Here is a 105941-nt window from a genome sequence, read left to right on the forward strand (position 1 = left end):
CGTCCATGCCCGCCGGCACCAGCAACTGGGGTTCGCAGGTGCCGGTGCTCTGGCGGGGCAGCGACGGGCTCTACTTCGGGCACAACTCGGACGGCATGGGCAGCGAGTACCACGGACGGCTCGGAATGTTCCCGCTGGCCGGCGGTCGCACCGTCGCCCCGAAGAACCCGCCGACCGCGACCACCGGCAACCTCTACCTGGGCACGGGTGAGGGTCAGTTGGCCAAGGCGTCGTTCAACGGTACGAGTGTCGGCACCCCGACCACGGTCAGCCAGCCCACCTACACCAACGCCGGGGCGACCTGGCGGGTGAGCGACCGCATCTACTGGGCACACACGGTGGCCGGCACCCCCACCGGCAGCCGGATCGACGTCTCGATGTTCAACGGCGGCGCCGTGGGCGTGCCGTGGGAGTCGTCGGGGTTCAACGACTGGTTCAACGCGGCGGGCATGACCGGCGCGTTCTACCTCAACGGCCGGCTCTACTACACCCGCAGCGGTGCAAACGCGCTCTACTACCGCTACTTCGAGATCGACGGCAACTACCTGGGCGCCACCGAGTTCAGCCTGCCCACGACGGGCGTCACCTGGTCGGCGGTGCGGGGCATGGCCTGGGTCGGCGGCCGGATCGTCTACGGCGGGACCGACGGCACACTGCGGAGCGTGTCGTTCGATCCGACGGCCGACCTGGCAGTGGACGTCGCGACCAGCACGGTGATCCCGCCGGTGAGCGGGCTTGCCTGGTCCACGCCGCGGATCTTCTTCTCGGTGCAGTGACGGCTGCCCCGTTCATCGCGGAGAATCGATAGATACAGGCGGGTCGGCGGCGGACCCGTCGCCGGGCCGACGGTTCACAAGGGAACGGTTTCATGGCTGATGCACCTCCCGGTTCCTGGTCGGCCGACACGCTCGGCGGTGGAGGCACGTCGTCCCGGACGGTCACCCTGACCGACCTGCTTCGCGTCCCCCTGCACCGGATCCGGCTGGTGACGGTGGTCGCCGCGATCGGTCTGATCGCCGCCCTCGGTTACGTCTTGCTGCGGCCGAGTGCGGTCACCGCGACCGCGGTGGTGGCGGTACGCCCGGTCGTCACCGACGCGTTCACCCCGAGCGGCGCCGCCGCCGACCGAGCGGTCAACATGAACGTGGAGAGCGGCATCGCCACCGGAACCGAGGTGGTGCAGAAGCTCGCGACAGCGAGTGGCGACGACCAGCGCGACGTGCGCGACGCGCTCGAGGTGGAGGTGCCGGTCGGCGGGCAGATCCTCCGCTTCTCCTACACCGGACGCTCCGCCGACGACGCGGTGAGCAACGTCAACCTCGCCGCGCAGACCTACCTCGACGTGCGTCGGACGATGTACGAGAAGCAGCGCTCCGAGATGCTGGGGCGCTACGACGAGAGCATCGCGGACGTCGACAAGCAGCGGGAGGCGTTGCAGCGGCGGATTGCGGGCGCGCGGGACGGCGCGTTGGACGCCGTGGTCGCCGAACTCGGCGGCACCAACAACCAGCTGACCCAGTTGAAATCGTCCCGGACCGAGATCGCGGCGGTCGATGTCAACCCGGGCTGGATCACCCAGAACGCCGAACAGGTTCTGGTCTCCTCCAACGGGCATCTGCTGCTGTTCGTGCTGGCCGGGCTGCTCGGGGGCGCAATGCTCGGCGTGGTGCTGGCCTACGGCTGGGAGTCCATGGACCGCCGGGTCCGGTCGGTCCACGACGGACGGGACGTGACCGGCCTGCCGCTGCTCGGCACCGTCCGCGGCCGGCGGTTCCCGAGCCGGGCAGCGGCGGTGGACGCCGACATCCGGTACGTGGCGATGGCGATCGCCGAGAGGGTCCGCGAGCCGGCCCGGGTCGCGTTGCTGACCACCCGCGAGGACCAGACCGCCATCACCGCCGGTCTGGCGGTCGCACTCGCCGCGACCGGACGCGACGTCTACGTGGCCGACGACAGCGGGCGCCTCGATCAGTTGCGGGCCCTGGTGCTGGCCGACCGGGACCGGCTGCCCGCGGCTGCCAACCCGGTCCGCCCACTCGTGCCCAAGCCCCGGGCCGCCGGTCCGGTCAGCGGCCGCGACATCACCGGGCAGATCGGAGTCCGCCGTCCGTTGCCGTACCCGGTCGGCGGACGCCCGTCGACGGACCCGGACGCCACCCTCACCCTGCCCCGGGCGACCCCGAGTACGACCGTAGGCGGCACGAACGCGGTCAGGAACAGCGCCGACGAGGTGCCCGTGGGTGCCGGCGGGGTGCGGTTCGGCACGTGGCGGCAGCGCGCGTCGACAGGCGTCGTGCTCCTCAACGCGCCGCCCGCCGAGGCCGACGAGCGTGGCGTCGCGGCGGCCCGCCAGGGCACCGCGGTCGTGGTCGTCGAGCAGGACGGGACCCGCCAGGGCGACCTGCGCCGGCTCGCCGAGCGGCTGCGCGCGGCCGGCGTCACCCCGTTGGGTTTCGTGCTCACCCGCAGCGGACGGGGTTGAGGGTGCCCGTCACCGTCGCCCTGGCCACCAGCGAGCCGGACGGCGGTCCGCCGGCCGTCGCCGCACCGCGGTCACCCGCACCGCCCCGGCTGCCCCGCTGGCCGCTGCTGATCATGTTCGGTCTGGTTCCGCTGTGGTGGCTGGCCGGCGTGTTCTACCTGATCTGGCCACTGCTCGGCGCGGTGCTGTTGGCGATGCTGATCGTCCGGGGGCGGGTGCCGCTGCCACCGGCCACCGGCATCTGGCTGCTGTTCTCGGCCCTGGTGCTGCTCAGCGCCACCCAACTGTCGTCGCCGGTCTCGCTGCTCCCCTTCGGCCTGCGGTTGGGCTTCTACCTCACCGCCCTCGTGGTGGGCGTGTACGCCTATGTCTGTGCTCGGGAGCGAGCCGACCAGGCCGCGGCGCTGATGCCGCTCTGCCTGTTCTGGTTCGGTCTGGTCGCGCTGGGCTGGCTGGGTGTGGTGGCGCCGCGGTTCGCCCTCACCACCCCGATGGAGATACTGCTGCCCGGCGGCGTGGCCAACCACCCGTACGTGCAGGACCTGGTGCACATTACCGCCAGCGAGTACAGCGCTCGGGCGCTCAACCCGATCTACCGGCCGACGGCGCCGTTCCCGTACACCAACAACTACGGCAGCGCGTACGCGCTCACGCTGCCCTGCGTCGTGGCGTACACCATGTTGCGCCGCCACGGGATCCTGCGCTGGGCGCTGCTCGCGTCGCTGCCGCTGTCCCTGGCGCCGGCCTTCCTCACCCTGAACCGGGTGATGTTCGCGAGCCTCGGCGTGGGCCTGGCCGTGCTCGGCGTACGGGCCGCGCTGCGCGGAAACGTCCGGGTGGGCGCGTCCGTCGTCGGGGTGCTGGTCATCGGCGGGCTCACCACGCTGGTGATCCCGGTCGCTGATCTGATCGACGACCGGGTCTCGTCGAGCGACACGAACACCGACCGGATCGCCCTCTACGCGGAGGTCATCCGCCGTATCGGGCACTCACCGTGGCTCGGCTACGGCGCACCCGTCAGCGTGGACACGGTCGCTGCGCCGGTGCCCGTCGGCACCCAGGGGCAGCTCTGGACGGTGCTGTTCAGTCACGGCGTACCGGCGTTGCTCTGCTTCCTGGCCTGGTTCGTGACGGTCGCGATCATCTGCGCCCGGGCCCGCTCGGCGCCGGGGCAGTGGCTGGCGGTGATCCCGGTGGTCTGCCTGGTGCAGATCCCGTTCTACGGCATGGCCGACCCCACTCTGACGATCGCCTACCTCGGGGTCACCGTCGCGATGGCGCTCGCCGAGCGGGAAGCGGGCCCCGGCCGGGCGCACCTGGCACGCCGCACGCGCGGCGGCAGGGCCGTTCCGGGATGACCACCCGCGCCCGCCCGGCAGCCGACCCCACCGTCGCCGAGCCCGCTGCCGACGCCGCCGCGGACGAGCAGCCGACCGACGGGCCGACCGAGGCTCGCCGCAGCGCCCGCAGTGGGCTCGCCGGGCTGGCCGGGGCCGCCACCAACGGTCTGTTCGGCTTCCTGCTGGCGGTCGTCATCACCCGTGGGTACGGCACCGTCGGCTCGGGCGCGTTCTTCACCGCCGTCGGAGTCGTCACCGTCACCGCGGCCGGGTGCACGCTGGGTGCGGAGACCGGGTTGATCTGGACGCTGCCCCGCCGTCGTCCCGGCCGGCGGGGCGACGCCGCCCGGGTGCTGCCGGTGGCGTTCCTGCCGCCGCTGGTGGCCGCGGTCGTGGTCGGCGGCGCCGGGGTGCTCGCCGCTGGAGCGCTCGCACCCCGCCTCCTGGACACCCCGGGCGCCAGCGGTTCGGCCCTGGTCGCGGTCAGCTTCGCCGCCGTGCCCCTGGCCGTGGCGATGACGCTGCTCCTCGCCGTGTTGCGCTGCGTGCGTCCGATCCGGGCGTACGTCGGCGTGCAGTCCGTTCTGGTGCCGGTCGCCCGGACGGTGCTGGTCGGCGCGGCCGCCGTCGTGAGCGGTGGCGTGCTGGCCGGCATGGTCGGCTGGCTGGTCCCGGCGGCCTTCGCGATCCTGGTCAGCCTGGCCCTGGTGGCCGGTCCGCTGGGCGTCGGTCGTGGTGCGGCGCTGCGCCCCGAGCGGGGCGACTGGTCGGCGTTCTGGCGGTTCGCGCTGCCCCGCGCCGCATCCGCGGCGATCGACGCCAGCGCCGTGTGGGTGGGCGTGCTGCTCACCTCGGTGCTCGCCGGGCAGGCCGACGCCGGTGTGTTCGGTGCGGTCGGCCGCTACGTCCTGGCCGGGCAACTGGCCATGCAGGGGCTCCGGGTGGCGGTGTCGCCGCAGCTGTCCCGGCTGCTGGGGCGCGGCGAGCTGGCCGCCGCCGCGGCGGTGCACCGGCAGATGACCACCTGGGCGCTGGTGTTGTCCTGGCCGATCTACCTGCTGCTCGCCGTGTTCGGGCTGGCGTTCCTCCAGCTCTTCGGGCCCGAGTTCACCGCCGGTGCCACCGCGATGACCGTGCTCGCCCTGGCCATGCTGGTCAACACCGGCGTGGGAAACGTGCAGAGCCTGCTGCTGATGGGTGGGCGCAGCGGCCTGCACCTGGCCGCGACGGTGGCGGGGCTGCTGGTCACGGTCTCCCTCGGGTGGTGGCTGATCCCCGAGTACGGCGTCACGGGCGCCGCCGTCGCCTGGGCGGCCGGCATCGCCACCGAGAACCTCACCGCCTTCGGCTGCGCCCGGGCGGTGATCGGTCAACCCCTGGGCGACGTGACGCTGGCACGAGCCGCGGCGGGAGTGGTCGTCGCGGTGGGGATCGCCGCCCTGGTCGGCGTGCTCGCGGGCGGCCGGGGGATCAGCGGTCTGCTGGTGGCGCTCAGCGTGCTGGCCGCCGGTTGCGTCGGCTTGGTGACGCTGCCCCCGGTTCGGCGGCGCCTTGGGGTGACCATGAGGCAGCTCCGTGATGGGCAGGGGGCGGCGTCGGCTGCCACCGGTGTCACCGCGGCGTCGACGAGGGGAAGGTGAGGTCCGCCGTGTCGTCCATCCGGGACCGGATGAAGCAGCTCGTACCGACTCAGGTGACCAGCCGGGTGAAGGACTCCCTGGTCGACTACGGGGTGCGCACCAGCGATCGGCGGCCCCTGCCGGATTTCCTCGTCATCGGCACCAAACGGGGCGGCACCACCTCCCTGTGGAACTACCTGATCCAGCACCCGCTGGTGCCACGGCTCTTTCCGGCCTGGAACACCAAGTCCTCGCACTACTTCGAGGAGAACTGGCGCCGGGGTGAGTCCTGGTACCGCTCGCACTTCCCGACCGAGCGGCAGCGGGCGGCGCTGGAGGGCCGACACGGCGGGCCGGTACGGGTCGGTGAGGCCGCCCCGCTGTACATGTTCCACCCGCTGGCCGCGGGGCGCGTCGCCGCGCTGATGCCGTCGGTGCGGCTGATCGTGCTGCTCCGCGACCCGGTCGAGCGGGCGTACTCGCACTGGAAGGAGCGGCGGACGCACGGCATCGAGTCGCTGGCCTTCGCCGACGCGCTGGCCGCCGAGGAGGAGCGGACGGCGGGGGAGCGGGAGCGGTTGATCACCGAGCCGGAGTACGTCAGCGAGCCCTACGACTGGTACACCTACCGCGCCCGGGGGCGCTATCTGGAGCACCTGGAGCCGTGGTTGGACCGGTTCGACCGGGCGCAGATCCTCTTCCTGCCCAGCGAGGACCTCTATCGCGACGCTCGGCTCACCTACCGTCGCACGTTGGACTTCCTCGGGCTGCCCGCGCACGACCTGCCGAGCTTCCCGGTCTACAACGATCGGCGCTCCGCTGCGTTGGAGCCGGCACTGCGGGCGGAGCTGACCGCGTACTACCGGCCGTACAACGACGCGCTGCGGCAGCGGCTCGGGCTGGATCTGGACTGGCCGGGGCGGCCGGCGTGACCGCCGAGGTCGTCGCGTCCACCGACCCGCGTACCCGCAGCGACGGGCTGGGCTGGGTGAGTCGGGCGCTCTTCGGCGACGAACGCGTAGCGCTGACCGCGGACGGCGGCCCGCCGGCCGGTCATCGCGCCGTGGCCCGGTACGCGGTCGTTCCGTCGCTGGCCCGGGCCCGGTTCCTGCTGCCGCTCGGCGCGCCACGGGCCACCGCGGCGTCGCTGCTGGCGTACAACGCGTTGCGCCCACCGAGGGTGCGCGCCGTTCGGGCCGTGCTCGGCGGGCTGTCCCGGGTCGGCGCGCTACGGCGGGCCTTTCCCACCCTCACCGTCTCGATGCCGGCCGGCGGCGAGGCCAGCGAGCTGCTGCTGGCCGAGCGGCTCGCCGTCGCTCTCGGCGGCGCGCCGCTGCACGCGGCGTGCGGGGTGCGCCCACCGGACCCGAACCACAAGCCCACCCTTCAGCTCTTCACGGTCGACGGCCGGCCCCGCGGGTACGCGAAGATCGGCTGGAACGGCGCCACCCGGGCGCTCGTCACCGCCGAGATCGCCGCGCTGCGTGCGTTGGCCGAGGTGACCGGTGTCCCCGACCATCCGGGAACGCCCCGACTGCTGGCCCAGCTCGACTGGGCAGGGCAGATGGTCGCGGTGGTCGAGCCGCTGCCGTCGCGCGTCCGCGGTGTTCCGGTCACCGACCGGCCACGGATCGCCGCCCTGCTCGCGGTCGCCCGCAGGGGTGCCCCGCCGGCCCCGCCCCGCCCACTGGCCGGCTCACCATTTCTCGCCCGGCTGGCCACCGAGGCGGCCCGGGCGGCCTCGGCGACCTCGTCCGGTGCGCGGGCCGTCGCCGCGGTGACCGGGTTGGAACGCCGGCATGGACAGACCGCGGTCGAGTTCGGGCACTGGCATGGTGACTGGGTGCCGTGGAACCTCGGCCTGCACGACGGACGGCTGGTGGCCTGGGACTGGGAGCACAGTGGGCAGGAGGTCCCGCTCGGCTTCGACCTGGCACACGACGCGTTCCAACGGGCCGTGGTGCTGCGCGGGGAACCGGCCGGCACGGCCGCGGAGGCCGTCGACGCCCAGCTCGACCGCTACGGCGACCGGCTGGGGCTCGGGCCGACTCAGCGCCGTCTGGTGGCTGATGGCTACCTGCTGGAGTTGTGGTTGCGGACCTGGCGGTTGGCCGAGGGCGGGGCGGGCTGGAACGCGACACTGCACCCCGCCCTGCTGGACATCGTCACGAAACGACATATGGCTTGATTCCGACAAAGCGCCACGCCGGTAGTTGTTGACCACCGGCCAAGCGTGACGGAAGAATCGCTTGTGGTGATGGTGGTCGATGTGCAGTCGGGCAACCATCGTGCGGGACGGCCCATGCGGGAAGATCGACCGCTCATCCCGGTCGCCCCTACCACGGCCGGTCGCCCTGTGGTCTGCTTCTGCGAGGCGGCCGACCGAAATCCAAGCGGACTTGTGGGGAGTCGCGTGGACACGAGGACTGAGGACGGAGGGCTCCCGGTTCTGCTGCTGGTTGGTTCCAGTGGCGGTCACCTGGCCCAACTGCTGGCGCTGCGCTCCTGGTACGAAGACCGGCCCCGATGTTGGGTCACCTTCGACACGCCCGAGGCGGTGTCGCTGCTGACCGGAGAGGACCTGGTGCCGGCACACCACCCGACCACCCGCAACGTGCCGAACCTCCTGCGCAACGCGCTGCTCGCCTGGCGGGTGCTGCATCGCCGGCGGGTCGCCGCGGTGGTCACCACCGGCGCCGGGGTTGCCGTCCCGTTCGTGGTGCTGGCCCGACTGCGTCGCGTCCCCACCGTCTACATCGAGGTGTACGACCGGATCGACACCCCGACGATGACCGCTCGGCTCTGCCGACCGTTCCTCTCCGCGATGCTCGTGCAGTGGGATGAGCAACGCCGGCAGTACCCGGAGGCGACCGTCGTGGGGACGCTGCTGTGAGCGGGGAGGCGACCACCGGCACGGCACCTGACGCTCCGCCCGCCGCCCCCCGCCCGGTGCCGCACCCGACCCGGCCGCCCGCATGCCCGGACTCGGCGTTGGCGCCCCGGCAGCGGGATCGCGCCGCCCGGCTCCAGTTGCTGGTCGCCGTTGGCACCGACACACATCCCTTCGACCGGCTGGTCGACTGGCTGGACGAGTGGCACGTCGAGGCCGCCGACCACGTCGGGCTCACCGTCCAGCACGGGCACACCCGCGCACCCGCGGTGCCCGGCGCGGTGCCGTTCCTCGGCTACGACGCGCTGCAGGCCGCGATGGCCGACGCCGACCTGGTGGTCTGCCACGGCGGCCCGGCGACCATCCTGGAGGCCCGTCGACACGGTCACCTGCCGATCGTTGTCCCGCGCGACCCGGCTCGCGGCGAACACGTCGACGACCACCAGTTGCTCTTCGCCCGCCGGCTCGGCGCGGCCGGCATGGCCACGCTCTGCGAGACCCGTCAGGACCTGCGCGACGCGCTGGCCGCCGGGCTGGCCGACCCGACCCGCTTCGCGGTCGCCGCCGACCCGCAGAATGCCGACGCACGGCACGCCGCCGTGACCCTGGTCGGGCAGATCGTGGACGGGCTGGTGGCCACCGCATCCGGGCGGCGCCGGGCCTGGTGGCGCCCCTGGGATCGGCCCGGTCGCCCCCGGGGGCGGGACCGGTGACGGCACCGCCCACGGTCACCGTCGTGGTGCCCACCCGGGATCGACCGGAGCTGCTCCGCGCCGCGGTCCGGGCCATCCTCGACCAGGACCATCCCGGCGCCATCGAGGTCGTGGTCGTCCACGACCACTGCGAACCGGACGGGTCGCTGATCGAGCTGTCCCGGCCCGACCGCGCCGTCCGGGTGATCCGTAACAGCCGCACCCCGGGGCTCGCCGGGGCGCGCAACTCGGGCACCCTGGCGGCCGAGGGTGAGCTGGTCGCGTTCTGCGACGACGACGACGAATGGCTGCCAGGCAAACTCACCGCCCAGATCGCCGCGCTCGCCGCCGCGCCGCAGGCAGAGTTCGTCAGCTGCGGCATCCGGGTCAGCTACGACGGGCACACCGTTGACCGGGTGCTCGACACCGACCGGGTCACTCTGGCCGGCCTGCTGCGGGACCGGATGACCGAGCTGCACCCGTCCACCTTCCTGATCCGCGCCGCGGCCCTGCGCAACGGGTTCGGGCTGGTCGACGAGGAGATTCCGGGCAGCTACGCGGAGGACTACGAGTTCCTGCTCCGGGCCGCCCGCAGCGCCCCGCTGGTCAACCTGCCCACCCCCTTCGTGCTGGTGCGCTGGCACCAGCGGTCGTACTTCGCGCAGCGCTGGGACACCATCTCCACGGCGTTGCAGTGGCTGCTCGAGCGTTACCCGGAGTTCGGCACCCAGCCGGCCGGCGAGGCGCGGGTGACCGGGCAGATCGCCTTCGCCCGGGCCGCGTCCGGGGACCGGCAGGGCGCGCTGCGCTGGGCGCGGCGGACCATCCGGCGCAACCCGCGCGAGCCGCGCGCGTACCTCGCGCTCGCGGTGGCCGGGCGGGTGGTCCGGGCCGATGCTGTCCTGCGCACCCTGCACAGGCGGGGCCGGGGCATCTGAGTCCGCGCTCGGCGCCTCGACGGCGGAGTTGTCCAAGTACGGCCGACGCGGCCCATGGACTGCTGGTTGCCCGTCAGGCGCCGGGCCGGCCAACCGCGCTGGCACGGTCTGCCGGTGGGTCTGCGGGGTGGGGCGCAGGCCGGTCGACCGACGGAGGTGACGCTGTCGGCGCTGGTGCGACATCGCTGGGGGCCTGCGGCGGCCGGGGCTCGTCAACCGGCGGCCAGCCGGCCGACCAGACGTGGCGTTGCCGCCAGATCGACACCCAGTCGACGCTACCGGCCCGCTCCGCGGCGAGCAGTGTCCTGCCGACGGCCCGCAGCCCGACTCCTGCGGCCAGCAGGCCGATGCCGAGCCGGGCCCGTGGCGCTGACCAGTGACGGCGGACGTAGGTGGCCTTGCCCCGGAGGATGTTCACCCGCTGCCCCTCCGAACTCGACGACGCGCCACCGACGTGGATCACGGCGGCGTCAGGGGTGAGCACCGGCCGGGCGCCGAGGGCGGTGGCCCGAGCCGCCAGGTCGATGTCGTCGCTGTACAGGAAGAACTGCGGGTCGAAGCCGCCAAGCTGGTAGAACAGATCGCGCTCGATGAGCAGGAGACAGCCGGAGACCGCCGGTACGTCACGTGCCGACCGCCGGTCGTACCGAGGCAGGCCCTCGGGATTCGCCCAGTGGTAGCGGGAAAAGACGGTCGACAGGCCGGTGGCGAAGGTGACGTGGCTCCACAGGCTCGGCAGCCCCCAGCAGGAATACCCGTCGTCCGTGCCGTCGACGTGCAACGTCCGTCCGGTATAGACGCGGTGACCCGGCTGCCGCCGGGCGAACGTGAGGAGGTCGGTGACCGGGTGGCCGACCGGTACGGTGTCCGGGTTGAGCAGCAGGAGGTAATCCCCGTCGCTTCCGACCGCGCCCCGGTTGACGCCGCGGCCCCAGCCCACGTTCTCGGCCAGTCGGATCAGCCGTACCTCGGGGAAGTGCTCGGCGATTGCGTCGGCGGAACCGTCGAGCGAGGCGTTGTCGACAACGGTGATGTCGAACCGGACGTCTGGGGTTCGACTGTCGATGAGCTCCCCCAGACAGCGCAGGGTCAGGTCGCGGGTGTTGTACGAGACGATGACGACCGAGACGTCGGGCCGGCTCACAGCGGCTCCCCGGCCTGGATTGGCAACCGGTCTACCGATCCGAGGGTGGGGAGGGGGTCTGTCGACGCCGCGATGCCGGTTCCGGTCTCCGGCGTCGTCCGGCCGGTGGGCGATGCCGCTGCCGGACCGGCGACTGTCGGCACGCCCGTCCCAGCCGCGAACCGGTCCGCCGGGTCGGGCCGGGGGCGGAGCCGCTTCCGGGCGCTCACCGCGAGCAGTTCCAGCGCGAACGGAAGATCGTGTACGAGGTACCGGCGCATCAGCCGCGCCGGCTCGCTGGCCAGGCGATGCGCCCACTCGAGCCCGGACCGTTGCATCCACAGCGGAGCCCGGCGATAGGTACCCGCCACGAAGCCGATGGCCGCGCCACAACCCAGGAACCAGGAATTGGGCAACAGGGGGCGGAGCCGGGCGATCACCCGTTCCTGCTTGGGAAAGCCGAGCCCGACGAACACCAGGTCCGGTCGGGCCGCGACCACGGTGGCGCAGGCCGCCTCGAGCTGGTCGGGTCGGGTGTCGAAGCCGAACGGCGGGCTGAGGTGTCCGGCGATCCGCAACCGCGGGATCCGGGACCGCATGACCTGTTCGGCGCGGCTCGGGGTGCCGGGTGCGCCGCCCATCAGGTAGATGGAGCGGTCCTGCTCGGCCAGTGCCGCCGACAGGCTCCAGATCAGGTCTGAGCCGGGAACGCGGGCCGGTAGCGGATTTCCGGCGATCTGGCTGGCCCAGATCAGCGGCTTCCCGTCGGCCACGATAAGGCTCGCCAATTCTACGTGCGCCCGTGATTCCCGATCTCGACGAGTTCGACGCAGGATGTCCACATTAGGGGTGACGATCTGTCCACCCCGACCCGCGTCGAGTTCGGTGACGACGTGCCGGATCACGTCCTTCTCCTGTATCGGGTCGAAACCAATTCCGTAGACGTCGACCCGGCTTCCGACACGAGAACCGTGCGCATGGGGGGGCATGGGAAAGAAATCTACCGACGCCGTGCGCGCAGACAAGGCATCGAACGGGCAGCAACTGTGGGCTTCCGTGAGGCACTCTAGGCCATTCGACCGGTTGTTGGTTCATCTTTGGTGCTGGCAACATCGTTGCGTGCGAATCAGTGTCATCATGCCCGCCTTCAATGAAGCAGCCGGAATCGGTGGAGTCCTGCGGCACTTGCTCGAATCTCCGCAATTCGGCACGGACATGGAGGTCGTCGTCGCAGCGAATGGGTGCACTGACGACACTGCCGCGGTCGCCCGTTCGTTGGGCGTACACGTTCTGGAAATCTCGACGCCGTCCAAAGCCGCCGCACTAAACGCCGCCGACCAGGCAACAAGCGGTGATGTGCGGGTCTATGTGGACGCCGACGTGCCCGTCACGGCCGAATTGTTACGCCAGCTCGCCGCCACCGTCAGCCGGCCCGGAATCGTCGCGGCGGTACCCCGGCCACTGATCGACACCTCGGGTAGCGCCTGGCCCGTCCGCGCCTACTACGCGATGAACGCCAGACTGCCGGTGTTCCGCAACCGCCTGTTCGGGCGCGGGATCATCGCGCTCTCCGCCGAGGCGAGGTCCCGCTTCGATCGGTTCCCCGAGATCACGGCCGACGACATGTTCCTCGACTCGGTCGTGGGCGCGGACGAGAAGGTGGAGATCACGGCGGTGGTACGGGTGCGCGCGCCGCAGCGCACGGGTGATCTCATCCGCCGTGTGGCCCGCGCGCGGGACGGCAACAGCGAGTTCTGGCGCTTCGTCCGCGCGGCCCCGCCCGAGTATGGCCTGCCGGCCGACCCGGTGACTGGCCCCAGTTCCTGGTCCTGGCTCCGGCACGTTCTGCTCCGGGCGCCCTGGCTGCTGCCGGCGGCGGCCTGCTACGTCGCGATCATCCTGCTGGCCGAGGCGAAGCGGCGTACCCCTGGATGGAGCGTGCGCTCCGGCTGGGGACGGCAGGAATCCCCCCAACTCCGGCGGTAGTGCTCGCTCGGCGGATGGCCATTCTCAAGTATCCATTAAGTCTCACGGAGGGCCGTACCTGATCAGCTGCTGCTCCTCGTTGGTCCAGGCAGCGGTGACTGGCGACAACAGCGGAAGCTGTCCGCGACAGTCAATCGCACTGGGGAGGGGTTTCCACTTCGGCCATACGGAGTGGCGGCAGTAAGAGATCTAGCCCGAAAGGTGCCAAGCCTCGTGGAACGCCAGCATCCTCCCGCTCCTCAGGACCCCCGGCCGCACGCCGGCGACGCCTCCCCGCCACCGGGGCTTCCCCCGCGTCGCGGGCGCTCGATCTTCACCATCGTTGCGGCCCTGGCCATCGTGGCGTCGGCAACGGTCATCGCCGCCGGTGCCACGACCAACCGACCCGGAACCTATTCCTTCTTCGCCGGAGAAGACGTCTCCCGCGTTCCCACCGATCCCGATACCCAGCCCGTCGAGCTCGGCCTGCGCTTCACCTCGAGAAGCATCGGAACTCTGACCGCCGTCCGGATTCTCACGGCGAACGGTTCCGGAACCTCGCACCCGGTCAATGTCTGGTCCGCGAGCGGCCAGAAGCTGGCTACGGCGACCTCGACCAACGAGTCGCGCTCGGGCTGGCAGGAGGTGAGGCTTCCGACGCCGCTCCGGATCGAGGCCGGCCAGGAGTACGTCGTCTCCTACCACACCTCTCGGTATCGGGCGACGCAGGAATTCTTCAAGCGCACCGTCACGTCCGGTCCACTGTTCACATCAGGCAGCGCGGGCGTCTACGCATACGGCAACGGGGGCTTTCCCACGTCGACCTGGAAGGCCAGCAACTACTGGGTGGATGTCGTCTTCGCTCCCGCCGTGGGCGGTTCGCCCTCCCCGACTGCCACCGCCCGTCCAACCACCTCGCCGACCCGTGTCCCGTCGGCGCCCCCGTCGCCGACGCGCCCGCCGACCCCGACGCCGGCCGACCCGCTGGCCCTACCCCGCGTTGCCTGGGAGGGCGGGCCCGCCTACTACGCGGCGCACCCGGTCGCCCGGGCAGCCGGCTGGACCAACCCCGCCTTCTTCCCGATCGGCGTCTGGCAGGAGAGCGTCATCGAGGCGCGGGACGCGGCCCTGGACAAGAGCGCTGGAATCAACACGTACGTGGCACCAACCGACAACAGCAACCTGCGGCTCATCGAGGCTGCCGGGATGAGCGTGATCGGGGGCAACAGCCGGCAGGTCAGTCCGTCGACCGTCGGCTGGTCGCTGTCCGACGAGGTCGACATGTGGGGCGGCCCGGGCAGCTCCGCCTGGACCGGCAACCACCCCGGCCAGGGACCAGTCTGCCAACCTGCCGACGGTCGCTGCGGATACACGATCCAGGAAACGATGCTCAAGCGGCTCCCCGCGGACGGGCGGCTGCGGTACGCCAACTACGGCAAGGGCGTGATGTTCTGGGAGACCGATGCCGAGGCGGGCCGGTTCGTCAACAGCTACACCAGCGTGGTCTCCAACGACATCTACTGGTACACGGATCCGGGCGTATGCGAGTCCCCCTCCGAGGGGCCCGGCATCGGTGTACGACGGGAGTACTGCCGGCGCGCCGCGAACTATGGCCGGACCATGGACCGGATGCGCCAGGTGGACGGTGCCGATGGCAAACGTCAGCCGATCTTCGCCTTCGTGGAGGTGGGGCACCCGTTCACAGAGAACGACGCACCGACCATCACCGGTGACCAGGTCGCCGGCGCGGTGATGAACTCGCTGATCCACGAGGCGCGGGGCATCCAGTACTTCAATCACAACTTCGGTGGATCCTGTCTTTCCCAGCACGTGCTGCGCGATCGCTGTGGCGCTGGGGTCCGACCGGTGGTGACCGAGTTGAATCGGCGGGTGAGTCTCCTGGCGCCGGTGCTGAACTCCCAGTCGTACGAGTGGCGGTTCAATCCGAACCTCGACACGATGCTCAAGGCGTACGGGAATTCGTACTACGTCTTCGCGATGCCGGGCCGGACCGGCGGCACGGGTACCCAGACTCTGACGCTGCCGCCCGGGATGAAGGGGGCGCGGGCCGAGGTGCTGTTCGAGAACCGCGCGGTGCCGATCAGCGGTGGCGCAGTGCAGGATGCCTTCGCCCGGGAGTCCGACTACCACATCTACAAGATCACACCGTGACGCCCTGACAGACCCCCGCGGTCGATCGCCGGGATTCCGGCCCCACCCTGGTGGAGCCGGAATCCCGACGGCCGTGCAGCGGTCCAGCCCGTGTCGGGCGGCCACCGGCAGCGTCAGTAGTGGTGGCCGATCTCTGTGAAGAACGCCAGGATGCTGGCACTTTCCCGTTCGGCCGAATACTCGGCCAGCACGTGCCGCGCCGCCTCCACGCCCCGCGACCAGCACCAGCCGGGCTGCTCGGTCTCCCTGGTCAGGCATTCCTGCAGCGCGCGACTCATCCCGAGCAGGTCGCCGGTGGGAACCGGCTGGCTGAATGCGGGATCGAAGAACTCCCGACCGCCGAAACCGTGGAAACCGATCACGTAGTTCCCGGACGCCATCGCCTCGACCGCCGGCAGCCCGAAACCCTCCTGGTAGCTGGAGCTCAGGAAGATCGTCGAGGCGCGTAGCCTCCGGGCGACCTCCTCCTCCGAGACGTCCTGCACCGCATCGATGGTCCACCCGGCCAGCGCGTCGCGCGCCCGCAGCACGTGCAGGACGTTCTCGGCATCCAGCTGCCCGCGCCGCGGCATGTAGCTGATCACGCGTCCGTTGGGCCGGTCGGGGGGGTTGAACTGCGTCGCGTCCACGCTCAACCGGATCCGGTGGATCGGTCTGCGGAACGCGTATTCGAGGAGGTCCTGGCTGTGCTCCGAGACCACCATGACGCCGAGCAGACCGGGGCTGTCCAGATAGTGCCGCGTGACCAACTCGGCGTCCACGGTCCAGGTGAGGTGCCCACTCTGGTTGAAGACGACGTGCCGAACGTTCGCCGGCAACCGGGGCAGCAGCCGGGCGTCGGTCTCGGGCACCACGAGGAGATCGTCGGGTCCCAGCGGGCTCGACTCCACGTCGGTGACCCGGGTTCGGTTGGCGAACCAACTGCACCGGAAGCCGCGCCGCTCGTGCAGCACCGCGGCGCTGACCCCGGCCTCGTTGAGCACATCGACGTGCCGATAGAGGGTACGGATGCCGCCGGAGGGCTTGTTGTAGTCGCGGCTCAGGTAGTAGATGGTCGGTACGGCGGACGACTTCTCCCGTATCCGGATCCTGGGCGGACTGTGTTGCCGGTACTGCTGATAGATCCGGTACGCCCGCCGTGCCTGTAATTCGAGGCTCATCGTCCGCCGCCGTCAGATACTCAGGATGCCGAGCTTGCGGGCGAGCCTGAGGGAGCGGTCGAAGACGGTCAGGCCGATCGCGAACATGATCACACTGAACCCGGTCAGGATCGCCAGCGCAGTCAGCGGGGACAGGCCCTCGGCCGGCGGGTCGCCCATGAGCAACTGCCGCTCGGCGGAGATGACGTAGGAGTGCGGCACGAGGTAGCTGACCCAGCGGATCCAGTCCGGCAGGACGCTGATCGGAAAGAGGGTGCCACCGAGCACCCCCGCGGCCAGACTGTAGAGCATGATGACCGGCTCGCCGCGCTTGAACAGGACGATGAAGCTGGCGGCGAGGGTACCGACGGCGTTGCAGGCGGCTATCCCCACCAGGAACACCAGCAGCGCGAGAGGAATGGACCGCCATTCGATCTGGGCGCCCAACAGGCTGCCGAAGGCGATCATGAAAGCCGCCATCACGGTGCCGGTGACGCTACGCCAGATGTTCATCGCGATCGGGATCAGCGCCCACGGCACGGGCTCCACCAGGTAGGTCTCGAGTGTGCCGCGTTCCTGCGCGAACTGGAGCCGGTTGGTCAGGGCGGTCAGCGCGTCCTGGAAGCCTGCGGTGACACTCGCACCGATCAGCATGAAGGCGAACGCGTCGGTGGCATTCAGGAACGTGCCCTGGAAGAAGTAGAGCAGCACGGGAAAGACCACCGCGGCGTACCGCAGGATGGTGGTGGCCGGGAACATCCGCTCTTCCACCAGGTCGATGCGGACGTAGGCCGCACAGGTGTCGAGCGATTTGCGCCAGAGCCCACGGCGGCCGATCGGGGCGGTGTAGGCCAGGGTCATGTCGCTTCGCTTTCGGCAGTCTGGTCGTGACGGTAGGCGCGAGCGATGAGGTCCCGCAGTGGCATCGGGATCTCGCGGACGTGCCGGACCTGTCCGGCGGCGGCACCGAGGGCGGCCAGCACGTCGCCCGCTCCATCGCGCACCTTGAGCCAGCACCGGACGGTGGCACCGTCGACCGTGAGCTCCAGGCCCAGCGACGTCAGGTCCGCAGCGGCCTGGCCGGCTGCGCCGGTCGAGGCGAAGACCAGTTCGAGCTGCGGTCGCTCCCACTGCTCCCGCAGGCTGTCCAGGTCGCCGAAGTACTTGACCCGGCCGTTGTCGAGCAGCAGGGCCTGGGAGCGCAGCGCCTCGATCTCTTCGAGGCGGTGCGACGAGATCAGCACCGCGAGTCGCTCCCGCTGGACGAGATCGGTGATCAGCCCGAGGAGCCCGTGCGCGGCGATCGGATCCACCGCCCCGGTCGGCTCGTCGAGGATGAGCACCCGGGGGCCGGGCAGCAGCGCGCGCGCCAGTCTCAGCCGGGCCTTCATGCCGGCCGACAGGCCGGCGACGACCGTGTCGATCCGAGACTCGAGATTCACCGTCGCCAGGACCTCGGGAATCCGGGTCGCCAACGACCGCGGCGACATGCCCTGCAGCCGGCCGTGCATGTGCAGGTTCTCCCGCGCGGTGGCCCGCATGAGCAGGCTGCGGTCGTCCGCCGGCATCCACCCGACGACCTGGCGGATCTGCTCGGAGTCCCGTCCGACATCGAGCCCGAGGAGAGTGCCCACGCCGCTCGTCGCCGTGGTCAGACCGACGATTATCCGGAACAGGGTGGTCTTACCGGCGCCGTTCGGGCCGACGATCGCGCAGATCTCACCGGCGCGCACGGTGAGGTCGACGCCGTCGAGCGCGATGACGTCGGACTTGATGTGGGTCCGCGCCAGAACCCGCATCCACCGCGGCGTCGGTTCGTACACCTTGGTCAGGCCGGTCAGGACCAGGACCTCCTCGGCGTCGGCGGGTGACCGCGCGCCCGCCCGCTGTCTGCGGCCGAGGCCATCCGCTGGGGTAGGCGTCCCCGGTGGGAGACCGGCCACGCCGACGTCAACCGCGCTCTCCGAAATCGCCGACATTCCGTCAGTCGCCCCTTCACCCTCGTGCTTCTGCCTGTTCGCCGCGCCGGTCAGACCCGGATGCCCCGCCAACGCCACCAGCCCCACCGCACCCGGCGATCCACCCGGTCTGCCAGCCGCCGCAGCGGGGGCGGCCGCCCGGGCCGTCGTCCGTGGCGTACGTTCCGTTCGTAACGCTGCCAGAGCCGTGACCCCCGCGCCTCGGCGTCGATGCCCTCTGCCAGCTCCACCAACCGCTCGGGCACCTCGTCCGCGCCGTCATCCAGCTCGTTGGCCCGGCACGCGATGGACAACGCCGTCCGGGCGAGCGCGGCCCTGGCCGTCTCGTGCAGGTGGCGCACCGGCTCGACCCGGTCGGCGTCCTCGCTGAAGAGGATCTCGAAGACGCTGTTCCGCTCGGTGATGTCCCGGACCATGCCGCCGAACTCCTGGACATGCATGTTGGCGCCGTGTACCCGGTAGAAAGCCTGGTCGACGCCATTGACCCGGCCGACGTGGGCGCGGGCGGCGGCCCGGAGCCAGAGCAGGAAGTCCGCAGCGTGCGGCACCCGTGGGTCGTATCCCTTGAGGTCGTGCATGACACTCGCCCGCATCACCACCTCGGGCGTCGACACCGGATTGGTGGCCCGCCCGCAGTTCTCCCGCAGCCACTCTTCGCCTGTCCAGATCGTCCACGAGGTGACCCGGGTCCGCGGCGCGGGAGTGCGGTCGTTGAACGCCGCGGAGAAGCCGTAGACGAATCCGACCTCGGGATGGGCCTCCAGCAGCGCGGTGGCCCGCGCCAGCGAATGCGGCGTCAGCAGGTCGTCCGCGGAGAGCAGGACGAGATAGTCGCCGGTCGCCTCCGCCAAGCCCTCGTTGTACGTGGCGATGTGACCTTGATTGACCACATGCTCGATCACCCGGACCCGCGGATCCACGGCGATCTCGCGGGCCACCTCGACGCTGCCGTCGGGCGAGGCGTCGTCGACGATCAGGACGTCGACGTCCACGCCCTCCTGCGTCAGGATGCTCTGGACGCAGGCCGGCAGATAACGGCCGTAGTTGTAGCAGGGAACCACGACGGAAACGGCCGGCCGCCGTCGCAACGGGCGCGGCCGTTCCCGGGTCACCATGCGGCGACAACCAACTCGGCCAGGCTCACCAAGACTCCCTCAATTCCTGTGGACAGAAATCCGCGCAAGCATGGCCGCGCCGACCCTCAAAGTGCCGTACGTCCGCGCTGACGCACAACCTCCAACTGCTTCGAGCTGCTGTCCGGTAGTTGACTGCGTCACGCGTTCGGTCGGAATATGACGTCCACCCAGAAGTTGTGCGAGACGGCAGAATCGGGGAAGCCGCCGCCGTACCGGAAATAAGCGCCACCGGCCGGTATGTGCAGTGGTCCCCGATCGGTTCCCTGGCCCGCGAACGCGTTGAGGGTGACCGCGTACTGCCCGACCGAGGTCCAGTACGAGACGACGTACGTGGTGCCCGCCGTGATGTTGACGGGTTGCGAGAATGTGGCGGTCTGCCAGCCGGACCCGGTCTCGCTCGTGAACGACGCCGTCGCCAGCACGGTGCCGTCCGACGTCCACAGCGTGCCGGTGTGGAGTCCGTTGTTCTCCGGCCCCTTGAAGAACCGCACTCCGGTCACTGAACCGCTGACGTCCGCGGTGAACCGCGCGCCAACCTCGATCGAGTTCGAGTCGTTCCAGTTGGGATGTTGCGGCGTGTCCGTCTCGCTGAACAGGCTGACCGGCTGACCCGGCGGGGGAGTCGGGCTGGGACTGGGTGTTGGTGTCGGTGTCGGATTCGGACCCGGGGGTTGTGCCGAGTCCGGCACGTAGAGCGGGTCCACCCAGTAGTTGGCTGACCGGTACGAGTTCTGCGGGAAAGCGTGGTTGCCGTAGTTGTAGACGCCGTTGGCCGTTGTCGGCGGCGCGCTGAGCGGCCCGTTGGTCCAGAGCGTCGAGAAGAAGTTCGACGTCGAGGCGTAGTGGCCGTTGGGCGCGAAGTACGACGCGACGTACGTCGTACCGGCGGTCACCGAGATCGGGCTGTCGAACCGCACGCTCTGCCAGCCTGAGCCCGACTCACCCGAGAACGTGGCACGGGCCAGCAGCGTGCCGGAGGCCGTCCACAGGCTGCCGGTGTGCGTACCGTTGTTGCCCGGGCCCTGGTAGAAGCGCACCCCGACGACCCGTCCGTCTGCCGACGGGACGAACTTCACGCCCAGTTCCACGGCGCTGGGATCGCCGTCCGCCGTCGTCTGCGGCGTCGCGTTCGGCGCGAACATGGTGTAGATGGCGGCGTACGCATCGGTGGTGAAGGACCAGACGGTGGGCTCGTCACCCGGGTTGCCCTGGTTGTCGGCCGCGGTCACGGTGGCGACGTAGGTGGTCGCGGTGGCCAGGGAGGCCGACGGAGTGAAGGTCACCGTCTTGGTCGCGTCGTCGTATCCGACCGTGCCGGGCACGGGCACGTTGGCCTGGTTCTTGAGGGTGAACTGGATGGACGACGGGTTCAACGGCTTGGAGAAGATCACGGACGGACGTGCCGTGACCGGCACGGTGGTGGCGTTCGCCGACGGTGCGGTTGCCACCGGGCTCGGCGGGCCGGCCGCGCTGTCGATAAATGTGACGTCCACCCAGTAGTTGACGTCGTTGTACGTCAGTGTCGGGAAGCCGCTGCCGTAGGCGAAGACGCCGTTGCCGCGGGACGGGGTGGATCGCGGCGCGACCAGCGGCGCGGAGTTCACGTCCCGGCCGCTGAACACCAGTGGATCGGCGGCGTAGCCACCATTGGGCGCGGTGTAGGACGCGACGTACTCCGTACCGTGGGTGACGGGCACGGGGCTGGCGAAGCGCAGCGTCTGCCAGCCGGCGCTGGTCTCCCCGACGAACGTTCCGGTGGCCAGCCGGGTGCCCGTGCTCGCCCAGAGGCTCCCGGTGTGCGTACCGGTGTTGCCTGCGCCCTTGTAGAAGCGCACACCGGTGACGTAGCCGTCGTCCTGCGAGGTGAACCGCACGCCCAGCTCCACCGGGGAACTGTCGTTGACCGCGGGGTTGTCGGGCACCCGGGATCCGAAGAGGGTGCTGGGCCCGGCCAGCTTCAGGCTGACCGTGGATGGCGTCGTCTGGGTGTTGGCGCTGTCATCCATCGCCCGGACCCGGACGACCTGGGTGCCGGCGCCACTGGCGTGGAAGCTGTACGACCAGGACGTGGTGCCGTCGGCGGCGTGCCAGGTGGCGCCGCCGTCGGTCGACACCTCGACGCCCGCGACCCGGCCACCGCCCAGGTCGGCGGCGGTGCCCCGCACGGTCACCAGGGAGCCGTTGGTGACCGTCGAGCCGTTCGCCGGTGCGGTGATGGTGGTCGTCGGTGCCACGGTGTCGGTGGACGCCGACGCCGGCTGGAGGCCCGACATCAGCGTCGCCGGCTGGACCCCCATGTCAGCGAAGAGGTTGACCGTCGCCTGCTGCATCCGGCTGTCGGCCGGCGAGGTGGTGCCGTCGTGGACCGGGTCCAGACCCCACGCCCACTGGACGGTCCCGGCGCCGAACACCAGAGCTCCGCTCGGAGCGCGGTACATCGTGAGGTGGTGGGTCGTGGTGCCCGAGGTGACCGTGTTGCCGAAGTCGCGCAGGTATTCGGGTGTCGATCCGTTGGTGGTGGAGAGCCTGATGAGGCCGGCCGGCCGGAACCCGTTGTCCACGTCCTCGTCGGACTCGTAGCCAACCGTGTGCGGGGCGAGCGTCGCCGTCTGGCCCGTTGCGAGACTGGCGAGGCCGGTGTTGCGCCACAGCCGGAACTTGCCCTGGTATTCCGGGACCCGGAGTGCGAGATCGGTGTTGTTGCTCATGTAGGCGGTGCCGGTCAGTGCGTTCTCCGGCTGCCCCGCGCCGTTGCCGGGTTGTATGAACCGCGGATCCCGCCAGGTGCCGGTCCATTCGTTGCTCGGGTCGATGTCGGCGTTGGCCCAGGTCTCCTTGTAGCAGACCAGCGTGCGGTGCGGGGTGGTGGTGCCATCCACGCTGGGCGCGAGCCGCGTCCGCCAGTAGACCTCGTTGCCGCTGAAGAAAGCCAGGTTCACGCCGGCGTCGCGGGCCGCCTCGACGTTGGTGCGCTCGGGGCCGGACCAGTACTCGTCGTGCCCGACCGACAGGAACACGTCGTGGTTGCGGAGGAGGCTTCCGCGTCGATCAGTGTCGATGTCGGTGGTGTAGCTCACGTCGTATCCGTTGCGCTCCAAGAAACGGATCATGGGGTACTCGTTGCTGAACAGGAAGTCACGACCGTTGCTGCTGCCCCGGGTGGAGAACGGCCGGTTGTAGCTGACCTCGAATGCCCGGCCGTTCTGCAGCGCCTCGTAGAAGTCTCCGCCGCCGTACGTGTTGTAGGCGTGCCAGGTGGCGTCGGAGGTCTTGAAGAAGAGGCGTGAGGTGCTGCTGTCGTTCCGCACCACGAACGTGATGTGGCTCGCGCTGTCGGTGGCGACGTCGGTGCGTTTCAACCGGGCGACGTACACGCCGGAGACGGCATCGGCCGGGACCTGCCACGAGGCGGACACCCGCCAGTTCCCACAGTCGAACATCTGGGTCTGGTGGTTGGTGATGCAGTCATCCGGCTGGTGCTGCGGCAGCGTCGCGGACGGCGTCACCGGCGTGATCCGCCGGGCGCCGGCGCCCCCGTACCAACCGAGGCGATAGATGTCGATGGTGTACGCGCTCGCCACGGTGTCGATCTTGAAGTCGATCCGTTGGCCACGATTCACGCTGATGTCGGTGGCGAAGCCCTGGATCGTCCAGTCGCCGAAACCGTCGATGTCCCACTCCGAGGCCGGTTGACCCGACTGGGCGTTCTCGCAGACGACGGGATTCGGATCGCAGGTGGCGGCAGCGGCCGGCGTCGGGCCGGCGACCGCTGCGGCAAGGACGACGCTGACGACGGCCAGGGTCGCGAGACCGGGCCGCATCCGGCGGCGCACGCCGCCCGCCGCGGTCCCACCGTCAACCGGCGGCAGCGCTTGCGGCAGCGCCGGCCGGATCAGTGCTGGGGTCTCTCCGCGCCTGCAGGCTGTGCCGGATTTCCCGGTCGAGAAAGGGTTCATCGCCATCGGGGCACCAACCTCTCGCTACGAGACGTCACGGCGCCTGCCGGGCGACTCAATATTGAAAAGTAGAGAACCCCTCATCTCTTGCCTATGGCCGTCCACACTGGCTGTCACACCGGCCGGCCGCCAACTGCCAACCGATCAGGCACGCTCAGTCGGATGGCTGACGGCTGAGGCCGACGAGTAGGACGGACTAGTCCCGCGCGGGCCTCTGGCTCGCCGGACCCTGCTGCTCCGTCCCGCGCACCCGGGGTAGGACGATGGTGAGATCGGAGGCGTTGGCGCGCGGAGGCACGACGGGCGCCGTCGTCGGCCCGGTCACGTCTCGCGGAGCATCCGGGTCGTCGAACGGCACCACCTGCTTGGTCCGGCGCGGGCCGACCGCCTCGGCGACGGAGATCAGGCCGAAGAGCAGCACCAGGCAGGCGGCCGACACCGCGATCACCGACCGGATGGTGCCGGTGACCTTGCGGGTCGGATCGGTCGGTGGGTTGATCGGCAGCGCCTGGAACAGGTACTTGTCGTCCGCGCCGTCGACCTTCTGCATGTCGTACAGCTCTTTCTCCATGCTCTTGGACACCAGGTCGAGCGTCCTCGCGGCCGAATCGGGTGAGCTTCCCGTGCCGACGACGTTGATGACCAGGCCCGAGCCGATGGCGTTGGTCGAGCTGATCGTGTAGTCCTCGTCGGCTCCCTGATTGATCAACTCCTGGCGGATCATGTTGCCCGACACCCGCTGGGACAGGACGTCGACGACCACGGACGGGTTGGGCAGTCGCAGGTACGGGTTGTTGGCGTTGACCTTGAGCAGTCCCGGGTCCCGTTCGATCGCGGCTTCGGTCGGCTGGGGCGGCGGGGCGATCAGCACGTACTGCGCCTGGGACTCGTACCGCGGCGGTATCCCAAAGGCGACGAAGGCGTTACCGGCGATCAGGACGAGCAGCACTGCCAGCACGATCAGCTTGTGACGTCGCACGGTCGTGAACAGGGCCAGGAGATCCATCAGGGGCTCAATTCTTGCTGGGTACGGGAAAGATTCGGGTTTGGGCAGGCCACCGCTGCACGGCCAGCCAGCAGGTGCCGCAGAGCCCGAGGACAACGGCGTGGACCGAGGCGAACTGCGCAAACGAGAACGCGTCGAACGTGTACGCCCCGACCGTTGCGGCGAGGCAGGCGCCGGCAAGCGCGCTGCACAGCGAGCGCAACTCGGGACTGGTCGTCCGGGCCCGCGCCTGCAGCGCCGTGAGGGCGGGAACCAGGAAGTACAGCACGAGCGCGGCCAGGCCGAGGACGCCCATCTCGATGGCGGTCTTCAGGTACTGGTTGTCCAGGATCCGCGTAGCGTCCTCCGGCAGGAACGTGCCACCGCCCCGGCCCAGCCACGGGGCCTGCTGTACGAGTGCGACCACCCGGGGATAGTTGTCCAGCCGGTTGGTGATCGAGGCATCCTCCGTCCCCGCGGTGATCGAGCCGATGATCGTCCGTAGGTAGCCCGGTGTGGTGGCGAAGATGGCGACGACGGCGGCCGGGGCGAAGGCAAACAGCCAGACCCGTTGCTTGGCGGGCAGGCAGATGATGAACGTGGCCATCGCGACGCAGACAGCCAGGATCGCCGACCGGGAGACCGACATCGGTATGCACATCCCGATCAGCCCCACCGGCAGCCACCGCCGCGCGGGTGACCGTACCCGGTCATGGATGCCCAGCCAGGCCGCCACCGGCAGGAGCATGCCGGCGACCACTCCCAGCTCGATCGGATGGATCGTCGTCCCGCTGACCCGGACGAGCGCGTCACGGCCCTGGAACGAGCCGTACGCGGAGCCGGACTCGAATCCCGGCAGCGCCAAGCGCAGCAACGGCTTGAGGTCCCACAGAAACCAGAACTGGAGGGTGGCCACGACACCAGAGAACGCGCCGCCCCACACCAGAGTCCGGATGACTCGCAGGAGGTCAGCCGGGCTGCGCAGGTGCTCGGCGGTCACCAGGATCACCCCGGACATGCCGACGAGCAGGAGCAGCCAACGGTCGGCGCCGAGCCGCTGGGTCTCGTCCGGCGTGAACAGCGGCATGGCGGCGTAGGAGAGCAGCGCGCAGATCCACAGCAGCGCCAGCGCGCCGCGAACGGGATAGCGGGTGTGGACCGGATCGTGCAGGCCGAGGAGCGCGGTCACCGCCCAGGCCAGAAAGAGGGCAAGGGATACCAGGCTTGCCAGATAACCCTGTGCGCCGACGATCCGGATCACCGCGTCCGACGGAAAGACGAAGGCGCTGAGGATGAAGATCTGCAGCATGAATGCGGCCTGGCGGGATCCCTGCGGGCGGACCACCCGGAGAGTCTCGGCTGGCCCCTCGCCGGAGGCCCGGACGCTGCCCGCACGCCTGGCGTCACCGGTCATGGTTGTCGTCGATCCGTTGAATCGCCGCACCATGCTCTCGTTCCTGCCCATGAATCGGGATCCTTCAGCCGGGGGCCGACCCGAGCGTACCGCTCTGGCATGAGCCGCGGAATCGTCCTGTTTCACGGCTCAGCGAACCGGACGGCCGAAGTGCGGACGGGTCCAGCGCGCTGTGCCGTCGGCGTATCCAAGCCTGCGTGGTCAGGTCAGGGAGAGGTCGGCCAGGGCCCTTCGACGCAGCGGCGTGGGCGTACGGGACTTCGCGGAAATCATCACCGCGATGTCGCGATCCTGGATCGCGCCGAGAAACTCCCGCATCGTGCGATCGTCCAATGGGGTCTCCTCCCAATAGGCATGGCAGAGGGTATCCGCGACGCTGAAGGAGCCGTCATTCTTTCCCGCCCCGTAGACCTCATCGACATAGACGCCGTACAGCGTCCACTCGGAAAAATGCAGCTTCGCCCCGATCGCGTCCGTCCACCGGCGCCCGGTCGTCGACTCCACGTGGGCCAGCAGCCGCCGCACGATGGCCGGATCCCACGCCAGCAGCGACGAGACGTAGTCGGCGTAGGGCGGCGCGGCCGCCGGCACACCGAGCAGGGACCGGGCGACCTGATGCCAGATCACGTGCCGCGGCAGCCGCTCGTCGACCTCGTCGGGCTTACGGTAGAAGCGGACCACCCCGTTTCGACGGTAGGTGTCGGCGGAGAACGGCCGGACGAACTGGATGTCGGAGTCGACCAGGACGACCACATCGGCATCGGATCGCGCCGCGGCCGCGAGCTTGATGATCTGCTGCAGGATCCAGCCGCGCAACGGAGGAAACGGGCGGCGGAGGTTGACCGAGAGATTCCCGACCGGCAGGGACCGGAAGGAGCGGGGCAGGAAGTCCGCCTCATCGTGGATCACCGAGCGCGCCCCGCTCAACTGGCTGAAGAGCGCCAGGTCGGCTCGCGGCACGATGATGTGGTGCCGCGTCGTTTCCGGCGAGTGCGCCAGCACCGACCTGTGCAGGTCGGCGCAGCGCTCGAAGTCGGGCGCGAAGCTGGGGGTGATGACGGCCAGTCGTGACATTCCGGGATTCCTCATGTCGGCCGGTCGCCGGCCCGGCTGATCGGTGGTCACCGGACCACCGCCGGTGACCAGGCGTCGGATACCAGTAGCTCGGGGTTCCCCCGGCCGTCCGCCGGGCTCGACCAGATGTCGCTGGTCGCCGTGCCGGCACCGCTGCGGGGGAGCGCGTAGACGATCGTCCGGTCATCGAGCCACTCGACCTGGTCGTCGACGCTGCGCGTCTCGGCGAGTAGCGCCTCGGTGCCGGTCGCGAGGTCGTAGACGGCGAGGCGCCAGCGGCCGGGCGGCAGGTCGCCGTGCTTCTTGAAGGCGATGCGGGTCCGGTCCGGCGACAGCGACGGGCACTCGGCGTCCTCCCGCAGCGCGGTCACCCGGCGGGCCGCGAGACTTCCCTCGACCAGCCAGGTCTTCCCTCCGGCTGCGGCGGTGGCGTAGAACCGGTCGTCGTCGGCGAAGGTCACCCCCCACAGGTTCTTGTCCATCGCGGTGACGACCGCGCCGTTGACGACGAGCCGGAATTGCTCGACGTCCCCGATCACCTCGCCGTCGGTCCGGCTGACCACCGTACGGGTGGAGAACTGCCCCGGATTCGCGTACGAGTCCCCGAAGACGAACGTGGTCGTCGCCACCAGCGACCCGTTCCGCGACAATCGGGCCCGGCTCGGTGTGCCGACCAGCGGTAGGTCGCGTCGAACGGACCAGTCCGCGCCGAACAACCGCGCCCGGTACGTGGTCAGCAGGCCCCGGTCGGCCGAGAGGCAGATGGCCTCGTCCCGGGTCGCGTAGACCCGCTCGCAGGCGACGTCGGTGACCGCGCGCGGCCCGGCCGGCGCCGAGAGTGGGACCATCGCCACCCGGCCGTAGTCGGCGCCGAGAGCCGTGTTCCGGAACACCAGGTGTGGCACGTCGCGCACCACGGCAGCGTCATCTCGTGTCGGCGCACCGGTCGCCGTCGCCTGGGCGGCGATCAGGTCCTGCCGAGCCCGCCAGACGTAGCCGCCCGCGGTGAGCACGGCCACCAGCAACACCACCGCCAGCGCGGCCAGCCGCGCCCGCGGTCCGAGCCCACCCACCCGCCCACTCATGCCGGCACTCCACTGGGCCGAGCTCCGGGGAGCGTCGCTGGGGTCGAGTCGTCGATGCCGCGCAGCAGCCAGGCGGCGACCGGCACCGCGACCGCCAACAGGGCGGCGAAGAGCAGCAGCGCCGGGCGGGGGCCCTGGACGCTCCAGAGCAGACCGAAGAGCACCGACGCGGCGAACCGGGCCAGCGCCACCGTGGTCTGGGCGGCGGCGATTCCGCTTCCCCGTGCCTTGGCGGCCACGAGGCGGCTCACCAACGCCGCCAGGACACCGTCGGTGGCGGCATAGAAGGTGCCGAGCAGCAGCAGGACCGCGAGCGTCCCGCCCACGCCACTGCTGGGCAGCGCGGCGAGCAGGTAGCCGCCCAGCAGCGCCAGGTGGCCGGCGACCAGCACCCGGCCTCGGCCGACCCGATCGGCCAGCAACCCCAGGGGTACGGCCAGCGCCAGGTAGGCGACGTTGGTTCCCACGTAGAGCAGGGGGAAGTAGCGGGCAGTGACGTCGTCCCGGTCCTGCAGCAGCAGATAGAGGAAGCCGTCGCCGATGGTCAGCAGGCCCAGCAGAGCGGCAGCCAGTAGCGGTCGCCGTAGATGTCGTCCGGCGACCTCCGCGAGTGCCTCTCGCAGAGTGGCCCGGGCCGCGCCGGCCGCGGTAGGCAGGTCCGGTACGAGCAGCACCAGCACCGCCACCCCGGCGATCGCGAAGGCGAACGAGACGACGAAGATCGAGTCGTAGCTGCCGGGGACGGCCGCGAGGAGAGCGAAGGCGACCAGTGGACCGATGGCGGCGCCGAGGGTGTCCAACGCCCGGTGGACACCGAAGGCCCGACCGAGCACGTCCGGCTGTGACGCCGCGGCGATCAGGGCGTCTCTGGGCGCGGTGCGCAGGCCCTTGCCCAACCGGTCCGCCGTGACCACCGCGGTCATCGCCGCGAAGCCTGCCGCCGGCAGCATCGCCAGGCGGCTCAGCGCGGATGCGCCGTACCCGGTCACCGCGACCCACTTCGGCCGCTGCCCACGGTCGCCGACATAGCCCCCGGCGATCCGCACCAGCGCGCTGACGCCCTGGTACATGCCGTCCAGGAAGCCGTACGCGACGGGGCTCAGGCCGACCACAGCGGTCAGGTAGAGCGGCAGGACGGATGCCACCATCTCCGACGACACGTCGGTGAGAAGACTGACCGTGCCGAGCAGGACAACCGTCCCGGACACGCGGTGCACGGCGATGCGGGTCCGGCTCGGACCGGCATCGTCCGGCCGGTCCCGCACCGTCACGTACACGACATCTCCATCTCAGTCGGCCAGCGCGGCGGTCAACGCGGCGACGACGGACTCCTGCTGGTCGGCGGTGATCTGTGGGTAGATCGGCAGCGAGAGCAGCTCGGGTGCGATCCGCTCCGCTTGCGGGAACGCACCCTGCGGGTAGCCGAGGCCGGCGAAGGCCGTCGTCCGGTGCACCGGCACGGGGTAGTGGATCCCCGCCCCGACGCCCGATGCGTTGAGTCGCGCCAGCACCCGGTCCCGGCGGGCCGGGGCGCCGTCGCCGGGAATCCGGAGACAGTAGATGTGCCAGACGTGCTCGTTACCCTGCAGGGTCACCGGGCGGATCACGTCGACCGACTCCAGCAGCGCGTCGTACCGGGCTGCCGCAGCCCGCCGCAACGCGTTCCAGTCGGCCAGCCGGGCCAGCTTGGCGCGGAGCACGACCGCCTGGAGGCCGTCCAGTCGGCTGTTCACGCCGATCACGTCGTGCACGTACTTCTCCAGGCCGCCGTGGCTGCCGAGGGTGCGGACCATGGTGGCGACGTCCGCGTCGGCGGTCACCACGGCACCCGCGTCGCCGTACGCCCCCAGGTTCTTGCCGGGGTAGAAGCTCGTCGCGGCGATGCCCTCGACACCGGCGCCGCGTCCGTGCCGGGTGGCGCCCTGGCACTGCGCGGCGTCCTCGACGATGGCGATGTCGCGCCCGGCCAGGCCGCCACGTAGTCGCTCCACCGGTGCCAGTTGCCCGTAGAGGTGTACCGGGATGATCGCCCGGGTGGCCGCGGTGATCGCGGCCAGCGCCGCGTCGACGTCGATCAGGTACGAGTCGGGATCGCAGTCGACCAGCACCGGTCGCGCGCCGGCTCGGGCGACAGCCTCGGCGGTGGCGATGAAGGTGTTCGTGGGCAGGATCACCTCGGCGCCCGGTCCGACGCCGACGGCGCGTAGCGCCAGCTCGAGCGCGTCGGTGCCGTTGGCGACTCCGACGCAGTGGTCCACCCCGGCGAACGCCGCGTACTCGCGCTCGAAGGCGGCCACCTCGGGGCCGCCGACAAAGGCGGTGTCCGCCAGGACCCGCTTGAAGCCGACCGCGACCTCCTCGGCCACTTCGGCATGCGCAGCCTGCAGGTCCACCAACGGAATCGCCATCATCGTGGGAGCACTCCCTGCAGAGTTGGCTGACGGACAGGACGAAGGAACCGGGCCGGGTTGCCGGCCCACACCTCGTCGGGGGGTACGTCGCTGAGCACGACCGAACCCATGCCGATGAGTGACCTCGCGCCGACGGTGAGGGATTCGCGGATCAGCGCTCCCGCCCCCAGGTAGGCGCCCCGCCCGATCCGCACGGAACCGGAGACCCGCGCGCCCGAGGCGATCGTGACGTGATCGGAGACGAAGTCGTCGTGGGTGAGCACGGTCTGCGGCATGATGGCCACGTGTGCGCCGACCGTGACGTCGGCGGTCAGGACGACCTGGGCCAGCAGCACCGAGCCCGGCCCGACCGTGCAGCTGGCGGGCACCTCGGCCGACGGGTGCACGACGGTCGCGTACCGTGCTGGCGGCAGGCCCAGCCGCTGCACCACCTGCTCGCGGACGCCGGGGTTGCGTGCGTTGGCGACGCAGACCACCACGGCGGCGTCGGGCAGATCGGCGATCGCGTCCAGCGGGCCGAGCACCGGCGACCCGGCACGGATCACGCCGTGCAGGGCCGGGTCGTCGTCGAGAAAGCCACGTAGCCGCCAGGTCGGCGCTACGGCGTTGACCGCCGCGACGGTGGCCGCCGTCTCCCGGGCCAGTCCGCCGGCACCGGCGATCACCAGATCGATGGTCATCGGTGGATCAGTCCACGAAGTGTTCCGACGATGTGGTGCTGGTCGTCCTCGGTGAGCGCATGGTGCAGGGGCAGGACCAGCGAGTCACGCGTGATCCGCTCGGTCACCGGCAGCGGGGCCGGGTTGACGTCCGCGTACGCCGGCTCCAGGTGCGAGGCCATGATGCCGCGCCGGGCGGACACCCCGGCGACGGCGAGCGCGGCGAGGGTCTCGTCCCGCCCGACGCCGAACTCGTCGGTCAGCAGCACCCAGAAGGTCTGGAAGTTGGTGCGGCCGTGCCCCGGATCGCGGACCGCGACCACGCCTGGCACGTCGGCCAGCAACTCGTGGTACCGCGCGGCGAGGCTGCGGCGCTGCGCCACGATCGCCCCAAGTTTGCCGAGCTGGACCAGGCCGATGGCGGCCTGGATGTCGGTCATCCGGTAGTTGTAGCCCGTCTCCAGGTACGCCTCGAGGATCGGTTGGGCACTCGCGTGCCGGTCCGCGGCCGACACGTTCATCCCGTGCTCGCGCAGCCGGCGCAGCCGCGCCGCCCAATCCGCGTCGTCGGTGGTGAGCATCCCGCCTTCGCCGGTGGTGAGGAGCTTTCGCGGGTGAAACGACCACGCCGCGAGCAACGCCCCGGCGCCCACCGGGCGACCCTCCACCGTGGATCCCGCCGCGCACGCCGCGTCTTCGATCAGCGAGACGCCCCAGCGGTCGGCGGCGGTCCGCAGCGCGGACACCTCAGCCGGCACCCCGCCCTGGTGTACGGCGATGACGGCCCTGGTGCGCGACGTGCGCACCGCGTCGAGCGTCGCCACCGTGACGTTGCCGGTGGCGACGTCCACGTCGGCGAAGACCGGCCGTGCTCGGACGTAGCGGACCGCGTTGGCGGTGGCGATGAACGACAGCGACGGGACGATCACCTCGTCACCGGGCTCCACCCCGACCGCGACGAGCGCGAGGTGCAACGCCGTGGTGCAGGAGCTGACGGCGACGCCGTGGGCCGCACCGACACTGGCGGCGAACGCGGCCTCGAACGCCGCGACCCGAGGACCCTGGGCAACCCACCCCGAGCGGACAGCGTCGGCCGCGGCCAGTGCCTCCTCCTCGCCGAGCGCGGGAAGCATCACCGGGATGCGGCGTGCCGCATCGATGGTCACCGCGCCTCCGGGGACTCGCCGGGGGCGGGCTGCTCCGCGCGCCACCACTCGACCAGGCCCTGTAGGCCCTCCCGAAGGCTGATCTGTGCCCGGAAGCCGAGTGCCTGCGCGGCGGCGGAGGTGTCAGCGAGCCTCCGGGTGACCGCGTTCACCTTCCGCGCCGGGCCGTACTCGGGCGACAGGTCGCTCTTCATCACCGAGAGAAGCGTGCGGGCGAGCTCGTCGAGGCTGGTCTCGACCCCACTGGCGATGTTGAACACCTCGTCGGTGTGGGCCGACTCGGCGGCCAGGATGTTGGCGCGAGCGATGTCGACCACGTCGACGAAGTCCATCGTCTGGGTGCCGTCGCCGAGGATCAGCGGGGGGAGGCCCGCGTCGATGCGCTCCATCCAGCGGATCAGCACCTCGGTGTACAGCCCGTGGACGTCCATCCGTTGGCCGTACACGTTGAAGTACCGCAGTGCCACATAGTCCAGCCCGTACATTCCGTGGAAGCTGCGCAGCATGCCCTCGTTGAACGCCTTGGCGGCCCCGTAGAACGTGTCGTTGTTGTAGGGGTGGTGCCGTTCGCTGGTGGGGAACTGCTCGGCCAGGCCGTAGACCGACGCCGACGACGAGGCGACGACCTTGCGGACGTCCTCGGCGGCTGCCGCCTCCAGCACGTTGAACGTGCCGTCGACGAGCACCTCATTGGCCAGCCGCGGCTCCTCGGCGCACTGCGTGATCCGGATGGCGGCGAGGTGGAAGACCAGGTCCCTGCCCCGGCTGACCCTGCGGACGAGGTCGGCGTCGCGGATGTCCCCCTCCACCACGCGCACCCGATCGTCCCGCAGCGCCCACGTCAGGTTCTCGCGCCGGCCGCGTACGAGGTTGTCGAGAACGACAACCTCGCTGGCACCGCCCCGCACGAGCAGGTCGACCACGTGCGAGCCGATCGTGCCGGCTCCGCCCGTCACCAGGGCACGCGCATTCTTGACCGAAACCGCCGCACTCATTGTTCGTACTCTCCTTCCAGTTCGACCATCACGCCGCCCGTGCTGAGACTGTGCGAGGCTGCCTGCAGGATCTGCAGCACCCGTAGGCCGGATCGGCCGTCGGTGAGCGCGGGCGATCCGGTGCGGATGGCGCGCGCGTACTCCTCGACCATGGTCCGCAGCGCCTCGCGCTCCGTCAGTGCCGGCGCCACCATGTCCCCCGAGCGGTAGGACACCAGCATGTCGTGGCGTTCCTCGGCGCCGAGCTCGTCCGGTGTCGCCACGTCGACGCCGCGGTCGAAGATCGCCAGCCGCTGGCTGGGGTTGAGGTCGTCCCAGACCAGGGTGCGCTTGGATCCACCGATGATGGTGGTGCGGATCTTGACGGGTGAGAGCCAGTTGACGTGGATGTGTGCGATCGCACCGGTGTTGAGGCGAAGCGTGAGGTATGCGACACAACTGCGGCCGGCGCCGATGCCGTCGACTCCGTGTGCGGCGACGGCCACCGGCACGATGCCCGGCGGCAGCACGAAATCCAGGATGGACAGGTCGTGCGGCGCCAGATCCCAGATCACGTCGATGTCACGCTGGACCAGACCGAGATTGATGCGAACCGAGTCGAGGTAGTGCAGCTCGCCCAGATCGCCCGAGTGCAGCAGCTCGCGGATGCGAAGGACGGCCGGGGTGTAGCAGTAGGTGTGGTCGCACATGAGGGTGAGCCGGCGCCGGTCGGCCTCCTCGACGAGTTGGCGGCCCTCGTCGTACGTGGCGGCGAGCGGCTTCTCCACCAGCACGTGCTTGCCGGCGCGCAGCGCGGCCGATGCCACCGGCAGGTGGGTGCCGGCCGGGGTGGCGATTGCGACGGCCTCTACCGCGTCATCGGCCAGCACCGTGTCGAGGTCGTCGGTGACCTGCACGGTCGAGTAGTCCCCGAGGACGCGTCGGGCCCGTTCGACGTCGAGGTCGCAGAGCCAGCGCAGGCGGAATGCCGTGGATCCTTGGAAGTTGCGAACCAGATTGGGACCCCAGTAGCCGGCGCCGATCACGGCGACGCCGATGGGTCTGTCGGAGGCGGCAGGTGAAGGAGTCACGGAGATCCGTTTCGTCTACGGCGGTTCGTGGCCGGGAAGCTACCGGCCGGCGATCGGCCGCGACAGCGCTGTGTCGGGTTTCGGCGGGCTGCTGCCGGGAACCGATACCTTCGGCCCACGCGTGGCGGCTGTCGGTCGCGTTCTTTCCACCCGAGGGTTGCGCAATACCAGCCGCCTCAACGGCGGCCGGCAGCCTGCGCTCATTCCTACAGTGGGGGCACCAAACTCGCGACGGGGAACGAGATGACCGATTCTGTGGAGCCGCACCGGGACGACGTGTTCGTCGCACCCGGTGCCGATGTCGATGAACGGGCAACGATCCAGGCGGGCACCAGGATCTGGCATCTCGCGCAGGTGCGGGAGAACGCCAGCCTCGGGCGCGACTGTGTGATCGGCCGGGGCGCGTATGTCGGGCCGGGAGTGCGCCTCGGCGACAACGTGAAGGTCCAGAACTACGGTCTCGTCTACGAGCCTGCCGTGCTGGGCGACGGCGTCTTCGTGGGGCCCGCCGCGGTACTCACCAACGACGAGTACCCGCGGGCGGTGACGCCGGAGGGCCGGCTCAAGTGCGGTGACGACTGGACAGCGGTGGGGGTCGTCGTCGGAGAGGGCGCGGCGATCGGAGCTCGTGCCGTCTGCGTGGCGCCCGTGACGGTCGGCCGTTGGGCGTTGGTCGCCGCGGGCGCCGTCGTCACCAGGGACGTGCCCGACTTCGCGCTCATGGTCGGCGTCCCGGCCCGCAGGGTGGGCTGGGTGGGCCGCGCAGGCGAGCCGCTGGTCGCCAAGGGCGACGGCCGGTTCGTCTGTCCGCGCACCGGCGGTGACTACCTGGAAGTGGCCGGCGTACTGACGGAGGTGTGAGTGCGGGGGGGGTCTCGTCCACCGGTCGTGTCCGCAGGGCGGGACCCGGCAGGGACCGCACCGCGCCGGTGGCCCGCCGTGACAGACTGACCGCTGTGTTGCGCTGGTTGACTGCAGGTGAATCGCACGGTCCCGCCCTCGTCGCGCTGCTGGAGGGGGTGCCGGCCGGTATCGAGGTGACCACCACCGAGATCGCCGACGACTTGGCCCGTCGGCGGCTCGGCTACGGCCGTGGCGCCCGGATGTCGTTCGAGCGGGACGAGGTCGAGGCGCTCGGCGGCCTGCGGCACGGCGTCACGCTGGGCAGCCCGGTGGCGATCCGGGTGGGCAATTCCGAGTGGCCCAAGTGGCTCACGGTGATGGCCGCCGACCCGGTCGACCCCGACGAGTTGGCCCGGCAGGCCCGTAACGCCCCGCTGACCCGACCCCGGCCCGGCCACGCCGACCTGGCCGGCATGCAGAAGTACGGCCACACCGACGCCCGGCCGATCCTGGAGCGGGCCAGCGCCCGGGAGACCGCCGCCCGGGTCGCCGTCGGTGCGGTCGCCAAGGCGCTGATCCGTCAGGCGCTCGGCATCGAGATCGTCTCGCACGTCGTCGAGTTGGGTCCGGTGGCCGCGAAACCCGGGTTGCGCCCGCGCCCGGAGGACGCCGCCCGGATCGACGCCGACCCGCTGCGCTGCCTCGACCCGGAGGCGAGCGCCCTGATGGTCGCCGAGGTGGACGCCGCGAAGAAGGCCGCCGACACTCTCGGCGGGGTGGTCGAGGTGCTGGCGTACGGGGTGCCGCCGGGGCTGGGCAGCCACGTGCAGTGGGACCGCAAGCTCGACGCCCGGCTCGCGACGGCGCTGATGTCGATCCAGGCGATCAAGGGTGTGGAGATCGGCGACGGGTGGCAGCAGGCCCGGTCCCGTGGCTCCGAGGCGCACGACGAGATCATTCCGTCGGCCAGCGGTGTCCGGCGGGTCACCGACCGGGCCGGCGGGCTGGAGGGCGGCATCACCACCGGTGAGCCGTTGCGGGTTCGTGCCGCCATGAAGCCGATCTCGTCGTTGAACCGGGCACTGGCCACCGTGGACGTCGCCACCGGTGAGCCGGCCACCGCGATCAACCAGCGCTCGGACGTCTGCGCGGTGCCCGCCGCGGCGGTGGTCGCCGAGGCGATGGTCGCGCTGGTGCTGGCCGAGGCCGCCACCGAGAAGTTCGGCGGGGACTCGGTCGCCGAGATGCGCCGCAACCTGACCGGCTACCTCGACGCGCTGGTCATCCGCTGATGGCGCCGGTCGTCGTGCTGGTGGGCGCGCCCGGTTGCGGCAAGACCACCGTCGGGCGGGCGCTCGCCGAGGCCCTCGGGGTGGAGTTCCGCGACACCGACACCGACATCGAGCAGATGGCGGGCAAGCCCATCCCGGAGATCTTCATCGACGAGGGTGAGGAGCACTTCCGTACTCTCGAACGCGCCGCGGTCGCCGCCGCGCTGACGGCCAGCCCGGGGGTGCTCGCCCTCGGCGGCGGTGCGGTGCTGGCCGAGGAGAACCGGGCCGCCCTGGTGGGGCACCGGGTGGTGCACCTCTCGGTCGAGCTGCCCGACGCGGTGAAGCGGGTCGGGCTCGGCGCCGGGCGGCCGCTGCTCGCGATCAACCCGCGCGCCACCCTGAGGCACCTGATGGACCAGCGCCGGCCGCTCTACACCGAGGTGGCCACCGCCACGGTGCCCACCGACGGCCGGACCCCGCAGGACATCGTCGCCGAGATCGCCGCGTTGCTGCCCCGCTGACGGCGGCCCGGCACCGGAGCTGACCCCCTGGGCGCCCATCTCAGTCGCGGGCGATCAGGTCGAGGACGTCGGCCAGGGCCTTCGGCTCGCTGAGCATCGGCCAGTGCCCGGTGGGCAGCTCGTGCAGGCGACCGCCGGCCAGGCCGGTGAAGAACGGGTGCCCCTCGGCGATCATCTGCTGCACCACCGTCAGCGGGAAGGTGCTGGCGACCAGCGCGGTCGGCACCGGGCGTCCACCGGTGCGTCGTACCGGGTCGGTGGCGGTCCGCAGCGGTTGCGGGGTTGCCCGGGCGCGCAGCAGCGCCAACGTCGGCTCGTCCAGGCCGGCCAGGTTTGTCGGGTCGGCGGTCGGATCCCACGCGGGCGGGGGCAGCAGGTGCCCGGTGCCAATCGCGGCGCGCAGCCGCTGCTGCTCCTCCGGCGGCACCGTGTCGAACTGCGCGGTGCCGTCCGGCAACGGTCCGCTCTCCACGTAGACGACCCGGGCGATCCGGTCCGGGATGCGGTCCGCCGCCTGGGCCACCGGCATCCCGCCGCCGGAATGCCCGACCAGCAGCACGTCGTGCAGGGCCTCGACCTCGATCAGCCGCACGATGTCGGTGGTGTGGGTGTCCAGGTCGACCTCCGGCGTGGCGAGGTGGTCGCGGTCGGCCAACCCGGTCAGCGTCATCGGATAGACGTCGTGCCCGTGCGACCGCAGCGAGGAGGTCACGTCCCGCCACGCCCAGGCACCCAGCCAGAACCCCGGCACCAGCACGAATGTCGCCATCTTTCGCTCCTCTTCCCTCGGTTACCGACAGACCGTACGATCGAATCCGGACAGAATCCGCCCGGTTTGAAGGAGCGGCCCGTGTCGCATCCCGCCGGTCGGGTGCTGGCCCTGCTCGAGCTGCTGCAGGCCCGGCACCGGTCGACGGCCGCCGAGCTCGCCGATCGGCTCGGGGTGGACGAGCGGACCGTGCGCCGGTACGCCGCCACCCTGGTCGAGCTGGGCATCCCCGTCACCGCCGACCGGGGCCGCCACGGCGGCTACCGGCTGCACTCCGGGTACAAGCTGCCGCCGTTGATGCTCACCGACGACGAGGCGGTGGCCGTGCTGCTCGGCCTGGTCGTCGCCGAACGGGTCGGGCTCGCCACCGAGCAGCCGGCCACCGCCACCGCGCTGGCGAAGATCCGCCGGGTGCTGCCGGCTCCGCTCGCCGATCGGCTCGCCGCCGTCCAGGACCACCTCGGCTTCACCCTGCGTCGCACGGAGTCGGAGCGCGGACCCACGTCGGGCACGCTGCTCGCCCTGGCCTCGGCCGCCCGGCATCGGCACCGGGTGGCGGTGGACTACCGCTCCTGGCGGGGCGAACGGTCGCACCGTGAGCTCGACCCGTACGGGCTGGTCTTCCACGCCGGCCGTTGGTATGTCACCGGCCACGACCACCGGCGCGGGGAGGTTCGCACCTTCCGGCTGGACCGGATCGGGTCCGTGACGACCGGCGCCGCGACGTTCACCGTGCCGGACGGCTTCGAGGCGGTGGCCTGGGTGACCCGGTCGTTGGCCGGTGTGCCGTACACCCACGAGGTGGAGGTGGTGCTGGAGACCGACCTGTTGGCCGCCCGCCGCCGCATCCCGCCCAGCGTGGCCGAGCTGACCGCCAGCACCGACGGGGTGCTGCTCCGGGCTCGGGCGGACAGCCTGCCCGGTATGGCCGCGCTGCTCGCCGGGCTGGGCTGCCCCTTCACCGTGCGGCAGCCGGACGCGCTGCGCGTCGCGGTGGCCGAGCACGCCCGCCAGCTGGCCGGTTGGGCCGCCCGGCCAGCCGATGGACAGCTACCGGCATCGCGTCGCCCGCTGGACTAGGCTGCCGGCGATGGACGAGGTGACCCGGATTCCGGTCGGCGGCGAGCGGCCGTACGACGTGCTGGTGGGACGTGACCTGCTGGGCGCGCTGCCTGGCCTGCTGCCCGGCGCGACCCGGGCGGCGGTGCTGCACGCGCCTCCGCTCAAGGCTCTCGCGGACGCGGTTGGCGAGCGACTGCGCGCCGCCGGCGTCGAGCCACTGCCGATCGAGGTGCCCGACGCCGAGGCGGGCAAACACATCGACGTGGCCGCCGCCTGTTGGGACCGACTCGGGGCGGCCGGCTTCACCCGCACCGACGCGGTGGTCGGCGTGGGCGGCGGCGCGGTGACCGACCTGGCGGGCTTCGTCGCGGCCTCCTGGTTGCGCGGGGTGCGCTGGGTGCCGGTGGCAACCTCGTTGCTGGGCATGGTGGACGCCGCGGTGGGCGGTAAGACGGGCATCAACACGGCCGCCGGCAAGAACCTGGTGGGCGCGTTCCACCCGCCGGTCGGTGTGTTGGCCGACCTGGCCACGCTGGACAGCCTGCCCGCGATCGACCTGGCGGCCGGGTTGGCCGAGGTGGTCAAGTGCGGGTTCATCGCCGACCCGGCGATCCTGGATCTGGTCGAGCGTGACCCGGTGGCCGCCACCGACCCGCGTGGGCAGGTGAGCCGGGAGCTGATCGAGCGGGCGATCCGGGTCAAGGCCGACGTGGTCGCCGGTGACCTGCGCGAGTCGGGCATGCGGGAGGTGCTCAACTACGGTCACACCCTCGCCCACGCCATCGAGCAGAACGAGGGTTACCGCTGGCGGCACGGCCACGCCGTCGCCGTCGGTCTGGTGTACGCGGCCGCGCTGGCCCGGCTCGCCGGGCGGCTGGACGCGCCGACCGCCGACCGGCACCGGGTCACGCTGAGCGCGCTGGGCCTGCCGGTGAGCTACCCGGCCGACGCCTGGCCGCAGCTGTTGGCCACCATGCGGGTGGACAAGAAGGCCCGGGGCAGTCGGCTGCGCTTCGTGGTGCTCGACGGGCTGGCTCGCCCGGCCATGCTGGAGGGTCCGGACGACGCGCTGCTGGAGGCCGCCTACCGCGAGGTGAGCGCCCGGTGAAGGTCTACGTCCTCAACGGGCCGAATCTGGGCCGGCTGGGCACCCGCGAGCCCGACGTGTACGGCGCGAGCACCTATGCCGACCTGGTGGCGCTCTGCGAGGCCACCGGTCGGGAGGTGGGGCTGGAGGTGACGGTCCGACAGACCGACGCCGAGCACGAACTGCTCGGCTGGCTGCACACGGCGGCGGACGAGGGCGCGGCGGTGGTGCTCAACCCGGCCGCCTGGTCGCACTACTCGTACGCGGTGCGGGACGCCTGCGCCATGCTGCGGGGGCCGCTGGTGGAGGTGCACCTCTCCAACATCCACGCCCGCGAGGAGTTTCGACACCATTCGGTGGTGTCCGCGGTGGCGACCGGGGTGATCTGCGGTCTCGGCATCGACGGCTATCGCCTCGCTCTGCGCCATCTGGCCACCCGAGGCGTCTGACCACCGGCCGTCGCGCGTCCGATGCCCCGAGCCGCACACGGCCTGTCCATGCCGGCCTTGATAGATCACGGAACGTGATCGCTGACTCCCGTTGCCGAGCGTCACGCCGTTGGCCCTCGCCCGGGGTGGAGCACAGGGCCCGGTCGCACCCTTTGCTCTGCTTCAACGGAGGCAACAGCGCGTTGAACTGCAGATTTGCGTCTCGTATCGAATCGGGTCAGCTGCCAGTCCGGCACGGTGCGTGACTGTCGCGCCGGTTGAAGCAGAGCAAAGGGGCCGGCCAGGGAGGCGGGTGCCGAGCTGGAGGTGACGGTCCGTCACTGTCGTGGGCATCGATGCCCCGGCCACCGGCCTCCGCCGAAGTAGGGTGGTAAGCAGGTGTCGGCGCAGCTAGTAGACTCGTAGGGTCTGTCCGCCAATTGATGATCAAGGCAGGAAATGGCCTCCACCAACGACCTCAAAAACGGCCTGGTACTCAACCTCGACGGCGAGCTCTGGGCCGTCGTCGAGTTCCAGCACGTCAAGCCCGGTAAGGGTGGTGCGTTCGTGCGCACCACGCTGAAGAACGTGCTGTCCGGGAAGGTGGTCGACAAGACCTTCAACGCGGGCACCAAGGTCGAGACCGCGACCGTGGACAAGCGCACGATGCAGTACTTGTACGCCGACGGCGAGGACTACGTCTTCATGGATCTGGAGACCTTCGACCAGATCACCGTTCCCGGCGGCACCGTCGGCGAGGCGGCCAACTACCTCCTCCCCGAGGCCGAGGCGACCATCGCCACGCACGAGGATGTCCCGCTCTACATCGAGCTGCCCACCAGCGTTGTGCTGGAGGTCACCTACACCGAGCCGGGCCTGCAGGGCGACCGGTCGACCGGCGGCAACAAGCCGGCCACCGTCGAGACCGGCGCGACCGTGCAGGTGCCGCTCTTCATCACCACCGGCGAGAAGATCAAGGTCGACACGCGTGACGGCCGTTACCTCGGCCGCTCCTGATGGCTGAGGGTCCCAAGCAGCAGATGCCGGCGCGCCGCAAGGCGCGCAAGCGGGCGCTGGACGTCCTCTACGAGGCCGACCTCCGGGACCGGCCCCCGGTCGAGGTGCTCGCCGGCTACCTGCAGCGGATCGAGCAGCCCCGACCGGAGCACCTCGGCTACGCGGTGGGCCTCATCGAAGGGGTGGCCGAGCACCTGACCCGGATCGACGAGCTGATCGCCAGCTACGCCGAGGGGTGGACGCTGGAGCGCATGCCGGTGGTCGACCGCAACCTCGCCCGGATCGCGGTCTACGAGTTGCTCTACGTCGACGAGATCGACGACGCGGTGGCGATCAGCGAGGCCGTCGAGCTGGCCCGGCAGATGTCCACCGACGACTCGCCGCGCTTCCTCAACGGCATCCTCGGCCGCATCGCCGAGTACGCCACCCGCTGAGCGCACCGTCTCGGCACCCCGCACCACGAGAGCACCCGCACCACGAGAAGGGCCCGTGCCGGCTGGCACGGGCCCTTCTCGGTGGATCGAGGAGCTCAGGAGGCGAAGAACGCCCGTGGGTCGGCGACCAGCACACCGTGCTCGGTGAGCCGCTCGATCAGACCCGACGGCGAGGCGTCGTAGACGATCGCGAGCGCTCGCAGGTCATCGGCGCGGATGGAGAGCACCCGGCCGTTGTAGTCACCGCGTTGCTGCTGGATGGCGCGGGCGTAGCGGGCGACGTAGGCCAGGTCCTCGGAGGCCTCGTCGTAGAGCCGCTCCAGGTCCAGGACGATCTTGCTGGTGGGCTCGTGCCGGACCCCACTGCCGTCAGGCAGCAGCTCCGAGACGGGAACACGGTAGAACTCAGCCAGCTCGGCCAGACGGGACACCGTCACGGCCCGGTCGCCACGCTCGTACGAGCCGACCACCACGGCCTTCCACCGCCCGTTCGACTTCTCCTCCACGCCCTGCAGGGAAAGACCCTGCTGCTGGCGGATGGAGCGCAGGCGGGCGCCCAGCGACTTGGCGTATTCAGAGGGCATTCGGACACTCCCAGTGCTGCTCGGGGTTCTCCCGTCGATCGCTACGGAGCGTGACGGTACGGGGAATGCGACACCGGGTCAAGTGGTCGTGACCTTACCGTTGGGGAGCAGCGGGGGAGTTATCCCCGATCCATCGGCCTGATCCGATGGTCAGCGGCCCCCGTCCATCGGCCCGGTGACCACTGGTAACGTGGCGTGAAGCCCCGGCGCAGGTCCGCGCGCGTGCCGGCCGGAGGTGCCCGACATCCTTTAACGACCCGTCCCGTGAGGCGGGGAAGGAGGTCCGCCGTGGCATACCCATCGGCTGCCCGTTCGTCACCACCGCGACAACCCTCGGTGAAGGTGATCCTCGCCAGCGCCGACGTGCAACGCGTGGTCGACCGCATCGCCCACCAGATCCTCGAGAAGACCCAGGGCGCCGCCGACACGGTGCTGCTCGGGATTCCCACCCGGGGCACCCCGCTCGCCCGGCGGCTCGCCGCGCGGATCAGCACCTTCGAGGACGTCGTCGTCCCGGTTGGTGTGCTCGACATCACGCTGTACCGCGACGACCTGCGCCGGCACGCCACCCGTGCGATCGGTCCGACCCAGCTGCCCACCGGCGGTATCGACGGCAAGCGGGTCATCCTCGTCGACGACGTGCTCTTCTCCGGCCGCACCGTCCGGGCCGCGCTCGACGCGCTCAACGACGTGGGCCGCCCGGCATCGGTCCAACTCGCCGTCCTGGTCGACCGCGGCCACCGGGAGCTGCCGATCCGGGCCGACTACGTGGGCAAGAACATCCCGACCTCGCTCGCCGAGAGTGTCAAGGTGACGCTTGCCGAGACCGACGGCGCCGACGAGGTCAAGCTCTACGGGGGTGCCACCCAGTGAGCGCGAGGAGTGCAGCGCAGCGGAGCCCCGCAGTCGCGAACGAAGGGCCAGCAGAGTGATCAAGCATCTGCTCTCCGGTGGGGACCTCGACGCCGACACCGCCACCGAGATCCTGGACACCGCCGCCGAGATGGCCTCGGTCGCCGGCCGGGAGATCAAGAAGCTGCCCGCGTTGCGCGGCCGGACCGTGGTGAACCTCTTCTACGAGGACTCGACCCGCACCCGGATCTCCTTCGAGGCGGCGGCGAAACGACTCAGCGCCGACGTGATCAACTTTTCCGCGAAGGGGTCCAGCGTCACCAAGGGCGAGAGCCTGAAGGACACCGCGCTGACCCTGCAGGCCATGGGCGCCGACGCGGTGGTCGTCCGGCACCCCGCCTCCGGCGCGCCGCACCGGCTGGCCAACTGGGTCGACGGTTCGGTCGTCAACGCCGGCGACGGCACCCACGAACACCCCACCCAGGCGCTGCTGGACGCGTACACCATGCGGGCCCGGCTGGGCCGGCTGGCCGGCCTGTCGGTCGCGGTCGTCGGGGACGTGCTGCACTCCCGGGTGGCGCGCTCCAACGTGCTGCTGCTCTCCACCCTCGGCGCCAAGGTCACCCTGGTCGGGCCACCCACGCTCATCCCGATGGACATCGCGGCGGCGCTGGCGCCCGGCACCGACGTCTCCTACGACCTCGACTCCGTGCTGCCCAACGTCGACGTCGTGATGATGCTGCGGGTGCAGCGGGAACGGATGAACGACTCCTACTTCCCCTCCGCGCGCGAGTACGCCCGCCGCTACGGGTTGGACGGGCCACGGATGCGTCGGCTGCCCGCGCACGCGATCGTCATGCATCCCGGCCCGATGAACCGGGGGATGGAGATCACCCCCGAGGTGGCCGACTCACCCCGCTCCACCATCGTCGAACAGGTCGCCAACGGGGTCTCCGTGCGGATGGCCGTCCTGTACCTGCTGCTCGGAGGGAACAACCGGTGACCGCGTACCTGATCACCAGCGTGAGTGTCGTCGGCTCGGCGCCGACCGACCTGCTGATCCGCGACGGCGTGGTCGCCGAGGTCGGCCCGGGGCTGTCCGCACCGGACGCGGGAGTCGTTGACGGCACCGGGCTGGTCGCCCTGCCCGGCCTGGTCGACCTGCACACCCATCTGCGCGAGCCCGGTCGGGAGGACGCCGAGACCGTGGAGTCCGGCTCCCGCGCGGCGGCGATGGGCGGTTACACGGCGGTCTGTGCGATGGCCAACACCTCACCGGTCGCGGACACCGCAGGTGTGGTCGAGCAGGTCTGGCGGCTCGGCAGGGAGGCCGGGCTGGTCGACGTGCAGCCGATCGGCGCGGTCACCGTCGGGCTGGCCGGCGAGCGCCTGGCCGAGTTGGGCGCGATGGCCGACTCCGCGGCACGGGTGCGGATCTTCTCCGACGACGGGCACTGCGTCGCCGACCCGAAGCTGATGCGCCGGGCCCTGGAGTACGTCAAGGCGTTCGACGGAATCATCGCCCAGCACGCCGAGGAGCCCCGACTCACCGAGGGCGCACAGATGCACGAGGGCGAGGTCTCCACGCGGCTCGGGTTGATCGGCTGGCCGGCGGTCGCCGAGGAGGCGATCATCGCCCGCGACGTGCTGCTCACTGAGCACGTGGGCGGCCGTCTGCACGTCTGCCACGTCTCCACCGCCGGCAGCGTCGAGGTGCTGCGCCAGGCCAAGGCCCGCGGGGTACGCGTCACCGCCGAGGTCACGCCGCACCACCTCCTGCTCACCGACGCGCGCGCGGAGAGCTACGACCCCGTTTTCAAGGTCAACCCGCCGTTGCGCACCGCCGCTGACGTCGCCGCACTGCGTGCCGCGCTCGCCGACGGCGTGCTCGACGTGATCGCCACCGACCACGCCCCGCACGCCGTGGAGGACAAGGAGTGCGAGTGGGCGTACGCCCGGCCGGGGATGCTCGGCCTGGAGACGGCCCTGTCCATCGCGCTCGACGTGCTCGGCCCCGAGTGGGACCTGATCGCCGAGCGGATGTCGCGTACCCCCGCCCGGATCGCCGGGCTGACCGGGCACGGCGTCGACCCGGCGCCCGGCGTGCCCGCCAACCTGACCCTGGTCGACCCGGCCGCCCGCCGCACCATCGATCCGGCGGAGCTGGCCAGTCGCAGTCGCAACACCCCGTACGCCCGCATGACGCTGCCGGGTCGCATCGTGGCGACCTTCCTGCGCGGCGAGCCGACGGTCCTGGACGGAAAGGCAGTCAAGTAATGGTCAAGCGCAGGCCCGCGATCCTCGTGCTCGAGGATGGGCGCACGTTCTCCGGCGAGGCGTACGGCAGCGTCGGGGAGACCTTCGGCGAGGCGGTCTTCAACACCGGCATGACCGGCTACCAGGAGACCCTCACCGACCCGTCGTACCACCGTCAGGTGGTCGTGCAGACCGCCCCGCACATCGGCAACACCGGCGTCAACGGCGAGGACGACGAGTCCGGCCGGATCTGGGTGGCCGGGTACGTGGTGCGCGACCCGGCCCGGATCGGCTCGAACTGGCGGGCCACCGGCGGCCTGGAGGACCGGCTCGCCACCGAGGGTGTGGTGGGCATCAGTGGCGTGGACACCCGGGCGCTGACCCGGCACCTGCGCGAGCGGGGCGCCATGCGGGTCGGCATCTCCAGCGTCGACGACGATCCGCGCGGCCTGCTGTCCCGGGTGCGCCAGTCGCCGCAGATGACCGGCGCCGACCTCTCTGCCGAGGTGACCACCACCGAGCCGTACGTCGTCGAGGCGGTCGGTGAGCACCGGTTCACCGTGGCGGCGCTCGACCTGGGCATCAAGCGCAACGTGCCGCGTCGGCTCGCCGTGCGCGGAGTGACCACCCACGTACTTCCGGCCTCCTCGAGCATCGAGGAACTGCTCGCGACGGGCGCCGACGCGATCTTCCTGTCGCCCGGCCCCGGTGACCCGGCGACCGCCGACCGGCCGGTGGCGCTGGCCCGCGAGGCGCTGCAGCGGCGGGTGCCGCTGTTCGGCATCTGCTTCGGCAGTCAGATCCTCGGCCGCGCGCTCGGCTTCGGCACCTACAAGCTGGGCTACGGCCACCGGGGCATCAACCAGCCGGTGCTCGACCGGGCCACCGGCAAGGTGGAGGTGACCAGCCACAACCACGGCTTCGCGGTCGACGTGTCGGGCCGCGGACAGCGGCTCGGCGCCGTGCAGGCACCTGGCGCGGGTGACGGTGCGGTGGTCCCCGACCAGGTGATCGACACCGACTTCGGCGGCGTACGGGTGTCGCACGTCTGCCTCAACGACAACGTGGTCGAGGGGCTGCGGGCGGTGGACGTGCCGGCCTTCACCGTCCAGTACCACCCGGAGGCGGCGGCCGGCCCGCACGACGCGGACTACCTCTTCGACCGTTTCGCCGAGCTGATCGAGGGCGTTGGCGCCCTCGACCGGCGGCAGAGCGAAGGCCGGACCGACAGCAAGGGGCGCAGCAATGCCTAAGCGGACCGATCTCAAGCACATCCTGGTGATCGGCTCCGGGCCGATCGTGATCGGGCAGGCCTGCGAGTTCGACTATTCCGGTACGCAGGCCTGCCAGGTGCTGCGCAGCGAGGGGATCCGGGTCAGCCTGGTCAACTCCAACCCGGCGACGATCATGACGGACCCGGAGTTCGCCGACGCCACCTACGTCGAGCCGATCACCCCGGAGTTCGTGGAGCTGGTGATCGCCAAGGAACGGCCGGACGCGATCCTGGCCACGCTCGGCGGGCAGACCGCGCTGAACACCGCGGTCGCCCTGCACTCCGCGGGCGTGCTGGAGAAGTACGGCGTGGAGCTGATCGGCGCGAACATCGACGCGATCAACCGGGGCGAGGACCGCCAGCTGTTCAAGGAGATCGTGGCCAAGGCCGGTGTCCGCCTCGGCGTGGACGACCCGGCCGGGTTGGTGCCCCGCTCGCGCGTCTGCCACTCGATGGACGAGGTCGAGGCGACCGTCGTCGAGCTGGGCCTGCCGGTGGTGATCCGGCCGTCGTTCACCATGGGTGGGCTGGGCTCCGGCATGGCGCACACCCCGGAGGACCTGGCCCGCATCGCCGGCGACGGCCTGTCCGCCAGCCCGGTGCACGAGGTGCTCATTGAGGAGAGCGTGCTCGGCTGGAAGGAGTACGAGCTCGAGCTGATGCGCGACCGGCACGACAACGTGGTGGTGGTCTGCTCGATCGAGAACATCGACCCGATGGGCGTGCACACCGGCGACAGCGTCACCGTGGCACCGGCCATGACGCTCACCGACCGGGAGTACCAACACCTGCGTGACCTGGGCATCGCGGTGCTGCGCGAGGTCGGCGTGGACACCGGCGGCTGCAATATCCAGTTCGCGGTCAACCCGGTCGACGGCCGGATCGTCGTGATCGAGATGAACCCGCGGGTGTCGCGGTCCTCGGCGCTGGCCTCCAAGGCGACCGGCTTCCCGATCGCGAAGATCGCCGCGAAGCTGGCCATCGGCTACACCCTCGACGAGATCCCCAACGACATCACGTTGAAGACCCCGGCGGCCTTCGAGCCGACCCTGGACTACGTGGTGGTGAAGATCCCGCGGTTCGCGTTCGAGAAGTTCCCCGGGGCCGACCCGGAGCTGACCACCACGATGAAGTCGGTGGGCGAGGCGATGAGCCTCGGGCGTAACTTCACCGAGGCGCTGAACAAGGCGATGCGCTCGATGGAGACCAAATCAGCGGGCTTCTGGACGCAGCCCGACCCGGCGGGCGTCACGCTCGCGGACACTCTCGCCGCGCTGCGGATCCCGCACGACGGCCGGCTGTACACCGTGGAGCGGGCGCTGCGTCTCGGCGCGTCGATCGCCGAGGTCAGCGAGGCCTCCGGCGGGATCGACCCGTGGTTCCTGGACCAGATCGCCGCACTGGTCGAGCTGCGCGCGGAGATCGTGGACGCGCCGGTGCTCGACGCCGAGCTGCTGCGCTGGGCCAAGCGGGCCGGCCTGTCCGACCGGCAGCTCGCCGCGCTGCGCCCGGAGTTGGCCGCCGAGGACGGCGTACGGACCCTGCGGCACCGCCTCGACGTGCGCCCGGTCTACAAGACGGTGGACACCTGCGCGGCCGAGTTCGAGGCGACGACGCCCTACCACTACTCCACCTACGACTCCGAGACCGAGGTCCTGCCCTCGGACCGGCCGAAGGTGCTGATCCTGGGGTCCGGTCCGAACCGGATCGGGCAGGGCATCGAGTTCGACTACTCGTGCGTGCACGCCGTTCAGGCGTTGCGGTCGGCCGGCTACGAGACGGTCATGGTCAACTGCAACCCGGAGACGGTCTCCACCGACTACGACACCGCCGACCGGCTCTACTTCGAGCCGCTGACCTTCGAGGACGTGCTGGAGGTCTGGCACGCGGAGGAGTCCTCGGGCCGCGCGGCCGGCGGACCGGGCGTGGTCGGCGTGATCGTGCAGCTGGGCGGGCAGACCCCGCTGGGGTTGGCGCAACGGCTCAAGAACGCTGGCGTACCGGTCGTCGGCACCTCCCCGGAGTCGATCCACCTCGCCGAGGAGCGCGGCGCGTTCGGTGCGGTGCTCGCACGGGCCGGGTTGCGCGCGCCGGCGCACGGCATGGCCACCTCCTACGACGAGGCCAAGACGATCGCCGACGAGATCGGCTACCCGGTGTTGGTCCGGCCGTCGTACGTGCTGGGCGGGCGGGGCATGGAGATCGTCTATGACGACCCGACACTGCGCGACTACATCGGCCGGGCCACCGACATCTCCGGAGACCATCCGGTGCTGGTGGACCGGTTCCTGGACGACGCCATCGAGATCGACGTGGACGCGCTGTGCGACGCCGACGGTGAGGTCTATCTCGGCGGGGTGATGGAGCACATCGAGGAGGCCGGCATCCACTCCGGCGACTCGTCCTGCGCGTTGCCGCCGATCACCCTCGCGGGCTCGCACCTGGCCGAGGTCCGTCGCTACACCGAGGCGATCGCCCGCGGCGTCGGCGTCCGCGGCCTGCTCAATGTGCAGTACGCCCTCAAGGACGACGTGCTCTACGTGCTGGAGGCCAACCCGCGGGCGTCGCGGACCGTACCGTTCGTCTCCAAGGCGACCGCGGTGCCGCTGGCCAAGGCCGCGGCCCGGATCGCGCTCGGGGCGACCATCGCCGAGCTGCGCGCCGAGGGTCTGCTCCCGTCCACAGGGGACGGCGGCACGATGCCCGCCGACGCGCCGATCGCGGTCAAGGAGGCGGTGCTGCCGTTCAAGCGTTTCCGCACCCGCTCCGGCAAGGGGATCGACTCGCTGCTCGGGCCGGAGATGAAGTCGACCGGCGAGGTGATGGGCATCGACACCAACTTCGGGCACGCCTTCGCCAAGAGCCAGTCGGCCGCGTACGGCTCGCTGCCGACCAGCGGAAAGATCTTCGTCTCGGTGGCCAACCGGGACAAGCGCGGCATGATCTTTCCGATCAAGCGTCTGGCCGATCTGGGCTTCGAGATCGTGGCGACCACCGGCACCGCCGAGGTGCTGCGTCGGCACGGCATCGCCTGCGAACAGATCCGCAAGCACTACCAGGCCGGTGAGGGGGACGACGCGGTGTCGCTGATCCTCGGCGGCGACGTGGCACTGGTGATCAACACACCGCAGGGTTCGGGTGCGAGCGCCCGCTCGGACGGCTACGAGATTCGCAGCGCGGCGGTGACCGCCGACATTCCCTGCATCACCACGGTCCCCGGCGCGGCCGCGGCGGTGATGGGCATCGAGGCGCGGATGCGTGGCGACATGCAGGTCCGTCCACTGCAGGACCTGCACGCCACCCTCCGGGCCGCCCAGTGACCGTGTTCGAGCGGGCGGTACGGCCCTGGTTGTTCCGGATCGGCAACGGCGATGCCGAGGCCGCGCACGAGTGGACGCTGCGGCGGTTGTCCGCCCTGTCGCGGCGGCCGGCCGCGTTGGCGGCACTGCGGGCCAGGTACGCGGTCCAGGCACCGCGCACGGTGTTCGGCGTGCGGTTTCCCAACCCGGTCGGTCTGGCGGCCGGCATGGACAAGGACGGCGCGGCGCTGCCGGCGTGGCCGGCGCTCGGCTTCGGCTTCGTCGAGGTCGGCACGGTCACCGCGCACGCCCAGCCGGGCAACCCCCGGCCGCGGCTGTTCCGACTGCCGACCAGCGAGGCGGTGGTCAACCGGATGGGCTTCAACAACGCCGGGGCCGCCGCGCTGGCCGCCCGGCTGGCGGCGCTGCCGCGCCCACTCGGGGTGCCGCTGGGCATCTCGCTCGGCAAGTCCAAGGTGACACCTCTCGACGAGGCGGTCGAGGACTACCTCGCCTCGTACCGGGCGCTGCGCGGGCACGGCGACTACTTCGCGGTGAACGTCTCCTCACCGAACACACCCGGGCTGCGGGCGTTGCAGGACCGCGAACACCTGGATGCGTTGCTCGCCGCGCTGGTCGGGGAGACGCCGGTGCTGGTCAAGATCGCCCCTGATCTGACCGAGGCGGCGATCGCCGAGCTGTTGGAGGTCTGCCTGGCCCGGGGTGCGGCGGGGGTGATCGCCACCAACACCACCCTGGACCGCGACGGGCTGGCCGCGGTGGACGCCGAGCGCGGCGCCCAGGCCGGCGGCCTGTCCGGCCGGCCACTGACCGCACGGGCCCGGGGGGTGGTCGCCTTCGTGCACCGGGAGACCGGCGGCCGGCTACCGATCGTCGGCGTCGGCGGGGTGCTCGACCCGGACGACGCGGCGCGGATGTTCGACGCCGGCGCCTCCCTGGTGCAGCTCTACACCGGCTTCATCTACCGGGGTCCGGCCCTGGTTCGCGCCGCCGCCCGCGCGACGGCCGCAACCGTGGCACCGGATCCGGTCGCCGGCCGGTGACAGCCCCGGCCCGGTGCTGGCGAGCTGCTGGCCCGGTGCCGGCCTGGCGCGGCGCCGAGCCGGCGCCGAGCCGGGGTGCCCATCCTCTGCTGCCGCCTTTGCTCTGCTTCAACCGGCGCAATGGCCGGCGTCCGATATCCGGACACCGGCTGTCGCGTCCGTTGAAGCAGAGCAAAGGGGCGGAGGAGGAACCCCCGACCCGGCCTCCGGACGGCCGAGGCCCGGCCCAATCGTGCGTGAAGGAGTACGTGTGACACCCGAGGAGATCCTGACCGCCGATGGGGCGCACGTCTGGCATCCGTACGCCGCGTTGCCGCCGACGAACCCGCCGTACGTGGTGGACAGCGCCGAGGGGGTGCGGCTGCGGCTGGCCGACGGTCGGGAGCTGGTGGACGGGATGTCGTCCTGGTGGGCGGCGATCCACGGGTACCGGCACCCAGTGCTGGACGCGGCGGTGACCGACCAGCTCGGCCGGATGAGCCACGTGATGTTCGGCGGGCTCACCCACGAGCCAGCCGTGCAGCTCGCCCGGACCCTGGTCGAGCTGACCCCGGAGGGCCTGGAGCACGTGTTCCTGGCCGACTCCGGCTCGGTGAGCGTCGAGGTGGCGGTGAAGATGTGCCTGCAGTACCAGCGGGCGATCGGCCAACCGCAGCGGCGCCGGCTGGCCACCTGGCGGGGCGGCTACCACGGCGACACGTTCCACCCGATGAGCGTCTGCGACCCGGAGGGCGGGATGCACCACCTCTGGGGGGACGTACTGCCACGGCAGGTCTTCGCCCCGGTCCCGCCGGGCGGGTTCGCCGACGCGCCCGACGAGGCGTACGTGGCGGCGTTGGTGGACACGGTCGAGCGGCACGCCGACGAGCTGGCCGCGGTGATCGTCGAGCCGGTGGTGCAGGGCGCCGGCGGAATGCGTTTCCACCACCCGGGATACCTGCGGGTGCTGCGTGAGGTGACCCGCGCGCACGGGGTGCTGCTGATCTTCGACGAGATCGCCACCGGCTTCGGGCGTACCGGGACGATGTTCGCCGCCGAGCACGCCGGGGTGACCCCGGACGTGCTGTGTGTGGGCAAGGCGCTCACCGGCGGCTACCTGACCCTCGCGGCGACGCTCTGCACCCCGCAGCTGGCCCGCGCCATCTCGGCCGGCGGCGTGCTGGCGCACGGCCCCACCTTCATGGGCAACCCGTTGGCCTGCGCGGTCGCCAACGCCTCCATCGGCCTGCTGCGGGCCGGGGACTGGGCGACGCAGGTGGTCAGGGTCGGCGACGGTCTGCGCGCCGGGCTGGAGCCGCTGCGGGACGCGTCGGGCGTGACCGACGTGCGGGTGCTCGGGGCGATCGGAGTGGTCCAGCTCGACCACGAGGTCGACCTCGCCGCGGCCACCGCAGCGGCGGTGCAGCGGGGGGTGTGGCTGCGGCCGTTCCGCGACCTGATCTACACGATGCCGCCGTACGTCACCGACGACACCGATCTGGCCCGGATCGCGGCCGGGGTGGCGGCGGCGGTGGCGGCCGGCTGAGCCGACCCCGGCGGCGGGTCGGGGACAACCCGGGCGGGTCCGCCGTCCGGACGAGGAGAGGGGAAGTACCGGATGGAGAGCTTCGGCACCCGGCTGCACCGGGCGATCGCCGAGCGGGGACCGCTGTGTGTGGGTATCGACCCGCATCCCGGTCTGTTGGCTCGTTGGGGCCTCACCGACGACGTCGATGGGCTTGACCGGTTCGCCCGGACCGTCGCGGAAGCCCTCGGTGACCGGGTTGCGGTCGTCAAGCCTCAGTCGGCCTTTTTCGAGCGGTTCGGGTCTCGCGGTGTGGCCATTCTTGAGTCAACTATCCGACAGTTACGAGATGCCGGTTCGCTCGTTCTGCTGGACGTCAAGCGCGGCGACATCGGCTCGACGGTCAGTGCGTACGCCGCCGCCTATCTCGATCCATCCAGCCCGTTGTATGTCGACGCCGTCACCGCGAGCCCCTACCTGGGGGTGCGTTCGCTGGCTCCGATGTTCGAGCTGGCCGCCGAGCACGGCGGTGGGGTCTTCGTGCTGGCCCTCACCTCCAACCCGGAGGGAGCCGCCGTCCAGCGGGCCCGCACGGCCGACGGGCGCACCGTCGCGCAGACCGTTATCGACGAGATTTCCCAGCTCAACAGTGGTGCGGCCCCGCTCGGGAGCTTCGGTCTGGTGGTCGGGGCGACCATCGGTGACACCGGTCACGACCTGTCCGGGGTGGGGGGTCCGCTGCTCGCGCCGGGGCTCGGCGCGCAGGGTGCCGGCGCGGAGGATCTCCGTACGGTGTTCGGCCCGAGCCTTGCCGCGGTGCTCCCGTCGTACTCCCGGGAGGTGCTCTCCGCGGGCCCCGATGCCGCCGCACTGCGGGCCGCCGCCGACCGCGTCCTGGCCGAGTGTCGGGGCGTTCTGGCTGCCCCGTGACTGACTGACGGCTCGGTCACTCTACGATGATCATCGCGCGGCCACGTTGCCGAAAGCTCCGTTGACCGCTAGTTTTCCCCGCGCTGGGAACCACGGACCCCTTGGTTCACAGCGACACCACGTTTCACAGATGCGGCGGTGCGCCCCGCCCGCCGCGATAGGGACCTGAGGAGAACTGGTGCCGCTCCCGTCACTGACCCCCGAACAGCGCGCTGCCGCGCTCGAGAAGGCCGCGGAGATCCGCAAGGCCCGTGCCGAGCTGAAGGAGCAGCTCAAGCAGGGCAAGACCACCCTCGGTGCCGTCCTCGAGCGCGCCGAGAGCGACGACGTCGTGGGCAAGCTCAAGGTTTCGGCCGTCCTGCAGGCCATGCCGGGCATCGGCAAGATCCGGGCTACCCAGATCATGGAGAAGCTCAAGATCGCCGACAGCCGTCGCCTGCGCGGCCTCGGCGAGCAGCAGCGCAAGGCACTGCTTGGAGAGTTCGCCGCCAACTGAACCTGGCAGCGTGTAGAAACAAGCAGTGAGCACGGATGACGAGGCGCGCCCGGCGGCTCGGCTCACCGTCCTGGCTGGACCTTCGGGGTCCGGCACGGGACGTGTCGTCGAGCTTGTCCGGGCGCGTTCTCCGTCCGTGTGGACTCCGATCCCGGCGACCACCCGGCCGCGCCGCGACGCCGAGGTCGACGGGGTCGACCGGGTCTTCCTCGCCCCCGCCGAGTTCGACCGTCAGGTGGCCGCCGGCGAGCTGCTGGAGTGGTCTTGGATCGGTCCGCACCGCCGGGGCACCCCGTACCTGCCGCTGCGCGCCCGACTCGACAGCGGCCAGCCGGCGCTGCTCCCACTCGACCTGCCCGGTGCCCGACTGGTCCGGGCCCGGCTGCCCGACACCCGGCTCGTGCTGCTGAGCCCGCCCGGGCACCGGCCCGACCCCGCCCTGGCGGCGGTCGTCGACCACATCCTGACCCACGACCGCACGGATCGCGTGGTTGAGGAGCTGGTAGGCTTACTCGGTTCTTCTTATCCGGATCCGGCCTGGTCGCGCGTGCGCGGCTGACGGCCGGCCGCCGTTGAGACTCAGCACCGCGTCCGCGCGGCTCGAAAGACGCAGAGGTTAATTCGTGGGATCCATCGCCAACCCCGAAGGCATCACCAACCCGCCGATCGACGAGCTCCTCGAGAAGACGACGTCGAAGTACGCGCTGGTCATCTTCGCCGCCAAGCGCGCGCGCCAGGTCAACGCCTACTACAGCCAGCTCGGTGAGGGCCTCCTGGAGTACGTCGGCCCGCTGGTCGAGACCACCCCGCAGGAGAAGCCCCTCTCCATCGCCATGCGCGAGATCAACGCGGGCCTGCTCACCGCCGAGCCGACCGACCAGCCGTAAGCCCCCGCGCGTCGATGTCCGCCGGGATCGTCCTCGGGGTCGGCGGCGGCATCGCCGCCTACAAGGCCTGTGAGCTGCTGCGACTCTTCACCGAATCGGGTCACCGGGTGCGGGTCGTGCCGACCGCGTCGGCGCTGAAGTTCGTCGGGGCGCCGACCTGGGCGGCGCTCTCCGGCCAACCGGTCGCGGACGACGTCTGGTCCGACGTGCACGAGGTGCCGCACGTCCGGCTCGGCCAGCGGGCCGACCTGGTGGTGGTCGCACCCACCACCGCCGACCTGCTCGCCAAGGCAGCGCACGGGCTCGCCGACGACCTGCTGACCAGCACGCTGTTGACCGCTCGCTGCCCGGTGGTGCTGGCCCCGGCCATGCACACCGAGATGTGGGAGCACCCGGCCACCGTGGCCAACGTCGCCACGCTGCGCGCCCGAGGTGTCCGGGTCATCGAGCCAGCCGTCGGCCGGCTCACCGGGGTCGACACCGGCAAGGGCCGCCTGCCCGACCCCACGGAGATCTTCGCGGTCGCCCGCCGGGTCCTCGCCCGGGGCGCGCACGCCACCGCTGACCTTGCCGGCCGCCGGCTGGTGGTCACCGCGGGCGGCACCCGTGAGCCACTGGACCCGGTCCGCTTCCTGGGCAACCGCTCGTCCGGCAAGCAGGGGTACGCCTTCGCCCGGGCGGCTGTCGCCCGGGGTGCCCGGGTCACCCTCATCGCGGCCAACGTCTCACTGTCCGACCCCGCGGGCGTCGACCTGGTGCGGGTGGGCACCACCGCCGAGCTGCGGGAGGCGACGCTGAAGGCCGCCGTCGAGGCCGACGCGGTGGTGATGGCGGCCGCTCCGGCCGATTTCCGACCGGCGGCGTACGCGCCTGGCAAAATCAAGAAGTCGGACGATGGCGTCGCACCCACCATCGAGCTGGTCACCAACCCGGACATCGCCGCGGAGCTCGGTCAGCGCAAGCGAGCGGAGCAGTTGCTGGTGGTGTTCGCCGCCGAGACCGGCGAGGCCGAGGCCAACGGTCGGGCGAAACTCGCCCGGAAGCGGGCCGATCTGATCGTCGTCAACGAGGTCGGTGAGGACCTGGTCTTCGGCGCCGACACCAACACGGTGACGGTCATCGGCGCGGACGGCTCGGTCAGCCGGCTGCCCGAGCAGTCCAAGGACGACGTGGCCGACGCCGTGTGGGATCTCGTCGTGGCGCGGCTTCCCGGCCGCTCCTGACCCTGACGGGTGGAACAGCGCGTTACCGACCCCGACACCCGCTCCAGTGGTGACTACACTGCCGCGGAACGACTTTCACACGCTTAGGAGTGCCGTGACACGCCGCCTCTTCACGTCCGAATCGGTCACGGAAGGCCACCCGGACAAGATCGCCGACCAGATCAGTGATGGCATCCTCGACGCGTTGCTCACCGAGGATCCGTCCAGCCGGGTAGCGGTCGAGACCATGATCACCACCGGCCAGGTGCACATCGCGGGTGAGGTGACCACCAAGGCCTACGCCGACATCCCGACCATCGTGCGCCGGACCATCCTCGACATCGGCTACGACTCGTCGAAGAAGGGTTTCGACGGGGCGTCCTGCGGGGTCAGCGTCTCCATCGGGGCCCAGTCCGAGGACATCGCGCAGGGCGTGGACAACGCCTTCGAGCTGCGTACCGGGGCGTCGGAGAGCGCGTTGGACGCGCAGGGCGCCGGCGACCAGGGCATGATGTTCGGCTTCGCCTGCTCCGAGACGCCCGAGCTGATGCCGCTGCCGATCGCTTTGGCACACCGGCTGGCCCGCCGGCTGGCCGCGGTGCGCAAGGACGGCACGATTCCCTACCTGCGGCCCGACGGCAAGACCCAGGTGACCATCGAGTACGAGGGGCTTCGTCCGGTCCGGCTGAACACGGTGGTCGTTTCCAGCCAGCACGCCGCGGACATCTCGCTGGAGTCGCTGCTCACCCCCGACGTGCGCGACCACGTCATCGCGCCCGAGCTGGAGAGCCTCGGTCTGGACACCGAAGGCTACCGGCTGTTGGTCAACCCGACCGGCCGGTTCGAGATCGGCGGGCCGATGGGCGACGCCGGCCTGACCGGCCGCAAGATCATCGTTGACACCTACGGCGGGTACGCCCGGCACGGCGGCGGCGCGTTCTCGGGCAAGGACCCGTCCAAGGTGGACCGCTCGGCCGCGTACGCGATGCGCTGGGTAGCCAAGAACGTGGTCGCCGCCGGCCTGGCCGAGCGGTGCGAGGCCCAGGTGGCGTACGCCATCGGCAAGGCGCACCCGGTGAGCCTCTTCATCGAGACGTTCGGCACCGAGACCGTGCCGGTCGCCTCGATCGAGAAGGCGGTCAACGAGGTGTTCGACCTGCGCCCGGCCGCGATCATCCGGGACCTCAACCTGCTCCGCCCGATCTACCAGCAGACCGCCGCGTACGGCCACTTCGGCCGGGAACTGCCGGACCTGACCTGGGAGAGCACCGACCGGGCCGCCGACCTCAAGTCGGCCGCGGGAGCCTGACCGCCACCAGGCGCAGCGACCGGCGACCCGCAGACTCCTCGCCGGTCGCGCGCGTCTGCGTGGACGTCGGCCTGGCGCACCTGGACCGGCCGTTCGACTACCTGGTGCCCGCGGAGCTGGACGACGTCGCGGTGCCCGGCACCCGGGTGAAGGTGCGCTTCGCCGGGCAGCTCGTCGACGGTTGGCTGCTGGCCCGCGCCGACGATTCAGGGCACACCGGCCGGCTCGCCTACCTGGAGAAGGTGGTCTCCCCGGAGCCCGTGCTGGCGCCCGAGATCGCCCGGCTGGCCCGGGCGGTGGCCGACCGGTACGCGGGGAGCCTCGCCGACGTGCTCCGGCTCGCCGTGCCACCCCGGCACGCCCGGGTGGAGAAGGAGGCGGTCGCCGACCAGCCCGACCCGGCCAGCGCCGCCGAGGCGGTCGCCGACCAGCCCGACCCGGCCAGCGCCGCCGAGGCGGTGGGCGACCAGTCCGGCCCGGCCAGCGCCGCCGAGGCGGTCGCCGACCAGCCCGGCCCGTCGACCGCCGCCGAGCCCGCGGCGGTCGACCCGCGCGGGTGGCGGGACTATCCGACCGGTCCCGCTCTGCTGCGCGCGCTTCGTGACGGCCGGTCGCCGCGCGCGGTCTGGTCGGCGCTGCCCGGCGAGGACTGGGCCGCCCGTTACGCCGACGCGGTCGCCGCCACCGTCGCCGGAGGACGTGGCGCCGTGGTCGTGGTCGCCGATGCCCGCGACCTCGACCGGCTGGACGCCGCGCTCACCGGTGTGCTCGGCCCGGGACGGCACGTCAGCCTCAGCGCCGCGCTCGGTCCGGCCCGGCGCTACCGGGCGTTCCTCGCCGCCCGGCGCGGACAGGTGCCGGTGGTGATCGGTACCCGGGCGGCCATGTTCGCCCCGGTGGACCGGCTCGGCCTGGTCGCGGTGTGGGACGACGGCGACGACCTGCACTCCGAGCCCCGGGCGCCCTATCCGCACGCCCGTGACGTGCTGCTCACCCGCGCCCAGCTCACCGAGGCCGCCGCGCTGGTGGGCGGGTACGCCCGCACGGCCGAGGCGCAGCTGCTGCTGGAGACCGGTTGGGCCCGGGAGGTGGTGGCGGACCGGGCGACCGTGCGGGCCCGTATTCCTGCCATCGCGCCGACCGGCGACGACCCGCAGTTGGCCCGAGATCCCGGGGCGGCCACCGCACGGCTGCCCAGCCTGGCCTGGACGGCCGCCCGCGACGCCCTCCGGGCCGACCTGCCGGTGCTGGTGCAGGTGCCCCGCCGCGGCTATCTGCCCTCGATCTCCTGCGCGGACTGCCGCACCCCGGCTCGCTGCGCGCACTGCGCCGGCCCCCTCGCGCTGCCGTCGGCCGGTGGGGTCCCGGCCTGCCGCTGGTGCGCCCGGGTGGCCGCCGCGTACGCCTGCCCGGAGTGCGGTGGGCGGCGGCTACGGGCGGCGGTGACCGGCGCCCGGCGTACCGCCGAGGAACTGGGCCGGGCGTTTCCGGGCGTGCCGGTGCGCACCTCGGGGCGGGAGGAGGTGCTGACCGACGTGCCCGGTGGGGCGGCCGTGGTGGTCGCCACCCCCGGCGCCGAGCCGGTCGCCGAGGGCGGCTACGGCGCGGTGCTGCTGCTCGACTCGTGGGCCCTGCTGACCCGCGCCGACCTGCGCGCGGGGGAGGAGGCGTTGCGCCGCTGGCTCGCGGCCGCGGCACTGGCCCGTCCGACCCCGGCCGGCCGGGTGGTGGTGGTCGCCGACGGCGCGCTCGCCCCGGTGCAGGCGCTGCTGCGCTGGGACGCCGGCTGGTTCGCCAGCCGCGAGTTGACCGAGCGCCGCGAGCTGGGCTTCCCGCCGGCGGTGCGGATGGCCAGCGTCACCGGCCCGGCCGAGGCGGTGGCGGACCTGCTCGCCGCGGCCCGGCTGCCCGAGGACGCCGAGGTGCTGGGGCCGGTGCCGGCCGAGGAGGGTCGGGAGCGGATGTTGGTGCGGGTGCCCCGGGCCCGGGCCGCCGCGCTGGCCGAGGCGCTGCACTCGGCCGCGGGGGTACGCGCCGCCCGCAAGGCCCCCGATCCGGTCCGCCTCCAGGTCGATCCGCTGAGCATGTTCTGAGGTGTCCGGCGTGGGCGTCGGCGGCCTCCGGACCTGGTCCGGGCCGGTGTCCCCGCACACCGCGTCCGGCAGGACGGTGGCGCCGGAGTGGTAGCATCGCCCGTCATGCCCAGGCGTACGACGGCTCCAGGTCACGGTGGGGGCAGCAGACGCGCCCAGCTGGAGCCCACGCGACGATGGTGGGAAACGCGTCGGTCGGACGCGATGTCGATGATCTCTTCGAGCCGGTGATTCAGGGGTGGACCAGTCGTGACCGTTGGACAATCGATCGTCTTCAACGGCGACCTCGGCAGCGGCAAGAGCACCGTGTCGGTCGAGATCGCCAAGCGGCTCGGCATGCGCCGGGTCAGCGTGGGTGACCTCTACCGGGAGATGGCGCAGCAGCGGCAGATGACCGCCCTGCAGCTCAACCTGCACGCCGAGCTCGACCAGGCCGTCGACGGTTACGTCGACCAGCTGCAGCGGAACATCGCCGCCTCCGGCGAGCGGCTCGTCATGGACTCCCGTCTCGCGTGGCACTTCTTCACCGACGCGCTCAAGGTGCACATGATCACCGAGCAGGGGGAGGCGGCCCGTCGGGTGCTGGCCCGCCCCTCCGGGCCCGCCGAGAGCTACGGCTCGCTGGAGGAGGCCAAGGCCAAGCTGCGCGAGCGCAGCGAGAGCGAGCGCAACCGCTTCATCGTCCGGTACGGGGTGGACAAGGCCCGACTGCGCAACTATGACCTGATCTGTGACACCACCCGGGCCTCCGCCGCCGAGGTGGTCGCGCACATCATCGGCGCGTACGAGGGGACACTCGGGGCCGAGGTGCTGCGCGACGGCCAGCCGCTGCTGCTGCTGGACCCGGCCCGGGTCTACCCGACCGAGGACATCTCCACCCTGCGCGGTCTGTGGGACACCGAGTTCGTCGGCGAGGTGGCCGAGGCCGGCGACGAGAGCCTGGAGCCGCTGACGATCGGCTTCACCGGCGAGCAGTTCTTCGTCGTCGACGGTCACCGCCGGCTCAGCGCCGCCCTGCAGAACGGCTTTCCGCTGGTGCCCGCCCGGCTCGTCGCCGAGGTCGACGAGCCGGTCGTGGGGGGAATGAGCGCCATCGACTACTTCGCCGCGCAGGTGCGCCCCGGCCTGGTCTACGACTGGGAGGCGGCCCACAAGATCCAGCTGCCGCTGCCGGATCCCGCGCTGCTCGCCGGCGACGCGGTGCTCGCCGGGGACCCGGGCGCCAGCGCCTGAGCAAGCAGCGGGTCGATTCGGCATCGATCCCGCGTTCCCGGGGACGTACACCGGCCGGCGCGCTGCCGAGCACTCCGTAGACTGGTACCGCACCGCTCGTCCCACCTCTGAAGGAGCCCTCCCGCGTGACCGTTCAGCCCATCCGTCTGTTTGGGGATCCGGTGCTGCGCACGCCGGCCGATCCGGTGGTCGACTTCGACGCCGAGCTGCGTAGGCTCGTCGCGGATCTGACCGACACGATGCGTGAGCAGAACGGCGCCGGCCTGGCCGCCCCACAGCTCGGTGTGAGCCTGCGGGTGTTCACCTTCGACGTCGACGACGTGCTCGGGCATCTGATCAACCCGGTGCTCGAATTCCCCGACGAGGAGGAGCAGGACGGCCCCGAGGGCTGCCTGTCCATCCCCGGTCTCTACTTCGACACCAAGCGTCGGCAGAACGTCGTCGCCAAGGGATTCAGCTCGTTCGGCGACCCGGTGCAGATCGTCGGCACCGGCCTGATGGCCCGCTGCGTCCAGCACGAGACCGACCACCTCGACGGCGTGCTCTTCCTCGACCGGCTGAACACGGAGGGGCGCAAGGAAGCGATGAAGGCGATCCGCCAGGCCGAGTGGTACGACGGGTCGGCTCCACCGGTGGTCAAACTGAGCCCCCACATCACGGACCCCTTCGGTCTGGGCCGGTGACCCCGATGCGTGTGGTCTTCGCCGGTACGCCGGCCGTGGCCGTTCCGGCCCTGGCCGCTGTCGCCGCCTCCCGGCACGAGCTGGTCGCCGTGGTCACCCGGCCCGACGCGCCCGCCGGGCGCGGGCGCGGTCTGTCCCGTTCCCCGGTCGGCGAGTGGGCCGACGAGCACGGCGTCGAGGTGCTCACACCGGCCCGCCCCCGTGACCCGGAGTTCCTCGACCGACTGCGCGAGCTCGCACCGGACTGCGCACCGGTGGTCGCCTACGGCGCGCTGGTGCCGCCGGTGGCACTGGAGATTCCCCGGTACGGCTGGGTCAACCTGCACTTCTCGCTGTTGCCCGCCTGGCGTGGCGCCGCGCCCGTGCAGCACGCCGTGCTGCACGGTGACGAGCTGACCGGGGCCAGCGTCTTCCAGTTGGAGCAGGGTCTGGACACGGGCCCCGTCTTCGGCACCCTGACCGACGAGATCCGCGCCGGTGACACCTCCGGTGACATGCTGGGGCGGCTCGCCGAGTCCGGCGCGGGGCTGCTGGTGGCGGTGCTCGACGCGATCGCCGACGGCACCGTGCGGGCTGAGCCGCAGCCGGCCGACGGGGTGTCGCTGGCGCCCAAGCTGACCGTGGAGGACGCCCGGGTGCGCTGGACCGAGCCGGCGTTCGCCGTGGACCGACGGATCCGGGCCTGTACTCCGGCCCCGGGTGCCTGGACGACCTTCCGCGACGAGCGGGTGAAGCTCGGGCCGGTCGTGGCGGCGGCCGACGGCCCCGACCTGTTGCCCGGCGAGCTGCTGGTGGAGAAGGCCCGGGTGTTGGCCGGCACGGCCACCGTGCCGGTGCGCCTCGGCGAGGTCCGTGCGGCGGGCAAGCGGGCCATGCCGGCGACCGACTGGGCGCGTGGCGTCCGCGTCGGCACCGGCGAGGACTTCGCGTGACGGCCCCGGAGGGGACTCGTCCCGCACGCGGTGGCCCGTCGACCGATCGTGGCGGGGACCGCCGGCCGGTCCGGCCGCCGATGGACCGGCCGCGCCGCGCGGCGTACGAGGCGGTGGCCGCGGTGCACCGCGACGACGCGTTCGCCAACCTGGTGCTGCCCCTCATCCTGCGCGAGGAGGGGCTGTACGGCAGGGACGCCGCCTTCGCCACCGAGCTGACCTACGGCACCCTGCGCCACCTGGGCACCCTGGACGCGATCCTGACCGTCGCGGCCGGCCGGGACGTCGCCCGGATCGATCCGCCGGCGCGGGACGCCCTGCGGCTCGGGGCGTACCAACTGCTGCACACCCGGGTGCCGGCACACGCCGCCGTCTCCTCGACCGTGGACCTGGTGCGTTCGGTCGCGCCCGGCGCCACCGGCTTCGCCAACGCGGTGCTGCGTGAGGTGTCCACGCTCGACGCGGACGGTTGGGTGGCGAAACTCGCCCCGCCGATGGAGACCGACCCGATCGGGCACCTGTCGCTGGCGTACAGCCACCCGCAGTGGATCGTGCGGGCCTTCTCCGAGGCTCTCGGCGGTGACCTGGGCGAGACGGCCCGGCTGTTGATCGAGGACAACGAGCGCCCTCCGGTGCACCTGTGTGCCCGGCCCGGCCTGATCGATCCGGTCGAGCTGGCCGATCAGGTCGGTGGCGCGCCTGGCGCCTTCTCGCCGTACGCCGTCTATCTGCCCGGCGGCTCGCCGGGTGACGTGCCGGCGGTGGTGGACGGCCGGGCCCACGTCCAGGACGAGGGCTCCCAGTTGGTGGCCAGCGCGCTCGCCGACGCGCCGTTGGACGGCCCGGACGGGCGCTGGCTGGATCTGTGCGCCGGCCCCGGCGGCAAGGCCGGGCTGCTCGGCGCACTGGCCGTGCAGCGTGGCGCCCGGGTGACCGCAGTGGAGGTGGCCGAGCACCGCGCCCGGCTGGTCTCCCAGGCGACCCGGGGCCTGCCGGTGACCGTGCTGGCCATGGACGGTCGTGAGGTCGGCGCGGACCCGAAGCTCCCGGAGGGGCACTTCGACCGGGTGCTCGTGGACGCGCCGTGCACCGGGTTGGGGTCGCTGCGCCGCCGCCCCGAGTCGCGTTGGCGCCGCCAGCCCTCCGACCTGCCGCCGCTGACCCGGCTGCAGCGCGAACTGCTCGGCGCGGCGTTGCGTGCCGTCCGCCCGGGTGGGCTGGTCGCCTACGTCACCTGCTCGCCGCACACGGTGGAGACGCACGTGACGGTGACCGAGGCGGCTCGCCGGAGCGGGGTGCCGGTGGACTTCGTCGACGCCCGGCCGTTGCTGCCGGCTGGCATGCCCGGTCTCGGCGACGGGCCCACCGTGCAGCTCTGGCCGCACCGGCACGGCACCGACGCGATGTTCCTCGCCGTCCTGCGCCGCGGCTGAGCCGACCGCGACGCGCACCGCACCCGGCCTTCCCGGCCGGGTGCGGGCAACCTGCCGGTCAGGTGACCGGAAGGCCCTTGGTGCCGGCGCCCTTCAGGGATCGGGTCAGATCCCGGTCGCTGATCCAGAGGAAGCACTGCACGCCACGGTTGCCGTTGCCCCACTCCTGCTCGTACGGCTGGTAGAAGATCGTTCCGGCGCGGAAGTCGAGCTGGGAGTTGTTCGGCACCTTGGCGTACGTCGCGGTCAGCGTCTGGCAGGCCTGGTGTGTCCGCTTGCTGGTGCGGTTGAACTCGGCGTAGCTGATGTCCGGCGCCCGCCAGATCCCCACGAACTCGGCGTGGTGCTTGGCGGTGCAGGCGACCGGCACCATCTCGTCGATGTCGTCCTTGACGAGCTTCGGGTTGAAGCAGCGGTACGCCAGCGGCGCGGCGCCCGTCAGCGAACCACGGAGGCTGCCGGTGCGCAGGTCGATGGCGGTGTCGTCGATGCTGGCGAGCTCGGCGATGTCGCAGCGGTACCAGCGCGCCCCACCGGTCCACGCGGGCGCGGACGGCAGCACGACGGTCAGGCCGAGCCGGCCGGAGCGCCAGTCGGCGCCCACCGCCTTGTTGACCTCCTTGTCGCAGCCGTCCTGTGCGGCCCGCATGCCCGGGGAGCCGGGCGGCGGGGGTGTGCCGCGCTGCGCACCCGGGCCGGTGAGCGTGCCGACGTGCACGGTCTCCACCCGGTGCGCCTCCGTGCACGGCGTCGGGTTGTAGCCACTCAGGAAGCCGACCTGCTGGGAGGAGTGGTGGCAGACCCCGGCCGCGGGAACGAACTGCTGCGCCGCGACGGGCGCCGGCCAGTCGTCGACGAGGTTCCGGTCAACTCCGGCGGGCGTGCCGCACCCCGGCAGCGCCAGGGTCACCGCCACCCCCACCGCGACCGCCGCCAACCACCGTCGCATCGCCCGACCTCCCGCCGCTGGTGGTCTCCGGCCGGCCCCAGCCGGACGGTAGCGCCACGGCGCAGCAGCATACGGCACCGTCGCTCAGATCGCGGGTAGTCCCTCGGGGCCGGCACCGCGCATCGAGCGGGTGAGTTTGCGGTCGTCGCTCCACAGGAAACAGCGCACGCCACGGTCGCCCTCGTCCCATTCCCGCTGCGATGGCGGGTAGTAGATGGACCCGGCCCGGTACGGCAGGTCGCTGTTGTTCGGCACCGCGGCGTAGGCGGCGATCAACGCCATGCAACGCCTGTGCGCCTCGTCGGCGGAGCGGGTGAACTCCGCCCAGGTCCTGTCGCGTTCGGAGTAGACGCCGACGAACTCGGCGCGGTGCGGCTCGGTGCACAGCACCGGCGCCATGTAGTTGAGGTTGTCGCCGATCAGCTTGGGGTCGAAGCAGCGGTGGGTCAGCGGTGTGTCGCCGATCAGCGCGCCGCGCAGGCTGCCGGCGCGGTTCACCGGCCGGGTGTTGTCGATGCTGCCGGTTTCGCTGAGGTCGCAGCGGAACCAGCGCGCGCCGCCGGCCCAGGCCGGGGCGGTGGGCAGCGAGACGGACAGGGTGAGCCGTGCGGTGTGCCAGTCGCCGCCGAGCACTTCCCGGGCCCGTTGGTCGCACTCGGCGCGGGCGGCCCGCAGCGCCGGCGAACCAGCCTCCGGTCGGGCACCGGTCTGCGCGGGGCCGGGAAAGGCGCCGACGTGGATGGCCTCGGCCAGGTGGCTGCGCGCGCAGTCCACCGTCTCGTAGGTGCTGGCCTGCACGATCGGGGTGACCCTGGGCAGGCACGTGTCGGTGGCGGGGGTGAACGGCCTCGGGGCCGCGAGGGCCGGCCAGTCGTCGGTGAGATCGCCGTCCGCGCCTCGTGCCGGCCCGCAACCGGCCAGCAGCATCGTCGTCACGCCGGCCAGCGCCAGCGCTGGAAGCCACCGTCGCATCGTCCGCCCTTCCGGGAGCTGGCGGCCGGTCACCGCGCCCCGCGGCGAGACCCCGGCGGGCGTGCACCCTGTGGCACCGTCCCGGTTGGAGTGTCGTCGCGTTTCCATCGCTCGGCCAGTCACAGATATCTGTTCGTCCGGATCCGGCGGTCCGGATGCGCCAATTCTGCACCACTGGTCACCGCTGGGTCACAGCGCGTCGGAGGTGGTGCCGCGATGCGGGTGGCGGGTGGCCACGTTCGTACACTGGCCTGGTGACCGTACCGCCGCCGATCGTCGCGCCGAGCATCCTGGCCGCCGATTTCGCCCGCCTCGCCGAAGAGGTCCGTGCCGTCGAGGACGCCGCGGACTGGTTGCACGTGGACGTGATGGACAACCATTTCGTGCCGAACCTGACCATCGGACTGCCCGTGGTGCAGAGCCTGCGGGCCGTCACCGCGATGCCGTTCGACGTGCATCTGATGATCGAAGACCCGCGCCGCTGGGCTCCCGGTTACGCCGACGCCGGTGCGTACAACGTCACGTTCCACGCCGAGGCGTGCGACGACCCGGTGGCGCTGGCCAAGGACCTGCGGTCGGCCGGGGCGAAGGCCGGGCTGGCCATCGACCGGGACACCCCCATCGAGCCGTACCTGGACCTGCTGCCGAGCTTCGACACCCTGCTGATCATGACCATCAAGGCGGGTTTCGGCGGGCAGCGCTTTCTGCCGCAGCTGCTGGACAAGGTCCGTGCCGCCCGACGGCACGTCGCCGCCGGGCACCTGGAGCTGCGCATCGAGGTCGACGGCGGGATCGCCGCCGACACCATCGAGCAGGCCGCCGCCGCCGGCGCCGACGCGTTCGTGGCCGGCACCGCCGTCTATGGTGCCGCCGACCCGGCGGAGGCGGTACGGCACCTGCGGGCGCTGGCGGAACGCGCGGCTGCCGGGGCCTGAGGTGGACCCCGACGGCGATCGTAAGGACATCATCCTCGTCGTCGACGACGACGAGGACATCGCCCGTTTCGTCGAGTTCAACCTGCGGCTGCACGGCTTCGAGGTGCTCCACGCGAGCGACGGTCAGGAGGCCCTCGAGCTCATCGAGCGGCAGCGGCCGGACCTGGCCGTGGTCGACCTCATGATGCCCCGGATCGACGGGCTGGAGCTGACCCGACGGCTGCGTGCCGACCCGATGACCTCCGCCCTGCCGGTGATCATGTTGACGGCGAAGGGAATGACCGTCGACAAGGTGCACGGCCTCAGCGCCGGCGCCGACGACTACCTGGTCAAGCCGTTCGACACCGCCGAGTTGGTGGCCCGGGTCTCGTCGACCCTGCGGCGCAACAAGGAGTTCCGGGAGGTTTCTCCGCTGACCGGGCTGCCCGGCAACAGCCGGATCCGCCGGGAGATCAGCGACCGTGTCCGGCACGGGGTGGACTACGCCGTCGGCTACATCGACATCGACCGGTTCAAGAGCGTCAACGACCGGTACGGCTTCGTCCGCGGCGACGACTTCATCTCCGCGCTGGCCCGCAGCCTGCACCGGGCGGTGGTGGCGGTGGGTCTACCGCCGGCCTTCCTCGGCCACGTCGGCGGCGACGACTTCGTCATCGTCTGCGCCCCGGACCAGGTCCGCCCGCTGACCTCCAAGGCGGTGGTCGACTTCGAGAAGTCCGCCGACACGCTCTACGACCCGACCGACCGGGAGCGCGGCTTCGTCGAGCTGAAGGACCGACGTGGCACCGTCCGCCGGGCCGCCCTGGTCACCCTCTCCATCGGTGTCTCCCTGTCCGACAGCGAGAAGCGGTTCACCGACCCTCTCGAAGCGATCGCGGTGGCCTCGGAGATGAAGACGGTGGCCAAGAGCCAGCCGGGGTCGTACGTGGCGGTGGACCGGCGGCGGGGCGTCACGTGAGCGTGAATACCGCTGTGAGGTAGCTCGCCTGGGTGGCGACGTACCCCCGTCGGCGTGTAAGACTGCCGGTGTACCCACCACGCGCTGGCGGGACTCGGTGAAATTCCGAACCGGCGGTGATCCACGGTCCTACCGTGGTCAGCCCGCGACCCGGACGGCTGTGCCGCCCGGTGGACCTGGTGAAAATCCGGGGCCGACGGTTGGGGGCGGTTCGTCCGCGCCCAGACAGTCCGGATGGGAGACAGCGCGCGGGACGGACGGGTCTCCGCCGGCCGCTGGCTTCAGCGTGCCAGCCCGACCCCCCGGGGCGGCTGCGCCGTACCCGGAATCCGCCGCCGCACGCCCGCGGCCCCATGCCGCCTCCCTGACCGCCCGCGCGCGGACCGGCGAGTGAGAGGGCAGGGGCAGGGCGATGGCCAGCGTCTCCGTCGAAGAGGCGATGCGGCGTGCGATCGAGCTGGCGGCGCGCGGGCTGGGCACCACCAGCCCCAACCCGGTGGTCGGCTGCGTGCTCCTGGACGCCGACGGCACGGTCGTCGGGGAGGGCTTCCACGCCTACGCCGGTGGACCGCACGCGGAGATCGTCGCGTTGGCCCAGGCCGGGGAGCGCGCCCGCGGCGGCACCGCCGTCGTCACCCTGGAACCCTGTGACCACACCGGTCGCACCGGTCCGTGCAGCAACGCCCTGGTCCAGGCCGGTGTGGGCCGCGTGGTGATCGCCGTACCCGACCCCAACCCGGTCGCCACCGGCGGTGCCGCCACGCTGCGCGCCGCCGGAGTCCGGGTGGACCTGGGGGTACGCCGTGACGAGGCCGAGACCGGCAACGTCGCCTGGCTGACGTCGATGCGCCGGGGCTGGCCGTACGTCATCTGGAAGTACGCCGCCACGATGGACGGCCGGTCCGCGGCGGCGGACGGCACCAGCATGTGGATCACCTCGGAGGCGGCCCGGATGGACGTGCACGCGCTTCGCGGCACGGTCGACGCGGTCCTGGCCGGGGTCGGCACCGTGCTCGCCGACGATCCCCGGTTGACCGCCCGCAACCTTCGCGACGGCAGTCTCGCCATCCGGCAGCCGCTGCGGGTGGTGGTGGACAGCTCGGGGCGTACCCCGCTCGACGCCCTGGTCCGCGACGGCGCCGCGCGGACCTGGATCGCGACCGTCGACGAGGTGGGCGCCGGCTCGGACGGCCGGGTCGACCTGCCGGCGCTGCTCGCCGAACTGCACCAGCGCGGCGTTCGGTCGGTGCTGCTGGAGGGCGGCCCCCACCTGGCCGGCGCGTTCCTGGCCGCCGGCCTGGTCGACAAGATCGTCTCCTACGTCGCGCCCCGGCTGCTGGGCGCCGGCCCGACCGCCCTGGTCGACGCGGGGGTGAGCACCATCGCCGAGGCCATCGATCTGGAGTTCGTCGACGTTACGCAGATCGGTCCGGATCTCCGGATCACCGCTTTGCCCCGAAAGAGGGAGGGCTGACATGTTCACCGGCATTGTCGAGGAGTTGGGGGAGATCGTCCGGGTGACGGCGACGGCGGGCGATTCGGTGCTGGTCGCCGCGCGGGGCCCGCTGGTCACCTCCGACGCGCGGCACGGCGACTCCATCGCGGTCAACGGCGTCTGCCTGACCGTGGTGGACACGGCCGACGGTGTGTTCACCGCCGACATCATGGGCGAGACGCTGCGACGCTCCGCGCTGGGCGCGCTGCGCCCCGGCGACCCCGTCAACCTGGAGCGGGCCGCGGCGCTCGGTAGCCGCCTCGGCGGGCACCTGGTGCAGGGGCACGTGGACGGCGTCGGCGAGCTGATCTCCCGGGAGCCGGCCGAGCAGTGGGAGACGGTCCGGTTCCGGCTGCCCGCCGCCCTGGCCCGGTACGTGGTGGAGAAGGGCTCGATCACCATCGACGGTGTCTCGCTGACCGTGGCCGAGGTGGGCGCGGACCAGTTCGCCGTCGGGCTGATCCCGACCACGCTCAGCCTGACCACGCTCGGCGCGAAGCGCGTCGGCGATTCGGTCAACCTGGAGGTCGACGTGGTGGCCAAGTACGTCGAGCGCCTGCTCGGCGCCCGACTGGCCGATGACCCGATCGGCGGCGGCGGCGCCGCCGCCCTGGACGGGGTGGCGTGATGGGCGCACTCGGCTGGCTGCTGGACGCGCAGGTGCGGATCGCCGGTTCGCCGGTCCTGATCCGGGAGATCGTCGGCAACGTGTTCGGGCTGGTGTCGGCCCTGCTCGGGCTGCGCCGGCTGGTCTGGGCCTGGCCGGTCGGCATGATCGGCAACGCGCTGCTGTTCACCGTGTTCCTCGGTGGGGTGTTCGCCACCCCGCAGGAGCACGACCTGTACGGGCAGGCCGGCCGGCAGGTGTTCTTCTTCGCGGTCAGCGTCTACGGCTGGTGGCGTTGGCAGCGCAACAGCCGCGCCGACGGCGGGCACGCCGCGGTGCTGCCGCGCTGGGCGACCGGGCGGGAGCGGCTGGCGATGCTGCTGGCCGCCGCCGTCGGCACCGCCGCCGCGTACCCGGTGCTCGCCGCCCTGGGCTCCTGGGGGCCGCTGCCGGACGCCTGGATCCTCACCGGCAGCCTGCTGGCCACCTACGGCATGGCCCGCGGCTGGGTGGAGTTCTGGCTGGTCTGGATCGCCGTGGACGCGGTCGGCGTGCCACTGCTGCTGCGCGGCGGGTTCTACCCGTCGGCGGTCATGTACCTGATCTACGGCGCCTTCTGCGCCTGGGGCTTCGCCGCCTGGTGGCGCACCTCCCGCGCCGCCCGTCCGACCGCCTCGATACCGCCCACCTACACGGAGGCAGTGGCGTGACCAGTTTCGGAAGTATCGAGGAGGCGGTCGCCGACATCGCGGCCGGTCGGCCGGTCGTCGTGGTCGACGACGCCGACCGGGAGAACGAGGGCGACCTGATCTTCGCGGCCGAGCTGGCCACGCCGGAGCTGCTGGCGTTCATGGTGCGGCACACCTCCGGCTACGTCTGCGTGCCGCTGACCGAGAGCGAGTGCGACCGGCTCGACCTGCCGCCGATGCACCACACCAACCAGGACCGGCGGGGCACCGCGTACACCGTGACCGTGGACGCCCGGGAGGGTGTCAGCACCGGCATCTCGGCCGCCGACCGCGCGCACACCATCCGGCTGCTCGCCGACCCGACCACCGACCCCACCGACCTGGCGAGACCCGGGCACGTGGTGCCGTTGCGGGCCCGCGAGGGCGGGGTGCTGCGCCGGCCCGGGCACACCGAGGCGGCGATCGACCTGACCCGACTGGCCGGGTTGCGCCCGGCGGGAGTGCTCTGCGAGCTGGTCAACGACGACGGCACCATGATGCGGGTGCCCGACCTGGAGAAGTTCTGCGCCGAGCACGGCCTCACGCTGATCACCATCGCGGACCTGATCGCCCACCGGCGACGTACCGAGAAGCAGGTCGAGCTGGTCGCCGACGCCCGGATGCCCACCCGGCACGGGGTGTTCCGGGCGCTCGGCTACCGCGCCGAGCACGACCCGGCCGAACACATCGCGATGGTGCTCGGCGACCTCGGCGACGGCCAGGACGTGCTGGTCCGGGTGCACTCCGAGTGCCTCACCGGCGACGTGTTCGGCTCGCTGCGCTGCGACTGCGGGCCGCAGCTGGACGCCGCGCTGGCCCGGGTCGCGCGGGAGGGCCGGGGCGTCGTGCTCTACGTGCGCGGGCACGAGGGGCGGGGCATCGGGTTGCTGCACAAGCTGCAGGCGTACCAGTTGCAGGACCTGGGCCGCGACACCGTGGACGCCAACCTCGACCTGGGTCTGCCGGCCGACGCCCGCGACTACGGCACCGGCGCGCAGATCCTGTACGACCTGGGCGTGCGCTCGATGCGGCTGCTCACGAACAACCCGGCCAAGCGTGCCGGGCTGGAGGGTTACGGGCTGACCATCACCGGTCGGGAGGCGCTGCCGGCCGGCGCGCACCCGGAGAACCTGCGCTACCTGCGCACCAAGCGGGACCGGATGGGTCACCTGCTGGACGAGTTGGACGAGGTCCCCGAGGCGCCGAACGGGCGTGCGGTGGCCGGCGACGAGATCGGAGCATAGATCATGGCGGGTTTTGGAGAGCCGGGCGTCAGCGCGGTGGACGCGACCGGAATGACCGTCGGGGTGGTGGCCGCCCGCTGGCACGGTGAGCTGACCGACCACATGCTGGAGCGGGCGGTCGCCGCCGCCGAGGCGTCCGGCGCGCGGGCCGTGGTCGCCCGGGTCGCCGGCTCGGTGGAGCTGCCGGTGGTCGCCCAGGCGATGGCGCGCCGCTGCGACGTGGTGGTGGCGCTCGGCGTGGTGGTCCGTGGCTCCACCGCGCACTTCGACTACGTTTGCCGGTCGGTCACCGACGGGTTGACCCGGGTGGCGCTCGACGAGGGCAAGCCGGTCGCGCACGGTGTGCTCACCGTGGACACGATCGATCAGGCCCGGGACCGGGCCGGCCTGCCCGGCTCGGCCGAGGACAAGGGCTGGTCGGCCACCGTGGCCGCGCTCGACGCCGCGCTGGCGATCCGGTCGCTGGCCAGCAACGGCCAGCGGGTCGGCTTCGGCGGCTGACCGGGCCCGCTCCGCGCCGGCCGGCTCGCGTCAGAGTCGGCCGGCGTCGATGATCCGGCGCAGGAACTGCCGGGTGCGGGGCTGCGTCGGCTCGCCGAGCACCTGCTCGGGCGGGCCGGTCTCGACGACCCGCCCCGCGTCGAGGAAGCAGATTTCGTCGGCGACCTCCCGGGCGAACCCCATCTCGTGGGTGGCCAACACCATGGTCATCCCGTCGGTCTTCAGGTCCCGGATCATCGCCAGCACCTCGCCGACGAGCTCCGGGTCCAGTGCGGAGGTGACTTCGTCGAGCAGCATCAGCCGGGGGGAGTTGGCCAGCGCCCGGACGATCGCCACCCGCTGCTGCTGCCCGCCGGAGAGCCGGTCCGGGTAGGCGTCGGCCTTGGCGCCCAGCCCGACCCGGTCGAGCAGTTCCCGGGCCTGCGCCTCGGCCTCCGCCCGGGCCCGTCGGTGTACGCGGCGCGGCGCGAGGGTGATGTTCTCCAGCACGTTCAGGTGGGGAAAGAGGTTGTACGCCTGGAACACCATGCCGATGCGCCGACGGACCCGGTCGGGGTCCACCCGGGGATCGGAGATGTCCTCCCCGTCCAACTCGATGGTGCCGTCGTCGAGCTCCTCCAGCAGGCTGACACACCGCAGCAGCGTGGACTTGCCCGATCCGGAGGCGCCGATCAGCGCCACCACCTGGTGCTCGGAGACCGTCAGGTCGAGCGCGTCCAGCACGACATGGCCCGCGAACTCCTTGCGCAGCCCCCGGCAGTGCAACAGGGCCATGGTCAGCCTCCCGACTGTCGACGGGCCGAGCGCAGGGTCACCCAGTCGGTGACCGCGATCAGGGGGATCGCGAGCAGCACGAAGAGCACCCCGGCCACGACGTACGGCGTGTAGTTGAACGACTGGGCGGTGGCGATCTGGGCGGCGCGGACCGCGTCGATCGGCCCGGCGAGCGACACCAGCCCGACGTCCTTCTGCAGGGCCACCACGTCGTTGAGCAGGGGCGGCGCCACCCGCCGGACGGCCTGTGGCAGGACCACGTGCCGCATCGTCTGTCGGTAGGTCAGGCCCAGCGACCGGGCCGCGGCGAGCTGACTGGGATGCACCGACTCGATGCCGGCCCGGAAGACCTCGGCGAGGTAGCCGCCGTAGGTGAGGACCAGCGCCAGCCCGCCGAGCACCAGCACCGGCGGCATCCCCTGCAGACGCAGTCCGGGTACGCCGAGGGTGAGCAGGTACAGCACGATGATCAGCGGCAGGCCGCGGAAGGTGTAGGTGTAGCCGGCGGCCAGCGCCCGGACCGGAAAGAAGATCGGGCCGCGCAGCGTCCGCAGCACGGCGATCACCAGCCCGAGCACCAGCGCGCCGGCCGCACAGACGACCAGCAGACGTACGTTGAGCCAGAGCCCGCTGAGCACCGCGGGCAGGGCGTCCCGGGCGATCCGCGGGTCCAGGAACGACTGCCGCACCCGGTCCCAGCCGGGCGCGCCGGTCACCGCGACGACCAGCAACGTGCCGAGCGCCGCCGTGGACGAGGCCGCGACCAGCACGCTGTACGCGGTCTGTCGACGCCGGTACGCAGACCGCCGCTGCTGTGCCGCGGAGGGGGTGTGGTCCAGAAGGGTCACGTAAGCTCGGCCGCCCCCGCCACCTGCGCGAGCCACTTCTGCTCCAGCTGCCGCAGCGTGCCCGCGTCGGTGAGCTGACCGACCGCGCCGGTCACGCAGGAGGTCAGCGGCGAGTTCTTGTCCAGCAGCAGCCCGAACGCCTCGGGTGTGCCGACCTGCGGCACCTGCCCGACGATCGTCGCGTCGGTGATCTCCGCGCCGGTGATGTAGAAGGCGGTGGGCAGGTCCACCACGAGACCGTCGAGCTGCCCGTTCTGGAGGGCCTTCTTGGCGTCGTCGTTGCTGTTGTAGACCTGCGGCTTGACGGTCGGCTTGATCACGTCGGTGATCGCCTGGTAGCTGGTGGTGCCGACCTGGGCGCCGAGCCGGGCGTCGCGCAGGTCGGCCAGCGAGGTCTTGCCGGCGATCTTCGAGGACTTCAACGCGATGACGGTCTGCCGCACCAGGTAGTACGGCGCGGAGAAGTCCACCGCCTGCTTGCGCTCCTCGGTGATGGAGAACTGGTTGATGTCGAAGTCGAAGGTCTTCTCTCCGGGCGCGATCGCGGTGTCGAACTTGACCCGCGTCCAGGTGACGTCGCCCCGGGCGTACCCGAGCTTCTCGGCGACCGCGTACGCGACTGCGGATTCGAAGCCCTCGCCGCTGTCCGGCTTGTCCTCGCGGAACCACGGCTCGTAGGCGGGCTGGTCGGTGGCGATGGTGAGCTTGCCCGGCGTACGGGTGGGCAGGCTGTCCTTGGCGCAGGACGCCGATGCGGTGACGGAGGGGGTGGGCTTCTCTTCCTGTGGCGCGCATCCGGCGGCGACCGCGACGGCGGCACCGGCGAGAGCGAGCGCGAGAAGACGTGAGCTGCTGGCCATGGCCGACAGCGTAGAGCGCCCATCCGGGCCGAGCGGAGAGTGCCCCACCAAGTTGATAGGGAATTGCCGCCGACCGGTTACCGTCCGCCGGCTCCGGCGGACCCGGGGGCGGGGCGTCGGTGGGGTGGCTGGAAGAATCGTCTCCCGTGAAGACGTTCGAGGAGTTGTTCGCCGAGCTGCAGGCCAAGGCCGCCGCCGGCACCCCGGGCTCGGGCACCGTCGCCGCCCTGGACAAGGGGGTGCACTTCATCGGCAAGAAGGTCGTCGAGGAGGCGGCCGAGTCGTGGATGGCCGCCGAGCACGAGGGGCCGGAGCGCACCGCCGAGGAGATCTCCCAGCTGCTCTACCAGGTCCAGGTGCTGATGCTGGCCAGTGGCCTCGAGCTCAGGGACGTCTACCGACATCTGTGAGTGCCCCCACCCGTTGATCACACTCGATCGATCGAAGGAGCACTCCGTCATGCTGCGTGTCGCCGTACCCAACAAGGGCGCCCTGGCCGAGAAGGCCTCCGAGATGTTGCGCGAGGCGGGCTACCGCCAGCGCACCGACCCGAAGGACCTGATCTGCCGGGACGAGCCCAACGACATCGAGTTCTTCTACCTCCGGCCCAAGGACATCGCCACCTACGTCGGCTCGGGTGACCTGGACGTGGGGATCACCGGCCGGGACCTGCTGATCGACTCGGGCGCCCCGGCCGAGGAGATGGTGGACCTGGCCTTCGCCCGGGCCACCTTCCGCTTCGCCGCCCGCCCCGAGGACGTCGACTCGGTGCAGCAGCTCGGCGGTCACCGGATCGCCACCGCGTACCCCGGGCTGGTCGAGCGGTACCTCGGCGAGCTGGGCGTCAAGGCCGACGTCATCCGTCTGGACGGCGCGGTGGAGAACGCCATCCGGCTCGGCGTCGCCGACGTGGTCGCCGACGTGGTGGAGACCGGTGCCACCCTGCGCCAGGCCGGCCTGGTCGTCTTCGGCGAGCCGCTGCTGCGTTCCTCGGCGGTGCTGGTACGCCGAGGCGGCGCCCCCGCGCACCCGCAGGCCGAGCAGCTGCTGCGTCGGCTGCACGGGGTGCTGGTGGCCCGCCGCTACGTGATGCTCGCCTACGACGTGCCGGCCGGCCTGCTGGACCGGGCCAGCGGGCTCACCCCGGGCATCGAGTCGCCCACCGTGTCGCCGCTGCACCGCGAGGGCTGGGTGGCCGTGCAGGCCATGGTGCTCCGCGACGACGTGCACCGGATCATGGACGAGCTGTACGAGCTGGGTGCCCGAGCCATCCTGGTCACCAACATCCACGCCTGCCGTCTCTGACCGCCGCCGGTCGCCGCGCGCCGCATCCGGGAACGTCGACCGGCACGATCGTGCTCGAACCTGGAAGTAGTGCCTTCCCTCGCGGCTGAGGCCACTACAACAAGGATCGAGCACGATCATGCGGCGCGGCGCGCCGAACGGTCTTCGCCTGGCCTGGGCGCGGTGACGCGCTGGCCGGTGCGGTGTCGTCACGTTCTCGTCCGGCGGGTGGTGCGGTCGCCGGGCGAGGGCGGGTGGCAGACTGGTGGGGTGAGTGACACCGAGGTGATCCGCCTGAAGCCACGTCGTATCCGCGTGGTCTGCTGGTCCGCCGCGATCGCGCTGCTGGTGGTGTTCGGCCTGGTGGCCACCTCGCTGAGCGGGCCGACCGGCGACGGGTACGGCAGCTTCCAGCGCGGTGACCAGATCGCCATGATCGGCCTGGGTGTCTTCGGGGCGCTCGGCTTCCTGATGTTCACCCGCCCCCGGGTGGAGGCCGACGCGCGCGGTGTGCGGGTGCGCAACGTGGTCAGCTCGTACGAGCTGCCCTGGGAGGTCGTCCGCGGGGTTCGTTTCGACCGGGGTGCACCCTGGGCCAGCCTCGAGCTGCACGACGACGACCTGCTGCCGATGATCGCCCTGCAGGCCGCCGACAAGGAGCTGGCCGTCGAGGGGGTCCGCGCGCTGCGCCGGCTGCACCAGGCGCACCTGGACAACCTCGTCAACCGCACAGTCGATCGCTGACCCGTCGACCGGTGTGCCGGCCGCACGGTCGGACGGCCCGTCGGCTGCGCCGGGGCCCGGTCATCGACTCGACGTCCTGGAAACCGGGACGGGGTGCCCGGTGTGGGGGCGTGCGGGGTGCAGGTGTAGGGTTGTCGAGTCGACCAGGCTGTCTCCGCGTGCGAGCAGACAGCCACGAAAGCGGAGCGCCTGCTCCCACCCGAGTCGCCGCTACGGTGGCCGGGTCCGGTCCCCGGTTCCGGGCACGTCCCGGTGCCGGATGCGCGATCCTGTGATCGTGCTGACCGGTCGAGTGGGCCCTGGCATGCGCCGGGGCCTTCTGCTTTCCGGGTCAGCTCCCACCCGGGAGCCGCGGGGTCGGCACGAAGGCAGAAACGACTCGAGGAGGCCCCATCAGCGTCGAACCACGCGTGAACGAGCAGATCCGGGCACGTGAGGTCCGACTGGTCGGCCCCGAGGGTGAGCAGGTGGGCATCGTCCCACTGGAGCGCGCCCTTCAGCTGGCCGCGGACGTCGATCTGGACCTGGTCGAGGTTGCGCCGATGGCGCGCCCGCCGGTGTGCAAGCTCATGGACTTCGGCAAGTTCAAGTACGAGAGTGCACTGAAGGCGCGCGAAGCGCGGCGTAACCAGCAGCAGACCGTCATCAAGGAAATGAAGCTCCGCCCCAAGATCGACCCGCACGACTACGAGACCAAGAAGGGTCACGTGGTGCGGTTCCTCAAGGCGGGCGACAAGGTCAAGGTGACGATCATGTTCCGCGGTCGCGAGCAGAGCCGCCCGGAGCTGGGTTACCGGCTCCTGCGTCGGCTCGAATCCGAGATCACGGACCTGGGATACGTCGAGGCCGCTCCGAAGCAGGACGGTCGAAACATGATCATGGTTCTCGCTCCGCACCGGGCCGTGAAGGCCTCCGCGGTCGCCGCTACGGCGTCCCGCGGTGCACCTCGGGACCGGGCAGAGGACGAGTCCGCCGCTCCGGCAGTCGATGAGACCGCAGCGGTCGGCGAGACCGCAGCAGCCGGCACCACCGGCACCGCCGCCGACACCAGCGGCGAGTAACAGGGGAGAGACGTTCCACATGCCGAAGATGAAGAGCCACACGGGTATGGGCAAGCGGGTCAAGGTCACCGGCCGTGGCAAGATCGTGGCCGAGCAGGCCGGCAAGCGCCACCTGTTGGAGGGCAAGTCTTCCACCCGTACCCGCCGGTTGACCGGCACGGTCGAGGTGGCCAAGGCCGATGTCAAGCGCATCAAGAAGCTGCTCGGCCGCTGACGCGCGCCACCTTTACCTAAGAAGGAGTTGAGATGGCACGCGTCAAGCGGGCTGTGAACGCCCAGAAGAAGCGCCGTACCCTGCTGGAGTCCGCGAGTGGTTACCGCGGTCAGCGCTCCCGGCTGTACCGCAAGGCCAAGGAGCAGGTGCTGCACTCGATGCAGTACGCCTACCGGGACCGTCGTGACCGCAAGGGCGACTTCCGGCAGCTGTGGATCCAGCGGATCAACGCGGGCGCCCGGGCCAACGGGATGACCTACAACCGCCTGATCCAGGGCCTGCGTCTGGCCGGCATCGAGGTCGACCGCAAGATCCTGGCCGACCTGGCCGTGCACGACGCCGCCGCCTTCGCGGCGATCGTCGAGCTGGCCCGGGCCGCGGTCGCGGCCGAGGGCACCGGCGGCGCGGCGGCCCAGGCCGCCTGATCCCCGCGCACAGGAACGAGGCGTTCCCCGTGTCGGCACCGCCGTCCGGGGGGCGCCTCGATCGTGCCGGAGGACCACCAACCATGGCCTTCACCCCGCGTACACCAAGGGTTGTCGCCGCTCGTCGGCTGCAGCGCCGACGGGACCGCGAGGCCACCGGCCGGTTCCTGGCCGAGGGGCCGCAGGCGGTCCGCGAGGCCCTCGCGCGGCCCGGGGTGGTCACCGAGCTGTTCGGTACGCCCACCGCCCTCGACCGGTATCCGGAGCTGGCCGCCGTCGCGGCCCGTGCCGACGTGCCGGTCTCCGAGGTGACCGACGAGGGGCTCGCCGCGCTGGCCGAGACCGTCGCACCGCAGGGGTTGGTCGCCGTGTGCCGGCACCTGGACGTGCCACTCGAGCAGGCCCTCGCGGGCGCACCCCGGCTGGTGGCGGTGCTCGCCGAGATCCGTGACCCGGGCAACGCCGGCACCGTGCTCCGTACCGCCGACGCCGCCGGGGCGGGTGCGGTGGTCTTCGCGGGCGACGCGGTCGACCCGTACAACGGCAAGTGCGTGCGGGCCTCCGCCGGCAGCCTCTTCCACGTCGACGTGGTCCGCGCCGCCGACCCGGTCGAGGCGGTCGGGGCGCTGCGTGCCGCCGGGCTGTCGGTCTTCGCGACCACCGGGTACGGCGACAGCGACCTGGACGACCTGGCCGACTACGGACGGCTGGTCGGGCCCACCGCCTGGCTGTTCGGCTCGGAGGCGCACGGGCTGCCCGAGGAGCTGACCGCGGCGGCCGACGCCCGGGTCCGGGTGCCGCTGTACGGGCGCGCGGAGAGCCTCAACCTGGCTGCGGCCGCGGCGGTCTGCCTGTACGCTTCAGCGAAGGCACAGCGCTGATGGTGTCCGCTGGTGCCGCACGGCCAGCGCGAGTGTCACCGGCACCCGGCGCCACAGATCAGCAGGGGAGAGCGTCCGTCCATGAACGCGCCACGGCGTTCGTTTAGCCAGCCCGCCGGTGTCGGCGGGCGGCGGGCCTGACCTGCTCCCTGCACAACTCCCACCGGCGGGCTGCGGCGCAGCCGCGCGTCCGTAGACTCGCCTAGCCGCCCCGCTGAGGGCTGGCGCCGCCGTGAGGGAGTGCCCGTACGCCATGAGCTACCGCAACGATCCGTACGACCCGAAGCAGGTCGCCCTGCTCGACCCGGCCGCTCTGGCCGAGGCCGTCGCCGACGCCTCGAAGGCGTTCACGGCCGCCGCCGACCCCGATGCGCTGACCGTGCTGCGTTCCGCGCACCTCGGTGACCGGTCGCCGGTCTCCCTCGCGCGCCGGGAGATCGGCGCGTTGCCGCCGGCCGCCAAGTCCGACGCCGGCAAGCGGGTCAACGAGGCCCGCCGGGCGATCGAGACCGCCTACGCCGAGCGCGCCGAGGTGGTGGACCGTGAGCAGGCCGAGCGGGTGCTGGTCGAGGAGCGGGTGGACGTCACCCTGCCCTACGACCGGCGGCCGCGCGGCGCCCGGCACCCGCTGAGCACCCTGATGGAGTCGATCGGTGATCTCTTCGTCGGGATGGGCTACGAGGTGGCCGAGGGGCCCGAGGTCGACCTGGAGTGGGTCAACTTCGACGCGTTGAACATTCCGGCCGACCATCCGGCGCGCGGGTTGATGGACACGTTCCACATTGCACCAGAGGGCTCGGGCCTTGTTCTACGGACGCACACCTCCACCGTGCAGACCCGCACGATGCTCAGCCGCAAGCCGCCGATCTACGTGATCGTGCCCGGCCGCGTCTACCGCACCGACGAGATCGACGCCACCCACAGCCCGGTCTTCCACCAGGCCGAGGGCCTCGTCGTGGACAAGGGCATCACCATGGCGCACCTGCGCGGGACGCTGGACCACTTCGCGCGGGCGATGTTCGGCCCGGAGGCGAAGACGCGGTGGCGGCCGCACTACTTCCCGTTCACCGAGCCGTCGGCGGAGTTCGACGTCTGGTTCCCGGAGCACCGCGACGGCCCGCAGTGGGTCGAGTGGGGCGGCTGCGGGATGGTCAACCCGCGGGTGCTGCGCGCCTGCGGCGTCGACCCGGAGGTCTACTCCGGATTCGCGTTCGGCATGGGCATCGACCGGACCCTCATGGTCCGGCACGGGGTCAGCGACATCCGCCATCTCTTCGAGGGCGATGTGCGGTTCAGCCGCGCGCTCGGAACCGGGGCGTAGGCGATGCGGGTACGAGACACGGGAACGGTGGTCTGACGTCATGCGAGTTTCTGTCAGTTGGCTGCGGGAGTACGTCGACCTCCCCGCCGACCTGCCCACCGGTGATCTCGAGCAGGCCCTGGTCGACCTCGGCATCGAGGTCGACTCCGTGGTGGACCTGTCCGAGACCGTCACCGGCCGGTTGGTCGTCGGTGAGGTGCGCGAGATCGAGGAACTCACCGGCTTCAAGAAGCCGATCCGGTTCTGCCGGGTCGACGTCGGCGACGCCAACGGCACCGGCGAGCCGCAGGAGATCGTCTGTGGGGCGAGCAACTTCGCTCCCGGCGACCTGGTCGTGGTGATCCTGCCCGGCGGTGTGCTGCCCGGCGGCTTCGCCATCGGCGCCCGCAAGACGTACGGGCACAACTCCGCCGGCATGATCTGCTCGGCGAAGGAGCTCGGCCTGGGCGACGACCACTCCGGCATCATCGTGCTGCCGCCCGACGTGGCGGCCAAGCCGGGCGACGACGCGCGGCCGGTGGTCGGCCTCGACGACGTCGTGCTGGAGCTGGAGATCACCCCCGACCGGGGGTACGCGCTGAGCCTGCGCGGCCTGGCCCGGGAGCTGTCGCACGCGTTCGACGTGCCGCTGCGCGACCCGGCTCTGGTGCCGGCGCCGGGCGGCACGCCCGAACCGGCGTACCCGGTGCAGGTGCGCGACACGGTCGGCTGCGACCGGTTCGCCGCCCGCCTGGTCCGTGGCGTCGACCCGGCCGCGCCCACCCCGCCCTGGCTGCGGCAGCGGCTCGTCACCGCCGGCATCCGCAGCATCTCGCTGCCGGTCGACATCACCAACTACGTGATGCTGGAGCTGGGCCAGCCGATGCACGCCTTCGACGCCGACCGGATCGTCGGGCAGCTGGTGGTCCGGCGGGCCGAGCCGGGCGAGAAGCTGACCACCCTGGACGGGGTCGAGCGGGTGCTCACGCCCGACGACATGGTCATCTGCGATGCCGGTCTGCCCAACCCCCTCGCGGGCGAGGGCGCCGGCGTCCCCATCTCGCTCGCAGCGGTCATGGGCGGTGAGACCAGCGAGGTCGTCGCCGGCACCACCGACGTGCTCTTCGAGGCGGCGCACTGGGACCCGGCGATGGTCGGGCGGACCGCGCGCCGGCACCGACTGTTCAGTGAGGCCGCCAAGCGCTGGGAGCGAGGCGTCGACCCGGCCCTGCCGCTGGTCGCGTTGGAGCGGGCCGTGCGGCTGCTCACCGAACACGGCGGTGGCACCCCGGGTGGCGAGATCCTGGATCTCGATCACGTCCGGCCGCGTACCCCGATCAGCCTGCCGGCGGATCTCCCCACCCGGCGGGTCGGGGTCGAGTACCCGCCGGCGCGGGTGGTCGCGCTGCTGGAGCGGGTCGGTTGCACTGTCGCGCAGGGCGCGGACCGGCTGACCGAGGACCCGGGATCGGTGACCATGGCCAGTGGCGCCGGGGCCGCCCTCAGCGTCATCCCGCCGACCTGGCGGCCCGACCTGACCGACCCCGCCGACCTGGTGGAGGAGGTGGTTCGCCTCGACGGGTACGACCGGGTGCCGTCGGTGCTGCCCACCGCGCCGCCCGGCCGGGGGTTGACCCCGCGGCAGCGCCGACGTCGGGCGGTCGCCGGGTCGCTGGCCGAGCGGGGGTACGTGGAGGTCCTCGCGCACCCGTTCGTGTCGCCGGAGCTGGCCGACCTGCTCGGTCTGGCTGCCGACGACCCGCGCCGGCGCGCGGTGCGGCTGGCCAACCCGCTGTCCGAGGAGGAGCCCCTGCTGCGGACGACGCTGCTCGGCCCGCTGCTCGGCATCGCGAAACGCAACCTCGGCCGAGGTCTGCGCGACCTCGCGCTCTACGAGATCGGGGCGGTCTTCCACCCGCGCGTCGACGCCGGCAGCCCGCCCGCGATGGGCGTGGACCGCCGCCCCACCGACGCGGAGTTCGCCGCCGCCGACGCGGTGGTGCCGGCGCAGCCGGTGCACGTCGCGGCGGTGCTGACCGGCGAGGCGGACCCAGCCGGCTGGTGGGGTCCGGGCCGGCCGGCAGGCTGGGCGGACGCGATCGAGGCGGCCCGCGACATCCTGGACGCCGCCGGTGTGCCGGCCGAGCGGGTCGAGCTACGCGCCGCCGAGTACGCGCCGTGGCACCCGGGCCGCTGCGCCGAGGTACGGGTCGACGGCACGGTCGTCGGGCACGCCGGCGAGCTGCACCCGGTGGTGGTGGCGGCGTTGGAGCTGCCCCGCCGTACCGCTGTCCTGGAGCTGGATCTGGACGCGTTGCCGCCCTCGCCGGTGACGCCAGCCCCGACGGTCTCCGGGTTTCCGCCGGCGTTGATCGACGTGGCGCTGGTGGTGGACGAGTCGGTGCCGGCCGAGCAGGTGCGCCGGGCCCTGGAGGCGGGCGCCGGCGCGTTGCTGGAGGACGTTCGGCTGTTCGACGTGTACGCCGGTGAGCAGCTCGGCGCGGGCCGCCGGTCCCTGGCGTACAAGCTCACGTTCCGGGCACCGGACCGGACGCTGACCGTCGAGGAGGCGGTGGCGGCCCGGGACGCGGCGGTCGCCGTCGCGGCACAGCGGTTCGGTGCCATCCTGCGCGGCGCCTGAGCCGCACCGGCACCGGAACGGCCGGTGGTGGTCGCCGTGCTCACGGTGGCCGCCACCGGCCCGCCGAACGTCGTATCGGCTGAACGGACATCGGCCACGACATGTTCGGTTACCCGCGAGTCACGTCCGAGCGGTTAGCCTGCTTGGATTCCGGCGACCACCGGAACGCACCCCCACCACCCCTGGGAGTTGATCCATGTCCGAGGATCCGTTCGAGCCGGTCGGAATGGTCGACGTCTGTATCGTCGGCGGCTGCGGTCGGGTGGGTCTGCCGCTGGGCATCGCCTTCGCCTCCCGTGGCCTCTCCGTCGTGTTGTACGACATCAACGACGACGCGGTGGCCACGGTGAACGGAGCCCGGCTCCCGTTCGCCGAGCCCGGCGCGGCCGAGCCACTGGCCGAGGCGGTCGCCGCCGGGCGGCTGCGGGCGACCAGCGACCCGGCCAGCGTGGGCGGCGCCGAACACCTGGTGGTGGTCGTGGGCACGCCGGTGGACGAGCACCTCAACCCGGATCTCGGCGCGGTGCCCCGGGCGCTGGAGCGGTGCGCCGAGCACCTGCGCGACGGGCAGCTCGTGGTGCTGCGCAGCACCGTCTACCCGGGAGTCACGGCGCTCACCGAGAAGCTGCTGGTGGGCAAGGGCATCAGCGCCGACGTGGCGTTCTGTCCGGAGCGGATCGCCGAGGGCCGCGCGATGACGGAGTTGTTCGCGCTGCCGCAGATCGTGGCGGCCCGGACGCCGGCGGCGCTGGCCCGGGCGGAGAAGCTGTTCCGGCACCTGACCGACCAGATCGTGCCGCTGGAGCCGGAGGAGGCGGAGCTGGCGAAGCTGTTCACCAACACCTGGCGCTACATCAAGTTCGCCACCGCCAACCAGTTCTGGATGATGGCCAACGACTTCGGGCTCGACTTCGCCCGGATCCGGCACGCGGTCGCGCACGACTATCCGCGCGCGGCGGACCTGCCGATGCCCGGGTTCGCCGCCGGGCCGTGCCTGTTCAAGGACACCATGCAGCTGGCCGCCTTCAACCGGAACAACTTCGTGCTCGGCCACTCGGCCATGTTGATCAACGAAGGGCTGCCGCTCTACCTGGTGTCCCGGTTGGAGGACCGCTTCGACCTGTCGACGATGACCGTCGGCATCCTGGGCATGGCGTTCAAGGGCGGCAGCGACGATCCGCGCGAGAGCCTGGCGTACAAGCTGCGCAAGATCCTCGCGCTGAAGACCCGGGAGACGCTCTGCACCGACCCGTACGTGGCCGACGAGCGCTTCGTCGACCTGGCCGAGGTGCTGCGCCGAGCCGACCTGTTGGTCATCGCCGCTCCGCACGAGCAGTACGCCCGACTGGAGACCGGGACCCCACTGATCGACATGTGGGGGCTGACCGGGCAGGGGGTGCGGGTGTGACGCCGCGGGTGTCGGTCATCGTCCCGGTCTACAACGAGGGCGAGGCGATCGTCCGCTGCCTGGAGCGGATGCTGCGGGAGATGCTGCTTCCGGCGGAGGTGCTCATCGTGCACGACATGCCGGAGGACACCACCGTGCCGTACGCCGAGCGGATCGCCCAGCAGGATCCCCGGGTCCGGGCGGTTCTCAACACCTACGGCCGCGGGCCGGCCAACGCGATCCGGTTCGGCGTCGACGCGGCGCAGGCCCCCGTCGTGGTGGTCACCATGGCCGACGGGTGCGACGACCCGCGCCAGATCGACGAGCTCGCCCGGCTGGTGGACCGGGGCGTGGTGGTGGCCGCCGCCTCCCGGTACATGCCCGGTGGGCAGCAGGTGGGCGGCCCCCGACTGAAGCGGATGATGTCCCGCTGGGCCGGGCGCAGCCTCTACACGTTCGCCCGCGTGGGCACCCGGGATGCGACCAACAGTTTCAAGGCGTACGACACGGCCTTCGTGCGCGAGGTGGGCATCGAGTCCCGGACCGGGTTCGAGATCGGCCTGGAGCTGACCGCCAAGGCCACCCGGCGGCGGCTGCCGGTGGCCGAGATCCCGACCATCTGGCTGGACCGACCGCTGGGGGAGTCGCACTTCGACCTGGGTCGTTTCCTCCCCGGGTACCTGCGCTGGTACTTCTTCGCCTACGGTCGGCGGCTGAGCCGGGCGAAGCTGGCGGCCCGGCCGGCGGCGGTCGCGGCGGTGCCCGCGCCGCGGGAGAGCATCGAGTACGAGAAGACCGGATAGGAGAGCACGTGTCGAAGGTCCTGGTAACTGGTTCGGCCGGATTCATCGGTGGCTACCTCGTCGAGGAGCTGTTGGACCGGGGCCACGAGGTGGTGGGGATCGACGACTTCTCGAAGTACGGGCCGGTGACCCACCGGTACGACGACCATCCCCACTACCGGTTCGTCGAGGGTGACGCCCGTGACGTCGACCTGCTCACCGGGCTGTTGGACGGCTGCGACCACCTGGTGGCCGGTGCGGCGATGATCGGCGGGATCTCCTACTTCCACGCCTACGCCTACGACCTGCTCGCCACCAACGAACGGATCATGGCGGCGACCTGCGACGCGGCGATTCGGGCGTACCGGAAGGGGCAGCTGGCCAAGGTCACCTACCTGTCCTCCTCGATGGTCTTCGAATCGACCGAGCACTGGCCCAGCCGTGAGGGCGACGAGCGGCTCATTCCGCCACCGCTGTCGTCGTACGGGTTCCAGAAGCTGGCCGTGGAGTACTACGCCCGGGCCGCCTGGGAGCAGTACCAGCTGCCGTACACCATCGTCCGGCCGTTCAACTGCGTTGGCGTCGGCGAGGGACGCGCGCTCGGCCAGGCCGAGATGCTCTCGGGCAACGTGAAGCTGGCCATGTCACACGTCGTACCGGACCTGGTGCAGAAGATCGTCAAGGGGCAGGACCCGCTGCACATCCTGGGCGAGGGCAACCAGGTGCGGCACTACACGTACGGCGGCGACCTGGCTCGGGGGATCGCCGCCGCCATGGAGCACCCGGCGGCGCGCAACGAGGATTTCAACCTCTCGACCTCGGAGTCGACGAGTGTGCTGGCTCTGGCCGAACTGATCTGGCACAAGATCAAGGGCCCGGACGTGCCCTTCCGGTACGTCTGCGACGAGCCGTTCCGCTACGACGTGCAGAAGCGGGTGCCGGACGTCGCCAAGGCCCGGGACGTGCTCGGGTTCACCGCGACCACGTCGCTGGACGTGATGCTCGACGAGGTCGTCCCGTGGGTGACCCGGGCCGTCGCGGAGGGCCGGCTCTGAACGCGTTCCGTCTCGTTTCTTGGTGAACTGTCCGGCCCGGTCGCCCCTCGCGATCGGGCCGGACGTGTGTCCGGGCTCTCACGCATCATCACCATGCATGAGGCTGCATGAACTTGCAGCGCCCCGATCATGGCTGCTAACCTTCACTGCATAGTCATGCGGAGGTGAGTATGGGAATCCGAGTCGCGGTCGCCGGAGCGAGCGGCTACGCCGGAGGCGAGCTGCTGCGCCTGGTCGCCGGGCACCCGGAGTTCGAGCTGGTCGCTGCCACCGCGCACCGCCAGGCCGGGCACCGCGTCGACGTCGTACACCTGCAGCTCACCGGCCTCGACCTGGTGCTCGGCGAAACCGACGCGGCGGCCCTCGCCGACGCGGACCTGGTGTTCCTGGCCCTGCCGCACGGCGAGTCGGCGGCCCTCGCCGCGCAACTGCCGGCCGACATCCGGATCGTGGACCTCGGCGCCGACCACCGACTCGCCGACCCGTACGCCTGGGCGCAGTACTACGGCGGCACGCACGCCGGCCAGTGGACCTACGGGTTACCCGAACTGCCCGGCCAGCGGGAGCTGATCGCCGGCTCCGCGCGGGTGGCGAACACCGGCTGCTACGCCGCCGCGATCACCCTGGCGCTCGCACCGCTGATCGAGGCCGGTGCCGCCAGCCCCGCCGACGTGGTGGTGGTCGCCGCCTCCGGCACCTCCGGCGCGGGGCGGTCGGCAAAGCCGCACCTGCTGGGCAGTGAGGTGATGGGGGACCTGTCGCCGTACCGGGTCGGCACCCACCAGCACGTGCCGGAGATCAAGCAGGCCACCGGCGCGACCGGCCTGTCGTTCACTCCCGTGCTGGCGCCGATGCCGCGCGGCATCCTGGCCACGGTCACCGCGATTCCGACGCGCGGCGTCGACCCGCAGCAGGTGCTGGCGCAGGCGTACGCTGACGCGCCCTTCGTGCACGTGCTGCCGGAGGGTCGCTGGCCGCACACCGCCGCCACGCTGGGCTCCAACTCCTGCCACCTGCAGGCGGGCGTCGATGTCGACTCCGGCCGCCTGATCGTGCTCAGCGCACTGGACAACCTGGGCAAGGGCGCAGCCGGCCAGGCCGTCCAGAACGCCAACCTGATGCTCGGCCTGCCGGAGACCGCCGGCCTGTCGGTCTGGGGAGTGGCACCGTGAGTGTCACCACCCCACGGGGGTTCCGGGCGTCCGGGGTGGCCGCCGGCCTGAAGGCCAGCGGTGGCGCCGACGTCGCGCTGGTCGTCAACGACGGCCCGGACGCCGGTGTCGCCGGTGTCTTCACCACCAACCGGGTCAGGGCCGCGCCGGTGCGCTGGACCCAGCAGGTCGTGCACGGCGGCGTGGTACGCGCGGTGGTGCTGAACTCCGGTGGCGCCAATGCGTGCACCGGTCCAGCTGGCTTCCAGGACACGCACACCACCGCCGAGCACACCGCCGCCGTGTTGACGTCGGTCAGCCCACGGCTGATCCTCGGCGCGGGCGAGGTGGCGGTCTGCTCCACCGGGCTGATCGGTGAGCGGCTGCCGATGCCGAAGCTGCTGCCCGGCGTACGCTCGGCGATCCGGGGCCTGTCCCGCGACGGTGGCCGGGCCGCCGCCGAGGCCATCATGACCACGGACACCCGGCCGAAGACCACCGTGGCTCGGGGCAGCGGCTGGACGGTCGGCGGGATGGCCAAGGGCGCCGGGATGCTCGCGCCGGGGATGGCCACCATGCTCTGCGTGTTGACCACCGACGCGGTGGCCGGGCCGGAGACGCTGGATGAGGCGCTGCGGGCGGCCACCCGGGTCAGCTTCGACCGGGTCGACTCCGACGGGTGCATGTCCACCAACGACACCGTGCTGCTGTTGGCCAGCGGCGCGAGTGGCATCGAGCCGACCCCCGCCGAGCTGGCCGCCGCGGTCACCGCGGCCTGTCACGACCTGGCCCAGCAGCTGGTCGCCGACGCCGAGGGCGCCACCAAGCAGATCGCCATCGACGTGGTCGGTGCGGCCGACGAGGACGATGCCGTCGAGGTGGGCCGCTCGGTGGCCCGCAACAACCTGGTCAAGACGGCACTGTTCGGCAACGACCCGAACTGGGGTCGCATCCTCGCCGCCGTCGGCACCACCGGCGCGGCGTTCGAGCCGGACGGGGTGGACGTGGCGGTCAACGGCGTCTGGGTGTGCAGGGCCGGCGCCGCCGCCGAGGACCGCTCGAAGGTCGACCTCACCGGGCGGGACGTGACGATCCGGATCGACCTGCACGCGGGCACGTCGGCCGCGACGATCTGGACCAACGACCTGTCCCACGCGTACGTGCACGAGAACTCGGCGTACTCGTCGTGACCGCGAGCCTCAGCACCGATCTCACCCGCGCCCAGGTCAAGGCGGAGACGCTGATCGAGGCGCTGCCCTGGCTGGCCAGCTTCTCCGGCTCCACGGTGGTGGTCAAGTACGGCGGCAACGCCATGGTCGACCCCGAGTTGCAGCGGGCGTTCGCGGCCGACATGGTCTTTCTGCGCTACGCCGGCCTCCGGCCGGTGGTGGTGCACGGTGGCGGCCCGCAGATCTCCGCGATGTTGGGCCGGCTCGGCATCGCCAGCGAGTTCCGGGGCGGCCTGCGGGTGACCACCGCCGAGACGATGGACGTGGTCCGGATGGTGCTGGTCGGGCAGGTGGGCCGGGAACTGGTCGGCCTGATCAACTCGCACGGCCCGTTCGCCGTCGGTCTCTCCGGCGAGGACGCCCGGCTGTTCACCGCGGTGCGCCGCCCGGCGTACGTGGACGGTCTGCCGGTCGACGTCGGCCAGGTCGGCGACGTCGAGTCCGTCGACGTGTCGGCGGTGACCGACCTGATCGCGGCCGGCCGGATCCCGGTGATCTCCACGGTCGCGCCGGACGCCGACGGTGTGCTGCACAACCTCAACGCGGACACCGCCGCCGCGGCGCTGGCCGTCGCGTTGCGGGCCCGCAAGCTGGTCGTGCTCACCGACGTGCCCGGCCTGTACGCGGACTGGCCGGACACCACCACCCTGATCTCCGAGATCAACACCGACGACCTGGCGGCGCTGCTGCCCAGCCTCGAGTCGGGGATGGTGCCGAAGATGGAGGCCTGCCTGCGGGCGGTGGGTGGGGGAGTGCCCGCCGCGCACGTGGTCGACGGCCGGGTCGCGCATTCCACGTTGCTCGAGGTGTTCACGTCGGAAGGATTCGGAACCATGGTGATCCGGTCATGAGCAGCCTGGTGCGGCGCTGGAGTCAGTCCATGATGGACAACTACGGCACGCCGCCGCTGGCGCTGGTCGCAGGCAGAGGCGCCGTCGTGGTCGACGATGCCGGCCGGGAGTACGTCGACCTGGTGGGCGGAATCGCGGTGAACGCCCTCGGCCACGCCCACCCGGCCGTGGTGGCCGCCGTGTCGAAGCAGATCGCGACGCTCGGCCACGTCTCCAACCTCTACGTGGCCGAGCCGCCGGTCGCGCTGGCCGAGCTGCTGTTGGCGCTCGCCGGCCGGTCCGGCCGGGTCTTCTTCTCCAACTCCGGCGCGGAGGCGAACGAGGCGGCGTTCAAGCTGTCCCGGCGTACCGGCCGCACGCACGTGGTCGCCACCCGGGGCGGCTTCCACGGTCGGACGATGGGCGCCCTCGCGCTGACCGGCCAGCCAGCCAAGTCCGACCCGTTCCGTCCGCTGCCCGGCGAGGTGACCCACATCGGGTACGGCGACGTCGCCGCTCTGGAGGCGGCGGTCACCGACGCCACCGCGATGGTGATCCTGGAGCCGATCCAGGGTGAGAACGGCGTGGTCGTGCCGCCAGCCGAATACCTCACCGCGGCGCGCCGGATCACCGCCCGACACGGCGCGCTGCTGGTGCTCGACGAGGTGCAGACCGGCATCGGCCGCACCGGGCACTGGTTCGCGCACCAGGCCGAGGGGGTGCAGCCGGACGTGGTCACCCTGGCCAAGGGCCTGGGCGGCGGGCTGCCGATCGGTGCCTGCCTGGCCTTCGGGCCGGCCGCCGACCTGCTCGGTCCCGGTTCGCACGGCACCACCTTCGGCGGAAACCCGGTCAGCTGTGCCGCCGCGCTCGCAGTGGTGTCGACGATCGCCCAGGAGGGGCTGCTCGACCACGTCAAGCGGGTCGGCGAGCGGCTGCGTCGGGGCATCGAGGCTCTCGGTCACCCGCTGATCAGCGGGGTGCGGGGTGCCGGTCTGCTGCTCGGTGTGGTGCTGACCGCGCCGGTGGCGGCGGTGGCGAGCGAGGCGTTGCGCGAGGCCGGCTTCCTGGTCAACCCGGTGCAGCCTGACGTGCTTCGGCTGGTTCCGCCGCTGATCCTCACCGCCGAGCAGGCCGACGCCTTCCTCGCCGCGCTGCCCACCGCCCTGACCGCCACCACCCCGGCCGCCGCCGATCCTGGTACCAACGTGCCTCTGGAAGGGTCTTTCCGCACCACGATCTCGCCGACGACCACGACCACGACCTCGGCACCGATCACGACGGAGACGAGCTGATGACCCGGCACCTCCTACGCGACGACGACCTCTCGTCCGCCGAGCAGGCCGCGGTGCTCGACCTGGCGGCGCGGATGAAGACCGACCGGTTCGGCCACCGGCCGCTGGCCGGGCCGCGTTCGGTGGCGGTGCTCTTCGACAAGCAGAGCCTGCGCACCCGGATCTCGTTCGACGCCGGGATCGCCGAGCTGGGCGGCCACCCCCTCGTCGTGGACACCCAGGTCACCCACTTCGGCCGGGGCGAGACACTCGCGGACGCCGGGCGGGTGCTGTCCCGCTACGTCGCGGCCATCGTGCTGCGCACCCACGGCGACGACCGGATCGCCGAGGTCGCGGCGGGCGCGAGCGTACCGGTGATCAACGCGCTCACCGACGGCTTCCACCCCTGCCAGCTGCTGGCCGACCTGCTGACCGTCCGCGAGCGGTGCGGCGGAACGGCCGGCCGCACCCTGACCTACGTGGGGGACGGCGGCAACAACATGGCGCAGTCGTACCTGCTGGCGGGTGTGACGGCCGGCATGCACGTGCGGATCGCCGGGCCGGCGGGCTTCGCGCCGGACCAGGCCGTGGTGGACCGGGCGGTCCAGATCGCCGCCGGCACCGGCGGGTCCGTGCGGGTGCTGACCGACCCCGAGCAGGCGGTACGCGACGCCGACGTGCTGGCCACCGACACCTGGACCTCGATGGGGCAGGAGGACGACGGGCTGGACCGGATCACCCCGTTCCTGCCCTACCAGGTCAACAAGGAGCTGCTCGGCCAGGCCGCGCCGGACGCGATCGTGCTGCACTGCCTGCCCGCACACCGTGGTGAGGAGATCACCGACGAGGTGCTCGACGGCCCGCAGAGCGCGGTCTTCGACCAGGCCGAGAACCGGCTGCACGCCCAGAAGGCGCTGCTGACCTTCCTGCTGGGCGACGAGATCGGCGGGTACCGGTGAGCGCGAGGAGTGCAGCGCAGCGGAGCCCCGCAGTCGCGAACGAAAGGCTGGTCCCGTGACCGCCCCGCTGACCCGCGCCGCCCGGCACGCCCGGATCGTCGAGCTGATCCGCGACACGGCGGTCCGTTCGCAGACCGAGCTTGCCGACCTGCTCGCCGGTGGCGGCGTCGCGGTCACCCAGGCCACCCTCTCCCGCGACCTGGAGGAGCTCGGCGCTGTCAAGGTCCGCGGCGGCGACGGGCCGGCGATCTATCTGATCCCCGAGGACGGCCACCGGCCGCTGCGCGACGCCGAGGCGGCCCCAGCCCGGCTGGTGCGGCTGCTGCACGAGCTGCTCAACGGGGTCGACTCCAGCGGCAACATCGCCGTGCTGCGTACCCCACCGGGCGCAGCCCAGTACCTGGCCAGCGCGTTGGACCGAGCGGGCCTGCCCGAGATCGTCGGCACCATCGCCGGCGACGACACCATCCTCGTCGTGGCCCGCGAGGCCGTCGGCGGGGCCGCACTCGGCGAGAAGCTCGCCGGCTGGGCCCGCCGTGAAGACACCGTTGAAGGGAACACCACATCATGACCGAGCGGGTCGTCCTTGCGTACTCCGGAGGCCTGGACACCTCCGTCGCCATTCCTTACCTGGCCGAACAGACCGGCGCCGAGGTGATCGCGGTCGCGGTCGACGTCGGGCAGGGCGGCGAGGATCTCGACGCCATCCGGCAGCGCGCCCTGGACTGCGGTGCCGCCGAGTCCGAGGTCATCGACGCGCGCGACGAGTTCGCGGCCGACTACTGTCTGCCGGCCATCCGGGCCAACGCCCTCTACATGGACCGCTATCCGCTGGTCTCGGCGCTGTCCCGGCCGTTGATCGTGAAGCACCTGGTGACCGCGGCGCGCAAGCACGGCGGGACGATCGTGTCGCACGGCTGCACCGGCAAGGGCAACGACCAGGTCCGGTTCGAGGTCGGCCTGAACGCGCTCGCCCCCGACCTGAAGATCATCGCGCCGGCCCGGGACTTCGCCTGGACGCGGGACAAGGCCATCGCCTTCGCCGAGGAGAAGGGGCTGCCGATCGACGTGTCGGCCAAGTCGCCGTACTCGATCGACCAGAACCTGTGGGGTCGAGCGGTCGAGACCGGCTTCCTGGAGGACATCTGGAACGCCCCCATCGAGGACCTCTACTCGTACACCTCCGACCCGGCGCAGGAGCGCGACGCCGACGAGGTCGTCATCACCTTCGACGCCGGTGTACCGGTGGCGATCGACGGTGAGACCGTCACTCCGTACCAGGCGATCCTGGAGCTGAACCGGCGTGCCGGCGCGCAGGGTGTTGGCCGGCTCGACATGGTCGAGGATCGCCTCGTGGGCATCAAGAGCCGCGAGGTGTACGAGGCGCCCGGCGCGATCGCCCTGATCACCGCCCACCAGGAGCTGGAGGCGGTGACCGTGGAACGGGACCTGGCCCGGTTCAAGAAGAGCGTCGACCAGCGCTGGGGTGAGCTGGTCTACGACGGCCTGTGGTTCTCGCCGCTGAAGGACTCGCTCGACGCGTTCATCGACGACGCCCAGCGGCACGTCAGCGGCGAGGTGCGGCTGACCCTGCACGCTGGCCGGGCCACCGTCACCGGCCGCCGGTCCGAGGCGAGTCTCTACGACTTCGGGATGGCGACCTACGACACCGGCGACACCTTCGACCAGTCCCTGGCCAAGGGCTTCGTGCAGCTGTGGGGCCTGCCGAGTCGGATGGCCGCCGCGCGGGACGCCCGGCTGGGCGGCTCCTGACCGTGGGATATGCGAGCGCGAGGAGTGAGCGGGGGAGCCCCGCAGTCGCGAGCGAAAGGCAGACAGAGCAATGATGGGCGGCGTGGACGACAAGAGCCTCACCGAGAACAGCGCCGCGACCAACCGCACGAGCCTGTGGGGTGGCCGGTTCGCCGGCGGCCCCGCCGAGGCGCTCGCACGGCTCTCGGTGAGCGTGCAGTTCGACTGGCGCCTGGCCCCGTACGACATCGCCGGTTCCCGGGCGCACGCCCGGGTCCTGGCGGGTGCCGGCCTGCTCGACCCCGAGGAACTGGGCCGGATCCTGGCCGCCCTGGACGACCTGGAGGCCGCCTGCGCCTCCGGGTCGTTCCGCCCCACCGTGGACGACGAGGACGTGCACACCGCGCTGGAGCGCGGGCTGCTGGAGCGCCTCGGCAGCCTGGGCGGCAAGCTGCGCGCCGGCCGGTCCCGTAACGACCAGGTCGCCACGGACCTGCGGCTCTACCTGCGCGACCACGCCCGGGGCGTGGCCAGCCGCCTCGTCGAGCTGGCCGACGCGCTGGTGGAGCAGGCCGAGCGGCACATCGACACCGCCGCGCCCGGCATGACCCACCTGCAGCACGCCCAGCCGGTCACCTTCGGGCACTGGCTGCTCGCCCACGTGCAGCCGCTGCTGCGTGACCTGGAACGGCTACGGGACTGGGACCACCGGGCGGCGGTCAGCCCGCTCGGCGCGGGTGCCCTCGCTGGTTCGGGGCTGCCGCTGGACCCGGTGGCCGTGGCCAAGGAGCTGGGCTTCCGTACGTCGTTCGCCAACTCGATGGACGCCGTCGCCGACCGGGACTTCGTCGCCGAGTTCCTCTTCACCACCGCCCTGGTCGGGGTGCACCTGTCCCGCCTCGGCGAGGAGGTGGTGCTCTGGACCTCGCACGAGTTCGGCTGGGTGGAGTTGGACGACGCGTTCGCCACCGGCTCGTCGATCATGCCGCAGAAGAAGAACGCGGACATCGCCGAGCTGGCCCGGGGCAAGTCCGGGCGGCTGGTCGGCGGCCTGGTCACCGTGCTCACCATGCTCAAGGGTCTGCCGATGACCTACGACCGGGACATGCAGGAGGACAAGGAGCCGGCCTTCGACGCGGTCGACACCCTGGAACTGCTGCTGCCCGCCCTGGCCGGAATGATCTCCACGATGACCGTCCGCGTGGACCGCCTCGTCGCCGCCGCGCCGGTCGGGTTCTCCCTCGCGACCGAGGTGGCCGACTGGCTGGTCCGCAAGGGCGTGCCGTTCCGTGACGCGCACGAGATCACCGGCCGGTTGGTGGCACTGTGCGCGGTGCGCGACTGCGAGCTGGACGCGGTCTCCGACGAGGACCTGGCTGCGGTGAGCGGTCACCTCGACCCTTCGGTGCGCGACGTGCTCTCGGTCCGTTCGGCCCTCGCCGCCCGGACCACCCCCGGCTCCACCGGCCCCGGCCCCGTCGCCGACCAGCTCGCCGCCGCCGCGGACCGGCTGGTCGACTGGCGGGAGTGGGCCGCCGAGCGGGTCGTACCCCGCTGAGCCCGCCGTGGCGCCGACGCGACCCGCCGTCGGCGCCGCGGTTGGTTTCAGGCCGTCGGGCGCTCCCGCTTCGGCAGCTTGGCCACCACCATGTCGTACGACGAGTCGACCGCCTCGGTCAGCTCGTCGGGGTCGATCCGGCCGTCCAGGCGCAGGGTGTTCCAGCCGGACCGGCCGATGTAGGCCATCACCCGAGCGTCGTCGGGATGGCGGTGCAGCCACTCGTCGGCGACCTCACGGGTCTGACCGCACTTCACCCCGACCGTCGGCTTACCGTCGCCGTTGCCGAGGAAGGCGAAGATCCGGCTGCCCACCTTCACCACCTCGTCGCCCTCCCATGGTCGGTCCAGCCACGCTCCCGGTTTGGCCAGGCAGTACGCCAGCATCTCCGCGCGCTCCATGGGTGCCTCCCGGAATCGTCGTGCGCACAGTCTGCGCGCCCGGCCGGTGCGTGGCATGCCAGTCGGCCGGGCGGGTCGTCGCCCGTTTCCGGTGGCGGGTCAGCTGGTCCGCTCGGCCGAGCGGGCGGCGACCCGTTCGTAGCGCTGCCGGGCGGCCTGCGCGCTGCCCAGACCCAGCCCGTACGCGATGGCCTGCCAGGTCAGCCCCCGGTCGCGGGCCAGCGTCAGCAGCCCGGCCTCCAGGGCGTCCAGCTCCGCGCGGACGTGCGGCAGCAGGGTCAACGCGGCCGTGAGGTCGGCACCGTCGACTGGCTCCTCGCCGGGCTCCCGCTCGGCACCGCCCGCGGCCAGCGCGGTGACCAGGGCCACCGCCTCCCATGGATCGAGCACGGACGGATGCGCCCAGCGACCCCGCTGGGCGTTGCTGCCGGCGTGCCGCTCGCTGATCCGCTGTAGCGCCTCGTGGGTGCGGTGCGAGCGCGCCTGGGCGGGATCGGGCGCGGTGAAGGGGTCGACGGTCGTCATGCCCCAAGCACAGTCTAAAAACATTCCCTTGTCAACGATTTGTTGAAGATGGCGGCGGCTCCGAGGCGCCGCCGCCATCTCCAGGTGACTCAGAGCGACAGGTTGAACCGGTGTTCGTCGGTGAGCGAGTTGCACAGCGCGTCGCAGGAGTTGCCGGTCACCACTCCGAACGCCACGCCGGGGGCGAACGGGCGCTCGTTCGCGGTCACCGCGATCCGGACCTTCTGCGAGGTCCCGTCGCAGGCCACCTTGCGGGTGGTGGTGCCGGTCCGCATGGTGTCTCCGATGGCCTGAGCGACCTTCACCGTCAGGTCGACCTGAGTCGGCTGGGAGCAGGTCAGGGTGACCGGGACGAAGGCCGCCGCGCCGTTGGAGTCGATCTTCCCGGGGCCGACGAGGGCCACCGCGGTCAGCGGTGCACCGTCGGTGAGGGCCGCCGCCCGCAGCGGCGTGCTGGCGCTCGCCGAGGGGGCGAAGGCCAGGGTGGCGCCGACGGCGAGCAGGCCGATGGTGACCAGCGGCCGACGGATGGTGCGTCGCGTCATGATGGTTCCTCTCCCGAGTGCCGCCGCGCGGTGCGACGACACCGGATACACCCGCCGAGCCATGGGACGGTTTCGGCGGGCGGATGTCGAGCGGGTGAACGCTCGATGACCGAGCCGGTCGTTCCGTATACGCCCCTCCGTTGATCGCGTGGGCGGCTGGGTACCGTCGGGGCATGGACGTTCTGCCGGGGGGCCGCGCAGCCGACACCGACCTGGCGGCACTGGCGGACCTGCTCGCCGGGCCGCTGCTACCGGCCGCGCGCGGACTGCTGGGCTGCCGGCTGCACGCCGGCGGGGTCACCGTCCGGATCACCGAGGTCGAGGCGTACGCCGGCACGGCAGGCGACCCGGCCTCGCACGCGCACCGGGGTCGCACGCCGCGTAACGCGGTGATGTTCGGGCCGGCCGGGTACTCCTACGTCTACTTCACCTACGGGATGCACTGGTGTATGAACGTGGTCACCGGTGTCGCCGGGGAGGCCGCCGCGGTGCTGCTGCGCGCCGGCGAGGTGGTCGACGGTCTGGCCGTGGCACAGGCCCGTCGACCGGCCGTCCGCCGTGACGTGGACCTGGCCCGTGGTCCGGCCCGACTCTGTTCCGCGCTCGGCATCGACCGCGCGGCGTACGGCGAACACCTGTTGGGTGACGGGCCGGTCCGTTTGCGTCCGCCGGCGCGTCCGGTGCCGCCGGAGGCGGTGATCGCGGGTCCACGGGTCGGCGTGACCGGCGCGCACGACCTGCCGTGGCGATTCTGGCTCGACGGCGACCCGACGGTCAGCCTCTACCGCCGGCACGTCCCCCGCACCCGACCCTGACCGGTGCACCGGCGTGGAGCCTGGCGAATCTGTCGGAGGGTGTGGCCATAATCACCGCACCTAAACGTCGGCGACTCGGAGGACGTGATGGCAACGCTGCTCGCGATCGGCACGGCCAAGGGGTTGTTTCTGGCGACCAGCGCTGACGACCGGCGCAGCTGGGAGATCACCGGGCCGCACTTCCCGATGAACGGCGTCTACGCGGTCGCGGTCGACACACGCCGCCCCACTCCGCGTCTGCTCGCCGGGGTGACCAGCTCACACTTCGGGCCCAGCGTCGCCACCAGTGACGATCTCGGCGCCTCCTGGGACGAGCCCGACCAGGCCCCGGTCGCCTTTCCGGCCGACACCGGCGCGACGCTGGGCCGGGTCTGGCAGCTGACGCCGGCCGGCCCCGAGGAGCCCGACGTGGTCTGGGCCGGCACCGAGCCCTCGGCGTTGTTCCGCTCCACCGACGGGGGCCGCAGCTTCGAACTGGTCCGCTCGCTGTGGGATCACCCGCACCGCCCCGAGTGGGGGGCGGGGTTCGGCGGCCAGGCCGTGCACACCGTGCTGCCCCATCCGCGTGACCCGGCTCGGCTGTTGGTCGCCATGTCGACCGGTGGGGTCTACCGCTCGGAGGACGCGGGGGCGAGCTGGGCGCCGGGCAACACCGGCATCCGCGCCTACTTCCTGCCCGATGAATGGCCGGAGTTCGGCCAGTGCGTGCACAAGGTCACCCGGGACGCCGTCAACCCCGAGCGGCTGTACGCGCAGAACCACCACGGTGTCTACCGCTCCGACGACGACGGGCGCACCTGGTCCTCGATCGCCGACGGGCTGCCCAGCGACTTCGGCTTCGCCATGGTGGCCCACCCGGGGCGGGCCGGTACGGTGTGGACCTTCCCCCTGGTGGCCGACGGGGAGCGGTTTCCGACCGACCACCGCTGCCGGGTCTTCCGCTCCGCCGACGCAGGCGGCACCTGGGAGCCGCTGTCCGTGGGGCTACCCGAGGGGCCGTTCTACCCGGCGGTGCTCCGCGACGCGATGTGCGCCGACGACACCAGCCCGGGCGGGGTCTACTTCGGCACCCGCTCGGGTGAGGTCTACGCCAGTCGCGACGAGGGCGACTCCTGGTCGCTGGTGGCCGCGCACCTGCCCGACGTGCTCTGCGTCCGCGCCGCGGCGGTCTGAGGTGGTCACCGTGCTGTTGCCCGGGCCGCTGCGGGGCGAGGCCGGCGGCGCCAGCCGGCTGACCGTCGCCGCGTCCGGCACGCTGCGCGCGGTCCTCGACGAGCTGGCCGCCGGGCATCCGCGGCTGGCCCGTCGGCTCCGTGACGAGCGCGGCGAGCTGCGTCGCTACGTCAACGTCTACGTCGACGGCGAGGACTGCCGCCACTCGGGCGGGCTGGCCACGCCGGTCGGGGAGGGTGCCGAGGTGCAGGTGCTGCCGTCGGTCGCCGGCGGTTGACCCGATGCCGCGCTGGCCGCCGCCCCGCCGGTGGGTTTTCGGCCCGGGCGTCCCGTGCCGCAGGTGACCGACGCCACGGCGGGACCATCCACCATCGGAATAGTTGCTTCGTCAAATATGTTGTGCGCAAACGTCCGGGTACAGGATCTGGCACGCATATCTGAGGAGCTGGTCATGCAGTTCGGAGTCTTCACCGTCGGCGACGTCACGGTTGACCCGACCACCGGTCGGGAGCCGACCGAGCATGAGCGGATCAAGGCGATGGTCGCCATCGCCCTGAAGGCCGAAGAGGTCGGGCTCGACGTCTTCGCCGCGGGCGAGCACCACAACCCGCCCTTCGTGCCCTCGTCGCCGACCACCATGCTCGGCCACATCGCGGCCCGTACCGAGCGGCTCCTGCTGTCCACCGCGACCACGCTGATCACCACCAACGACCCGGTGAAGATCGCCGAGGACTACGCGATGCTCCAGCACCTCGCCGACGGCCGGGTGGACCTGATGATGGGCCGCGGCAACACCGGCCCGGTGTACCCGTGGTTCGGCAAGGACATCCGCGCCGGCATTCCGCTCGCGATCGAGAACTACGACCTGCTGCACCGGCTGTGGCGCGAGGACGTGGTCGACTGGAAGGGCCGCTACCGCACCCCGCTGCAGTCGTTCACCTCGACGCCGCGCCCGCTCGACGGCGTTCCCCCGTTCGTCTGGCACGGGTCGATCCGCAGCCCGGAGATCGCCGAACAGGCCGCCTACTACGGTGACGGCTTCTTCCACAACCACATCTTCTGGCCCAAGGAGCACACCCAGCGGATGGTGGCGCTCTACCGCCAGCGCTTCGAGCACTACGGGCACGGCTCCGCCGACCAGGCGATCGTCGGCCTCGGCGGTCAGGTCTTCCTGCGCCGCAACTCGCAGGACGCGGTCCGGGAGTTCCGTCCCTACTTCGACAACGCCCCGGTCTACGGCCACGGGCCGTCGCTGGAGGAGTTCACCCGGGAGACCCCGCTGACGGTGGGCAGCCCGCAGCAGGTCATCGACCGCACGCTCGGCTTCCGCGACTACGTCGGCGACTACCAGCGCCAGCTCTTCCTGATCGACCACGCGGGGCTGCCGCTCAAGACGGTTCTCGAGCAGATGGACCTGCTCGGCGAGGAGGTCGTCCCCGTCCTGCGCAAGGAGTTCGCCTCGATGCGGCCGGCGCACGTTCCGGACGCGCCGACGCACGCCTCGCTGGTCGCCGCCGCGGGCGGCGCCAAGGACAGCACCGTGCACGCCGTCGACGACGTGACGGGCAAGGCGCCGGAGGTGGCCCGATGACCCGCCGCACCCTGGCCGTCGTCTCCGCGGGGCTGAGCCAGCCCTCATCCACCCGGCTGCTCGCCGACCAGCTCGCCGCGGCGACCCGCGACGAGCTGGTCCGGCGCGGCGCCGACGTGGAGCTGCGCGTCGTCGACCTCCGTGAGTACGCCCACGACGTGGTGAACAACCTGCTCACCGGCTTCCCGCCGACCGCCCTGCGGGAGGCCGTCGACGCGGTGACCGGCGCGGACGGGATCATCGCCGTCACGCCGATCTTCAGCGCTTCTTACAACGGGCTGTTCAAGTCGTTCTTCGACGTGCTGGACGCCGAGTCGCTGGTCGACCGGCCGGTGCTGATCGCTGCCACCGGCGGCACCGCCCGGCACTCGCTGGCCCTGGAGCACGCCGTCCGCCCGATGTTCAGCTACCTGCGGGCGGTGGTCGTGCCCACGGCGGTCTACGCCGCGCCGGAGGACTGGTCCGGAGGCAGCGCCGACGACGCGCTGCGCAGGCGGATAAGGCGCGGTGCCGGGGAGTTGGCCGACCAGCTCGAGCGTCGGTTGCCGGCCAGCGGACCCAACGACCCGTTCGCCCTCACCACCGACTTCCTGCATCTCCTGGGCCAGGGCGGCGACGACCCGGTCACCCCGGGGGCTCGTACGGGTGCGCAACCAGCACCGGACGGCGCGCGTGCGGGATTGCCGCCCGGCTGACCGAGCCCGGCGACACACCTGCTGCGTACCCTCGGCCAATGACCTTCGACGTGCGGCTGCGCCCGGTCCGCGAGGACGATCTCGTGGAGTTCTTCCTGCACCAGCAGGACCCGGAGGCCAACCGGATGGCCGCCTTCGGTCCCAAGGACCCGTCCGATGATCGTGAGTTCGCCCGACACTGGGCCCGGGTGCTCACCGACCCGGCCAACCTGGTCCGTACCGTCGAGGTCGACGGCGAGGTGGTCGGCTACGTGAGCGCCTTCCCCGCCGGCGAGCAGACCGAGGTCAGCTACTGGATCGACCCGGCCCGCTGGGGCCGCGGCCACGCCACGGCGGCCCTGGCCGCCCTGCTGCTCGAGGTGCCCCGGCCGGTGCACGCCCGCGCCGCCAAGGACAACGCCGCGTCCCTCGCGGTGCTCCGCAAGTGCGGGTTCGTGGTGGTCGGCGAGGACTCGGGGTACGCCCACAGCCGAGGCGTCGACGTCGAGGAGTGGCTGCTGGAGTTGCCCGCCGACGGCGCTGACCAGGGCGGGCACTAGTCTCGCGGGGTGAGTTGGTTGGATCTGGTCGGCTGGGCCGGCTCGGCGGTGCTGGTCTGGTCGCTGCTGCAGTCGCGTGTCCTGCGGCTGCGCGCGCTCAACCTCGTCGGCAGCGTCGTGCTGATCGGCTACAACGCCGCGCTCGAGGTCTGGCCCATGGTCGGGCTCAACATCGTGCTCGCGGTGATCAACATCTGGTACCTGCGCGGGATGCTCGCCACCCGCCACGACGAGACGACCTACCAGGTGGTGGAGGTCGGCGTCGGTGACGAGTTCCTGGCGCACACGCTGCGGGTGCACCGGGCCGACATCGCCCGCTTCAACCCCGACTTCCACTGGCACCCGGACGTTGCGGGCCGCTCGGCGTTCCTCGTGGTCACGGCCGACGAGGTGGTCGGAGTGGTGCTGTCGCACGCGACGGCGAACGGTGTCGCCCAGATCGATCTCGACTACGTGACCCCGAAGTTCCGCGACCTCACCCCCGGCGAGTTCGTCTACCGGCGCAGCCGCCTCTTCACCGAACGGGGCTTCCACCGGGTGGTCAGCCCGCCGGGGATGGTCGCCCCCTACTACCACCGCCTCGGCTTCCGCCCGGAGGGCGACTCCTACGTCCTGGACCTGCCCGCGTCACCGGCGACCGAGTCGGCGTAGCGTCGCCCAGGCAGGATTCGGCCGGCGCCGCACGGGGCACAGACACGCGTACGCCGGCCGGGAGAGCCGACCGGCGGGTGCCGCGCGCAGAGGCCGGCGCCACCACGACGAGGGAGCGAACCAGGCGTGCAGAGCTACGGGAGCCAACTGGCCCTGGTGGGAGTCCTGGTCGTCATCAACGCGCTCTTCTCCGGCAGTGAGATGGCGTTGGTGTCGTTGCGGGACAGCCAGATCCAGCGGTTGGAGCGCACCAGCCCGGCCGGGAGGGTGCTGGCCCGGCTCGCCAAGGATCCGAACCGCTTCCTGGCCACCATTCAGATCGGCATCACCCTGGCCGGCTTCCTGGCCTCCGCCGCCGCGGCGGTCTCGCTGGCCAAGCCCCTCGTGCCGCTGCTCGGCGTCTTCGGCAGCGCCGCCGAGACGGCGGCGATCGTGGTGGTCACCCTCGCGCTGACCTTCGTCACACTGGTCTTCGGCGAGTTGGCGCCCAAGCGGATCGCCATGCAGTCCGCCGAGCGTTGGGCGCTCCTGGTGGCCCGACCGCTCGACCTGCTCGCCACGTTCTCCCGCCCGGCCGTCTGGGCGCTCGGCGCCACCAGTGACCTGGTGGTCCGCCTGGTCGGGCTCAACCCGAAGCACCAGCCGGAGGAGATCGGGCCGGACGAGCTGCGGGACATCGTCGCCGGCAACCACGGCTTCACCAAGGAGCAGCGCACCATCATCGCCGGTGCCGTGGAGATCGCCGACCGGCGGTTGCGGGCTGTCCTCGTACCCCGGTTGCAGGTCTTCACGCTCGACAGCGGGACCACGGCGGAGGCCGCGCGGCTCGTGCTGGCCGCCACGGGGCACTCCCGCGCGCCGGTGGTGCGCCACGGCGGCCTGGACGACACGACCGGCGTGATCCACCTGCGCGACCTGGTGGGGGTGCCCGACGACCGGCCGGTCGACGACATCGCCCGCCCTCCGATGTTGCTGCCCGACTCACTGCCGGTGGTGGACGCGCTGCGCCAGTTCAAGGCCGAGCGTCAGCACATCGCGCTGGTGGTGGACGAGCGCGGAGCCGTCGACGGTATCGTCACCCTGGAGGACATCCTCGAGGAGATCGTCGGGGAGATCTACGACGAGACCGACCGGGACGGATACTCGGTGCGCCGGGAGCCGGACGGCGCGCTGGTGCTGCCCGGCACCTTCCCGGTACACGACCTGCCGGACATCGGCGTCGAGTTGCCGTCGCGGCCCGACGGCGACTACACCACGGTCGCCGGGCTGGTGCTGGCCCGCCTCGGGCACATCCCCACCGTCGCCGGGGAGGACGTCACCCTGGACGGCTGGATCCTGGTGGTGGCTGATATCGACCACCGGGCGATCACCGAGGTACGGCTGAGCCGGGTCCCGGACGAGACCGACGCTGACCGGGAGGCCGAGCCGGTGCTGGACGAGGCGCGCAGCTGACCCGACGGCCCAACGGCTCCGCTGGCCCGGTCAGGCGGGGGAGAGGTTCTGCAACCGGACCTGCCCGCGGGCGACCAGCCGCTCGTCGGCGTCGGTGATCTCCACCTGCCAGAGCTGCTGGCTACGGCCCCGGTGCACCGGATTGCCGACCGCGGTCAACTCGCCGTCCCGCACGGCCCGGAGGAAGTCGGTCTGGTTCGACACCCCGACGACGGTGCCCCGGTCGGCCAGCCACAGCGAGCCACCCACGCTGGCCACGGTCTCCACCACCGAGCAGTACACCCCGCCGTGCTGGATCCCGAACGGCTGGTGCAACTCGGGCCGGACCCGCCAGCTGATGACCACCCGGTCCGCGGTCGCTTCCTCGAACTTCAGGCCGAGCAGGGCGACGAAGCCACCCGTCAGGTCCGGAATCTCCACGGCGACAGCCTCCTCGATCAACGGGGCGCAAGCGTAACCTGAGCGGCTTGCGCCAAACCCGGTACGGGTCGATGCCGAAGATGGGGGAGAATCGGTGACCGTGACCGACAGCAGCTCCCCGCCGTCCGGGCGGGACTCCCTGACCGACGACCTGCTCTGGCGTGGCCTCATCCAGGACTCGACCGGCCCCGACGAGCTGCGCGAGCTGCTCGACGGTGGGAACGCCACCACCTTCTACGTGGGCTTCGACCCCACCGCGCCGAGCCTGCACGTCGGCTCCCTCATGCAGGTCACCATGGCCCGCCGGTTGCAACTCGCCGGCCACCGGCCGCTGCTGCTGGTCGGCGGTGCGACCGGCCAGATCGGTGACCCGAAGGAGAGCGCCGAGCGGGCGCTCAACCCCCCCGAGGTGATCGCCGGCTGGGTCGAGCGGATCCGCGAACAGCTGTCCCCCTTCGTGTCGTACACCGGCGAGAACGCGGCCCAGCTGGTCAACAACCTGGACTGGACCGGCGAGATGTCGGTGGTCGAGTTCCTCCGCGATGTAGGCAAGCACTTCCCGGTGAACAAGATGCTCGCCCGGGACGTGGTGCGGGCCCGACTGGAGACCGGCATCAGCTTCACCGAGTTCAGCTACCAGCTGTTGCAGGCCAACGACTTCTTCGAGTTGCACCGCCGCAACGGCTGCCAGCTCCAGTTCGGCGGCTCCGACCAGTGGGGCAACATCACCGCCGGCGTCGACTACGTACGCCGGCGGGGGGCCGGGCCGGTGCAGGCGTTCACCACGCCGCTGGTCACCAAGTCGGACGGCACGAAGTTCGGCAAGACCGAGGGCGGCGCGGTCTGGCTCGACCCGACCATGACCAGCCCGTACGCGTTCTACCAGTTCTGGCTCAACGTCGAGGACCGGGAGGTCGACCGCTACCTGCGGTACTTCAGCTTCCGCTCGCGCGACGACCTGGAGGACCTGGCGAAGGCGACCGCCGAACGGCCGGCGGCCCGTCTGGCGCAACGGGCGCTCGCCGAGGAGCTGACCACGCTGGTGCACGGCCCCGAGGAGACCCGGCAGGCGATCGCGGCCAGCCAGGCGCTGTTCGGCCGGGGGTCGTTGGACGACCTCGCCCCGGAGACCCTGCGCGCGGCGTTGACCGAGGCCGGTCTGGTCCGACTCGCCCCCGACCTGCCGAACGTGGCGGGTCTGCTGCGGGACTCCGGCCTGGTGCCCAGCGTCAAGGAGGCCCGGCGGGTGATCGCCGAGGGCGGCGCCTACGTCAACAACAACCGGGTGACCGACGTGGACGCCACGGTGTCGTCGACCGACCTGCTGCACGGCCGATACCTGGTGCTGCGCCGTGGCAAGCGCTCCTTTGCGGGCGTTGAGCTGGCCGAATAGTTGTCAGTCGACGATGTGACGGGGGACGCGTCCGACGGATTTGACGATCACTCCGGCGGACGCGTAACTTTCTCTCTGCCAGCGCGGAACGGACGAAACAGGCGAAAGCCTGAAAGGCCGGAGCGCGGGACGACCGCCGGTTCGGAGGGGTTGAACCTCTCGGAGCCGGTACCGGGTGGTGCTCCCGAAATCGCCGCGAGGCGGATTTGGTGCAGCGAAGCCGACCGGGTAAGGTTCACAAGCGGCAGGGAAACGGGCGAGTTCGCGGGAGACCGCAACGGCCGGCCTGCCGACCCCGTGACGAGAGCGGCGCAAGCCGGTCGAGACATGGTGCCCGCAGTACGGTGTGAAGCACGACGGACCGCCCAACAGCGGTTTGACACGGCGGAAACCGGCGGGTAACGTAGTCGGAGTGCCTAGCGCCACTGAGCGTTAGGAAAGCGGTAAAACGCCCCGAGATTGGGTCCCAGGTGTGGGGCTTGTTGATCGGTGTGTGGTTGTTCTTTGAGAACTCAACAGGGTGCTTGTAAAGCCAGTGCCAATTATGATTTATACCCCGGACTGGTCAGTTTTTCTGGCTGGTTGGGA

General features: G+C 71.6%; 101 protein-coding genes and 1 riboswitch (1 of these 102 only partly in view). Of the genes, 73 read left to right on the forward strand and 28 right to left on the reverse strand.

Annotation, left to right across the window (positions count from 1 at the left end):
- The 9 genes from ACLJN9_RS26005 to ACLJN9_RS26045 all read left to right on the forward strand — a co-directional run.
- Positions 1-776 carry the final stretch of a hypothetical protein gene (locus ACLJN9_RS26005; protein WP_410814329.1) on the forward strand. 1165 nt of this gene lie to the left of the window's left edge, so the window shows 776 of its 1941 coding nt (coding positions 1166-1941); the start codon falls outside the window, past its left edge; the stop codon is at positions 774-776.
- A gap of 92 nt (positions 777-868) precedes the next feature.
- Positions 869-2482, forward strand: a complete 1614-nt coding sequence (locus ACLJN9_RS26010; RefSeq protein ID WP_410814230.1) for a lipopolysaccharide biosynthesis protein — start codon at positions 869-871, stop codon at positions 2480-2482.
- A 2-nt stretch (positions 2483-2484) separates the two neighbouring features.
- Positions 2485-3840, forward strand: a complete 1356-nt coding sequence (locus ACLJN9_RS26015; RefSeq protein WP_410814231.1) for an O-antigen ligase family protein — start codon at positions 2485-2487, stop codon at positions 3838-3840.
- Positions 3837-5462 carry a lipopolysaccharide biosynthesis protein gene (locus ACLJN9_RS26020; RefSeq protein ID WP_410814232.1) on the forward strand — a complete coding sequence of 542 codons (1626 nt, stop codon included), beginning with the start codon at positions 3837-3839 and terminating at the stop codon, positions 5460-5462. The genes ACLJN9_RS26015 and ACLJN9_RS26020 overlap by 4 nt, the downstream gene beginning before the upstream one ends.
- 8 nt (positions 5463-5470) lie before the next feature.
- On the forward strand, positions 5471-6373 hold the full coding sequence (locus ACLJN9_RS26025; RefSeq protein ID WP_410814233.1) for a sulfotransferase domain-containing protein: 903 nt from the start codon (positions 5471-5473) through the stop codon (positions 6371-6373).
- On the forward strand, positions 6370-7629 hold the full coding sequence (locus ACLJN9_RS26030; RefSeq protein ID WP_410814234.1) for a hypothetical protein: 1260 nt from the start codon (positions 6370-6372) through the stop codon (positions 7627-7629). Before ACLJN9_RS26025 ends, ACLJN9_RS26030 begins: the two co-directional genes overlap by 4 nt.
- A gap of 225 nt (positions 7630-7854) precedes the next feature.
- Positions 7855-8334, forward strand: coding sequence for a UDP-N-acetylglucosamine--LPS N-acetylglucosamine transferase (locus ACLJN9_RS26035; protein ID WP_410814235.1), 480 nt, complete (start codon positions 7855-7857; stop codon positions 8332-8334).
- Between the two features lie 98 nt (positions 8335-8432).
- The gene (locus ACLJN9_RS26040; protein ID WP_410814330.1) at positions 8433-9044 is read left to right on the forward strand and encodes a glycosyltransferase; all 612 of its coding nucleotides are present in this window, start codon (positions 8433-8435) and stop codon (positions 9042-9044) included.
- On the forward strand, positions 9041-9961 hold the full coding sequence (locus ACLJN9_RS26045) for a glycosyltransferase family 2 protein (protein ID WP_410814236.1): 921 nt from the start codon (positions 9041-9043) through the stop codon (positions 9959-9961). The genes ACLJN9_RS26040 and ACLJN9_RS26045 overlap by 4 nt, the downstream gene beginning before the upstream one ends.
- A gap of 73 nt (positions 9962-10034) precedes the next feature.
- Here ACLJN9_RS26045 and ACLJN9_RS26050 read toward each other — a convergent pair whose 3' ends face one another.
- Together ACLJN9_RS26050 and ACLJN9_RS26055 are read right to left on the reverse strand one after the other, a co-directional pair.
- Positions 10035-11105: a glycosyltransferase family 2 protein gene (locus ACLJN9_RS26050; RefSeq protein WP_410814237.1), complete on the reverse strand. Its 1071-nt coding sequence runs from the start codon at positions 11103-11105 to the stop codon at positions 10035-10037.
- Positions 11102-11989, reverse strand: coding sequence for a WecB/TagA/CpsF family glycosyltransferase (locus ACLJN9_RS26055; protein ID WP_410814238.1), 888 nt, complete (start codon positions 11987-11989; stop codon positions 11102-11104). Before ACLJN9_RS26055 ends, ACLJN9_RS26050 begins: the two co-directional genes overlap by 4 nt.
- Positions 11990-12071: 82 nt before the next feature.
- Here ACLJN9_RS26055 and ACLJN9_RS26060 point away from each other — a divergent pair, with 82 nt between their 5' ends.
- The gene (locus ACLJN9_RS26060) at positions 12072-13070 is read left to right on the forward strand and encodes a glycosyltransferase family 2 protein (protein ID WP_410814239.1); all 999 of its coding nucleotides are present in this window, start codon (positions 12072-12074) and stop codon (positions 13068-13070) included.
- A gap of 213 nt (positions 13071-13283) precedes the next feature.
- Positions 13284-15221, forward strand: a complete 1938-nt coding sequence (locus ACLJN9_RS26065) for a DUF4082 domain-containing protein (protein ID WP_410814240.1) — start codon at positions 13284-13286, stop codon at positions 15219-15221.
- 113 nt (positions 15222-15334) lie between these two features.
- On the opposite strand, the gene ACLJN9_RS26070 is transcribed toward ACLJN9_RS26065, so the two are convergent.
- The 15 genes from ACLJN9_RS26070 to ACLJN9_RS26140 form a co-directional block, all read right to left on the reverse strand.
- Positions 15335-16381, reverse strand: coding sequence for a glycosyltransferase (locus ACLJN9_RS26070; RefSeq protein ID WP_410814241.1), 1047 nt, complete (start codon positions 16379-16381; stop codon positions 15335-15337).
- Positions 16382-16393: 12 nt separating this feature from the next.
- Entirely contained in the window at positions 16394-17221 is an 828-nt protein-coding gene (locus ACLJN9_RS26075) for an ABC transporter permease (RefSeq protein WP_410814242.1), read from the reverse strand.
- The gene (locus ACLJN9_RS26080; protein WP_410814243.1) at positions 17218-18339 is read right to left on the reverse strand and encodes an ABC transporter ATP-binding protein; all 1122 of its coding nucleotides are present in this window, start codon (positions 18337-18339) and stop codon (positions 17218-17220) included. The genes ACLJN9_RS26075 and ACLJN9_RS26080 overlap by 4 nt, the downstream gene beginning before the upstream one ends.
- A gap of 50 nt (positions 18340-18389) precedes the next feature.
- Entirely contained in the window at positions 18390-19454 is a 1065-nt protein-coding gene (locus ACLJN9_RS26085) for a glycosyltransferase family 2 protein (RefSeq protein WP_410814244.1), read from the reverse strand.
- Between the two features lie 158 nt (positions 19455-19612).
- Positions 19613-23308: a DUF4082 domain-containing protein gene (locus tag ACLJN9_RS26090; RefSeq protein ID WP_410814245.1), complete on the reverse strand. Its 3696-nt coding sequence runs from the start codon at positions 23306-23308 to the stop codon at positions 19613-19615.
- A 319-nt stretch (positions 23309-23627) separates the two neighbouring features.
- Positions 23628-24437, reverse strand: a complete 810-nt coding sequence (locus ACLJN9_RS26095; RefSeq protein WP_410814246.1) for a Wzz/FepE/Etk N-terminal domain-containing protein — start codon at positions 24435-24437, stop codon at positions 23628-23630.
- Between the two features lie 7 nt (positions 24438-24444).
- Positions 24445-25881, reverse strand: coding sequence for an O-antigen ligase family protein (locus tag ACLJN9_RS26100; RefSeq protein WP_410814247.1), 1437 nt, complete (start codon positions 25879-25881; stop codon positions 24445-24447).
- 150 nt (positions 25882-26031) lie between these two features.
- Positions 26032-26919, reverse strand: a complete 888-nt coding sequence (locus tag ACLJN9_RS26105) for a DUF6492 family protein (RefSeq protein ID WP_410814331.1) — start codon at positions 26917-26919, stop codon at positions 26032-26034.
- A 32-nt stretch (positions 26920-26951) separates the two neighbouring features.
- The gene (locus ACLJN9_RS26110) at positions 26952-27989 is read right to left on the reverse strand and encodes a TolB family protein (protein ID WP_410814248.1); all 1038 of its coding nucleotides are present in this window, start codon (positions 27987-27989) and stop codon (positions 26952-26954) included.
- Entirely contained in the window at positions 27986-29266 is a 1281-nt protein-coding gene (locus tag ACLJN9_RS26115; RefSeq protein WP_410814249.1) for an MFS transporter, read from the reverse strand. The genes ACLJN9_RS26110 and ACLJN9_RS26115 overlap by 4 nt, the downstream gene beginning before the upstream one ends.
- 12 nt (positions 29267-29278) lie before the next feature.
- On the reverse strand, positions 29279-30400 hold the full coding sequence (locus ACLJN9_RS26120; protein WP_410814250.1) for a DegT/DnrJ/EryC1/StrS family aminotransferase: 1122 nt from the start codon (positions 30398-30400) through the stop codon (positions 29279-29281).
- A complete protein-coding gene (locus ACLJN9_RS26125) occupies positions 30397-31080 on the reverse strand; it encodes an acetyltransferase (protein WP_410814251.1) in 684 nt (227 codons plus the stop codon). Before ACLJN9_RS26125 ends, ACLJN9_RS26120 begins: the two co-directional genes overlap by 4 nt.
- Positions 31077-32225, reverse strand: a complete 1149-nt coding sequence (locus ACLJN9_RS26130; protein ID WP_410814252.1) for a DegT/DnrJ/EryC1/StrS family aminotransferase — start codon at positions 32223-32225, stop codon at positions 31077-31079. Before ACLJN9_RS26130 ends, ACLJN9_RS26125 begins: the two co-directional genes overlap by 4 nt.
- Positions 32222-33220 carry an NAD-dependent epimerase/dehydratase family protein gene (locus tag ACLJN9_RS26135; protein ID WP_410814253.1) on the reverse strand — a complete coding sequence of 333 codons (999 nt, stop codon included), beginning with the start codon at positions 33218-33220 and terminating at the stop codon, positions 32222-32224. Before ACLJN9_RS26135 ends, ACLJN9_RS26130 begins: the two co-directional genes overlap by 4 nt.
- On the reverse strand, positions 33217-34290 hold the full coding sequence (locus tag ACLJN9_RS26140) for a Gfo/Idh/MocA family protein (RefSeq protein WP_410814254.1): 1074 nt from the start codon (positions 34288-34290) through the stop codon (positions 33217-33219). The genes ACLJN9_RS26135 and ACLJN9_RS26140 overlap by 4 nt, the downstream gene beginning before the upstream one ends.
- Positions 34291-34533: 243 nt before the next feature.
- Here ACLJN9_RS26140 and ACLJN9_RS26145 point away from each other — a divergent pair, with 243 nt between their 5' ends.
- The 3 genes from ACLJN9_RS26145 to ACLJN9_RS26155 all read left to right on the forward strand — a co-directional run bounded on the left by ACLJN9_RS26145 (position 34534) and on the right by ACLJN9_RS26155 (position 36928).
- Entirely contained in the window at positions 34534-35151 is a 618-nt protein-coding gene (locus ACLJN9_RS26145; protein WP_410814255.1) for a DapH/DapD/GlmU-related protein, read from the forward strand.
- Positions 35152-35246: 95 nt separating this feature from the next.
- Positions 35247-36425 carry a chorismate synthase gene (gene aroC / locus ACLJN9_RS26150; RefSeq protein WP_410814256.1) on the forward strand — a complete coding sequence of 393 codons (1179 nt, stop codon included), beginning with the start codon at positions 35247-35249 and terminating at the stop codon, positions 36423-36425.
- A complete protein-coding gene (locus ACLJN9_RS26155) occupies positions 36425-36928 on the forward strand; it encodes a shikimate kinase (protein ID WP_410814257.1) in 504 nt (167 codons plus the stop codon). Before aroC ends, ACLJN9_RS26155 begins: the two co-directional genes overlap by 1 nt.
- A gap of 40 nt (positions 36929-36968) precedes the next feature.
- Here the strand turns inward: ACLJN9_RS26155 and ACLJN9_RS26160 are convergent, their stop codons facing one another.
- The gene (locus ACLJN9_RS26160) at positions 36969-37697 is read right to left on the reverse strand and encodes an alpha/beta fold hydrolase (protein ID WP_410814258.1); all 729 of its coding nucleotides are present in this window, start codon (positions 37695-37697) and stop codon (positions 36969-36971) included.
- Positions 37698-37778: 81 nt separating this feature from the next.
- Here ACLJN9_RS26160 and ACLJN9_RS26165 point away from each other — a divergent pair, with 81 nt between their 5' ends.
- The 5 genes from ACLJN9_RS26165 to nusB all read left to right on the forward strand — a co-directional run bounded on the left by ACLJN9_RS26165 (position 37779) and on the right by nusB (position 41725).
- Complete coding sequence (locus ACLJN9_RS26165) at positions 37779-38777, forward strand: helix-turn-helix transcriptional regulator (RefSeq protein WP_410814259.1); 999 nt, start codon at positions 37779-37781, stop codon at positions 38775-38777.
- A gap of 10 nt (positions 38778-38787) precedes the next feature.
- Positions 38788-39867 carry a 3-dehydroquinate synthase gene (gene aroB / locus ACLJN9_RS26170; RefSeq protein WP_410814260.1) on the forward strand — a complete coding sequence of 360 codons (1080 nt, stop codon included), beginning with the start codon at positions 38788-38790 and terminating at the stop codon, positions 39865-39867.
- Positions 39864-40295, forward strand: coding sequence for a type II 3-dehydroquinate dehydratase (gene aroQ / locus ACLJN9_RS26175; RefSeq protein ID WP_410814261.1), 432 nt, complete (start codon positions 39864-39866; stop codon positions 40293-40295). The genes aroB and aroQ overlap by 4 nt, the downstream gene beginning before the upstream one ends.
- 438 nt (positions 40296-40733) lie before the next feature.
- On the forward strand, positions 40734-41291 hold the full coding sequence (gene efp, locus ACLJN9_RS26180) for an elongation factor P (RefSeq protein WP_410814262.1): 558 nt from the start codon (positions 40734-40736) through the stop codon (positions 41289-41291).
- Between the two features lie 23 nt (positions 41292-41314).
- Positions 41315-41725 carry a transcription antitermination factor NusB gene (nusB, locus tag ACLJN9_RS26185; protein WP_410814332.1) on the forward strand — a complete coding sequence of 137 codons (411 nt, stop codon included), beginning with the start codon at positions 41315-41317 and terminating at the stop codon, positions 41723-41725.
- Between the two features lie 95 nt (positions 41726-41820).
- Here the strand turns inward: nusB and ACLJN9_RS26190 are convergent, their stop codons facing one another.
- Positions 41821-42309: a transcriptional regulator gene (locus tag ACLJN9_RS26190; protein ID WP_007458348.1), complete on the reverse strand. Its 489-nt coding sequence runs from the start codon at positions 42307-42309 to the stop codon at positions 41821-41823.
- 288 nt (positions 42310-42597) lie between these two features.
- Here ACLJN9_RS26190 and pyrR point away from each other — a divergent pair, with 288 nt between their 5' ends.
- The 18 genes from pyrR to ACLJN9_RS26280 all read left to right on the forward strand — a co-directional run bounded on the left by pyrR (position 42598) and on the right by ACLJN9_RS26280 (position 63755).
- Positions 42598-43182, forward strand: coding sequence for a bifunctional pyr operon transcriptional regulator/uracil phosphoribosyltransferase PyrR (pyrR, locus tag ACLJN9_RS26195; protein WP_410814263.1), 585 nt, complete (start codon positions 42598-42600; stop codon positions 43180-43182).
- A 55-nt stretch (positions 43183-43237) separates the two neighbouring features.
- On the forward strand, positions 43238-44164 hold the full coding sequence (locus tag ACLJN9_RS26200; RefSeq protein WP_410814264.1) for an aspartate carbamoyltransferase catalytic subunit: 927 nt from the start codon (positions 43238-43240) through the stop codon (positions 44162-44164).
- Positions 44161-45438: a dihydroorotase gene (locus tag ACLJN9_RS26205; RefSeq protein WP_410814265.1), complete on the forward strand. Its 1278-nt coding sequence runs from the start codon at positions 44161-44163 to the stop codon at positions 45436-45438. The genes ACLJN9_RS26200 and ACLJN9_RS26205 overlap by 4 nt, the downstream gene beginning before the upstream one ends.
- Positions 45438-46670 (forward strand): glutamine-hydrolyzing carbamoyl-phosphate synthase small subunit, encoded by a 1233-nt coding sequence (gene carA / locus ACLJN9_RS26210; protein WP_410814266.1) that lies wholly within the window; start codon positions 45438-45440, stop codon positions 46668-46670. Before ACLJN9_RS26205 ends, carA begins: the two co-directional genes overlap by 1 nt.
- Entirely contained in the window at positions 46663-50010 is a 3348-nt protein-coding gene (gene carB / locus ACLJN9_RS26215; RefSeq protein ID WP_410814267.1) for a carbamoyl-phosphate synthase large subunit, read from the forward strand. The genes carA and carB overlap by 8 nt, the downstream gene beginning before the upstream one ends.
- Positions 50007-51053, forward strand: a complete 1047-nt coding sequence (locus ACLJN9_RS26220) for a quinone-dependent dihydroorotate dehydrogenase (protein WP_410814268.1) — start codon at positions 50007-50009, stop codon at positions 51051-51053. The genes carB and ACLJN9_RS26220 overlap by 4 nt, the downstream gene beginning before the upstream one ends.
- A 250-nt stretch (positions 51054-51303) precedes the next feature.
- Positions 51304-52578: an adenosylmethionine--8-amino-7-oxononanoate transaminase gene (locus tag ACLJN9_RS26225; RefSeq protein WP_410814269.1), complete on the forward strand. Its 1275-nt coding sequence runs from the start codon at positions 51304-51306 to the stop codon at positions 52576-52578.
- Positions 52579-52650: 72 nt separating this feature from the next.
- Entirely contained in the window at positions 52651-53487 is an 837-nt protein-coding gene (pyrF, locus tag ACLJN9_RS26230) for an orotidine-5'-phosphate decarboxylase (RefSeq protein WP_410814270.1), read from the forward strand.
- 178 nt (positions 53488-53665) lie between these two features.
- Positions 53666-53983, forward strand: a complete 318-nt coding sequence (gene mihF / locus ACLJN9_RS26235; protein ID WP_007458370.1) for an integration host factor, actinobacterial type — start codon at positions 53666-53668, stop codon at positions 53981-53983.
- 25 nt (positions 53984-54008) lie between these two features.
- Positions 54009-54542 carry a guanylate kinase gene (locus ACLJN9_RS26240; protein ID WP_410814271.1) on the forward strand — a complete coding sequence of 178 codons (534 nt, stop codon included), beginning with the start codon at positions 54009-54011 and terminating at the stop codon, positions 54540-54542.
- Positions 54543-54606: 64 nt separating this feature from the next.
- Entirely contained in the window at positions 54607-54870 is a 264-nt protein-coding gene (gene rpoZ / locus ACLJN9_RS26245; RefSeq protein WP_007075826.1) for a DNA-directed RNA polymerase subunit omega, read from the forward strand.
- Between the two features lie 14 nt (positions 54871-54884).
- Positions 54885-56093, forward strand: coding sequence for a bifunctional phosphopantothenoylcysteine decarboxylase/phosphopantothenate--cysteine ligase CoaBC (gene coaBC / locus ACLJN9_RS26250; protein ID WP_410814272.1), 1209 nt, complete (start codon positions 54885-54887; stop codon positions 56091-56093).
- Between the two features lie 94 nt (positions 56094-56187).
- The gene (gene metK / locus ACLJN9_RS26255) at positions 56188-57381 is read left to right on the forward strand and encodes a methionine adenosyltransferase (RefSeq protein WP_410814273.1); all 1194 of its coding nucleotides are present in this window, start codon (positions 56188-56190) and stop codon (positions 57379-57381) included.
- 59 nt (positions 57382-57440) lie between these two features.
- Positions 57441-59474 carry a primosomal protein N' gene (locus ACLJN9_RS26260; RefSeq protein WP_410814274.1) on the forward strand — a complete coding sequence of 678 codons (2034 nt, stop codon included), beginning with the start codon at positions 57441-57443 and terminating at the stop codon, positions 59472-59474.
- 249 nt (positions 59475-59723) lie between these two features.
- The gene (locus ACLJN9_RS26265) at positions 59724-60707 is read left to right on the forward strand and encodes an AAA family ATPase (RefSeq protein WP_410814275.1); all 984 of its coding nucleotides are present in this window, start codon (positions 59724-59726) and stop codon (positions 60705-60707) included.
- A gap of 125 nt (positions 60708-60832) precedes the next feature.
- Positions 60833-61390, forward strand: a complete 558-nt coding sequence (gene def / locus ACLJN9_RS26270; RefSeq protein WP_410814276.1) for a peptide deformylase — start codon at positions 60833-60835, stop codon at positions 61388-61390.
- Between the two features lie 5 nt (positions 61391-61395).
- Entirely contained in the window at positions 61396-62322 is a 927-nt protein-coding gene (gene fmt, locus ACLJN9_RS26275) for a methionyl-tRNA formyltransferase (RefSeq protein WP_410814333.1), read from the forward strand.
- Positions 62319-63755, forward strand: coding sequence for an RsmB/NOP family class I SAM-dependent RNA methyltransferase (locus ACLJN9_RS26280; RefSeq protein ID WP_410814277.1), 1437 nt, complete (start codon positions 62319-62321; stop codon positions 63753-63755). The genes fmt and ACLJN9_RS26280 overlap by 4 nt, the downstream gene beginning before the upstream one ends.
- 58 nt (positions 63756-63813) lie before the next feature.
- Here ACLJN9_RS26280 and ACLJN9_RS26285 read toward each other — a convergent pair whose 3' ends face one another.
- Positions 63814-64704, reverse strand: a complete 891-nt coding sequence (locus ACLJN9_RS26285) for a septum formation family protein (RefSeq protein WP_410814278.1) — start codon at positions 64702-64704, stop codon at positions 63814-63816.
- An 84-nt stretch (positions 64705-64788) separates the two neighbouring features.
- Positions 64789-65676, reverse strand: coding sequence for a septum formation family protein (locus ACLJN9_RS26290; RefSeq protein WP_410814279.1), 888 nt, complete (start codon positions 65674-65676; stop codon positions 64789-64791).
- A 254-nt stretch (positions 65677-65930) separates the two neighbouring features.
- On the opposite strand from ACLJN9_RS26290, the gene rpe reads away from it, so the two are divergent.
- The 7 genes from rpe (at position 65931) to ribH (ending at position 72144) form a co-directional block, all read left to right on the forward strand.
- Positions 65931-66611 carry a ribulose-phosphate 3-epimerase gene (rpe, locus tag ACLJN9_RS26295; protein WP_410814280.1) on the forward strand — a complete coding sequence of 227 codons (681 nt, stop codon included), beginning with the start codon at positions 65931-65933 and terminating at the stop codon, positions 66609-66611.
- On the forward strand, positions 66538-67569 hold the full coding sequence (locus ACLJN9_RS26300) for a response regulator (protein ID WP_410814281.1): 1032 nt from the start codon (positions 66538-66540) through the stop codon (positions 67567-67569). Before rpe ends, ACLJN9_RS26300 begins: the two co-directional genes overlap by 74 nt.
- Before the next feature lie 79 nt (positions 67570-67648).
- Positions 67649-67819, forward strand: a riboswitch (FMN riboswitch).
- 162 nt (positions 67820-67981) lie between these two features.
- Positions 67982-69043, forward strand: coding sequence for a bifunctional diaminohydroxyphosphoribosylaminopyrimidine deaminase/5-amino-6-(5-phosphoribosylamino)uracil reductase RibD (gene ribD, locus ACLJN9_RS26305; protein ID WP_410814282.1), 1062 nt, complete (start codon positions 67982-67984; stop codon positions 69041-69043).
- A 1-nt stretch (position 69044) separates the two neighbouring features.
- Positions 69045-69692: a riboflavin synthase gene (locus tag ACLJN9_RS26310; protein ID WP_410814283.1), complete on the forward strand. Its 648-nt coding sequence runs from the start codon at positions 69045-69047 to the stop codon at positions 69690-69692.
- On the forward strand, positions 69692-70381 hold the full coding sequence (gene pnuC, locus ACLJN9_RS26315; protein WP_410814284.1) for a nicotinamide riboside transporter PnuC: 690 nt from the start codon (positions 69692-69694) through the stop codon (positions 70379-70381). Before ACLJN9_RS26310 ends, pnuC begins: the two co-directional genes overlap by 1 nt.
- Positions 70378-71643 (forward strand): bifunctional 3,4-dihydroxy-2-butanone-4-phosphate synthase/GTP cyclohydrolase II, encoded by a 1266-nt coding sequence (locus tag ACLJN9_RS26320; RefSeq protein ID WP_410814285.1) that lies wholly within the window; start codon positions 70378-70380, stop codon positions 71641-71643. The genes pnuC and ACLJN9_RS26320 overlap by 4 nt, the downstream gene beginning before the upstream one ends.
- 3 nt (positions 71644-71646) lie before the next feature.
- Positions 71647-72144 carry a 6,7-dimethyl-8-ribityllumazine synthase gene (gene ribH, locus ACLJN9_RS26325; protein WP_410814286.1) on the forward strand — a complete coding sequence of 166 codons (498 nt, stop codon included), beginning with the start codon at positions 71647-71649 and terminating at the stop codon, positions 72142-72144.
- 30 nt (positions 72145-72174) lie between these two features.
- On the opposite strand, the gene ACLJN9_RS26330 is transcribed toward ribH, so the two are convergent.
- The 3 genes from ACLJN9_RS26330 to ACLJN9_RS26340 are packed head-to-tail and all read right to left on the reverse strand — an operon-like array spanning position 72175 to position 74626.
- Positions 72175-72918 (reverse strand): amino acid ABC transporter ATP-binding protein, encoded by a 744-nt coding sequence (locus ACLJN9_RS26330; protein ID WP_410814287.1) that lies wholly within the window; start codon positions 72916-72918, stop codon positions 72175-72177.
- A 2-nt stretch (positions 72919-72920) separates the two neighbouring features.
- Positions 72921-73766: an amino acid ABC transporter permease gene (locus ACLJN9_RS26335; protein WP_410814288.1), complete on the reverse strand. Its 846-nt coding sequence runs from the start codon at positions 73764-73766 to the stop codon at positions 72921-72923.
- On the reverse strand, positions 73763-74626 hold the full coding sequence (locus ACLJN9_RS26340) for an ABC transporter substrate-binding protein (RefSeq protein WP_410814289.1): 864 nt from the start codon (positions 74624-74626) through the stop codon (positions 73763-73765). The genes ACLJN9_RS26335 and ACLJN9_RS26340 overlap by 4 nt, the downstream gene beginning before the upstream one ends.
- Before the next feature lie 146 nt (positions 74627-74772).
- On the opposite strand from ACLJN9_RS26340, the gene ACLJN9_RS26345 reads away from it, so the two are divergent.
- The 20 genes from ACLJN9_RS26345 (at position 74773) to argH (ending at position 95153) form a co-directional block, all read left to right on the forward strand.
- The gene (locus ACLJN9_RS26345; RefSeq protein ID WP_410814290.1) at positions 74773-75036 is read left to right on the forward strand and encodes a phosphoribosyl-ATP diphosphatase; all 264 of its coding nucleotides are present in this window, start codon (positions 74773-74775) and stop codon (positions 75034-75036) included.
- Positions 75037-75085: 49 nt separating this feature from the next.
- Complete coding sequence (gene hisG / locus ACLJN9_RS26350) at positions 75086-75931, forward strand: ATP phosphoribosyltransferase (RefSeq protein ID WP_410814291.1); 846 nt, start codon at positions 75086-75088, stop codon at positions 75929-75931.
- Between the two features lie 249 nt (positions 75932-76180).
- Complete coding sequence (locus ACLJN9_RS26355; RefSeq protein WP_410814292.1) at positions 76181-76654, forward strand: PH domain-containing protein; 474 nt, start codon at positions 76181-76183, stop codon at positions 76652-76654.
- A gap of 410 nt (positions 76655-77064) precedes the next feature.
- Positions 77065-77715 (forward strand): translation initiation factor IF-3, encoded by a 651-nt coding sequence (gene infC, locus ACLJN9_RS26360; protein ID WP_410814293.1) that lies wholly within the window; start codon positions 77065-77067, stop codon positions 77713-77715.
- Positions 77716-77734: 19 nt separating this feature from the next.
- Positions 77735-77929: a 50S ribosomal protein L35 gene (rpmI, locus tag ACLJN9_RS26365; protein ID WP_110566082.1), complete on the forward strand. Its 195-nt coding sequence runs from the start codon at positions 77735-77737 to the stop codon at positions 77927-77929.
- Positions 77930-77961: 32 nt separating this feature from the next.
- Positions 77962-78354, forward strand: coding sequence for a 50S ribosomal protein L20 (gene rplT, locus ACLJN9_RS26370; protein ID WP_410814294.1), 393 nt, complete (start codon positions 77962-77964; stop codon positions 78352-78354).
- Positions 78355-78437: 83 nt separating this feature from the next.
- Positions 78438-79235, forward strand: a complete 798-nt coding sequence (locus ACLJN9_RS26375) for a TrmH family RNA methyltransferase (protein WP_410814295.1) — start codon at positions 78438-78440, stop codon at positions 79233-79235.
- A gap of 253 nt (positions 79236-79488) precedes the next feature.
- On the forward strand, positions 79489-80556 hold the full coding sequence (gene pheS, locus ACLJN9_RS26380) for a phenylalanine--tRNA ligase subunit alpha (RefSeq protein ID WP_410814296.1): 1068 nt from the start codon (positions 79489-79491) through the stop codon (positions 80554-80556).
- 40 nt (positions 80557-80596) lie between these two features.
- Positions 80597-83176 (forward strand): phenylalanine--tRNA ligase subunit beta, encoded by a 2580-nt coding sequence (pheT, locus tag ACLJN9_RS26385; protein ID WP_410814297.1) that lies wholly within the window; start codon positions 80597-80599, stop codon positions 83174-83176.
- 196 nt (positions 83177-83372) lie between these two features.
- Entirely contained in the window at positions 83373-84584 is a 1212-nt protein-coding gene (locus ACLJN9_RS26390) for a nucleotide sugar dehydrogenase (protein WP_410814298.1), read from the forward strand.
- Positions 84581-85366, forward strand: coding sequence for a glycosyltransferase family 2 protein (locus tag ACLJN9_RS26395; RefSeq protein WP_410814299.1), 786 nt, complete (start codon positions 84581-84583; stop codon positions 85364-85366). The genes ACLJN9_RS26390 and ACLJN9_RS26395 overlap by 4 nt, the downstream gene beginning before the upstream one ends.
- Positions 85367-85374: 8 nt before the next feature.
- Entirely contained in the window at positions 85375-86400 is a 1026-nt protein-coding gene (locus tag ACLJN9_RS26400; protein WP_410814300.1) for an NAD-dependent epimerase/dehydratase family protein, read from the forward strand.
- A 170-nt stretch (positions 86401-86570) separates the two neighbouring features.
- Positions 86571-87572 carry an N-acetyl-gamma-glutamyl-phosphate reductase gene (argC, locus tag ACLJN9_RS26405; protein WP_410814301.1) on the forward strand — a complete coding sequence of 334 codons (1002 nt, stop codon included), beginning with the start codon at positions 86571-86573 and terminating at the stop codon, positions 87570-87572.
- Positions 87569-88741: a bifunctional glutamate N-acetyltransferase/amino-acid acetyltransferase ArgJ gene (argJ, locus tag ACLJN9_RS26410; RefSeq protein ID WP_410814302.1), complete on the forward strand. Its 1173-nt coding sequence runs from the start codon at positions 87569-87571 to the stop codon at positions 88739-88741. The genes argC and argJ overlap by 4 nt, the downstream gene beginning before the upstream one ends.
- Positions 88738-89631 (forward strand): acetylglutamate kinase, encoded by an 894-nt coding sequence (argB, locus tag ACLJN9_RS26415; protein ID WP_410814303.1) that lies wholly within the window; start codon positions 88738-88740, stop codon positions 89629-89631. Before argJ ends, argB begins: the two co-directional genes overlap by 4 nt.
- The gene (locus ACLJN9_RS26420) at positions 89628-90905 is read left to right on the forward strand and encodes an acetylornithine transaminase (RefSeq protein ID WP_410814304.1); all 1278 of its coding nucleotides are present in this window, start codon (positions 89628-89630) and stop codon (positions 90903-90905) included. The genes argB and ACLJN9_RS26420 overlap by 4 nt, the downstream gene beginning before the upstream one ends.
- A complete protein-coding gene (gene argF, locus ACLJN9_RS26425) occupies positions 90905-91843 on the forward strand; it encodes an ornithine carbamoyltransferase (RefSeq protein ID WP_410814305.1) in 939 nt (312 codons plus the stop codon). Before ACLJN9_RS26420 ends, argF begins: the two co-directional genes overlap by 1 nt.
- A 55-nt stretch (positions 91844-91898) precedes the next feature.
- Positions 91899-92414 carry an arginine repressor gene (locus ACLJN9_RS26430; RefSeq protein WP_410814306.1) on the forward strand — a complete coding sequence of 172 codons (516 nt, stop codon included), beginning with the start codon at positions 91899-91901 and terminating at the stop codon, positions 92412-92414.
- Positions 92411-93616, forward strand: coding sequence for an argininosuccinate synthase (locus ACLJN9_RS26435; RefSeq protein WP_410814307.1), 1206 nt, complete (start codon positions 92411-92413; stop codon positions 93614-93616). Before ACLJN9_RS26430 ends, ACLJN9_RS26435 begins: the two co-directional genes overlap by 4 nt.
- A 73-nt stretch (positions 93617-93689) precedes the next feature.
- Positions 93690-95153 carry an argininosuccinate lyase gene (argH, locus tag ACLJN9_RS26440; RefSeq protein ID WP_410814334.1) on the forward strand — a complete coding sequence of 488 codons (1464 nt, stop codon included), beginning with the start codon at positions 93690-93692 and terminating at the stop codon, positions 95151-95153.
- Between the two features lie 47 nt (positions 95154-95200).
- Here the strand turns inward: argH and ACLJN9_RS26445 are convergent, their stop codons facing one another.
- The 3 genes from ACLJN9_RS26445 to ACLJN9_RS26455 form a co-directional block, all read right to left on the reverse strand.
- Entirely contained in the window at positions 95201-95554 is a 354-nt protein-coding gene (locus tag ACLJN9_RS26445) for an MmcQ/YjbR family DNA-binding protein (protein WP_410814308.1), read from the reverse strand.
- 99 nt (positions 95555-95653) lie between these two features.
- Positions 95654-96079 (reverse strand): DNA-binding protein, encoded by a 426-nt coding sequence (locus ACLJN9_RS26450; protein WP_410814309.1) that lies wholly within the window; start codon positions 96077-96079, stop codon positions 95654-95656.
- 89 nt (positions 96080-96168) lie between these two features.
- Complete coding sequence (locus ACLJN9_RS26455; RefSeq protein ID WP_410814310.1) at positions 96169-96624, reverse strand: hypothetical protein; 456 nt, start codon at positions 96622-96624, stop codon at positions 96169-96171.
- A 173-nt stretch (positions 96625-96797) separates the two neighbouring features.
- Between ACLJN9_RS26455 and ACLJN9_RS26460 the strand changes: the two genes are divergently transcribed.
- The 8 genes from ACLJN9_RS26460 (at position 96798) to ACLJN9_RS26495 (ending at position 103540) form a co-directional block, all read left to right on the forward strand.
- Complete coding sequence (locus ACLJN9_RS26460) at positions 96798-97439, forward strand: DNA-3-methyladenine glycosylase (protein WP_410814311.1); 642 nt, start codon at positions 96798-96800, stop codon at positions 97437-97439.
- Positions 97440-97526: 87 nt separating this feature from the next.
- Positions 97527-98612 carry a WD40/YVTN/BNR-like repeat-containing protein gene (locus tag ACLJN9_RS26465; RefSeq protein WP_410814312.1) on the forward strand — a complete coding sequence of 362 codons (1086 nt, stop codon included), beginning with the start codon at positions 97527-97529 and terminating at the stop codon, positions 98610-98612.
- A gap of 10 nt (positions 98613-98622) precedes the next feature.
- Entirely contained in the window at positions 98623-98889 is a 267-nt protein-coding gene (locus ACLJN9_RS26470) for a ubiquitin-like small modifier protein 1 (RefSeq protein ID WP_410814313.1), read from the forward strand.
- Positions 98890-99063: 174 nt separating this feature from the next.
- Positions 99064-100203, forward strand: coding sequence for an LLM class flavin-dependent oxidoreductase (locus ACLJN9_RS26475; RefSeq protein WP_410814314.1), 1140 nt, complete (start codon positions 99064-99066; stop codon positions 100201-100203).
- Complete coding sequence (locus ACLJN9_RS26480) at positions 100200-100898, forward strand: FMN reductase (RefSeq protein ID WP_410814315.1); 699 nt, start codon at positions 100200-100202, stop codon at positions 100896-100898. The genes ACLJN9_RS26475 and ACLJN9_RS26480 overlap by 4 nt, the downstream gene beginning before the upstream one ends.
- A gap of 38 nt (positions 100899-100936) precedes the next feature.
- On the forward strand, positions 100937-101437 hold the full coding sequence (locus tag ACLJN9_RS26485; protein ID WP_410814316.1) for a GNAT family N-acetyltransferase: 501 nt from the start codon (positions 100937-100939) through the stop codon (positions 101435-101437).
- 9 nt (positions 101438-101446) lie between these two features.
- A complete protein-coding gene (locus ACLJN9_RS26490; RefSeq protein WP_410814317.1) occupies positions 101447-102088 on the forward strand; it encodes a hypothetical protein in 642 nt (213 codons plus the stop codon).
- A gap of 126 nt (positions 102089-102214) precedes the next feature.
- On the forward strand, positions 102215-103540 hold the full coding sequence (locus ACLJN9_RS26495) for a hemolysin family protein (RefSeq protein ID WP_410814318.1): 1326 nt from the start codon (positions 102215-102217) through the stop codon (positions 103538-103540).
- A 30-nt stretch (positions 103541-103570) separates the two neighbouring features.
- Here ACLJN9_RS26495 and ACLJN9_RS26500 read toward each other — a convergent pair whose 3' ends face one another.
- The gene (locus tag ACLJN9_RS26500; protein WP_410814335.1) at positions 103571-103960 is read right to left on the reverse strand and encodes a PaaI family thioesterase; all 390 of its coding nucleotides are present in this window, start codon (positions 103958-103960) and stop codon (positions 103571-103573) included.
- 100 nt (positions 103961-104060) lie between these two features.
- Between ACLJN9_RS26500 and tyrS the strand changes: the two genes are divergently transcribed.
- Positions 104061-105353 carry a tyrosine--tRNA ligase gene (gene tyrS / locus ACLJN9_RS26505; RefSeq protein ID WP_410814336.1) on the forward strand — a complete coding sequence of 431 codons (1293 nt, stop codon included), beginning with the start codon at positions 104061-104063 and terminating at the stop codon, positions 105351-105353.
- Positions 105354-105941 lie beyond the last annotated feature (588 nt).

The sequence above is a fragment of the Micromonospora sp. 067-2 genome, assembly GCF_046549295.1.
Lineage (GTDB): Bacteria > Actinomycetota > Actinomycetes > Mycobacteriales > Micromonosporaceae > Micromonospora.

What these genes read in the sequence shown, in the direction of transcription:
- ACLJN9_RS26070 (WP_410814241.1), bottom strand. Translation starts at nt 16,381, where the DNA reads ATGAGCCTCGAATTACAGGCACGGCGGGCGTACCGGATCTATCAGCAG.
- ACLJN9_RS26010 (WP_410814230.1), top strand. Translation starts at nt 869, where the DNA reads ATGGCTGATGCACCTCCCGGTTCCTGGTCGGCCGACACGCTCGGCGGT.
- argC (WP_410814301.1), top strand. Translation starts at nt 86,571, where the DNA reads ATGGGAATCCGAGTCGCGGTCGCCGGAGCGAGCGGCTACGCCGGAGGC.
- ACLJN9_RS26420 (WP_410814304.1), top strand. Translation starts at nt 89,628, where the DNA reads ATGAGCAGCCTGGTGCGGCGCTGGAGTCAGTCCATGATGGACAACTAC.
- ACLJN9_RS26120 (WP_410814250.1), bottom strand. Translation starts at nt 30,400, where the DNA reads ATGATGGCGATTCCGTTGGTGGACCTGCAGGCTGCGCATGCCGAAGTG.
- ACLJN9_RS26485 (WP_410814316.1), top strand. Translation starts at nt 100,937, where the DNA reads ATGACCTTCGACGTGCGGCTGCGCCCGGTCCGCGAGGACGATCTCGTG.
- ACLJN9_RS26095 (WP_410814246.1), bottom strand. Translation starts at nt 24,437, where the DNA reads ATGGATCTCCTGGCCCTGTTCACGACCGTGCGACGTCACAAGCTGATC.
- ACLJN9_RS26445 (WP_410814308.1), bottom strand. Translation starts at nt 95,554, where the DNA reads ATGGAGCGCGCGGAGATGCTGGCGTACTGCCTGGCCAAACCGGGAGCG.
- ACLJN9_RS26460 (WP_410814311.1), top strand. Translation starts at nt 96,798, where the DNA reads ATGGACGTTCTGCCGGGGGGCCGCGCAGCCGACACCGACCTGGCGGCA.
- ribD (WP_410814282.1), top strand. Translation starts at nt 67,982, where the DNA reads ATGGCCAGCGTCTCCGTCGAAGAGGCGATGCGGCGTGCGATCGAGCTG.
- ACLJN9_RS26160 (WP_410814258.1), bottom strand. Translation starts at nt 37,697, where the DNA reads ATGGCGACATTCGTGCTGGTGCCGGGGTTCTGGCTGGGTGCCTGGGCG.
- ACLJN9_RS26435 (WP_410814307.1), top strand. Translation starts at nt 92,411, where the DNA reads ATGACCGAGCGGGTCGTCCTTGCGTACTCCGGAGGCCTGGACACCTCC.
- ACLJN9_RS26145 (WP_410814255.1), top strand. Translation starts at nt 34,534, where the DNA reads ATGACCGATTCTGTGGAGCCGCACCGGGACGACGTGTTCGTCGCACCC.
- ACLJN9_RS26455 (WP_410814310.1), bottom strand. Translation starts at nt 96,624, where the DNA reads ATGACGCGACGCACCATCCGTCGGCCGCTGGTCACCATCGGCCTGCTC.
- pheS (WP_410814296.1), top strand. Translation starts at nt 79,489, where the DNA reads ATGAGCTACCGCAACGATCCGTACGACCCGAAGCAGGTCGCCCTGCTC.
- ACLJN9_RS26190 (WP_007458348.1), bottom strand. Translation starts at nt 42,309, where the DNA reads ATGCCCTCTGAATACGCCAAGTCGCTGGGCGCCCGCCTGCGCTCCATC.
- ribH (WP_410814286.1), top strand. Translation starts at nt 71,647, where the DNA reads ATGGCGGGTTTTGGAGAGCCGGGCGTCAGCGCGGTGGACGCGACCGGA.
- efp (WP_410814262.1), top strand. Translation starts at nt 40,734, where the DNA reads ATGGCCTCCACCAACGACCTCAAAAACGGCCTGGTACTCAACCTCGAC.
- pyrF (WP_410814270.1), top strand. Translation starts at nt 52,651, where the DNA reads ATGGAGAGCTTCGGCACCCGGCTGCACCGGGCGATCGCCGAGCGGGGA.
- ACLJN9_RS26080 (WP_410814243.1), bottom strand. Translation starts at nt 18,339, where the DNA reads ATGTCGGCGATTTCGGAGAGCGCGGTTGACGTCGGCGTGGCCGGTCTC.
- ACLJN9_RS26100 (WP_410814247.1), bottom strand. Translation starts at nt 25,881, where the DNA reads ATGGGCAGGAACGAGAGCATGGTGCGGCGATTCAACGGATCGACGACA.
- rplT (WP_410814294.1), top strand. Translation starts at nt 77,962, where the DNA reads ATGGCACGCGTCAAGCGGGCTGTGAACGCCCAGAAGAAGCGCCGTACC.
- ACLJN9_RS26155 (WP_410814257.1), top strand. Translation starts at nt 36,425, where the DNA reads ATGGCGCCGGTCGTCGTGCTGGTGGGCGCGCCCGGTTGCGGCAAGACC.
- ACLJN9_RS26060 (WP_410814239.1), top strand. Translation starts at nt 12,072, where the DNA reads ATGGGAAAGAAATCTACCGACGCCGTGCGCGCAGACAAGGCATCGAAC.
- carA (WP_410814266.1), top strand. Translation starts at nt 45,438, where the DNA reads ATGGTCAAGCGCAGGCCCGCGATCCTCGTGCTCGAGGATGGGCGCACG.
- ACLJN9_RS26480 (WP_410814315.1), top strand. Translation starts at nt 100,200, where the DNA reads ATGACCCGCCGCACCCTGGCCGTCGTCTCCGCGGGGCTGAGCCAGCCC.
- pnuC (WP_410814284.1), top strand. Translation starts at nt 69,692, where the DNA reads ATGGGCGCACTCGGCTGGCTGCTGGACGCGCAGGTGCGGATCGCCGGT.
- ACLJN9_RS26020 (WP_410814232.1), top strand. Translation starts at nt 3,837, where the DNA reads ATGACCACCCGCGCCCGCCCGGCAGCCGACCCCACCGTCGCCGAGCCC.
- ACLJN9_RS26135 (WP_410814253.1), bottom strand. Translation starts at nt 33,220, where the DNA reads ATGAGTGCGGCGGTTTCGGTCAAGAATGCGCGTGCCCTGGTGACGGGC.
- ACLJN9_RS26075 (WP_410814242.1), bottom strand. Translation starts at nt 17,221, where the DNA reads ATGACCCTGGCCTACACCGCCCCGATCGGCCGCCGTGGGCTCTGGCGC.
- aroB (WP_410814260.1), top strand. Translation starts at nt 38,788, where the DNA reads ATGGACGAGGTGACCCGGATTCCGGTCGGCGGCGAGCGGCCGTACGAC.
- ACLJN9_RS26330 (WP_410814287.1), bottom strand. Translation starts at nt 72,918, where the DNA reads ATGGCCCTGTTGCACTGCCGGGGGCTGCGCAAGGAGTTCGCGGGCCAT.
- ACLJN9_RS26465 (WP_410814312.1), top strand. Translation starts at nt 97,527, where the DNA reads ATGGCAACGCTGCTCGCGATCGGCACGGCCAAGGGGTTGTTTCTGGCG.
- argF (WP_410814305.1), top strand. Translation starts at nt 90,905, where the DNA reads ATGACCCGGCACCTCCTACGCGACGACGACCTCTCGTCCGCCGAGCAG.
- nusB (WP_410814332.1), top strand. Translation starts at nt 41,315, where the DNA reads ATGCCGGCGCGCCGCAAGGCGCGCAAGCGGGCGCTGGACGTCCTCTAC.
- ACLJN9_RS26110 (WP_410814248.1), bottom strand. Translation starts at nt 27,989, where the DNA reads ATGAGTGGGCGGGTGGGTGGGCTCGGACCGCGGGCGCGGCTGGCCGCG.
- ACLJN9_RS26085 (WP_410814244.1), bottom strand. Translation starts at nt 19,454, where the DNA reads ATGGTGACCCGGGAACGGCCGCGCCCGTTGCGACGGCGGCCGGCCGTT.
- ACLJN9_RS26475 (WP_410814314.1), top strand. Translation starts at nt 99,064, where the DNA reads ATGCAGTTCGGAGTCTTCACCGTCGGCGACGTCACGGTTGACCCGACC.
- ACLJN9_RS26450 (WP_410814309.1), bottom strand. Translation starts at nt 96,079, where the DNA reads ATGACGACCGTCGACCCCTTCACCGCGCCCGATCCCGCCCAGGCGCGC.
- fmt (WP_410814333.1), top strand. Translation starts at nt 61,396, where the DNA reads ATGCGTGTGGTCTTCGCCGGTACGCCGGCCGTGGCCGTTCCGGCCCTG.
- ACLJN9_RS26105 (WP_410814331.1), bottom strand. Translation starts at nt 26,919, where the DNA reads ATGAGGAATCCCGGAATGTCACGACTGGCCGTCATCACCCCCAGCTTC.
- pheT (WP_410814297.1), top strand. Translation starts at nt 80,597, where the DNA reads ATGCGAGTTTCTGTCAGTTGGCTGCGGGAGTACGTCGACCTCCCCGCC.
- rpmI (WP_110566082.1), top strand. Translation starts at nt 77,735, where the DNA reads ATGCCGAAGATGAAGAGCCACACGGGTATGGGCAAGCGGGTCAAGGTC.
- ACLJN9_RS26290 (WP_410814279.1), bottom strand. Translation starts at nt 65,676, where the DNA reads ATGCGACGGTGGCTTCCAGCGCTGGCGCTGGCCGGCGTGACGACGATG.
- coaBC (WP_410814272.1), top strand. Translation starts at nt 54,885, where the DNA reads ATGTCCGCCGGGATCGTCCTCGGGGTCGGCGGCGGCATCGCCGCCTAC.
- argH (WP_410814334.1), top strand. Translation starts at nt 93,690, where the DNA reads ATGGGCGGCGTGGACGACAAGAGCCTCACCGAGAACAGCGCCGCGACC.
- ACLJN9_RS26285 (WP_410814278.1), bottom strand. Translation starts at nt 64,704, where the DNA reads ATGCGACGGTGGTTGGCGGCGGTCGCGGTGGGGGTGGCGGTGACCCTG.
- ACLJN9_RS26300 (WP_410814281.1), top strand. Translation starts at nt 66,538, where the DNA reads ATGGTGCCGCCGACCCGGCGGAGGCGGTACGGCACCTGCGGGCGCTGG.
- carB (WP_410814267.1), top strand. Translation starts at nt 46,663, where the DNA reads ATGCCTAAGCGGACCGATCTCAAGCACATCCTGGTGATCGGCTCCGGG.
- hisG (WP_410814291.1), top strand. Translation starts at nt 75,086, where the DNA reads ATGCTGCGTGTCGCCGTACCCAACAAGGGCGCCCTGGCCGAGAAGGCC.
- ACLJN9_RS26390 (WP_410814298.1), top strand. Translation starts at nt 83,373, where the DNA reads ATGTCCGAGGATCCGTTCGAGCCGGTCGGAATGGTCGACGTCTGTATC.
- ACLJN9_RS26375 (WP_410814295.1), top strand. Translation starts at nt 78,438, where the DNA reads ATGGCCTTCACCCCGCGTACACCAAGGGTTGTCGCCGCTCGTCGGCTG.
- ACLJN9_RS26340 (WP_410814289.1), bottom strand. Translation starts at nt 74,626, where the DNA reads ATGGCCAGCAGCTCACGTCTTCTCGCGCTCGCTCTCGCCGGTGCCGCC.
- ACLJN9_RS26310 (WP_410814283.1), top strand. Translation starts at nt 69,045, where the DNA reads ATGTTCACCGGCATTGTCGAGGAGTTGGGGGAGATCGTCCGGGTGACG.
- ACLJN9_RS26125 (WP_410814251.1), bottom strand. Translation starts at nt 31,080, where the DNA reads ATGACCATCGATCTGGTGATCGCCGGTGCCGGCGGACTGGCCCGGGAG.